The organism is Burkholderia dolosa, from assembly GCF_902499135.1.
Taxonomy (GTDB): Bacteria; Pseudomonadota; Gammaproteobacteria; order Burkholderiales; family Burkholderiaceae; genus Burkholderia; species Burkholderia dolosa.
The window spans coordinates 1-109,074 of record NZ_CABVPR010000010.1 but is presented as its reverse complement, the minus strand read 5'-3'; the positions used below and the strand labels follow the sequence as shown (position 1 = coordinate 109,074).

Annotated in this window: 102 protein-coding genes, 5 tRNA genes, 1 other RNA gene and 1 riboswitch; of the genes, 58 read left to right on the top strand and 50 right to left on the bottom strand. The window is 67.0% G+C overall.

Annotated features, from left to right (window positions below; translation table 11 throughout):
- Both BUB20358_RS07300 and BUB20358_RS07295 read right to left on the bottom strand, forming a co-directional pair.
- A tRNA-Arg gene (locus BUB20358_RS07300) sits at nt 1–73 on the bottom strand.
- 64 nt (nt 74–137) lie between these two features.
- A tRNA-Arg gene (locus BUB20358_RS07295) sits at nt 138–214 on the bottom strand.
- Nucleotides 215–345: 131 nt separating this feature from the next.
- Between BUB20358_RS07295 and greB the strand changes: the two genes are divergently transcribed.
- A complete protein-coding gene (gene greB, locus BUB20358_RS07290) occupies nt 346–909 on the top strand; it encodes a transcription elongation factor GreB (RefSeq protein ID WP_006764907.1) in 564 nt (187 codons plus the stop codon).
- Between the two features lie 97 nt (nt 910–1,006).
- On the opposite strand, the gene BUB20358_RS07285 is transcribed toward greB, so the two are convergent.
- A complete protein-coding gene (locus tag BUB20358_RS07285) occupies nt 1,007–2,149 on the bottom strand; it encodes a porin (protein ID WP_035972865.1) in 1,143 nt (380 codons plus the stop codon).
- 502 nt (nt 2,150–2,651) lie between these two features.
- Nucleotides 2,652–2,906: a hypothetical protein gene (locus BUB20358_RS07280; protein ID WP_035972864.1), complete on the bottom strand. Its 255-nt coding sequence runs from the start codon at nt 2,904–2,906 to the stop codon at nt 2,652–2,654.
- Nucleotides 2,907–3,298: 392 nt separating this feature from the next.
- Here BUB20358_RS07280 and BUB20358_RS07275 point away from each other — a divergent pair, with 392 nt between their 5' ends.
- Both BUB20358_RS07275 and BUB20358_RS07270 read left to right on the top strand, forming a co-directional pair.
- Nucleotides 3,299–3,502, top strand: coding sequence for a cold-shock protein (locus BUB20358_RS07275; protein WP_006764903.1), 204 nt, complete (start codon nt 3,299–3,301; stop codon nt 3,500–3,502).
- A gap of 161 nt (nt 3,503–3,663) precedes the next feature.
- On the top strand, nt 3,664–4,791 hold the full coding sequence (locus BUB20358_RS07270; protein WP_006764902.1) for an exonuclease domain-containing protein: 1,128 nt from the start codon (nt 3,664–3,666) through the stop codon (nt 4,789–4,791).
- 19 nt (nt 4,792–4,810) lie between these two features.
- Here the strand turns inward: BUB20358_RS07270 and BUB20358_RS07265 are convergent, their stop codons facing one another.
- On the bottom strand, nt 4,811–5,404 hold the full coding sequence (locus BUB20358_RS07265) for a chorismate mutase (RefSeq protein WP_006764901.1): 594 nt from the start codon (nt 5,402–5,404) through the stop codon (nt 4,811–4,813).
- Nucleotides 5,405–5,627: 223 nt separating this feature from the next.
- Nucleotides 5,628–5,774: a hypothetical protein gene (locus tag BUB20358_RS07260; protein ID WP_035972861.1), complete on the bottom strand. Its 147-nt coding sequence runs from the start codon at nt 5,772–5,774 to the stop codon at nt 5,628–5,630.
- Nucleotides 5,775–5,971: 197 nt separating this feature from the next.
- Between BUB20358_RS07260 and BUB20358_RS07255 the strand changes: the two genes are divergently transcribed.
- The 4 genes from BUB20358_RS07255 (at nt 5,972) to BUB20358_RS07240 (ending at nt 10,577) form a co-directional block, all read left to right on the top strand.
- Nucleotides 5,972–6,361 carry a DUF2946 domain-containing protein gene (locus BUB20358_RS07255; protein ID WP_006764900.1) on the top strand — a complete coding sequence of 130 codons (390 nt, stop codon included), beginning with the start codon at nt 5,972–5,974 and terminating at the stop codon, nt 6,359–6,361.
- 129 nt (nt 6,362–6,490) lie between these two features.
- Complete coding sequence (locus tag BUB20358_RS07250) at nt 6,491–8,848, top strand: TonB-dependent receptor (RefSeq protein WP_006764899.1); 2,358 nt, start codon at nt 6,491–6,493, stop codon at nt 8,846–8,848.
- Nucleotides 8,836–10,095, top strand: coding sequence for a sialidase family protein (locus BUB20358_RS07245; RefSeq protein WP_035972859.1), 1,260 nt, complete (start codon nt 8,836–8,838; stop codon nt 10,093–10,095). The genes BUB20358_RS07250 and BUB20358_RS07245 overlap by 13 nt, the downstream gene beginning before the upstream one ends.
- Complete coding sequence (locus BUB20358_RS07240; protein WP_035972857.1) at nt 10,092–10,577, top strand: TlpA family protein disulfide reductase; 486 nt, start codon at nt 10,092–10,094, stop codon at nt 10,575–10,577. The genes BUB20358_RS07245 and BUB20358_RS07240 overlap by 4 nt, the downstream gene beginning before the upstream one ends.
- 77 nt (nt 10,578–10,654) lie before the next feature.
- On the opposite strand, the gene BUB20358_RS07235 is transcribed toward BUB20358_RS07240, so the two are convergent.
- The 4 genes from BUB20358_RS07235 to pepN form a co-directional block, all read right to left on the bottom strand.
- Nucleotides 10,655–10,909, bottom strand: a complete 255-nt coding sequence (locus BUB20358_RS07235) for a GlsB/YeaQ/YmgE family stress response membrane protein (RefSeq protein WP_006764897.1) — start codon at nt 10,907–10,909, stop codon at nt 10,655–10,657.
- A 335-nt stretch (nt 10,910–11,244) separates the two neighbouring features.
- Nucleotides 11,245–11,320 (bottom strand) — tRNA-Thr (locus tag BUB20358_RS07230).
- 212 nt (nt 11,321–11,532) lie between these two features.
- Nucleotides 11,533–12,546 (bottom strand): class 1 fructose-bisphosphatase, encoded by a 1,014-nt coding sequence (locus BUB20358_RS07225; protein ID WP_035972854.1) that lies wholly within the window; start codon nt 12,544–12,546, stop codon nt 11,533–11,535.
- Nucleotides 12,547–12,839: 293 nt separating this feature from the next.
- Entirely contained in the window at nt 12,840–15,533 is a 2,694-nt protein-coding gene (gene pepN, locus BUB20358_RS07220) for an aminopeptidase N (RefSeq protein WP_035972852.1), read from the bottom strand.
- A gap of 188 nt (nt 15,534–15,721) precedes the next feature.
- Here pepN and BUB20358_RS07215 point away from each other — a divergent pair, with 188 nt between their 5' ends.
- The gene (locus BUB20358_RS07215) at nt 15,722–16,423 is read left to right on the top strand and encodes a DUF4136 domain-containing protein (protein ID WP_035972850.1); all 702 of its coding nucleotides are present in this window, start codon (nt 15,722–15,724) and stop codon (nt 16,421–16,423) included.
- 45 nt (nt 16,424–16,468) lie between these two features.
- On the opposite strand, the gene BUB20358_RS07210 is transcribed toward BUB20358_RS07215, so the two are convergent.
- The 7 genes from BUB20358_RS07210 to BUB20358_RS07180 form a co-directional block, all read right to left on the bottom strand.
- Nucleotides 16,469–17,041: a TMEM165/GDT1 family protein gene (locus BUB20358_RS07210; RefSeq protein ID WP_035972849.1), complete on the bottom strand. Its 573-nt coding sequence runs from the start codon at nt 17,039–17,041 to the stop codon at nt 16,469–16,471.
- 95 nt (nt 17,042–17,136) lie between these two features.
- Nucleotides 17,137–17,264, bottom strand: a riboswitch (yybP-ykoY riboswitch).
- 108 nt (nt 17,265–17,372) lie between these two features.
- Entirely contained in the window at nt 17,373–18,695 is a 1,323-nt protein-coding gene (gene guaD / locus BUB20358_RS07205; protein ID WP_035972847.1) for a guanine deaminase, read from the bottom strand.
- Nucleotides 18,696–19,045: 350 nt separating this feature from the next.
- Complete coding sequence (locus tag BUB20358_RS07200; RefSeq protein WP_035972842.1) at nt 19,046–20,071, bottom strand: adenosine deaminase; 1,026 nt, start codon at nt 20,069–20,071, stop codon at nt 19,046–19,048.
- 19 nt (nt 20,072–20,090) lie between these two features.
- Nucleotides 20,091–21,095, bottom strand: coding sequence for a xanthine dehydrogenase accessory protein XdhC (gene xdhC, locus BUB20358_RS07195; protein ID WP_035973404.1), 1,005 nt, complete (start codon nt 21,093–21,095; stop codon nt 20,091–20,093).
- 610 nt (nt 21,096–21,705) lie between these two features.
- Entirely contained in the window at nt 21,706–22,218 is a 513-nt protein-coding gene (locus tag BUB20358_RS07190) for a disulfide bond formation protein B (protein ID WP_035972841.1), read from the bottom strand.
- A gap of 117 nt (nt 22,219–22,335) precedes the next feature.
- A complete protein-coding gene (locus tag BUB20358_RS07185; RefSeq protein ID WP_035972840.1) occupies nt 22,336–23,712 on the bottom strand; it encodes an amidase in 1,377 nt (458 codons plus the stop codon).
- A gap of 7 nt (nt 23,713–23,719) precedes the next feature.
- Nucleotides 23,720–24,400 (bottom strand): GntR family transcriptional regulator, encoded by a 681-nt coding sequence (locus BUB20358_RS07180; RefSeq protein ID WP_035972839.1) that lies wholly within the window; start codon nt 24,398–24,400, stop codon nt 23,720–23,722.
- A gap of 272 nt (nt 24,401–24,672) precedes the next feature.
- Here BUB20358_RS07180 and BUB20358_RS07175 point away from each other — a divergent pair, with 272 nt between their 5' ends.
- The 4 genes from BUB20358_RS07175 to BUB20358_RS07160 all read left to right on the top strand — a co-directional run bounded on the left by BUB20358_RS07175 (nt 24,673) and on the right by BUB20358_RS07160 (nt 29,325).
- Complete coding sequence (locus BUB20358_RS07175) at nt 24,673–25,860, top strand: gamma-glutamyl-gamma-aminobutyrate hydrolase (protein WP_006764887.1); 1,188 nt, start codon at nt 24,673–24,675, stop codon at nt 25,858–25,860.
- Nucleotides 25,861–25,975: 115 nt separating this feature from the next.
- Nucleotides 25,976–26,683, top strand: a complete 708-nt coding sequence (locus BUB20358_RS07170; RefSeq protein WP_035972837.1) for a DUF2968 domain-containing protein — start codon at nt 25,976–25,978, stop codon at nt 26,681–26,683.
- Nucleotides 26,684–26,711: 28 nt separating this feature from the next.
- Nucleotides 26,712–27,767, top strand: a complete 1,056-nt coding sequence (locus BUB20358_RS07165; RefSeq protein ID WP_158380483.1) for a hypothetical protein — start codon at nt 26,712–26,714, stop codon at nt 27,765–27,767.
- A gap of 262 nt (nt 27,768–28,029) precedes the next feature.
- Nucleotides 28,030–29,325, top strand: a complete 1,296-nt coding sequence (locus BUB20358_RS07160; RefSeq protein WP_035972833.1) for an MFS transporter — start codon at nt 28,030–28,032, stop codon at nt 29,323–29,325.
- Nucleotides 29,326–29,418: 93 nt separating this feature from the next.
- On the opposite strand, the gene BUB20358_RS07155 is transcribed toward BUB20358_RS07160, so the two are convergent.
- A complete protein-coding gene (locus tag BUB20358_RS07155) occupies nt 29,419–31,254 on the bottom strand; it encodes a tetratricopeptide repeat protein (RefSeq protein ID WP_396022386.1) in 1,836 nt (611 codons plus the stop codon).
- Between the two features lie 130 nt (nt 31,255–31,384).
- Between BUB20358_RS07155 and BUB20358_RS07150 the strand changes: the two genes are divergently transcribed.
- Complete coding sequence (locus tag BUB20358_RS07150; protein ID WP_035972829.1) at nt 31,385–33,028, top strand: FAD-dependent monooxygenase; 1,644 nt, start codon at nt 31,385–31,387, stop codon at nt 33,026–33,028.
- An 8-nt stretch (nt 33,029–33,036) separates the two neighbouring features.
- On the opposite strand, the gene BUB20358_RS07145 is transcribed toward BUB20358_RS07150, so the two are convergent.
- Genes BUB20358_RS07145 through BUB20358_RS07130 form a run of 4 tightly spaced genes read right to left on the bottom strand, consistent with a single transcriptional unit; the run spans nt 33,037 to nt 38,345 of the window.
- Entirely contained in the window at nt 33,037–33,294 is a 258-nt protein-coding gene (locus BUB20358_RS07145) for a formate dehydrogenase subunit delta (RefSeq protein ID WP_006764881.1), read from the bottom strand.
- 7 nt (nt 33,295–33,301) lie between these two features.
- Entirely contained in the window at nt 33,302–36,256 is a 2,955-nt protein-coding gene (gene fdhF, locus BUB20358_RS07140; protein ID WP_006764880.1) for a formate dehydrogenase subunit alpha, read from the bottom strand.
- A 17-nt stretch (nt 36,257–36,273) separates the two neighbouring features.
- Nucleotides 36,274–37,848 (bottom strand): formate dehydrogenase beta subunit, encoded by a 1,575-nt coding sequence (locus BUB20358_RS07135; protein WP_006764879.1) that lies wholly within the window; start codon nt 37,846–37,848, stop codon nt 36,274–36,276.
- Nucleotides 37,845–38,345, bottom strand: coding sequence for an NAD(P)H-dependent oxidoreductase subunit E (locus BUB20358_RS07130; protein ID WP_006764878.1), 501 nt, complete (start codon nt 38,343–38,345; stop codon nt 37,845–37,847). The genes BUB20358_RS07135 and BUB20358_RS07130 overlap by 4 nt, the downstream gene beginning before the upstream one ends.
- 131 nt (nt 38,346–38,476) lie before the next feature.
- Here BUB20358_RS07130 and BUB20358_RS07125 point away from each other — a divergent pair, with 131 nt between their 5' ends.
- The 3 genes from BUB20358_RS07125 to BUB20358_RS07115 all read left to right on the top strand — a co-directional run bounded on the left by BUB20358_RS07125 (nt 38,477) and on the right by BUB20358_RS07115 (nt 40,597).
- Nucleotides 38,477–39,583, top strand: a complete 1,107-nt coding sequence (locus tag BUB20358_RS07125; RefSeq protein ID WP_006764877.1) for a substrate-binding domain-containing protein — start codon at nt 38,477–38,479, stop codon at nt 39,581–39,583.
- 101 nt (nt 39,584–39,684) lie between these two features.
- On the top strand, nt 39,685–39,954 hold the full coding sequence (locus BUB20358_RS07120) for a hypothetical protein (protein WP_006764876.1): 270 nt from the start codon (nt 39,685–39,687) through the stop codon (nt 39,952–39,954).
- A 292-nt stretch (nt 39,955–40,246) separates the two neighbouring features.
- Complete coding sequence (locus BUB20358_RS07115; protein ID WP_006764875.1) at nt 40,247–40,597, top strand: DUF4148 domain-containing protein; 351 nt, start codon at nt 40,247–40,249, stop codon at nt 40,595–40,597.
- 269 nt (nt 40,598–40,866) lie between these two features.
- Here the strand turns inward: BUB20358_RS07115 and ssrA are convergent.
- The 4 genes from ssrA to ompA form a co-directional block, all read right to left on the bottom strand.
- Nucleotides 40,867–41,236: a transfer-messenger RNA gene (gene ssrA / locus BUB20358_RS07110) on the bottom strand.
- A 17-nt stretch (nt 41,237–41,253) separates the two neighbouring features.
- Nucleotides 41,254–41,970, bottom strand: a complete 717-nt coding sequence (gph, locus tag BUB20358_RS07105) for a phosphoglycolate phosphatase (protein ID WP_006764874.1) — start codon at nt 41,968–41,970, stop codon at nt 41,254–41,256.
- A gap of 10 nt (nt 41,971–41,980) precedes the next feature.
- The gene (ubiG, locus tag BUB20358_RS07100) at nt 41,981–42,679 is read right to left on the bottom strand and encodes a bifunctional 2-polyprenyl-6-hydroxyphenol methylase/3-demethylubiquinol 3-O-methyltransferase UbiG (protein ID WP_006764873.1); all 699 of its coding nucleotides are present in this window, start codon (nt 42,677–42,679) and stop codon (nt 41,981–41,983) included.
- Nucleotides 42,680–42,830: 151 nt separating this feature from the next.
- The gene (gene ompA, locus BUB20358_RS07095) at nt 42,831–43,499 is read right to left on the bottom strand and encodes an outer membrane protein OmpA (RefSeq protein ID WP_006400736.1); all 669 of its coding nucleotides are present in this window, start codon (nt 43,497–43,499) and stop codon (nt 42,831–42,833) included.
- A gap of 568 nt (nt 43,500–44,067) precedes the next feature.
- On the opposite strand from ompA, the gene gyrA reads away from it, so the two are divergent.
- The 16 genes from gyrA (at nt 44,068) to cysM (ending at nt 61,850) form a co-directional block, all read left to right on the top strand.
- On the top strand, nt 44,068–46,671 hold the full coding sequence (gyrA, locus tag BUB20358_RS07090; protein ID WP_105773988.1) for a DNA gyrase subunit A: 2,604 nt from the start codon (nt 44,068–44,070) through the stop codon (nt 46,669–46,671).
- 106 nt (nt 46,672–46,777) lie between these two features.
- Nucleotides 46,778–47,377 carry a DUF2059 domain-containing protein gene (locus tag BUB20358_RS07085; protein WP_035973403.1) on the top strand — a complete coding sequence of 200 codons (600 nt, stop codon included), beginning with the start codon at nt 46,778–46,780 and terminating at the stop codon, nt 47,375–47,377.
- A 172-nt stretch (nt 47,378–47,549) separates the two neighbouring features.
- Complete coding sequence (gene serC, locus BUB20358_RS07080; protein WP_035972827.1) at nt 47,550–48,632, top strand: 3-phosphoserine/phosphohydroxythreonine transaminase; 1,083 nt, start codon at nt 47,550–47,552, stop codon at nt 48,630–48,632.
- A gap of 33 nt (nt 48,633–48,665) precedes the next feature.
- Nucleotides 48,666–49,748 carry a prephenate dehydratase gene (pheA, locus tag BUB20358_RS07075; RefSeq protein WP_006764869.1) on the top strand — a complete coding sequence of 361 codons (1,083 nt, stop codon included), beginning with the start codon at nt 48,666–48,668 and terminating at the stop codon, nt 49,746–49,748.
- A gap of 184 nt (nt 49,749–49,932) precedes the next feature.
- A complete protein-coding gene (locus BUB20358_RS07070; protein ID WP_035973402.1) occupies nt 49,933–50,859 on the top strand; it encodes a prephenate dehydrogenase in 927 nt (308 codons plus the stop codon).
- A gap of 13 nt (nt 50,860–50,872) precedes the next feature.
- Nucleotides 50,873–52,177 (top strand): 3-phosphoshikimate 1-carboxyvinyltransferase, encoded by a 1,305-nt coding sequence (gene aroA, locus BUB20358_RS07065; RefSeq protein ID WP_006764867.1) that lies wholly within the window; start codon nt 50,873–50,875, stop codon nt 52,175–52,177.
- An 11-nt stretch (nt 52,178–52,188) separates the two neighbouring features.
- On the top strand, nt 52,189–52,875 hold the full coding sequence (gene cmk / locus BUB20358_RS07060; protein ID WP_006764866.1) for a (d)CMP kinase: 687 nt from the start codon (nt 52,189–52,191) through the stop codon (nt 52,873–52,875).
- A 141-nt stretch (nt 52,876–53,016) separates the two neighbouring features.
- The gene (gene rpsA, locus BUB20358_RS07055) at nt 53,017–54,729 is read left to right on the top strand and encodes a 30S ribosomal protein S1 (protein ID WP_035972826.1); all 1,713 of its coding nucleotides are present in this window, start codon (nt 53,017–53,019) and stop codon (nt 54,727–54,729) included.
- 22 nt (nt 54,730–54,751) lie between these two features.
- Nucleotides 54,752–55,075, top strand: coding sequence for an integration host factor subunit beta (locus BUB20358_RS07050; RefSeq protein ID WP_006764864.1), 324 nt, complete (start codon nt 54,752–54,754; stop codon nt 55,073–55,075).
- Nucleotides 55,076–55,284: 209 nt separating this feature from the next.
- Nucleotides 55,285–55,578 carry a lipopolysaccharide assembly protein LapA domain-containing protein gene (locus tag BUB20358_RS07045; protein ID WP_006764863.1) on the top strand — a complete coding sequence of 98 codons (294 nt, stop codon included), beginning with the start codon at nt 55,285–55,287 and terminating at the stop codon, nt 55,576–55,578.
- 53 nt (nt 55,579–55,631) lie between these two features.
- The gene (gene lapB, locus BUB20358_RS07040; protein WP_006764862.1) at nt 55,632–56,804 is read left to right on the top strand and encodes a lipopolysaccharide assembly protein LapB; all 1,173 of its coding nucleotides are present in this window, start codon (nt 55,632–55,634) and stop codon (nt 56,802–56,804) included.
- A gap of 90 nt (nt 56,805–56,894) precedes the next feature.
- Nucleotides 56,895–58,295 (top strand): UDP-glucose dehydrogenase family protein, encoded by a 1,401-nt coding sequence (locus tag BUB20358_RS07035; protein WP_006764861.1) that lies wholly within the window; start codon nt 56,895–56,897, stop codon nt 58,293–58,295.
- A gap of 7 nt (nt 58,296–58,302) precedes the next feature.
- Entirely contained in the window at nt 58,303–59,253 is a 951-nt protein-coding gene (gene rfaE1 / locus BUB20358_RS07030; protein WP_052688707.1) for a D-glycero-beta-D-manno-heptose-7-phosphate kinase, read from the top strand.
- 63 nt (nt 59,254–59,316) lie between these two features.
- Nucleotides 59,317–60,309: an ADP-glyceromanno-heptose 6-epimerase gene (rfaD, locus tag BUB20358_RS07025; RefSeq protein ID WP_006764859.1), complete on the top strand. Its 993-nt coding sequence runs from the start codon at nt 59,317–59,319 to the stop codon at nt 60,307–60,309.
- A 72-nt stretch (nt 60,310–60,381) separates the two neighbouring features.
- Nucleotides 60,382–60,729 carry a ComEA family DNA-binding protein gene (locus BUB20358_RS07020; RefSeq protein ID WP_006764858.1) on the top strand — a complete coding sequence of 116 codons (348 nt, stop codon included), beginning with the start codon at nt 60,382–60,384 and terminating at the stop codon, nt 60,727–60,729.
- A gap of 218 nt (nt 60,730–60,947) precedes the next feature.
- Complete coding sequence (gene cysM, locus BUB20358_RS07015; RefSeq protein ID WP_006764857.1) at nt 60,948–61,850, top strand: cysteine synthase CysM; 903 nt, start codon at nt 60,948–60,950, stop codon at nt 61,848–61,850.
- An 85-nt stretch (nt 61,851–61,935) separates the two neighbouring features.
- On the opposite strand, the gene mltB is transcribed toward cysM, so the two are convergent.
- The gene (mltB, locus tag BUB20358_RS07010; protein WP_006764856.1) at nt 61,936–63,273 is read right to left on the bottom strand and encodes a lytic murein transglycosylase B; all 1,338 of its coding nucleotides are present in this window, start codon (nt 63,271–63,273) and stop codon (nt 61,936–61,938) included.
- 43 nt (nt 63,274–63,316) lie between these two features.
- Here mltB and BUB20358_RS07005 point away from each other — a divergent pair, with 43 nt between their 5' ends.
- On the top strand, nt 63,317–64,240 hold the full coding sequence (locus BUB20358_RS07005; protein WP_006764855.1) for a histone deacetylase family protein: 924 nt from the start codon (nt 63,317–63,319) through the stop codon (nt 64,238–64,240).
- A 20-nt stretch (nt 64,241–64,260) separates the two neighbouring features.
- Here BUB20358_RS07005 and BUB20358_RS07000 read toward each other — a convergent pair whose 3' ends face one another.
- Nucleotides 64,261–65,178: an alpha/beta hydrolase gene (locus tag BUB20358_RS07000; RefSeq protein WP_035972823.1), complete on the bottom strand. Its 918-nt coding sequence runs from the start codon at nt 65,176–65,178 to the stop codon at nt 64,261–64,263.
- Nucleotides 65,179–65,394: 216 nt separating this feature from the next.
- On the opposite strand from BUB20358_RS07000, the gene BUB20358_RS06995 reads away from it, so the two are divergent.
- The 5 genes from BUB20358_RS06995 to BUB20358_RS06975 all read left to right on the top strand — a co-directional run bounded on the left by BUB20358_RS06995 (nt 65,395) and on the right by BUB20358_RS06975 (nt 69,828).
- On the top strand, nt 65,395–66,429 hold the full coding sequence (locus BUB20358_RS06995; protein ID WP_035973400.1) for a methionine ABC transporter ATP-binding protein: 1,035 nt from the start codon (nt 65,395–65,397) through the stop codon (nt 66,427–66,429).
- Nucleotides 66,419–67,072: a methionine ABC transporter permease gene (locus BUB20358_RS06990; protein ID WP_006764852.1), complete on the top strand. Its 654-nt coding sequence runs from the start codon at nt 66,419–66,421 to the stop codon at nt 67,070–67,072. Before BUB20358_RS06995 ends, BUB20358_RS06990 begins: the two co-directional genes overlap by 11 nt.
- Before the next feature lie 30 nt (nt 67,073–67,102).
- Nucleotides 67,103–67,897, top strand: coding sequence for a MetQ/NlpA family ABC transporter substrate-binding protein (locus BUB20358_RS06985; RefSeq protein ID WP_006764851.1), 795 nt, complete (start codon nt 67,103–67,105; stop codon nt 67,895–67,897).
- Nucleotides 67,898–68,126: 229 nt separating this feature from the next.
- Nucleotides 68,127–68,876: an electron transfer flavoprotein subunit beta/FixA family protein gene (locus BUB20358_RS06980; protein WP_035972821.1), complete on the top strand. Its 750-nt coding sequence runs from the start codon at nt 68,127–68,129 to the stop codon at nt 68,874–68,876.
- Nucleotides 68,877–68,892: 16 nt separating this feature from the next.
- On the top strand, nt 68,893–69,828 hold the full coding sequence (locus BUB20358_RS06975; protein ID WP_006764849.1) for an electron transfer flavoprotein subunit alpha/FixB family protein: 936 nt from the start codon (nt 68,893–68,895) through the stop codon (nt 69,826–69,828).
- A gap of 469 nt (nt 69,829–70,297) precedes the next feature.
- Here the strand turns inward: BUB20358_RS06975 and BUB20358_RS06970 are convergent, their stop codons facing one another.
- Entirely contained in the window at nt 70,298–71,584 is a 1,287-nt protein-coding gene (locus BUB20358_RS06970; RefSeq protein ID WP_035972819.1) for a D-amino acid dehydrogenase, read from the bottom strand.
- A 145-nt stretch (nt 71,585–71,729) separates the two neighbouring features.
- Between BUB20358_RS06970 and BUB20358_RS06965 the strand changes: the two genes are divergently transcribed.
- Together BUB20358_RS06965 and BUB20358_RS06960 are read left to right on the top strand one after the other, a co-directional pair.
- The gene (locus BUB20358_RS06965) at nt 71,730–72,218 is read left to right on the top strand and encodes an Lrp/AsnC ligand binding domain-containing protein (RefSeq protein WP_035972818.1); all 489 of its coding nucleotides are present in this window, start codon (nt 71,730–71,732) and stop codon (nt 72,216–72,218) included.
- A 99-nt stretch (nt 72,219–72,317) separates the two neighbouring features.
- Entirely contained in the window at nt 72,318–73,484 is a 1,167-nt protein-coding gene (locus tag BUB20358_RS06960; RefSeq protein WP_006764846.1) for a PA0069 family radical SAM protein, read from the top strand.
- A gap of 12 nt (nt 73,485–73,496) precedes the next feature.
- On the opposite strand, the gene BUB20358_RS06955 is transcribed toward BUB20358_RS06960, so the two are convergent.
- Nucleotides 73,497–73,964 carry an NINE protein gene (locus BUB20358_RS06955; RefSeq protein ID WP_035972817.1) on the bottom strand — a complete coding sequence of 156 codons (468 nt, stop codon included), beginning with the start codon at nt 73,962–73,964 and terminating at the stop codon, nt 73,497–73,499.
- Between the two features lie 109 nt (nt 73,965–74,073).
- Nucleotides 74,074–75,213 (bottom strand): PQQ-dependent sugar dehydrogenase, encoded by a 1,140-nt coding sequence (locus BUB20358_RS06950; protein WP_006764844.1) that lies wholly within the window; start codon nt 75,211–75,213, stop codon nt 74,074–74,076.
- 152 nt (nt 75,214–75,365) lie between these two features.
- Here BUB20358_RS06950 and rpsP point away from each other — a divergent pair, with 152 nt between their 5' ends.
- The 6 genes from rpsP (at nt 75,366) to BUB20358_RS06920 (ending at nt 79,495) form a co-directional block, all read left to right on the top strand.
- Nucleotides 75,366–75,620 (top strand): 30S ribosomal protein S16, encoded by a 255-nt coding sequence (gene rpsP / locus BUB20358_RS06945; RefSeq protein ID WP_006476550.1) that lies wholly within the window; start codon nt 75,366–75,368, stop codon nt 75,618–75,620.
- Nucleotides 75,621–75,662: 42 nt separating this feature from the next.
- Complete coding sequence (gene rimM / locus BUB20358_RS06940; RefSeq protein ID WP_035972813.1) at nt 75,663–76,340, top strand: ribosome maturation factor RimM; 678 nt, start codon at nt 75,663–75,665, stop codon at nt 76,338–76,340.
- Between the two features lies 1 nt (nt 76,341).
- Entirely contained in the window at nt 76,342–77,136 is a 795-nt protein-coding gene (trmD, locus tag BUB20358_RS06935) for a tRNA (guanosine(37)-N1)-methyltransferase TrmD (protein WP_006764842.1), read from the top strand.
- Nucleotides 77,137–77,269: 133 nt separating this feature from the next.
- Entirely contained in the window at nt 77,270–77,662 is a 393-nt protein-coding gene (gene rplS / locus BUB20358_RS06930; protein ID WP_035972812.1) for a 50S ribosomal protein L19, read from the top strand.
- Nucleotides 77,663–77,749: 87 nt separating this feature from the next.
- Nucleotides 77,750–78,436, top strand: a complete 687-nt coding sequence (locus BUB20358_RS06925) for a CoA pyrophosphatase (protein ID WP_035972811.1) — start codon at nt 77,750–77,752, stop codon at nt 78,434–78,436.
- Nucleotides 78,437–78,556: 120 nt separating this feature from the next.
- A complete protein-coding gene (locus tag BUB20358_RS06920; protein WP_006764839.1) occupies nt 78,557–79,495 on the top strand; it encodes a CobD/CbiB family protein in 939 nt (312 codons plus the stop codon).
- Between the two features lie 84 nt (nt 79,496–79,579).
- On the opposite strand, the gene BUB20358_RS06915 is transcribed toward BUB20358_RS06920, so the two are convergent.
- The 3 genes from BUB20358_RS06915 to BUB20358_RS06905 all read right to left on the bottom strand — a co-directional run bounded on the left by BUB20358_RS06915 (nt 79,580) and on the right by BUB20358_RS06905 (nt 82,160).
- Nucleotides 79,580–79,897, bottom strand: coding sequence for a putative signal transducing protein (locus tag BUB20358_RS06915; protein WP_035972810.1), 318 nt, complete (start codon nt 79,895–79,897; stop codon nt 79,580–79,582).
- Nucleotides 79,898–79,962: 65 nt separating this feature from the next.
- Complete coding sequence (gene rsgA / locus BUB20358_RS06910; protein WP_006764837.1) at nt 79,963–80,904, bottom strand: ribosome small subunit-dependent GTPase A; 942 nt, start codon at nt 80,902–80,904, stop codon at nt 79,963–79,965.
- Entirely contained in the window at nt 80,901–82,160 is a 1,260-nt protein-coding gene (locus BUB20358_RS06905) for a M48 family metallopeptidase (protein WP_006764836.1), read from the bottom strand. The genes rsgA and BUB20358_RS06905 overlap by 4 nt, the downstream gene beginning before the upstream one ends.
- A gap of 117 nt (nt 82,161–82,277) precedes the next feature.
- On the opposite strand from BUB20358_RS06905, the gene orn reads away from it, so the two are divergent.
- Complete coding sequence (orn, locus tag BUB20358_RS06900) at nt 82,278–82,901, top strand: oligoribonuclease (RefSeq protein WP_006764835.1); 624 nt, start codon at nt 82,278–82,280, stop codon at nt 82,899–82,901.
- Nucleotides 82,902–82,918: 17 nt separating this feature from the next.
- On the opposite strand, the gene mog is transcribed toward orn, so the two are convergent.
- A complete protein-coding gene (gene mog / locus BUB20358_RS06895) occupies nt 82,919–83,539 on the bottom strand; it encodes a molybdopterin adenylyltransferase (protein ID WP_006764834.1) in 621 nt (206 codons plus the stop codon).
- Nucleotides 83,523–84,122, bottom strand: a complete 600-nt coding sequence (gene yjgA, locus BUB20358_RS06890) for a ribosome biogenesis factor YjgA (RefSeq protein WP_272148206.1) — start codon at nt 84,120–84,122, stop codon at nt 83,523–83,525. The genes mog and yjgA overlap by 17 nt, the downstream gene beginning before the upstream one ends.
- A gap of 127 nt (nt 84,123–84,249) precedes the next feature.
- Between yjgA and pmbA the strand changes: the two genes are divergently transcribed.
- Nucleotides 84,250–85,620 carry a metalloprotease PmbA gene (gene pmbA / locus BUB20358_RS06885; RefSeq protein ID WP_006764832.1) on the top strand — a complete coding sequence of 457 codons (1,371 nt, stop codon included), beginning with the start codon at nt 84,250–84,252 and terminating at the stop codon, nt 85,618–85,620.
- A gap of 93 nt (nt 85,621–85,713) precedes the next feature.
- On the opposite strand, the gene BUB20358_RS06880 is transcribed toward pmbA, so the two are convergent.
- On the bottom strand, nt 85,714–86,214 hold the full coding sequence (locus BUB20358_RS06880; protein ID WP_045552483.1) for a dihydrofolate reductase: 501 nt from the start codon (nt 86,212–86,214) through the stop codon (nt 85,714–85,716).
- A 1,047-nt stretch (nt 86,215–87,261) separates the two neighbouring features.
- Between BUB20358_RS06880 and BUB20358_RS06875 the strand changes: the two genes are divergently transcribed.
- Nucleotides 87,262–88,659, top strand: a complete 1,398-nt coding sequence (locus BUB20358_RS06875) for a sigma-54 dependent transcriptional regulator (protein ID WP_006764830.1) — start codon at nt 87,262–87,264, stop codon at nt 88,657–88,659.
- Nucleotides 88,660–88,700: 41 nt separating this feature from the next.
- Nucleotides 88,701–89,672, top strand: a complete 972-nt coding sequence (locus BUB20358_RS06870) for a thymidylate synthase (protein WP_006764829.1) — start codon at nt 88,701–88,703, stop codon at nt 89,670–89,672.
- A gap of 115 nt (nt 89,673–89,787) precedes the next feature.
- Here BUB20358_RS06870 and BUB20358_RS06865 read toward each other — a convergent pair whose 3' ends face one another.
- Both BUB20358_RS06865 and BUB20358_RS06860 read right to left on the bottom strand, forming a co-directional pair.
- On the bottom strand, nt 89,788–92,307 hold the full coding sequence (locus BUB20358_RS06865; RefSeq protein ID WP_035973398.1) for a DUF6600 domain-containing protein: 2,520 nt from the start codon (nt 92,305–92,307) through the stop codon (nt 89,788–89,790).
- A 165-nt stretch (nt 92,308–92,472) separates the two neighbouring features.
- A complete protein-coding gene (locus BUB20358_RS06860) occupies nt 92,473–93,180 on the bottom strand; it encodes an ArsR/SmtB family transcription factor (protein ID WP_035972802.1) in 708 nt (235 codons plus the stop codon).
- A gap of 160 nt (nt 93,181–93,340) precedes the next feature.
- Between BUB20358_RS06860 and BUB20358_RS06855 the strand changes: the two genes are divergently transcribed.
- Both BUB20358_RS06855 and BUB20358_RS06850 read left to right on the top strand, forming a co-directional pair.
- Nucleotides 93,341–93,481 carry a hypothetical protein gene (locus tag BUB20358_RS06855; RefSeq protein WP_006753078.1) on the top strand — a complete coding sequence of 47 codons (141 nt, stop codon included), beginning with the start codon at nt 93,341–93,343 and terminating at the stop codon, nt 93,479–93,481.
- A 126-nt stretch (nt 93,482–93,607) separates the two neighbouring features.
- On the top strand, nt 93,608–94,120 hold the full coding sequence (locus tag BUB20358_RS06850; RefSeq protein ID WP_014897688.1) for an acyl-CoA thioesterase: 513 nt from the start codon (nt 93,608–93,610) through the stop codon (nt 94,118–94,120).
- A gap of 67 nt (nt 94,121–94,187) precedes the next feature.
- Here BUB20358_RS06850 and fumC read toward each other — a convergent pair whose 3' ends face one another.
- From fumC to BUB20358_RS06835, 3 genes are all read right to left on the bottom strand, one after another.
- Complete coding sequence (gene fumC, locus BUB20358_RS06845) at nt 94,188–95,582, bottom strand: class II fumarate hydratase (RefSeq protein WP_006764825.1); 1,395 nt, start codon at nt 95,580–95,582, stop codon at nt 94,188–94,190.
- Nucleotides 95,583–95,736: 154 nt separating this feature from the next.
- On the bottom strand, nt 95,737–97,125 hold the full coding sequence (gene norM, locus BUB20358_RS06840; protein ID WP_035972799.1) for a multidrug efflux MATE transporter NorM: 1,389 nt from the start codon (nt 97,123–97,125) through the stop codon (nt 95,737–95,739).
- 127 nt (nt 97,126–97,252) lie between these two features.
- The gene (locus BUB20358_RS06835; protein WP_035972798.1) at nt 97,253–97,471 is read right to left on the bottom strand and encodes an RNA-binding S4 domain-containing protein; all 219 of its coding nucleotides are present in this window, start codon (nt 97,469–97,471) and stop codon (nt 97,253–97,255) included.
- A 264-nt stretch (nt 97,472–97,735) separates the two neighbouring features.
- Between BUB20358_RS06835 and BUB20358_RS06830 the strand changes: the two genes are divergently transcribed.
- Nucleotides 97,736–98,158: a hypothetical protein gene (locus tag BUB20358_RS06830; protein ID WP_035972795.1), complete on the top strand. Its 423-nt coding sequence runs from the start codon at nt 97,736–97,738 to the stop codon at nt 98,156–98,158.
- Between the two features lie 145 nt (nt 98,159–98,303).
- Here the strand turns inward: BUB20358_RS06830 and BUB20358_RS06825 are convergent, their stop codons facing one another.
- From BUB20358_RS06825 to fdxA, 8 genes are all read right to left on the bottom strand, one after another.
- The gene (locus BUB20358_RS06825) at nt 98,304–99,077 is read right to left on the bottom strand and encodes a DUF4088 family protein (protein WP_006764822.1); all 774 of its coding nucleotides are present in this window, start codon (nt 99,075–99,077) and stop codon (nt 98,304–98,306) included.
- Between the two features lie 162 nt (nt 99,078–99,239).
- Entirely contained in the window at nt 99,240–99,578 is a 339-nt protein-coding gene (locus BUB20358_RS06820) for an AzlD domain-containing protein (RefSeq protein ID WP_035972793.1), read from the bottom strand.
- A complete protein-coding gene (locus BUB20358_RS06815; RefSeq protein WP_035972792.1) occupies nt 99,575–100,348 on the bottom strand; it encodes an AzlC family ABC transporter permease in 774 nt (257 codons plus the stop codon). Before BUB20358_RS06815 ends, BUB20358_RS06820 begins: the two co-directional genes overlap by 4 nt.
- A 145-nt stretch (nt 100,349–100,493) precedes the next feature.
- Entirely contained in the window at nt 100,494–101,396 is a 903-nt protein-coding gene (locus BUB20358_RS06810) for an AraC family transcriptional regulator (protein ID WP_035972791.1), read from the bottom strand.
- A gap of 56 nt (nt 101,397–101,452) precedes the next feature.
- On the bottom strand, nt 101,453–101,938 hold the full coding sequence (locus BUB20358_RS06805; RefSeq protein WP_006764820.1) for a CreA family protein: 486 nt from the start codon (nt 101,936–101,938) through the stop codon (nt 101,453–101,455).
- A gap of 105 nt (nt 101,939–102,043) precedes the next feature.
- Nucleotides 102,044–102,119 (bottom strand) — tRNA-Asn (locus BUB20358_RS06800).
- Between the two features lie 70 nt (nt 102,120–102,189).
- Nucleotides 102,190–102,265: transfer RNA gene (locus BUB20358_RS06795), tRNA-Asn, on the bottom strand.
- A 96-nt stretch (nt 102,266–102,361) separates the two neighbouring features.
- The gene (gene fdxA, locus BUB20358_RS06790; protein ID WP_012213808.1) at nt 102,362–102,685 is read right to left on the bottom strand and encodes a ferredoxin FdxA; all 324 of its coding nucleotides are present in this window, start codon (nt 102,683–102,685) and stop codon (nt 102,362–102,364) included.
- Between the two features lie 266 nt (nt 102,686–102,951).
- Here fdxA and pncB point away from each other — a divergent pair, with 266 nt between their 5' ends.
- The 5 genes from pncB to BUB20358_RS06765 all read left to right on the top strand — a co-directional run bounded on the left by pncB (nt 102,952) and on the right by BUB20358_RS06765 (nt 108,947).
- Complete coding sequence (gene pncB, locus BUB20358_RS06785) at nt 102,952–104,151, top strand: nicotinate phosphoribosyltransferase (protein ID WP_035973397.1); 1,200 nt, start codon at nt 102,952–102,954, stop codon at nt 104,149–104,151.
- A 109-nt stretch (nt 104,152–104,260) separates the two neighbouring features.
- Nucleotides 104,261–104,923: a LutC/YkgG family protein gene (locus BUB20358_RS06780; protein ID WP_035972790.1), complete on the top strand. Its 663-nt coding sequence runs from the start codon at nt 104,261–104,263 to the stop codon at nt 104,921–104,923.
- Between the two features lie 38 nt (nt 104,924–104,961).
- Nucleotides 104,962–106,392, top strand: a complete 1,431-nt coding sequence (locus BUB20358_RS06775; RefSeq protein WP_006764816.1) for a sodium:proton antiporter — start codon at nt 104,962–104,964, stop codon at nt 106,390–106,392.
- A 93-nt stretch (nt 106,393–106,485) separates the two neighbouring features.
- Nucleotides 106,486–107,475, top strand: a complete 990-nt coding sequence (locus tag BUB20358_RS06770; RefSeq protein ID WP_035973396.1) for a 2-hydroxyacid dehydrogenase — start codon at nt 106,486–106,488, stop codon at nt 107,473–107,475.
- The gene (locus BUB20358_RS06765) at nt 107,472–108,947 is read left to right on the top strand and encodes a DNA recombination protein RmuC (RefSeq protein ID WP_006764814.1); all 1,476 of its coding nucleotides are present in this window, start codon (nt 107,472–107,474) and stop codon (nt 108,945–108,947) included. The genes BUB20358_RS06770 and BUB20358_RS06765 overlap by 4 nt, the downstream gene beginning before the upstream one ends.
- Nucleotides 108,948–109,074 lie beyond the last annotated feature (127 nt).

Below are 109,074 nucleotides of genomic sequence, written 5' to 3'. Positions count from 1 at the left end.
GCGGCTGGCAGGATTCGAACCCACGACCCCTTGGTTCGTAGCCAAGTACTCTATCCAACTGAGCTACAGCCGCACGCGATACAACTTCTACAACTTCGAACTGAAAGGGCCTTCGGTTTGGAAGGCCCTCGAAAAGGTGGCGCGGCTGGCAGGATTCGAACCCACGACCCCTTGGTTCGTAGCCAAGTACTCTATCCAACTGAGCTACAGCCGCACGCAGAAGCGAAATTATAGCAGGGTTGTATAAAAAGGGAAGCCTTATTCTCAAATTGCGCCGCGCGGCCTTGCCGGACGCGCGTTCGTGTACCCTTGAAACATCGACCATCCCTGCATCGAACCTGCATCATGAACAAGGCGTTTGTCAAAGAATCGGACGGCGACGATGACGATTTCGACTCGACCCAGCCTGCGATTCCAGCCGGCGCGAAAAACTACATCACGCCCGCCGGGCACAAGCGGCTGAAGGACGAGCTGCTGAATCTGATCGACGTCGAGCGTCCCGAAGTCGTTCGACTCGTGTCGTGGGCCGCGTCGAACGGCGACCGATCCGAGAACGGCGACTACATCTACGGCAAGCGGCGGCTACGTGAGATCGATCGGCGCATCCGCTTTCTGACGAAACGACTCGATCTCGCCGAAGTCGTCGACGCGAGCCGGCAGGAAAACACCGATCAGGTTTTCTTCGGCGCGACCGTCGACTACGCGACGCCGGACGGCGACGAGCACACGATCACAATCGTCGGGATCGACGAAGTCGATCTCGATCGCGGTCACGTCAGCTGGATCTCCCCGATTGCGCGTGCGCTGATCAAGGCGAAGGTCGGCGATACCGTCACGCTGATGACGCCGGCCGGCCCGCAGCCGATCGACGTGCTCGACGTCCGCTATCCGGCAGCGGGCGAAGACTGACCGCCACCGGTCTCGACGCGTCGCGGAAACGAAAAAGCGCCCCGGAAGGGCGCTTTTTCATACATGCGCGCGCAGGGCACGCCCGCCGCGACGATGCTCAGAAGCGGTGGCGCATGCCGGCCGTCACCGCGATCTGCTTGTTCGTCGACGACGCGGCGCCCAGCCCGTTGATATTCGCGCCGATCGCAAGGCCATCCGAATTCACGCGCTGGTATTCGCCCTGCAGGTACAGGTCGGTGCGCTTCGACAGAGCGTAGTCGGCCTGCAGATTGAACTGGTGCCAGCTCGGCTTCTGGCCGTCGAGGCGGCCGTCGGTGTACGTGTACGAGCCCGCCAGCGAGAATGCCGGGGTCAGCGCGTAGCGGCCGTTCACTTCGTAGTTGTTGAAGCGCGTGCTGCCCGTCAGCGGAATGCCGGCCGACACGCCGGACTGGCCGGCGCTGATTCCGGCGGAATCGGTGAGGCGCGTCTGCGTGAACACGAAGCCGGCCGTCGCGGGTCCAAATGCGTAGTTGAGGCCGGCGCCCCACGTGCGCTGTCGGCTTGCCGCGAACGTCCAGTCGCCGGCCACGGCGCCCGGATCGCTGGCCGCGAGCGCCAGCGAGTTGATGTTGTTGTTCAACTGCATGTACGCGGCGGCGAGGTTGAAGCCCATGAAGCTGTACGACGCGCCGACGCTGTATGCGCGATTGTTCGAGAAGTCGGTCGAATTCGAGAAGCCGTACAACGCGCCGAACTTGAGCCCGCCGTAATTCGCGCTCTGATACTTGACCGAATTGTTGATCCGGAACGAGTTATTCAGGTTGTCGTTGTCGAACGGATGCGCGAACTGCGTGCCGCCGTATTGCGTGCCGGTCAGCGACAGCGGGCCGAGGAAATCGACGACGCTGTCGTACTGACGACCGAGCGTCAGAGACCCGTAGCCGTTGTGCGCGAGACCGACGAACGCCTGCCGGCCGAATTCGCGGCCATTCTGCTTCAACGTGCCGTTGTTGATTCCGAAGCCGTTTTCCAGCGTGAAGATCGCTTTCATTCCGCCGCCGAGATCTTCGGTGCCGCGCAGGCCCCACCGGCTGCCGTTGATCGAGCCGGTCGTTTGCTGCCACGCGCTGTGGCCGTGCTGGTTATTCGTATAGGTAATACCGGCGTCGATCAGTCCATACAGCGTGACACTGCTTTGCGCGTGGGCGGAGGCGGCGAACATGCCGGACAACGCTGCGACGATCAGGGTCTTTTTCATGGATTTGTCTCCGAACAGGATGATGTCGATCGAACCTGCTGCTGACGTCGGCGGGCAACGCGGAGAGCGCGCCGAAAAAGGACGAGAGGCCCGTGTCAGAATCCGTTTGCAGTGTATGGAGCCATCGTTGCGCCGGCCAAAACCGCTTTAAGCAATAGTGAATTTTGGATCACGCAAAAATGCGGGTGTACGCCGGAAGCCTTGTGCGACAACGGTTCGCTGCGGCGCAGCGAGAATCGCAGTGATCGCGATCGCGTGCTCGTCGTTGCGCGATCGCGACAGGCGCTCAGGCGCGCGTGCACGCGGCCGTAGCGCGATTATTGACGCTTCGGCAATAGAGGTTTGTGTACAGCATGGATAATGAAAGGATGTTCTCTCGCTATACTGCGATCTCTGCTTTCCGAAGCAGACTTTTTCGTTGACGGAAAAGATCTCCAAACCTTTGTCGGCGCGACTTCCCAGTCGCGCTTTTTTTTGCCCCGCGTTTCCGCCCGCGTGCGGGCTAGCGCCGCTTCCGCTTGCCCGTCGGCGCCGTTTCGTCAACGTCGGTGCGAGTCGGCGTGTAGGTCCAGTCTTCCATCACGTAATGACGCGCGTCCAGCGGCGACGCCAGCAGGTTCTGCCAGTGATCGCCGTGCCACGTCGTGTCGAACTCGGTGTCGCATGGCGCTTCGCGCGCAGTTTCGGCCAAAGCACGGGACTTGCGACGGACGCGCCCGAGCCGGCTCGCGAGGTGCCTGATTCCGTCCAGCCACATGGCGTTCTCCCTCTGTCGGCATAGTGTCAGCATCGCAACGTCCCAGGATTTCCGCAACCCGGAAAAAACCCGAGGATTTTACCGACTCCGTGTGAAGCCGGTAGGTTTTTCAGCATCGGTATTATCGGTGATCCGATCCCGGTAATATTGACAGGTTTTAAGCGCGAATCGATTAATAAAAGGGACTCGGGTACCGATCCCAACCGTATTAGCATTTTTCCGATAAAGCGCACGCCAAAAATTTCTTGACGTGCCCGGATTGTCCAATTTATAAAGTGAGCACTCGTCCTCGGGCAGCGGGCTGGCAAGGTTGCTGGAGCGATGCTTCCGGGATTTCGGGAAACGGCTATAAAAAGTAGCTTTTTTGATCTAATCGAGTGGGGAACGAAGGTATGGATACCGGTATCGTGAAATGGTTTAACGATGCTAAAGGTTTTGGCTTTATTACGTCGGACAATGGTGGCGAGGACTTGTTTGCGCACTTTTCCGAAATCCGGATGGACGGCTTCAAAACGCTGAAGGAAAACCAGCGTGTTTCGTTCGATGTGAAAGTCGGGCCGAAAGGCAAGCAGGCAGCGAATATCCAGGCGATCTGACGCGCCGCACACTGCCGATCACGTCCGGCCCCCGCATTGCGGGGGCTTTTTGCTTTTGAAGCCGACGGAAACCGGAAGCCCGGTGAAGCGGCCGATTCGGGCTGGCCGCGAACGCGTATGCCGGTGCATACTCACGGAAGCTTCGTTTATGTGCCTTTTCAATGCCCGATTCCAGTCTGTCCGATCCCGCCAGCGAACAGCCGCTCGTCTTCGTCGACCTTGAAACCACCGGCGGTTCGTCCGCCGAGCATCGCATCACCGAAATCGGGGTGGTCGAAGTCGGCCCGCTCGGTGTGTCGACGTGGACCACACTCGTCAATCCAGGGCAGTCGATTCCGCCGTTCATTCAGCAACTGACCGGTATTTCCGACGCGATGGTCCGCGACGCGCCGTCGTTCGCGTCGCTTGCGCCCGCGCTGTTCGAGCGGCTCGACGGCAAGCTGTTCGTTGCGCACAACGCGAGCTTCGATCGCGGGTTTTTGCGGGCGGAATTCGAGCGCGCCGGCTATGCGTTCAATCCCGACGTGCTATGTACCGTGCGGCTGTCGCGTGCGCTATTCCCTCGGGAAGCGCGGCATGGTCTCGACGCGCTGATCGAGCGGCATGGCCTCGTTCCCTCAGCGCGGCACCGCGCGTTGGCGGACGCGGACCTGCTGTGGCAGTTCTGGCGGCAACTGCACGAGATCGTTCCGCTCGAGCGGCTGCGTGACCAAATCGCGCGCACGACGCGGCGCTTCCGTCTGGCGGGCGATCTGACCGAAGCGTGGCTCGATACGGCGCCGGCCGGCTGCGGCGCGTATGCGCTGTTCGGCGAGAACGACGAGCCGCTTTACGTCGGCCGTAGCGTGCGCGTGCGGCAGCGGCTGCGTGCGTTGCTGACCGGCGAGCGGCGATCGTCGAAAGAAATGCGGCTTGCGCAGCAGGTGCGGCGCGTCGAATGGCGGGAGACCGGCAATGAACTCGGCGCGATGCTGGCCGAAGCACAATGGATCGCCCGCCTGCGTCCGTCGTACAACCGCCGTCCGGCGGTTGACACCGTGCGGGCAGGCGGCGCGCCGTGGCCGTTCGACGGCGCGGTCGCATTCGAAGCCAGCGGCGAGCGTCGCGTGTTTCATGTGATCGACGGGTGGCGCTATCTGGGCGCCGCAGATTCGCTCGATGCAGCCGCGCAACTCGCCGCCGATCGCACGGACGGCGCGTTCGAACCCTTTACCCACCGCTTGCTGCAGACTCATCTCGCGCGCGGCCTGCAACTGCTTCCGCTGGTCGCGCGTCCATCGGCGGCCTGACTACGACCGTTTATCGGCGTCAGCCGATCGCGCTGGCGCCGCCTGCGGAGCACACGTGCGACAGCGCGGTGTCGAGCGCGCGTGCCTGGGCCGAATCGTAGCGGGTGAGCGTTTTCCAGTTCGCGATACTGCGCGCGAGGCGCGCCTGGCAATCGGGTGCATTTCGCAACGGCGCGACTTGCGCGAGGCCTGCGAGCATCTTCTCCGTGAGGCGATCGAGCGCAGGGCGCGTGCTCGTCGCGAGGTCCGGCGGTGTGCCCTCGGGCGGCCGCGTCGCACGCCACGCCGCGAAGAGCGCGTTCTGCACGTCCTTGCTTGCCGCGATCTGATCCTCGAAGAAGGTTCGCGCGAACGCGGGATCGACGCCGGTCTGCACCGCGCGCTTTTCGACCGCATCGAGCAGTGCGGCTTCGCGCGGCTTGTCCTCGATTTCCTTGTGGTTCGCCCATTTCCAGCGGGCAACCGGTTCGGCGAGTGCGAGCCGTTGCGATGCGAGCGCGACGAGGTTGGTCAGTGCGGTATCGTCGCCGTCGGCGCTCGCGATGCGCGGCGACACGAGGAAGGCGACGCCGAGTGCGGCGACAGCGATGCTGGCACGAAGGGTTGGCTTCATCGGAATGATCGGGAGAGCCGGGCGGGCCGGACGCGAAAAATCAGAAGGATAGACGAAGACGGCCGCGCGGCGTAACGGCGCGACAAGGGAATCAGCGGACGTGCTGAACCGGCACCGTCAGGCCGTTGCAGCCTGGGCGCGACGCGATCTGCGCCGAAAACGCAGCAGAGTACCGCACGATGGCGACGATCGACACGTGGCGGTTACAGAACGGAACGGACGGTCACTTCGGCGAATACAGCTTGCGCTGCTCGTCGAAGAACGCCCGGACGTGCTCGGGCAGTTCGGCGAGGAATTCCACGCCGACGGGTTCCGGATCCGGGCTCATCACTTGCTCGGGCGGCGGCATGCGGGTTGGTCTTTCGTCCATGATCGTTTCTCCAGCGGGTTCAATGATTATCAACCTCGCGCTCAGATTTATGCCAGCAGCGAATCGTTAGATTTTGTCTCTGTTGTATTAACGGTACATGCGTGGTAGTGCACGATGCGACGCACGCTATTGCTGCCCGAGCAATCGGCAACGATCGGACCGCTTGCTATACTTGCGCGCACTTTTTGTGGACGGCGATGAGACGAACGACGCGATGGATCGGCCTCGTATGGCTGGCGCTGGTACTTAACGTACTGTCGCCTGTCGTCGGCTATGCGCGTCTTGCGTCGAGCGACACCGGTGAATTCTCGCTGGCATTGTGCAGCGCAGCGGGCGCGCATCGTGTCGTGCTCGCGCAGGCCGGCGGTGCGCACGATACGTCGTCGTTCGATCACGCCGGCGTACCGCATTGCGTGTACTGTCCCGGCTTCGCGGCGAACGTTGCGCTCGGCTCGAGCGCGCCCGCGATTCCCGGCTTCGTACGCGCGTTCGCATACGGTGCCGCCTCTCCCGCAGTTCCCGAATGCTCGCGCAAGGGCATCCGCCTCGCGCAGCCGCGCGCCCCGCCTGAAAGTTCGCCGATCTGATTGATACCGTCCCGCGCGCGTCATGCAGCGCGCGGACCACGCGCGGCCGAGTCCGCGTGCCGCGCCGTCGACGCGCGGCGCGTCCACTCGCGTTGCGCGGCGTCCGATCACGTTTTCAGGAATTCATCCATGTCGCTCCGATTCTCCGCGCGGCCATCGCGCGGCCGGCTTGCGCTCGCGTGCGCGGCCGCTTTTGCGTGGCCCGCCGCCCATGCGGCGGCGTCCGACGATGCGCAGCTCGACCCGGCCCGCGAGCGCGCCGGACGTTCCGCCGATGCCGTCGCGCCGGCTTCCGCCGTTCCGTCCGCATCGTCGCCTGCCGATACGCTGACGGCCGTTTCCGTGACCGCGCAACGCCAGCCGGTCGATCCCGATACGCCGGCCGTCGTCGAGTCGATCACGCGCGAGCGGATCGACGCGCACACCAACGTCACGACCGAGGACGCGCTGAGGTACGCGCCGAACCTGATGGTGCGCAAGCGCTACATCGGCGATCGAAACAGCGTGTTCGCGGGCCGCGACTTCAACGAACTGCAAAGCGCGCGCGGCCTCGTCTATGCGGACGGCGTGCTGCTGTCGAACCTGCTCGGCTCGAGTTATGCATATCCGCCGCGCTGGTCGCTGATTGCGCCCGACGATATTGCCCGCGTCGACGTGCTGTACGGCCCTTTTTCCGCGCTGTATCCCGGCAACTCGATCGGCTCGACCGTGCTGCTGACCACGCGCCGGCCGGAGAAACTCGAGGCGTCGCTGTCGACGCAGTTCTTTACGCAGCGCTACCGCGACGGATACGGGCTGGCGGACAGTTTCGGCGGCAATCATCAGACCGCGCGGATCGCGAACCGCGTCGGCCGATTCTGGTTCGCCCTGTCGCTCGACCGGCTCGAGAACGACGGCCAGCCGATGCAGTATGCAAGCCCCAATGCCGGCTACAACGCGGCGCTCGGCCCGGCGGTTCCGGCGACCGGCGCGGCGACCGACATCGGGCCGAACGGCAAGCCGCGCACGATCGTCGGCGCACAGTCGATCGAGCGGACCGAGCAGCTCAACGAGACGATCCGGATGGGCTATGCGTTCACCGATCACGTGGATGCGACGCTCACGCTCGGGCATTGGGAGAACCACTACCGGCAGCACGGCGAAACGTTTTTGCGCGACGCGGCCGGGAATCCCGTCTACGGCGGCAACGTGTCGATCGGCGGCCGGAACGTCACCGTCGCACCGAGTGCGTTCGCGCCGCAACGCGGCGACCAGGAGAACTGGCTGTATGCGCTCGGCCTGAACGGGCGGCTCGATTCGGGCTGGCGGCTGTCCGGCGTCGTGTCCGCATACGACGTGTCGCGCGACGTGCTGCGCGCGGCGTCCACGGTGCAGGGCGGCGCGGGCACGCTGTTCCAGGGCGACGGCACCGGCTGGCGCACGCTCGACCTGAAGGCGGATGCACCGGAAGCCGGCGGGCACAAATTCACGTTCGGCTATCACTACGACAACTATTTTCTGCGCAACGTCACGTACAACACGGCCGACTGGCTGGCCGGCCCCACGACGTCGCTGGCAAGCGTCTATCGCGGCGACACGCGCACGCAGGCGCTGTTCGCACAGGACGCGTGGCGTTTCGCGCCCGGCTGGCTCGCGACGCTCGGGCTGCGCTACGAGCGCTGGGACGCGTACGGCGGCGCGCTCGGCAATGCGGCCGGCACGCTCGGCTACGCGGACCGCAGCGCGAACGCGCTGTCGCCGAAACTCGCGCTGCAGTGGGACGCGACGGACGTGTGGCGCTTCCGGCTGTCGTTCGCGACCGGCACGCGTTTTCCGACAGTCGGCGAGCTGTTCCAGGGCACGATCTCGAACAACGCGATCGTCAACAACAATCCGAACCTGCGGCCGGAGAAGGCGATCGACTGGGATTTCACGGCAGAGCGCGACGTGGGCGTCGGCGTCGTGCGCGCGAGCGTGTTCCAGAGCGATCTGCGCGATTCGATCTACAGCCAGACGACCGTGTCCGGCGCATCGACGGTGACCAACGTGTCGAACGTCGATCGTGTGCGGGTGCGCGGTGTCGAGCTCGCATTCAGCGGAGAGAACGTCGGACTCAGCGGCCTCGACATCGACGCGAACGTATCGGCCAGCAACGCGCGGATTCTTGCCGATGCCGCGAATCCCGCCTACGTCGGTTCGCGCTTTCCGCGCATCCCGCGCCTGCGCGCGAACCTGCTCGCGTCGTACCGCTTCGACGAACACTGGCTCGCAAGCGTCGGCGTCCGCTATTCGGGCCGCCAGTTCAACACGCTCGACAACAGCGACGTGAATCCGGACGTCTATGGCGGCACGAGCTCGTTTACCGTCGTCGACGTGAAGGTGCGCTACCGGTTCGATCGCCACTGGAGCGCGTCGGTCGGCATCGACAACCTGACCGACCGTCGCTACTACGTATTCCATCCGTATCCCGGCCGCACCTTCTATGGAGAATTGAAATGGTCGCTGTGAAATCGTTCGCGGCAGGCTGCGCGCTGTGGCTCGCGGCGCTGTCGCCCGCCGGCGCGCACGATGCGCCGAAGGCCGCCGACCCGCATGCCGCGCACATGAGCATGCAGCCGGCGTCGGCTCAGCAGAAGCAGCCGCTCGCGACGGGCGCCGCTTTCGACGTTCACCATCGGCTGTGGGTCGCGTGGGTCGAAGGCATGCACGTCGTCGTCGCGCATTCCGACGACGCGGGCCGTACGCTGTCCGCGCCGGTCACCGTCAACGCGATGCCCGAGCCGATCTACACGAGCGCGGAGAACCGCCCGAAGATCGCGACGAGTCCCGACGGGCGCGCGGTGTATGTGTCGTGGTCGATGCCGCTCGATGCGCCGTACACGGGGATGGTGCGCTTCTCGCGTTCGCTCGACGGCGGCGCGACGTGGAGCGTGCCCGTCACCGTGCATCGCGACCGGCAGGCGATCACGCACCGCTTCGACATGATGGCCGTCGATCCGGCCGGCAACATCGTGATCGCGTGGATCGACAAGCGCGATCTCATTGCCGCGCAGGCGGCCGGGCGCGCGTACGAAGGGGCGGCTGTCTATTACGCGGTGTCGCGCGACGGCGGTGCGTCGTTCGAACCCGAGCGCAAGGTGACGGACCATACGTGCGAATGCTGCCGGATCGCGATGGCGATCGATCCCGCGGCGCGCATCCAGGCCGCATGGCGCAACGTGTTTCCGGGGCAGATCCGCGATCATGCACTCGCGGTGCTGCCCGTGTCGGCGTCGGAGCCCGTCGTGCCGGTGCGGGCGACGTTCTCGAACTGGCATGTCGAAGCGTGTCCCGAGCACGGGCCGGCGCTGGCCATCACGCCGGACGGTACGCGCCATCTCGCATGGTTCGGCGTCGTGGACGGGCATGCCGACGTGTTCTATTCGCGCATCGGCGCCGACGGTCGGCCGCGCGGCACGCCGTGGGCGTTCGGCGCGAATCCCGCCGCGCCGGCCGAGCAGGCGTCGCATGCGGCGCTCGTCGCGCGCGGCGACGTCGTATGGCTCGCGTGGAAAGCGTTCGACGGCGACACGATGCGGATCGAACTGCGCCGGTCGGACGATCGCGGCGAACACTGGTCGGCGCCGCGCATGATCGCGTCGACGTCCGGCGCGAGCGACAACCCGCAGCTGCTCGACGATGCGGGGCGCATCTACCTGTCGTGGCGCACGCGTAACGACGGCTATCGACTGATCGCGGTGGAGGATACGCGATGAAAAGGCTGATCGTATCGATCGCCGTCGCGCTCGCGGCGCTGCCCGCGTGCGCCGGCGGCGAACTGCAGCCGCTGCGCGCGGCCGATGTCGCGCCGCTGTATGCGTCGGCACGCGAGCGGCCGCTCGCGGTCGAGATCTGGTCGCTCGATTGCGGCTATTGCCGCGAGAACGCCGCGCATCTCGTCGCATGGCAGCGCCGTCATCCGGACGTCCGCGTCGCGATGGTCGCGATGGACGCATACGACGACAACGGTGCAGCAATCTCGCAGGCGCTCGCGCAGATGAACCTGCCGCCGCAGATCGCGCAGTACGCGAACGCGGAGCCGATGCCCGAGCGGCTGCGAGCGGCGCTCGATGCGGGATGGAGAGGGGAGTTGCCGCGGACCGTATGGATCGATCGCGACGGTACGCGGGAAGCGCGCAGCGGATTGCTGACGAACGACGTGCTCGACGGATGGTTGACGCGCGCGAAGCGCCGCTGAAACGAACGCCGGCGCGCGGGACGGGCCGCGCGCCGGCGGGATGCGAAAACGCGCGCGAACGCGCGTGCGAAAGATCGTCAGGCCGCTCGTCTGAATAGCCGGATCACGAATAGCAGGATCACCGCGCCGATGACCGCGACGATCACCGAGCTGATGAAGCCGCTGCCGATGTGGATGCCGAGCCGCGCGGCGAGCCAGCCGCCGATCACCGCGCCGACGATCCCGACGATGATGTCGACGATCAGCCCGAATCCGCCGCCCTTGACGAGCAGGCCGGCCAGCCAGCCGGCGATCGCGCCGATGATGAGCCACATAATCAAGCCATGAGTCATGGTGGTCCTCTCCTTGTGTTGAGTCGATTGACCGGACGTCGGCTGTCTTGCCGCGAACAGGACGAATACGGCATGGCGACCTGCCGCAGTCCCCACGCAATGTAACGCGATAGGCGGGTCAGGATCGTTAAGTAATGTTATGCAGCCGCGCCCCGATTTTCCAGCGGATTCGTCTGCGTAGAGCGGCGGCGCGGCTTGCACTGCGGCAGCAGCGGGCAGCCGGATCGGTTTGAACGAAACGATGCGGGAGCAGGAGAGGGCAGACGCGAGGCCGTGCTTTCGGCGTCGGAAATGAAAAAGGGCTGACAAGCATCGCTTGTCAGCCCTTTATGTCTTGGTGCCGGAGATAGGAGTCGAACCTACGACCTTCGCATTACGAATGCGCTGCTCTACCAACTGAGCTACACCGGCAGCAGAGAAATGAAATTATAGGGTGAAATCCGAAGCCTTGGCAATAGGTTTTGCGAAAATTTTTTCAGCTCGTTGCTGCTGCTTCGCGAACCCGTCGATCCGGCGGATTTCCCGCTTTCCCTTCACTTCATTGCGATGCGGTCCGTTAGGGCCACATCGCGAGGCGCGATTGTACTTGCGTCGCGTACGTGCGTCCAGTGTTGCGGCGCAAATTATTGGCCGTCGCGGTGATAGCTCGTCACGCGCTCGACTTCGTTCTTCGAACCGAGGAACACGGGCACGCGCTGGTGAAGGCCGCTCGGCTGCACTTCCATGATCCGCTGCGTGCCTGTCGTTGCCGCGCCGCCCGCCTGTTCGACGATGAACGCCATCGGGTTCGCTTCGTACATCAGCCGCAGCTTGCCCGGACGATCGGGCGTGCGCTTGTCGGCCGGGTACATAAAGATGCCGCCGCGATTGAGGATCCGGTGCACGTCGGCGACCATCGACGCGATCCAGCGCATGTTGAAGTTGTCGCCGCGCGGGCCGTCCTTGCCGGCATTCAGCTCGTCGACGTAGCGCTTGACCGGGTCGTACCAGTGGCGAGCGTTCGATGCGTTGATCGCGTATTCGCGCGTGTCGGCCGGAATCTGCATGTTGCTCTGCGTGAGCACCCACGAGCCGACTTCGCGGTCGAGCGTGAAGCAGTTCACGCCGTTGCCGGTGGTCAGCACGAACACCGTCTGCGGGCCGTACACGGCATAGCCGGCCGCGACCTGCTGCGTGCCGGGCTGCAGGAACGATTCCTCGGTTGCCTGCTTGCCGTCCGGGCAGCGCAGCACCGAGAAGATCGTGCCGATCGATACGTTGACGTCGATGTTCGACGAGCCGTCGAGCGGGTCGAACACCAGCAGGTATTCGCCGCGCGGATAGTTCGACGGAATCGGGAAGAACGTCTCCATTTCTTCCGACGCCATCGCCGCGAGGTTGCCGCCCCATTCGTTCGCGTCGAGCAGGATTTCGTTCGACAGGATGTCGAGCTTCTTCTGCACTTCGCCCTGGACGTTCTCGCTGCCGGCAGTGCCGAGCGCATCGCCGAGCGCGCCTTTCGACACGTTGTAGCTGATCGCCTTGCATGCGCGGGCGACGACTTCGATCAGCAGGCGCAGATCGGCGGGAAGATTGTTGGTCGCGCGCTGCTGTTCGATCAGGAACTTGGACAGCGTGGTGCGGCGGGCAATGGACATGACAGACTCCGAAAGGCCAAAGAATCCTTGAATTGCCGCAATTTTACCCGCCGCGCCTGTCGGGCCGCGGGCTTTTTTCGTCCGGTTACAACGCCGGGCGGCGTGGGGCGGGGACGGTCTTCGCCAGCCCGCGCAGCGGACGCGCGCTGCCGCGCGTACGGTGCAGCTCGCGTCGCGCTTCGGCGCGCGCCGGACGTTCGCTCTCGTTTCGACAATAAAAAAGCCGGCGCCGCAGCGAGCGGCGCCGGCCGAGACACGCGAGCGCGCGATGCGGCCCGCGCGCGCGGCGCGCGTTACGCGAGCGCTTTCTCGACGATCTCGCGCACGTCGCGCGATTTCGCCCCCGCGGCGACCTGTTCGAGCGCGCTGCGCATCTTGTCGCGCAGCGCGGGCGTGAAGCGCCGCCACAGCTCCAGCGAACGCGCGAGCCGCGCGGCGACCTGCGGATTGATCGCGTCGAGCGCGAGCACCTGTTCGGCCCAGAACGCGTAGCCGGAACCGTCGGCCGCGTGGAATTGCGCGGGGTTCGCCGCGCAGAAGCTGAAGATCAGCGAGCGCGCGCGATTCGGATTCTTCAGGTTGAACGCCGGGTGCGCCATCAGCTTGCGCACCTTCGCGAGCGTCGGTTGCGCGGCCGTGCCGCGTTGCGTCGCCTGCATCGCGAACCACTTGTCGATCACGAGCGCCTCCTTCTCGAAGCGACGGTAGAAATCGTCGAGTGCGCGCTCCGCCGACCCGGTTGCACCGGACGCCGCAGCCGACAGCAGCGCGCCGAGCGCGGCTGCGCGATCGGTCATGTTGTTCGCCGCGTCGTATTGCGCGGTGGCAAGCCGCACGGCATCGGCCGGATCCTCGAGCTCCGCGAGATATGCGAGCGCGAGGTTCTTCAGCGCGCGGCGGCCGGACGCTTCGGGCGTCGGCTCGTATGCGCCCGGCGTCTGGTGCTGCTCGTACGCGGCGACCCAGTCGGCGCGCAGCGCGGTCGCGAGCTGACGGCGCACGAACTGGCGCGCGCGATGGACGGCGGCCGGATCGGCTTCGGCCATCTGGTCGGCGAGATAGGTTTCGGACGGCAGCGTCAGCGCGAGTTCGCGGAACGCGGGCGACAGGTTCGCGTCGGTCAGCACGCGGCGGAACGCGGCGACGAAGTTCTCGCCGAGCGTCAGCGGCTCGTTCGCGGCGGCGCGTGCGGCCAGCGTCAGCAGCGCGCGCGTCGCGAGGCGCTGGCCGGCTTCCCAGCGGTTGAACGCGTCGCTGTCGTGCGCGAGCAGGAACGCGAGATCGTCGTCGCTGTAGTCGTACTCGACGATCACCGGCGCCGAGAAATTGCGCAGCAGCGACGGCAGCGGTGCTTCGGGCACGTCGACGAACGTGAAGGTCTGCTCGGGGTCGGTGAACTCGAGCACGCGCGTCGTGCCCGCCGCGGCGGCTTCGCCGTCGAGACGCAGCGGCAGATCGCGGCCGTCGCGGCCGATCAGGCCGATCGCGAACGGAATCAGCAGCGGCCCTTGCTGCGTCTCGCGCGCGGCCGGCGACGCATCGCCGTAGCCCTGCGCGAGCGTGACCGTATAGCGGCGCGCGGCTGCGTCGTAGGCGGTGCGCACCGTCACGCGCGGCGTGCCGGCCTGGCTGTACCAGCGCTCGAACTGCGCGAGATCGCGCCCGTTCGCGTCGGCCATCGCGTGACGGAAATCGTCGCAGGTCACCGCATGGCCGTCGTGACGCTGGAAGTACAGATCCATTCCCTTGCGGAAGCCGTCGCGGCCGAACAGCGTCTGATACATCCGCACGACTTCCGCGCCTTTCTCGTAGACGGTCATCGTGTAGAAGTTGTTGATCTCGACGTAGCTTTCCGGACGCACCGGATGCGCCATCGGGCCCGCATCCTCGGCGAACTGCAGCTGGCGCAGCACGCGCACGTCCTCGATGCGCTTGACCGCGCGCGCGGCCGATTCGAGATCGTCGCCCGCGGCCATGTCGGCCGAGAACTCCTGATCGCGGAACACCGTCAGCCCTTCCTTCAGGCTCAGCTGGAACCAGTCGCGGCAGGTCACGCGGTTGCCGGTCCAGTTGTGGAAATACTCGTGGCCGACCACCGATTCGATGTTCGCGAAATCGACGTCGGTCGCGGTCTCGGGGTTCGCGAGCACGTACTTCGTGTTGAAGATGTTGAGCCCCTTGTTCTCCATCGCGCCCATGTTGAAGTCGCCGACCGCGACGATCATGAAGCGGTCGAGATCGAGCTCGAGGCCGAAGCGTTTTTCGTCCCAGCGGATCGAATGGATCAGCGAATCCATCGCGTGACGCGTCTTGTCGAGGTCGGCCGGCTCGACCCACACCTGCAGCAGCTTCTCCTTGCCGGAGCCGGTCGTGATCCGCTCCTCGATCGCGACGAGCTTGCCCGCGACGAGTGCGAACAGATAGCTCGGCTTGCGGAACGGATCTTCCCATTTCGCGAAGTGGCGGCCGTCGGGCAGGTCGCCCGAGTCGACGAGGTTGCCGTTCGACAGCAGCACCGGATACGCGGCCTTGTCGGCGCGCAGCGTGACGATGTACGACGCCATCACGTCCGGACGATCGAGGAAATACGTGATGCGGCGAAAGCCTTCGGCTTCGCACTGCGTGAAGAAGTTGCCGCTCGACACGTAGAGACCCGACAGCGTCGTGTTCTGGTCCGGCGCGCACGCGCTTTCGAGCGTCAGTTCGAACGCGTCGGGCACGTTCTCGACGGTCAGCCCGTGCTCGTGCGCGCGCACGGCATCGTGCGCCGCGCCGTTCAGCTGCGCGCCGAGGAATTCGAGCGCCTCGCCCATCAGCTCCAGATGCGGCGCGGGCGCGGCATCAGGATTGCGGCGCACGCGCATCGTGTTCCTGACGATCGTGCGGGCCGGTGCGAGATCGAATTCGAGTGCGACGGAATCGATGAGGAAGGCCGGCGGCGTATAGTCGGCGCGGCGGATCACGGTGGAGGAGGCGTTGTCGGACATGGTCGTCGAGGTCGGTGGAGTGGGGATCGGGCCCGAAGCACGGGCCGGGCGAACCGGGCCATTGTACAAAGGCTTGCGGCCGCGCGCCGGTCCGAACTTTTTACCGGTGCGGACGGTCCGCGTATTATCGACATCCCGACCGCGTCGCGCGTTGCGACGAACGGGGTGACGGATCGACGAGGATCAACATGAAACGCGAATGGATTCGACGCGGTGCCGGCTGGACGGCGGTGCTCTGCATTGCGCTGCTGACGGGCTGCACCAGTTACGTGACGACGCAGGTGACGGCCTTTTCGGACTGGAGCGGCAGCGACGCGACGCGCACGTACGCATTTACGCGCACCGATGCGCAGAAGAACAGCATCGAGCAGTCGACCTACGAGCCGATCGTCGCGAACGAGCTCGCCGCCTATGCGTTCCGGCAGGTGCCGGCCGCGCAGGCCCGCTATCTCGTCGGGCTCACGTACGGCGTCGGCAGCGATCTCGTGACGGTGCCGCAGCCCGTTTATTACGATCCGTGGCTGTTCGGCCCGGGCCCGTATTGGCGACGCGGGCCGTGGGGCCCGTGGGGACCCTGGGGCCCGATGCCGGCCGGCTATGTTCCGCAGACGTATCAGGTATTCGATTACACGCTCGGCATTCGGATCACCGAGCGCGCGACCGGCAAGGAGGTCTACAACGTGACCGCCCGCACGACCGGCGACAACGGCACGCTGCTGTACGCGATGCCGTTCCTCGCGCGCAGCGCGCTTGCCGATTTCCCGCTCGCGAACGGCGCGGTCCGCACGGTGCGGCTGCCGGTCGACAAGCGCGGCGGCCCGGCCGTTCCTGCCGCGAACGAACGCGCGGTGCCGGCTGCGCCGGCGTCCGGCGCGGCCGTCGCGAAGTAATGCGGAGTCGGCGCGGCACGCGCGCCGCGCCGACTCCACAGTCCGTCAGATGCCGATTCCCAGCAGCGCCAGCGCGCCGAGCGCGACGAACAGCGCGGCCGCGATCCCGTGCACGAGTTTCGTCGGCAGCCGGTGCGCGAAGCGATCGCCGAGCACGATCGCCGGCACGTTCGCGAGCATCATCCCGAGCGTCGTGCCGGCCACCACGCCGATGTAATCCTGGAAGCGCGCGGCGAGCGCCACGGTCGCGAGCTGCGTCTTGTCGCCCATCTCGGCGAGGAAGAACGCGACCAGCGTCGCGCCGAACACACCGAGCCGCGAGCGGTTCGTATTGGCCTCGTCGGCATCGAGCTTGTCCGGCACGAGGATCCACAGCCCCATCCCGATGAACGACACGGCGAGCGCCCAGCGCATGATCGACGGCGTGACGAGCGCGCCGAGCCATTCGCCGAGTGCGCCGGCAAAGCCGTGGTTGACGAGCGTCGCGACGAGCACGCCGGCGATGATCGGCAGCGGCTTGCGATAGCGCGCGGCCAGTACGAGGGAAAGCAGTTGGGTCTTGTCGCCGATTTCAGCGAGAGCGACGGCGCCGGTCGAGATCAGGAAAGCTTGGGACACGTACGGGATTCCACGGGCCTGTCGTTATGCGTGCGAGCGACGATTCACCGCGCGCCGGGCCCTGATGCGGCGCGCTGTGAATCATCGGTCTCGCCAGGCCTCGGTGGCTGCGCCCGCCATGGCCGAACGGCCAAGTCTGTTGACGGACGCCTCCGTCACGATGCGCGCCGCGGCGCGGGGCATCGAGCGGAGCGGCTACTCCCCAATGAGGCGCGCATTCTAGCACGGCGCGTGCCGCGCGGGGAACGGCGCGGCGTGCCGCATGCATTCGGCGTTGCGGCAGCGTGCGGAAGCGAATGTCCGCGTGCCGCGGCCGCGCGGGAAAGCGAGATCAGGCCGCAGCGCTCGCGCGTCGCGCCGCGCCGCGCTCGTGCACGAGCCGGCCCGCCGCATACGTTCGGTACACGGCGCGGTCGTCGCCGAGCAGCGCCAATGCGAACAGCAGTTCCTCGAGCGACTCGGCGCGTGTCGTGCGGCGCGCGAGCAGCGGTGTCGCGTGCGGATCGAGCACGACGAAGTCCGCTTCGGTGTGCGGCGCGAGCGTGCCGACCGTATCGCCGAGGTCGAGCGCATGCGCGGCGCCGGCGGTCGCGAGCCAGAACATCCGCGTCGCGCTCAGATGGTGGCCCGACAGTCGCGCGACCTTGTGCGCTTCGTTCATCGTCTGCAGCATCGAGAACGACGTGCCGCCGCCGACGTCCGTCGCGAGCGTGACCGGCACGCCGTATTCGCCGGCCTTGTCGAAGTCGAACAGCCCGCTGCCGAGGAAGAAGTTCGACGTCGGGCAGTGCGCGACGACCGTGCGCGTTTCGGCCATCCGGCGGCGGTCCTCGTCGTCGAGGTGAATGCAGTGGCCGTACACCGCGCGCGGGCGCAGCAGCCCGTAGCGGTCGTAGATGTCGAGATAGCTGCGATGGCCGGGGAACAGCTCGGCTACCCATTTCACTTCGTCGACGTTTTCCGCGACGTGGCTCTGCACGAACACGTCCGGATGGCGGCGCGCGAGTTCGCCGCAGGCCTCGAGCTGCGCTTCGGTCGACGTCGGCGCGAAACGCGGCGTGAGCGCGTACATCTGCCGGCCGCGGCCGTGCCAGCGGCCGATCAGCTCCGCGCTGTCGTCGTAGCCCGATTGCGCGGTGTCGCGCAGGAACTCCGGGCAGTTGCGATCCATCAGCACCTTGCCGGCGATCATCCGCACGCCGCGCGCATCGCTCGCGGCGAACAGCGCATCGGCCGACTGCTTGTGCACCGTGCAGTAGACGAGCGCGGTCGTCGTGCCGCACGCGAGCAGTTCGTCGACGAAGAAATCGGCGACTTCGCGTGCGTGCTCCGGATCGCCGAACCGGCGTTCGGTCGGAAACGTGTACGTGTCGAGCCACGGCAGCAGGCCGGGCGCCGGCGACGCGATCATGTCCGTCTGCGGATAGTGGATGTGCGTATCGATGAAGCCGGGCACGATCAGCTTGTCGCGCAGATCGTGCACGCACGCGTCGGGTGCGAGCGTCGCGGCGAGGCGCGCGTACGGGCCGGCCGCGACGACCTTGCCGTCGTCGACGATCAGAAGCGCGTCGGACTCGTAGTTCGCGGCCTGGCTCGACTGCGCCGGGTCGCCGTTGAAGGTCAGCAACTGGGAACGGAAAGCGGTTTGCGTCATCACGAATGGTCCTGCATCAAGGTAAGGCGAACAGAAGAAAACGGTTGGCGTCGCGCGCGCGACGGCATGAGCGCCGCGGTTGGCACATGCGCGTGTCGCGATTCGCGAGCGGCGGCCATGCGGTGCGTTCGGTGCGGCTGCATACGGCGAACGGGCGGCGCGCGCGGTGCGAGCACGTCGACGCGGCCGGTTGTTCGATCTGCAACGGCGCTCGCCGCCGCCACGCGGCGAGCGCGCGGTACGCATTCGCAGCGCGAGACCTCGGCCGATCGGCACAGTCCGATGCCGCATGCATCGTCGCGAAGCGCAGGTCGCCGCCGTGTGTCATCTGTGTCGCGTCCCTCGTGCCGTCACGCCGCGTGCCAGTACGCGTCGAGGCGCGCGATCAGCGCGTCGCGCTGCGCCGCATCGACGAACGACGCTTCGAAGCCGTTGCGGATCACCGCATGCACGTCGGCGTCGTCGAGCTGCAGCCCGGCGACGGTGGCGAAATAGTTGTCGTTCACGTAGCCGCCGAAATAGGCGGGATCGTCCGAGTTGATCGTCACCGCGACGCCGCGATCGAGCAGCGCCTTCAGCGTGTGCTTTGCCATGTCGTCGAACACGCACAGCTTCAGGTTCGACAGCGGGCATACGGTGAGCGCCGTGCGCGTGCGCGCGAGCCGTTCGACGAGCGCCGGATCCTCGATGCTGCGCACGCCGTGATCGATCCGGTCGACCTTCAGCACGTCGAGCGCCTCGTAGATGTACGCGGGCGGGCCTTCCTCGCCCGCGTGCGCGACGAGCTTCAGCCCGAGCGCGCGCGCTTTGTCGAACACGCGCGCGAACTTCGACGGCGGATGCCCGAGTTCCGACGAGTCGAGGCCGACGCCGATCAGTCGATGACGATAGCGCTCGAACAGCGGCAGCGCCGATTCGAACGTTGCGAGCGCATCTTCTTCCGGCAGATGGCGCAGGAAGCACAGGATCAGCTTGCTCGACAGCCCGCGCTTTTCCGCATCCGCGAGCGCGCGCTCGATGCCGGCGACCACGGTGTCGATCGGCACGCCGCGCTCGGTGTGCGTCTGCGGATCGAAGAACAGTTCGGTATGCACGACGCTGTCGGCGAGCGCGCGTTGGCAGTACGCGGCCGTCATGTCGTAGAAATCCTGCTCGGTGAGCAGCACGCTCGCGCCTGCGTAGTAGATGTCGAGGAATGACTGCAGGTCGGTGAACGCATACGCGGCGCGCAGCGCGTCGATCGAGTCGTACGCGAGCTTCACGCCGTTGCGCTGCGCGAGCGCGAAAATCAGTTCGGGCTCGAGCGAGCCCTCGATGTGGATATGCAGCTCCGCTTTCGGCGCGCGGGCGATCTTGTTCTTGAATGTCGGGGTCATGGCGTCGTCGTTTGGTCGGTCAGAAATGAGGGGAAGCCTGCGCGGGCGCATTCGCGTCGACGGCCTGCAGCAGCTGCGCGGCCACCGAGATCGCGATCACTTCGGGCGCCTTGTCGACGATTCCTTCGACGCCGATCGGGCAGCGCATCCGCGCGAGCTGCGCGGGGTCGATGCCGATCGCGGCGAGGCGATGGTCGAACTGCACGCGTTTCGTATGCGAGCCGATCATCCCGAAGTACGCATAGTCGCCGCGTCGCAGGATGCGCTCGGCGAGCATGAAGTCGAGCGCATGATCGTGCGTCATCACGACGAAGTACGCGTGCGGCGGCGCCGTGTCGATTGCGTCTGCCGGCGTGTCGGTCGCTTCGATCGCGAGATTGCCGATGCCGGCCAGCGCGTCGGCGGGCGGGAACGCGGCGTCGGAGCGGTCGATCCAGCGCACGTCGCACGGCAGCGTCGCGAGCACCTTCACGAGTGCGGTCGCCACGTGCCCGGCGCCGAACAGCACGACGGGGAATGCGTGCGGCACGATCGTCTCGGTCATCAGCGACACGCCGCCGGTTTCCCACAGCAGACAGTCGGCACGCGCGGCAGGCGATTCGGGTTCGCTGAGCAGCGGTGCGCCCGGCGAGGGGCCGAATGATACGCTACGCACGGTCGCGGTGCCGGCTGCGACGCGCTTCGCGAGCGACATGATCCACCCGAGGTCGCCGACGTCGAGGCGCTCGAACGCGAGCACGACCGCGCCGCCGCAGCACTGGCCGAGGCTCGGACCGAGCGCGAGCCGCTCGAGCCGGCGCGCGTGCGGCACGTGTGCGCCGTCCTTCAGCAGATGCCGCGCGATTTCGATCGCTTTCCATTCCAGATGACCGCCGCCGATCGTGTGGCGCGCCGTGTCGCGCGTGACGAGCATCTTGGTGCCGGCCTCGCGCGGTGCGGAGCCGTCGGTATGCGCGACGGTCACGAGCACGGCCGCTTCGCCGTGCGCGAGCAGTTGCTGCAGATCGCCGAGCCACGCTTCCATCAGCATGCTCCGTTCGGGGCGGCGCAGCACGACGCGCGGCGCGGGCTGGCTGGCGCCGCGGCAACGACGACGGACGGGAGCGACGCATGGCGCGCGGGCGGCCGACGACGGACGACGGCGGCACGGCGGTGCGTGCGGACGGCGCCGCCGGATGGGCGGACGCGATGACGGTGACGGAGGCGGATGGTTTGCGTTGTCATGACGAATCCAGTCGACATTGCGGATCGGGCGCGCGTTACGCAGGAGGTGAGACCGCCTGGTCTCGCGCACGTAGATCGCCATCCAGTCGCGAAGATAGCACCGCCGCGCGGCGGCAACATCGTCGGACGGTGATCTGCGCTATCAGGCGGCGATCATGTCGATCATAGGCCGTCGTGCGCGATTCGGGCGCCGACGTGCGGGCGTGGGGCCGAAACGCGCGCGCGGCGGGCGGATGCGGGCGCCGCGCGGCGGACGTTCGTCCGGACCTCCGCGCGGCAGCGCTGTAGGTGGTGATACGCGGCGGCCGCACATCGGCGGCCGCGTGCCCGGCGACGAACGGACGGCGGCCGGCGGGCCGACTGCGCTGCCGCGGGCGGCCGGCGCAGGTCGCCCCTCGCCGGTCGCGGGGTCAGCCGGCGAGCTTGCGGCGATGGCGCCACAGGCTCGCGACGACGGGAAGCAGGATCGCGGCGAAGCCGATCAGCGCCCAGCCGGGCAGCAGGATGCCGAGGATCGGCGGGTAGACCGTCTCGCACAGCCCGGCGACCTTGAACATGCCGGGGAACCACTGTGCCGGCGGCAGGCTGTCGACGATCGGCTGCAGCGTGTCGAAGCCGCAGCTGAAGCCCGGATTCAACTGGATCGACAAGTGCCGCGCGGCCGTACCGACGCCGCCCGCCGCGGCGATCGCGATCAGCAGTTCGAGCACCCAGATGCCGCGCCAGTTGCGCATCCCGGCTGCGACGAACGCGAAGATGCCGATCGCCGCGAAGAAGTAGCGCTGGATGATGCACAGCGGGCACGGATCCTCGTTCTTCACGTACTGCAGGTACAGCGCGCCGGCGAGCAGCGCGATGCACACCCATCCGAGCAGCATCAGCAGGCGGCGTTCGCGGCGGAGGGCAAGCGTGTAGTCGTTCATGTCGGCGGGGTTCCTCGTCGGTCGGTCCGGAAAACAATCGCGCGATTTTAGCGCGAACGGTCTGGCACGAAACTGACGGGGCAGGTGCGGCACCCCGCCGCATCCCGGCCTGCGCGCCTAGCGGATCGTATTGAGCACGGCCTCGACCGACTGGCCGATCGCGAGCAGCGCGTCGTCGCGATGCGGCGCGGCCGCGAGCATCAGCCCGACCGGCGCGGCATCGCGGGGATGGCACGGCAGCGACAGCGCGCATGCGTCGAGGAAGTTGAACACGCCGGGGTTGCGCAGCATCAACGCGTTGGTGCGCGTGAACGCCGCGTCGTCCGCTTCGAGTTCCGCGATGCGCGGCGGCACGACGGGCACCGTCGGTGCGACGAGCGCGTCGAAGCGCGCCCACACGGTGTGCGCGGCCTCGTCGAGCATCGCGGCACGTGCGGCGAGCAGATCGAGATAGTCGGCCGCGGTCGCGGGTTCGCCCTTCAGGATCCGCGACAGCACACGCGGATCGTATTGGTCGCGGTGCTGCGCGAGCAGCGGGCGATGCCATGCGTACGCCTCGATCGGCGAGAAGCCGAAACGGTTGATGTCCGGCAGCCGGTCGAGCGCGGGGAACCGCACTTCCGTGACGATCGCGCCCGCCGCTTCCAGATGCTTGAGCGCGGCATCGAGCGCGGCGGCGACTTCCGCGTCGACGCCGTCGGTCACGTAGTTCGTCAGCACGCCGAGACGCACGCCTTCGAGCGGCCGAGCCGCCGGCACGTCGGGTTCGAGCCCGGCGAGTATCCGGTCGACCAGCGCGCAGCATGCGACCGTCACGCCGATCGGGCCGAACGAGTCGAGCGTCGTCGACAGCGGCACGCCGCCGTGCGTCGGGATCCGGCTCGCGGTCGGCTTGAAGCCCGTCAGCCCGCACAGCGCGGCCGGAATGCGCAGCGATCCGCCCGTGTCGGTGCCGAGCGCGACGGCCGCCATTCCGTCGGCGACGGACGCGGCCGCGCCGGACGACGAGCCGCCCGCGATCCGCGCATCGCCCGGCACGTCGCGGCGATACGGCGAACGCGGCGTGCCGAAGTGCGGATTCAGCCCGAGCCCGGAGAACGCGAATTCGCTCATGTTCGTGCGGCCGACGATCACCGCGCCCGCGCGCCGCAGCCGTGCGACGGCGACCGCGTCGGTCGTCGCGGGCGGCGCGCCGTCGAGTACGCGCGAACCGGCGCGCGTGACTTGGCCGGCGACGTCGAACAGATCCTTCACCGACACCGGAATGCCGGCGAGCGGCGACAGCACGGTGCCGGCCGCGCGCAGGCGGTCGTGCGCGTCGGCGGCCGCACGCGCGTTGTCCGCGTCGACTTTGGTGAACGCGATCGCGCCCTGGCCGGACGGATCGGCGATCCGGTCGAGCGCAGTATCGACGAGCGCACGGCTGGTGGTGCGGCCGGTGGCGAGATCGGCGGCGAGCCGCGCGAGCGGCGGAAAGGGCGTGAAAGCGGTCATGGGCGGCTCAGGGGCGAAGATGTTGGAGAAGGGTGGTGCGAAACGAATCGATATGGCGTTCGACGGCATCGCGTGCGCCTGCGGCATCGCGCGCGGACAGCCGCTCGAACAGCTCGCGATGCTCGCGCTGGACGTCGGCGAGATGATGCGGCTCGGACAGCGTGACGAACCAGAAGCGCAGCGAGCGTTCGTGCAATCCGCGCAGGATGTCGGCGAGCACCGCGTTGCGCGCGGCCGCGGCGATCGTCTGATGGAATGCGCGATCGAGATCCATCATTGCCTCGACGTCGTGCGCGTCGACGCATGCCTGTCCGTCGTCGAGCAGCTCGGCCATGCGCGCAAGTTCGTCCGGTGCCGCATGGCGCGCGGCGAGCGCCGCGCAGTGCGCTTCGTTGATGCGCCGCACGTCGATCACCGCGACGATGTCGTCGAGCGACAGCGGCTGCACCATGAGACCCTTGCGCGGTATCACGGACAGCAGCCCTTCGAGCACGAGCCGGTGCACGGCCTGGTGCACCGGGGTGCGGCCGATGCCGGTGCGCGCGACGAGCTCGGCTTCGTTGAGCGCGGCGCCCGGCTTCAGGCGCATCGTGACGATGTCGCGCTGGATCAACGCGTACGCGCGTTCGGCGAGGCTCGTCGCCGCTGCGCAAGGGCTTTCGGGCGCGACGTCGGGGCGAGCATTCATGCGGGTTGCGGTACGGCGGGCGGGGAAGACGCGATCATCGCGGGCACCGTCGGAGCGTGAACGATGCATGGATATTATTGTGATATATCACTGCTGTCCAGCCGCAACCTTGCCTTTTCCGCCGGTTGGCCCGGACGACCCGCACGGGCAGGCAATTCGCTGCGCAGTTGCAACATGATCGACAGGATGTTGCAGGTTTACCGTGCGATCGGGCACTGAAGCATAATGAATCCTCGTCTATCTACACGCGCGAGACGTATCACCCCATCGTCATGAGCGAAAACACACCGCCTTCGGCCGGGTTGCCCGGCACTTCTTCCGCTTCCTCCGATTCCCTTCGCCCCAATTCTGCTAAAACGCCCGACGTGCCGGCAGAGCAGGCCGCCGCGACGCACGACGTTGCCGACGACGGCGCATCGCCGGTCACCGCGGCGTCCGAGCCCGGCGCACCCGGCGCGGCCGGCGCGCCAGCCGACGGCGCCGTCGAGCCGCAGAAACCCGGCGCACCGCCGCCCGGCTTCGGCGCGCCGCCCGATTTCGACACGCCGCGGCCGCCACCCGCCAGTGCGCAGAACGCACCGCCCGCGTATCTGAAGCAGAACGACACGCCGTGGTCGGTGTTCGGCCGCATCGTCGCGGCGCGCGCGCGGCGGCTGTTCGACCGCGCCGGCCAGCGCATCACGCAGCGCACGCTGCGCATCGGCGTGTCTGCGCGGATCTTCCACCCGGAACCGGGCGCGAAGGGATTGCGCGGCAAGACGCTGCAGTATCTCGAGGAATCGATCGCGCACTGGGTGATGTCGCGCGACGTGCTCGTGTTCATGATCCCGACCGTCGGCCATCAGGGGATGCTGCACCCGAGCAACATCCGGCTGCGCGACTACGCGAAGCATCTCGACGGCCTGCTGCTGCAGGGCGGCGCGGACGTTTCGCCGCAGACGTACGCGGCGTCGGACGCGCGCCCCGAATGGCCGGGCGATCGCGTGCGGGACATGTACGAGCTCGAACTGCTGCACGAGTTCGTCGAATCCGGCAAGCCCGTGCTCGGCGTGTGCCGCGGCTGCCAGTTGATCAACGTCGCGTTCGGCGGCTCGCTGTATCAGGACATCGCGACCGACGTGCCGACCGCGAATCCGCACGTGAGCGAGCATTACGACCAGCATCGACATGCGATCCGCTTCCCCGAATCGTCGACGCTCGCGAGCATGTTCCCGGGGCGCAGCGAAGCGATCGTCAATTCGATTCATCACCAAGCGATCCGCGATCTCGGCCGCGATCTGAACATCGAGGCCGTGTCGGTCGGCGATGGAATCATCGAAGGCATCCGCTATCGTCGCGCACCGTTCGTCGTCGGCGTTCAGTGGCACCCGGAGTTCCACCGCGCGGGCGGCGCCGAGCTGCTCGACTGCACGCCGCTGCTCGATGCATTCCTGCGCGCGGCGCGCGAAACGCGCCTGTAGCGAGCGGCGTTCCACGACGGTCATCGATGCGGCCGCATCCCGCACAATTTCGAGATGCGGCCGCACGCGCGTGAACGATAATCGCGTGTTTCGATTCGTTCGCCGGAGTGTGACGTTGGCCTTCCGAAATTTTTCCCCAGCACGATGTGCAACGTGGATCGTTGCGATGATGGCGTCCGCGTATGCCTGCGCCGTGTGGTCTGCGGACACGACGGCGCCCGTCGCGGGCACGCGTCCCGCGATGACGAGCCTCGGCGGCGCGGCCGCATCCGCGGTATCGGCGGCTTCGGGTGCGTCCGGGGTCGACGCGACCGCGCAGGGCAACGTCGCCGAGCTCACGCGCATGCTGCACGACGGCCGGATCGTCGAGATGCGTACGACGTACAACGGCAGCTACGGTGCGAGCCTGATGTTCGATCCGCGCGAGATGACGTATTACGTCGCGCTGTTCCAGGACAAGCAGCTGTGGCGTGTGATCCGGTCGCAGGACAAGCAGCGTGCGGAGAGCGTATACGCGAACTTCGTGCAGCAAACCGTGCAGCTGGCGGACGTCGAGATCCGCCGTACCGAGCTGCAGGCGCAGAAGGCGTTTCTCGAGCGCGTGATCGCGCTGCAGGCGAATCGCGCGCAGCAGTTGCAGGCCGACCTGAGCGTCGCGCGCAGCCAGCAGAGCGAGGTCGCGCAGCGGCAGAAGGCGGCGCAGGAGCAGGCGCAGGCGCTACAGGTCGAAAAGCGGGCGGCGCAGATCCGGTTGCGTGATCTGCAGGACCAGGTGCGGCAACTCGAGCGGCAGGCGGAGAGCGGATTATCCGCGCATCAGTGACGACGCGTCGAACGAACGGATTCGATGCGTGAACGAAACCCGGCGAAGCGGTCTTCGCCGGGTTTTTTATTGGCTGAGCGGTCAGTGCGTGAGCACGGGCGATTGGTCGGTCAAGCGGCGGTGGGACAGCTGCGACGTCCAGTCGAAGTCGGCGGCGGGCGTCGACGCCGTGCGAGCGGGCGAGTCGGCGCGCAGCGCGTTCGCGATGGCGATCGGCGTGAGCGGGTCGTCGAATGCGTGTTCGTGCGGCGGCGCGACGCGGGCGCGTGTCGATGCGTGTGATGCGTTCGACGTGCGACCCGCACGGCCCGGACGGGCGGCGACGCGCGGCGCGGATGGCGGCGTCGCTTGTGCCGTTTCCGATCCCGGGCGCGACGATCGATGCGATTCGCGCGCCGACGGCTGCTGTGCGTGGGATGCTCTTGCGAGCGCCCGGCTGTCGGACGCCGCGCCGGGGCGCGGTGCTGCCCGACCATGTGTTGCGCCGTTCGCCGGTTGCAGTGATCGGACGATTGTCGCGACGCTCGCCGCAGCGGTCGGTTGTGCCGCCGCGGCAGCGGAATCAGATCGTGTCGGCGCAGGGCGGTGCGCGATTGCCGACGGCGCGGCACGATCGGAGACGACCTCCGTCGTGCCGACCGCGCGAGCAGGTGCGAAGCCGGCGGACGGGCCACGCAGCGCGATCAACGAGCCGATGATCGCGAGCGCGCCGATCGTCCAGCAGGTCGCATATAGCGAACGCCGTTCGCGCGGCGTATCACGAGTACGGCCGGCTTGCTCGGCGCGGCCGCTGGCGGCGGCCGGAACGACCGGCGCATCGGCTGCAGCCGATGCGGACGCCGCGATCGGCCCCCAGCGGCATGCGCGGTGCGGCGCGCGGATGTCGATGCACGACGTCGACAGCGTGGCGACACAGAGCTTGCCCGGCGGCGCGCCCGCCCTGCCGCGAAAAGTCCACTCGCGGCCGAACGGCGGGACGTCGTCAAGCGGCGCGGCGCGCGGGCGAGCCAGCGCGCCTTCGACAGGAACCAGCGGCGATTGCGTCATGAGAGCGGTACACCGCGCGACACGGGCGAACAGGTAGGTGGTCGCGGCGCGGATATCGTCGGAAACCCGACATTGTGGTCAGGCCGCGACGACCGGTCGATCGGACCGATCCGATTTTCGTGCGGAATCCGGGGCAACTCGTACGAGCGGTAGATCAAGCCGGACGCCGTGCCGCCGCTACAAGGCAATTGTCGGCTTCGCGTGGCATCATTCGCCGGTCATGTCGGCCGGCGTGTCGTTGCAGCGCGTCGCCGGCACGCGGCGCGCATTCAGCGCCATTCGAGCTCGAGCGAGAAAACATGTCCACAGCATCGCAAGCGATTACGCAGGAATCGAAAGTCCGCACCGTATTTCGGGTCGTCAGCGGCAACTTCCTCGAAATGTACGATTTCATGGTCTACGGCTATTACGCGTCGGCCATCGCGAAAACCTACTTCCCGAGCGGCAACGCGTTCGCATCGCTGATGCTGTCGCTGTCGGTGTTCGGCGCGGGCTTTCTGATGCGGCCGGTCGGCGCGATCGTGCTCGGCGCGTACATCGACCATCACGGCCGCCGCAAGGGGCTGATCCTCACGCTCGGCCTGATGGCGCTCGGTACGCTGACGGTGGCCGCGGTGCCCGGCTACGCGACGATCGGCGTGCTCGCGCCGACGCTCGTGCTGTTCGGCCGGCTGCTGCAGGGCTTTTCGGCGGGCGTCGAACTGGGCGGCGTGTCGGTCTACCTGTCCGAGATCGCGACGAAAGGGCACAAAGGGTTCTACACGTCGTGGCAATCGGGCAGCCAGCAGGTCGCCGTCGTGTTCGCCGCGTTCGTCGGCGTGCTGCTGAACCGCGCGCTGCCGGCCGAAGACATGACCGCATGGGGCTGGCGCATTCCGTTCCTGATCGGCTGCCTGATCGTGCCGTTCCTGTTCCTGATTCGCCGCTCGCTGAAGGAGACCGACGAGTTTCTCGCGAAGTCGCATCGTCCGTCGATGGGCGAAATCATGCGCTCGATGCTCGACAACTGGGGCGTCGTGATCGCCGGCATGGGGATGGTGATCATGACGACGGTGTCGTTCTACATGATCACCGCCTATACGCCGACGTTCGGCAAGGAAGTGCTGCATCTGACGTCGCTCGACGCGCTCGTCGTGACGGTGTGCGTCGGCATTTCGAATCTCGTGTGGCTGCCGCTGTCCGGCGCGCTGTCCGATCGTATCGGCCGCCGCCCGGTGCTGATCGCGTTCACCGTGCTCACGCTGCTGACGGCTTACCCGGCCGTGCTGTGGCTCGTCGCGCAGCCGTCGTTCCTGCGGCTGCTCGCCGTCGAGCTGTGGCTGTCGTTCCTGTACGGTTCGTACAACGGCGCGATGGTCGTCGCGCTGACCGAAGTGATGCCGGCCGACGTACGCACGGCCGGCTTTTCGCTCGCATACAGCCTCGCGACGACGATCGGCGGGTTTACGCCGGCGATCTCGACGCTGCTGATTCACGAGACCGGCAACAAGGCCGCGCCGGGGCTGTGGCTCAGCGTCGCCGCGATCTGCGGCCTGTTCGCGACGCTCGTGCTGTACCGTACGAACGAATCGCGCAGCCAGTACAAGGCCACTTGACGTCCGGCGTGTGACGCCGGGCTGCCGCGCGGCGCGCGCTGCGTGCGCCGTGCATCGGAAGGGAGCGCACTGCGCTCCCTTTTTCGTGCGCGTTCACGCGTCGCGCAGCGCGGCAGCGACGCTCGCCGCCACGTCGCGCCACTCGCCCGGTGCCGGCTGGCGCGCGAGCCGGGCGCGCGGATACCACGGACAATCGTCGCCGGTGAACCAGCGCCAGTCGGCCGCGAACGGCAGCATGATCCACACCGGCTTGCCGAGTGCGCCCGCGAGGTGCGCGACGGCCGTGTCGATCGTGACGACGCCGTCGAGCCGTTCGATCAGCGCAGCCGTATCGGCGAAGTCGTTCAGCCGGCCGTCGAGACGATGCACGCGCGGATGCGCGTCGACGCGCGCGCGATCGCCGTCGTCGAGCGTGGGCTGCAGCACGATCCAGTCGATGTCCGGCAGCGCGAGCAGCGGTGCGAGCGCGTCGAACGGCATCGAGCGGTTTTCCTGCGCTTGCCGGCGCCCCGACCATGCAAGGCCGTACTTGCGCTTCGACTGACCGCCGAGCGACCCGCGAAAGCGTCGGCGTGCGGTGTCGGGCGCGTCGAGATAACGCTGGCCGACGGCGATGTCGGCCGGCTGCAGCCCGAGCAGCAACGGCAGGCTCATCAGTGTGCATCCGACGTCGGCGGCCGGCAGCTTCGTCCCCTGTGCGACGAGCGTCACGCGCCAGCGTGCCGCAGCCGGTGCGAGCAGCGCGAGCAGTTCCGGCTGCACTTCGAGCACGAGCCGTGCGCACTTTGCGCGCGCGAGCGGCACGAAGCGGACGAACTGCAGCGTGTCGCCGAACCCCTGTTCCGCGCGGATCAGCAGCGTGCGCGATGCAATCGGCTCGCCGTGCCAGCGAGGCAACGCGCCGAGCGGCGTCGCGCCCGGCGTATCGTGGCGCGCTTCGTAAGCGGGCAGGCCGCGCGTGAAGTCGCCGAGCGTGAGCAGCGTGACCGCCCGGTGCAATTCGGCGAGCTTCAGATCCGGCGCGACGCGCAGCGCCTGATCGAACGCGCGCAGCGCCATCTCGTACGCGCGGAGCGCGTGATGCGCATTGCCGAGATTCAGCCACGCCAGACCGAACGACGGATCGAGGCCGACCGCACGCTCGTAGTACGGCAGCGCGTCGCGGTGACGCCCCTGCGCGCACAGCGCGTTCGCGAGCCCGAACAGGGCGAGCGGAAACGGCGGATGCAGCGCGAGCGCGGCCTCGAATGCGGCGGCCGCATCGGCATGACGGCCCAGCGCCTCGAACGTATTGCCGAGATTGAAATGCGCGGCGACGAAACGCGGCTGCGCGGCGATCGCGGCCTGGAAGTGCGCGATCGCATCGTCGGCGCGGCCCATCGCGTTCAGCGCCATCGCGAGATTGTTGTGCGCGCCGGCATGTCCGGGCCGCAGCTCCAGCGCGCGGCGGAACGCGGCGAGCGCATCGTCGTGACGGCCGAGCGCGTTCAGCGCGTTGCCGAGATTGTTGTGGATCGATGCGTCGTCCGGCGTCAGCAGCAGCGCGCGGCGGAATGCATCGACGGCGTCCTCGTGGCGCTGCAGCGCCGCATACGCATTGCCGAGGTTGTAGTGCGCGAGCGGAAATTCGGGTGCGAGCGTCAGCGCATTCCGAAAGCGGTCGATCGCTTCGTCGAGCCGGCCCAGCGCCTTCAGCGCATTGCCGAGATTGAGCTGCAGCGCCGCATCGTTCGGGCGCAACGCGACCGCACGGCCGACGAGATCAGCCGCTTCGGCATGCTGGCCCTGCTGATGCCGAAGCACGCCGAACAGATGGAGCGCGTCGGCGTCGGCGGGATTGGTCGCGAGCGCGGCGCGATAGCCGTGCTCGGCCTCGGCGAGGCGGCCCTCGCGATGCGCGGCGTACGCTCGGTCGAATGCGGAATCCATGACGCGAAAACTGGCGGAAAGCGCGTATTTTCCCATACTGCCTGCGCGCGCCGCCCATCGGCCGTTCGGCATATGGCCCCGTCACGCGGAGCGGCGTAGACTTGCAGGGTCGCGTGTCATCGAGGTTCTCATGGCTGACACACTGCTCGATATTCCGCCCGTGCTGATCGTCGGCGCGGGGCCGACCGGCCTTGCCGCGGCGATGAGCCTCGCGCGGGCCCGCGTGCCGGTGCGCATCGTCGACCGGCTCGTCACGCCCGCGCCGTATTCGCGCGCGATCGGCATTCAGGCGCGCACGCTCGAGTTGCTGGAGCAGCATCGGGCAGTCGAACCGTTTCTCGAACTCGGGCATCGCGTGCACGCGGCCGCGCTGCACGCCGACGGCCGCGTCATCGCGCAGCTCGATTTCGATCCGCTGCAAACCCGTTATCCGTATCTGCTGCTTCTCGACCAGAGCGTCACCGAGCGGCTGCTGACCGAGCACCTGGCTGGATTCGGCGTGCGCGTCGAGCGCGGCGTGAAGCTTTGCGCGTGCGACGCAGGCGGTACGTCGCTCGACGTGACGCTGCGCGGCGCCGACGGTCGCACCGAGCGATTCGCGCCGTCGTATCTGATCGCGGCGGACGGCGCGCACAGCACGGTACGGCACCTGCTCGGCGTCGGCTTCGCCGGCCACGCATTCGAACAGACGTTCCTGCTCGCCGACTTCGCGGCGATACCCGACTGGCCGGACGACGAGATCCACCTGTTCACGACGTCGGACGGCATCGCGGGTCTGTTCCCGCTCGGCGAAGGGCGCTATCGGCTCGTCGCGGACCGGCCGCCCGGCGAGCCGCTGCCGGACGCATCGGCACCGTCGCTCGACGTGTGCGAGGCGATCGTCCGTACGCGCATCGGCACGTCGATCGCGCCGAGCGATCTCGCGTGGTCGTCGTATTTCCACCTGCATAGCCGGATGGTCGAGCGGCTGCGCCACGGGCGCGTGTTCTTTGCGGGCGACGCGGCGCACGTGCACAGTCCGGCCGGCGCGCAGGGGATGAACACCGGCATCCAGGAAGCGTTCAATCTGGGCTGGAAGCTCGCGCGCGTGCTCTCCGGCGGCGCGCCCGAGCGGTTGCTGGACACGTATCACGCGGAGCGCCATCCGATTGAGCGCGACGTATTGCGGCAGACGGGCTTCGTCACGCAGATCGTCGAAGCCGACCACGGCGCGATGAAGCTGCTGCGCGATCGCATCGTGCCGCTGCTGTCGTCGTTCGGGCCGGTGCGCGACGCGTTGCGGCGCACGGTCAGCGAGCTGGGCGTCCAGTATCGGAAGAGCCCGCTCACGCTCGAACGCGTGCTCGACGGCGGGCCGCGCGCGGGCGAGCGCGCGCCGGACGCGCTGCTGCACGTGATCGACGGCCCGCTCGGTCAGGCGCCCGGCACCGCGCGGCTATACGATCTGCACGATCCGGCGAGCTTCACATTGCTGCTGCTCGAAGAGCATCCGAGTGCCGAGCCGGGCGACGTGCCGCCGATGCCGGACGATGCGCAGGCGCTCGTGCGCGGGCTCGAACGGATCATGCCGGGTGCCGTGCGCGCGTGGCGGATCGCCGATGCGGAAGGCAACGGCGCCGAAGGGCTCGCGCAAGCGTACGGCCGCTCGCGGCCGTCGTTCTACTTGCTGCGGCCGGACGGCTACGTTGCCGCTCGCGGCCGCACGGCGACGGACGCGAACGCGCTGCTGCGTCACTGCGAAGGCTGGTTCGCGGGCGTATCGCTATCCGCGTGACCGCGCCGTCACGCGGAGGCCGGCGCCGCAGCTGGCACGAGCGACGCGCGGTGCGCGGCGATCGCGTCGAGCACGATCGGCGCGGCACGGCGTGCGGCGTCGCTCGACGGGTCGTCGAGCGCGGCGAGGAAGGCGCGACGCATCCGCGGCTCCCAGAAGCGCCGGATATGGTCGGCGATGCCGGTCAGCGCTTCGTCGCGATCGGGCATCGATTCGAAGAATGCGCCGATCTGGTTCGCCATGTCGATCAGGTGTCCGGTGTCCATCGCGTCCTCACTTGCCGGTCGTCACGGCGGCCGGCGCCGCCGCTGCACGGCGCTCGAGCAAGTCGAGCTGCTCCGCGCTGAAGCGCGCATATTGCCGCTGCCATTCCGACGGTTGCGCGACCGGCATCACCTGCACGGCCGTCACCTTGTATTCGGGGCAGTTCGTCGCCCAGTCGGAGCTGTCCGTCGTGATCACGTTCGCGCCCGATTCCGGGAAGTGGAACGTCGTGTAGACGACGCCCGGCTGCATGCGTTCGGTGACGAGCGCGCGCAGCACCGTCTGCCCGGCGCGCGACTCGATGCCGACCCAGTCGCCGGTCTTGATTCCGCGGTCCTGCGCATCGTGCGGATGGATCTCGAGGCGGTCCTCTTCGTGCCACCGCACGTTCTCGGTCCGACGCGTCTGCGCGCCGACGTTGTATTGCGACAGGATGCGGCCCGTCGTCAGGATCAGCGGATAGCGCTGCGTGACCTTCTCGGGCGTCGGGATGAACTTCGTGATCACGAACCGGCCCTTGCCGCGGACGAACGTGTCCGTATGCATCGTCGGCGTGCCTTCCGGCGCCTGCTCGTTGCACGGCCACTGGATGCTGCCGAGCGCGTCGAGCTTCTCGTACGACACGCCGGAGAAGGTCGGCGTGAGACGCGCAATCTCGTCCATGATCTCCGACGGGTGCGTGTAGTGCATGTCGTAGCCGAGCGCACGCGACAGCATCAGCGTCACTTCCCAGTCCGCATAGCCGGCGAGCGGCGGCATCACCTTGCGCACGCGCGAGATGCGGCGCTCCGCGTTCGTGAACGTGCCGTCCTTTTCGAGGAACGACGAACCCGGCAGCAGCACGTGTGCGTACTTCGCGGTTTCGTTCAGGAAGATGTCCTGCACGACGATGCATTCCATCGCCGACAGCGCGGCCGCGACATGCTGCGTGTTCGGGTCCGACTGGACGATGTCCTCGCCCTGGCAGTAGAGCCCCTTGAAGCTGCCGTCGAGCGCCGCGTCGAACATGTTCGGGATCCGCAGCCCCGGTTCCGGCTGCAGCGTGGCCGACCATGCGTGCTCGAACTGCGCGCGCACGCTTGCGTCGCCGATGTGCCGGTAGCCGGGCAGTTCGTGCGGGAACGAACCCATGTCGCACGAGCCCTGTACGTTGTTCTGGCCGCGCAGCGGATTGACGCCGACGCCTTCGCGGCCGATGTTGCCGGTTGCCATCGCGAGGTTCGCGATGCCCATCACCGTCGTCGAGCCCTGCGCATGCTCGGTCACGCCGAGGCCGTAATAGATTGCCGCGTTGCCGCCGGTCGCATAGAGGCGCGCGGCCGCGCGTACTTGTTCGGCCGGCACGCCGGTCACGTCGGCGGTCGCTTCGGGCGAATTCTCGGCGCGCGACACGAACTCGCGCCACTGCTCGAACGCGCGCGTCTCGCAGCGCTCGGCGACGAACGCTTCATCGACGAGCCCTTCGGTGACGATCACGTGCGCGAGCGCGTTGACGATCGCGACGTTGGTGCCCGGCCGCAGCTGCAGATGATGCGTCGCCTTCACGTGCGGGCCGTCGACCACGTCGATGCGGCGTGGATCGATCACGATCAGCTTCGCGCCTTCGCGAATGCGCCGCTTCAGCCGCGAGCCGAACACCGGGTGGCCGTCGGTCGGGTTCGCGCCCATCACGACGATCACGTCGGCCTTGCCGACCGATGCGAAGGTCTGCGTGCCGGCCGATTCGCCGAGCGTCGTCTTCAGTCCGTAACCGGTCGGCGAATGGCACACGCGCGCGCAGGTGTCGACGTTGTTGTTACCGAACGCGGCGCGCACGAGCTTCTGCACGAGATAGGTTTCCTCGTTCGTGCAGCGCGACGACGTGATGCCGCCGATCGAATCGCGGCCGTATTTCTGCTGCAGCTTGCGGAACTGCGTCGCCGCGTAGGTCAGCGCTTCGTCCCAGCTGACTTCGCGCCACGGATCGGTGATCTTTTCGCGGATCATCGGTTTCGTGATGCGATCCTTGTGCGTCGCGTAGCCCCACGCGAAGCGTCCCTTCACGCACGCATGGCCTTCGTTCGCGAGTCCATTCTTGTGCGGCGTCATGCGCACGACCTGCGTGCCCTTCATCTCCGCCTTGAACGAGCAGCCGACGCCGCAATACGCGCAGGTCGTGATGACCGAGTGTTCGGCCTGGCCGAGCTGCGCGACCGACTTCTCCTGCAGCGTCGCGGTCGGGCATGCGGCGACGCAGGCGCCGCACGACACGCACTCCGATTCCATGAACGGTTCGCTTTCGCCGGCCGCGACGCGCGACTCGAAGCCGCGCGCGGCAATCGTCAGCGCGAACGTGCCCTGCGTTTCCTCGCAGGCGCGCACGCAGCGATTGCACACGATGCACTTCGACGGGTCGTACGTGAAGTACGGATTCGACTCGTCTTTACGGTCCTGCAGGTGGTTCGCGCCGTCGAAACCGTAGCGCACCTCGCGCAGGCCGACGACGCCCGCCATGTCCTGCAATTCGCAGTCGCCATTGGCGGGGCAGGTCAGGCAATCGAGCGGATGGTCGGAGATATACAGCTCCATCACGTTGCGACGCAGCGCCTGCAGCCGGTCCGACTGCGTGCGGACCTTCATCCCCGCTTCGGCGGGCGTCGTGCACGACGCCGGATAGCCACGCCGGCCTTCGATCTCGACGAGGCACAGCCGGCACGAGCCGAACGGCTCGAGCGAGTCGGTCGCACACAGCTTCGGAACGTTCACGCCGGCTTCGATCGCGGCGCGCATCACCGACGTGCCGGCCGGCACCGTGACGGGCCGGCCGTCGATTTCGAGCGTCACGTCGGTGTCGGCGTACCGCTGCGGCGTGCCGTAATCGGTTTCGTCGAACGGGTCGCGCACGCGCGCCTGCGCGGCGCTCTTGCATGCGCATTGGCCTGAGCCGCAACCGCCTTGGCGGACATTGTTCGTGTCGACAGACATGCAGAGCTCCTTCTGGGTCAGGCCGCGGCCTTGACCGGACCCGGCGCGGCGTGGCTGCCGGCGAGCCCGAAATCTTCGGGGAAGTGATCGAGCGCGGACAGCACCGGATACGGCGTCATCCCGCCCATTGCGCACAGCGAGCCGGCGAGCATCGTGTCGCACAGATCGCGCAGCAGCGTGATCTGGCGCTCGGACGTATCGCCCTGGCGGATGCGGGCGATCGTCTCGACGCCGCGCGTCGAACCGATCCGGCACGGCGTGCACTTGCCGCACGATTCGATCGCGCAGAACTTCATCGCGTATTCGGCGAGCTCCGCGAGATTCGACGTGTCGTCGTGCAGCACGATGCCGCCGTGGCCGACCACTGCGTCGATCGCCGCATACGCTTCATAGTCGAGCGGCACGTCCCACTGATGCTCAGGCAGATAGGTGCCGAGCGGGCCGCCGACCTGCGCGGCGCGCGCGGGGCGGCCGGTCGCGGTGCCGCCGCCGAAGTCGAACAGCAGCTCGCGCAGCGTGACGCCGAACGCGAGCTCGACGAGGCCGCCGTGCCGGATGTTGCCCGCGAGCTGGAACGGCAGCGTGCCGCGCGAGCGGCCCATCCCGTAGTCGCGGTAGAACGCGGCGCCGCGCGCGAAGATCACCGGCGCGGTCGCGAGCGTGATCACGTTGTTGATGACGGTCGGCTGACCGAACAGCCCGGCGAGCGCGGGCAGCGGCGGCTTCGCGCGCACGACGCCGCGCTTGCCTTCGAGCGATTCGAGCAGCGCCGTTTCCTCGCCGCATACGTACGAGCCCGCGCCTTTCGCGACGTGCAGCTCGAATGCGTGCGCGGAGCCGAGCACGCGTTCGCCGAGCCAGCCGGCTTCGCGCGCGCGCTCGATCGCGGCTTCGAGCGTCGCGATCGCATGCGGATATTCGCTGCGCACGTAGATGTAGCCGACGGTCGCGCCGGTCGCGATGCCGGCGATGATCATTCCTTCGATCAGGCAGTACGGATCGCTTTCCATGATCAGCCGATCGGAGAACGTGCCCGAGTCGCCTTCGTCCGCGTTGCAGACGATGTACTTCTGCTTTGCGGTCGCGTGCCGGACCGTGCGCCACTTGATGCCGGCCGGGAACGCGGCGCCGCCGCGGCCGCGCAGCCCGGATTCGATCAGCGCTTCGCACGCGGCGTCGCCGTCGAGTGCGAGCGCGTTTTTCAGTCCGGCGAGGCCGTCGTATTTCAGGTAGTCGTCGATCGACAGCGGGTCCGTCAGCCCGATGCGCGCGAACGTGAGGCGTTGCTGGCGCGCGAGATACGGCAGCGCGTCGACGACGCCGACGCTGCTCGGATGCGCGCCGCCGTCGAGCCAGTTCGCGTCGAACAGCGCGGGCACGTCGGCCGCGGACAGGTTCGCGTAGCCGACGCGGCCGGCTGCCGTGCCGACTTCGACGAGCGGCTCGAGCCACAGCAGCCCGCGCGAGCCGTTGCGGATCAGTTCGATCGGAACGCCGCGCCGTTCGGCTTCCGCGACGATCGCGGCAGCGAGCGCGTCGGCGCCGAGCGCCAGCGCGGACGAATCGCGCGGTACGTAGATGCGCGTCGTCATGCGGCCTCCCGCGTGTGGGCGACGGCGTCGGCGAGCAGCGCGTCGAATTTCTCCGGCGTGACCTTTGCATGCAGCGCGCCGTTGACCGTCATCGACGGCGATTGCGCGCACAGTCCGAGGCAGTAGACCGATTCGAGCGCGACGTCGGCCCGCGCATGCGCGCTTGCGGCATCGCCGTGTCCGGCGTCGAACCGGCAGCCGGTGCGCGCCTCCGCGTGCGCGGCCAGCGCTTCGCAGCCCATGCTGCGGCACGCTTCCGCGCGGCACATCTGGATCGTCACGCGGGCGGGCGGCGCGGTGCGGAAGTGGTGGTAGTAGGTGAGCACGCCGTGTACTTCCGCGCGCGACAGATTCAGCGCTTTCGCGAGCGGTGCGACGCAGCCCTGCGGCACGTAGCCGGCTTCATCCTGGATCGCATGCAGGATCGCGACGAGCGATCGGCCGGCGCGCGCGTGGCGCTCGACGAGCGCGTCGGGCGCAGGGGAATTCGGGGACATCGGTTATGCTCCTCCAAAGCCTCATATGCGCTTGAAATTCATATAGTGCGCATCGCGACTTCGTTCTGATTGATTTCGCCCAACGATAAGCGGAAGATTTCGCAGTCGCAATAGGAAATCGGAGTACATAATTGATTCGAATCGAATGCGACGCGTATCTGACCGTACGCGACACGGAAGGCCGCACGGCGAGCCTGTCGGACGTCGCGCCATTGCTCGAGCTCGTTGCCGATACGGGCAGCATTGCGCAGGCCGCGCACGCGAAGGGGCTGTCGTACCGGCACGCGTGGGGGCTGCTGCGCGCGCTCGAAGCGTGCATCGGCGCAGAGCTGATCGAAACCGCGCGCGGCAAGGGTTCGACGCTGTCGGAGCTCGGGCGGGCGGTGGTCGACGCGCAGCGCCTCGCGCGCAGCCGGCTCGACGGCAGCTTGCGCGCGCTCGCGGACGAAGTGGCGAGCGATCTGAACCGGCGGCTCGCTCAGCGCGACGGCGCCGTGCGAATTCATGCGTCGCACGGGTATGCGGTGGCGGCGCTCGTGTCCGCGCTCGTCGACGCGCAGGCCGCGGTCGACATCAAATACCGCGAGAGCGTCGAAGCCGTGCGCGCGCTCGCGCGCGGCGAATGCGAACTCGCCGGATTCCATTTGCCTCGCGGCGCATTTCGGGCGGAGTGCGCGCAGATCTATCGGCCGTGGCTCGACGATACGCGCCATGTGCTGATTCATCTGACGCGCCGCCAGCAGGGGCTCTTCGTGCCGCCCGGCAACCCGAAGCAGGTGCGCGGGCTTGCGGATCTCGCGCGCAGCGACATCCGCTTCGTCAATCGGCAGCCGGGCTCGGGCACGCGCATGCTGCTCGATCTCGCGCTGCGCGCGATCGGCATCGATCCGGAGAGCATCAACGGCTATGCGTCGGCCGAACTCACGCATTCGGCGATTGCCGCGTTCATCGCGAGCGGGATGGCCGATCTCGGCTTCGGCGTGGAGCCGGCCGCGCGGCATTTCGGACTCGATTTCATCCCGGTGGTCGACGAGGACTATTACTTCGCATGCGAGCGCGCACGGCTCGATTCGCAGCCGCTCGCCGGCGTGCTGGACCTGCTGCGCGACGCGCGTTTCGTCGAGCGCGTCGCGCGTCTGGACGGCTACGATCCCGCCGCGTGCGGCACGCTGACGAGCATCCCGGACGGGCTTGCCGGCGACGACGGCGTAGCCGCGCCGGACGGCAATGGACGGTAACCGGCATGCGTGAGAGTCGCGCTGCAACGGCAAGGGATTTACGCTACGCTTGCCGCTTGATCAACGTTCCAACAAGCACGCCGTTCAGGCGTCATCCTGACATGAAACTTTCCGTGCCTTTCTCCGCGGCCGCGTTGACCGCGGGGCTTCTGATCGCCGTTTCGCCGTTTGCGTTCGGGCAAAATTCACCGGGCGTGCCGGGCGGCATCCTGAGCGACCAGTTCCGGCTGAACGAACATCCGCAGATGCCGTTCGCGGCGTCGGCGCCGTCGCAGAAGTACCAGAACGGCAAGAAGTCGGCGTTGCGCCGCAAGGGCGACCTCGGCGATCCGAACGGCTGCAATCTGAAGTGCCCGATGGACACCCAGTAAGCGATCGCGCCCGCGCCGTTGCCGGCGTATCCGCCGATCCCCGATAACGGGACGGGCGATACAGATTCCCCGAGCCCCGCGAAGCTGGCTTCGCGGGGCTCTTCTTTTGCGTACATCGGCGGCTGCGGGATGGCCGACCGGGTGCGTGCGAATAAGGGTTAACCCTCGATTCGGGAAGAATGTCTTCCAGAAACCCGCCTTATTCTTAAGCAGTCGCCTACATAAACTTCGGGTTGTCAGCGATGAACGAGGTGTTCACCGCGAAAACGGACAAATCTGGAGGTAGGTCATCATGAAGTCGCTCGTTCAAGCCGTCGTCGTTGCAGCCGCTGTCGCCATTCCGGCCGTGTCGTTCGCCCAGCCGGGCTCGGCTCTGACCCGCGCGCAGGTCCGCGCGGAACTGGTTCAACTGCAGCAAGCCGGCTACAACTCCGCCCGCGGTGAAGATCCGCATTATCCGGAAGCGATCCAGGCTGCGACCGCGCGCATCGCGGAACAGCAACGCGCGCTGGCTCAAGCGCAACGCGACGACGCCAGCGGGTATGGCGCGCAAGCGCAGGGTGCATCGGCATCCGGCTCGCGTGCGCTTGGCGTGCGTCCGGCCACTGCCGAAGAAATGAAGTCGCTGTATCGCGGCAGCTAAGCGGTATGTCGCGCGGTACGGCCGAGTGCCGGGATGCGACGATGAGTCGCGCTCGACTTCGCGCCGGCGGATTCGGCGCGGTCCGACGGCGCGGTATGCGCCGCGTGTTCGAACATCCGTTACCTCCGGCCGCTGGAATGTCGGCGGCGTTCCGCCCGACCCGTCGGGTCGGGCGCTTTTTCGGAGCAGGGACGCAAGCCGCAGCGCGTCGAGACAACAAAAACCCCGCAGACTCGCGTCATGCGGGGTTCGTGCGTCAAGCGCGAATTTGGTGGAGGCGGCGGGAATCGAACCCGCGTCCAGAAGCGCTCTACGACCAGTTCTACATGTTTAGTTCTGTCATTTGATTTAACCGTAGCGACGCGGACGAACACGCTGCACTACGGCGATTCGCTGGATTTTCGACCCTGGCGTCGCGACGCCGACAGGGCTTAACTGACGTATATGACCTCTGGCGGTATTGCTACCGGTCTTGCGACACTAGCCCGTCAGTGAACTAGGCAGAGGACGGCGGCCCTTAGGCTGCCAGTGCGAACGTATCGTCGTTTGCAGTTACGTTTTTCCCATTGATTAACGAGGTGACGGGTCCTCGACATGCCCTAGCCGCTTCACAACCCCTGTCGAAACCAGGTCGCCCCCGCGGATAAGATCGACCATTATAGCCGAACATCGCGCAACAGGTCGCGCAACTCCCGCGTGGTCGCGACGAGATGCTGCGCCTGCCAGTCGGCCGGCGCAGCGCCGTCGCCGCAGTAGCCGTAGGCAGCCGCCACCGTCGCCATGCCCGCGGCGGTGCCGGCCTGGATGTCGCGCAGATCGTCGCCGACATAGACGACGCGCTCCGGCGCGAGCGTCAGCTGCGCAGCCGCGTGCAGCAGCGGTGCCGGATGCGGTTTCGGGTGCGGCGTCGTGTCGCCCCCGACGACGCACGCTGCACGCGACGCAAGACCGAGCAGTTCGACGAGCGGTGCCGTCAGTCGCATCACCTTGTTTGTCACGATGCCCCAGCGCACGCCGCGTGCATCGAGTTCGTCGAGTACGTCGCCGATGCCGGGAAACAGCGTGGTATGCACGCACAGATCCGTTGCGTAATTCGCGAGAAACTCATCGCGCATCGCGTCGTAATCGGGCGATTGCGGACCGATGCCGAATGCGCCGCCGAGCAGCCCGCGCGCGCCGGCCGACGCGAGCGGTCGCAGCACGTCGATCGGCGTTTGGGGCAGGCCGCGCACGCGCTGCATCTTGTGGACGGCGGCAGCCAGATCGGGCGCCGTGTCGGCGAGCGTGCCGTCGAGGTCGAACAGTACGGCGTCGCAGTGCTGCAGGCGCGGCGCGTCGAATGCGGCTCGCGCAGGCGAAAGGGGAGTCGTCATGCCGGGGAAGTCACGCGCCGCGGCGGCACGCGACGAGGTAATTGATGTCGGTGTCGTTCGACAGCGCGAAGCGCTTGCCGAGCGGGTGATAGGTGATGCCCTTGATCTCGACGATGTGCAGACCGGTGGCGCGCACGAAGCCGGCCAGCTCGGACGGTCGAATGAAGCGCGCGTAGTCGTGCGTGCCCTTCGGCAGCATCTGCGCGATGTATTCGGCGCCGATCACTGCGAACAGGTAGGACTTCAGGTTGCGGTTCAGCGTCGAGAAGAACACCCAGCCGCCCGGCTTCACGAGCGTCGCGCAAGCCGCGACGATGCCGGCCGGCGACGGCACGTGCTCGAGCATCTCCATGCAGGTGACGACGTCGTACGTGCCCGGTTCGCGCTCTGCGAGCGCTTCGGCGGCGATCGCCTCGTACTCGACCGATACGCCGCTCTCGAGACTGTGCAGGTCGGCGACGCCGAGCGCTTCGGTCGACAGGTCGATACCTTTGACCTGCGCGCCGAGCCCGGCCATCGACTCGGACAGGATGCCGCCGCCGCAGCCGACGTCGAGTGCGCGTTTGCCGGCCAGATGCGCATGCGCGTCGATCCAGCCGAGTCGGACCGGATTCAGGTCGTGCAGCGGTTTGAATTCGGCATTCGGATCCCACCACCGGTGGGCGAGGTCGCTGAATTTCTGGAGTTCGTGCGGATCGGCGTTGGTCATGTCGGCAAAGGGCTACGGAAGGAGGGCGGCGCTTCGGCACATCAGTCCCGAGTATATAAGCGGGTGGACGACGAGGCCAGCGAACGCCCGGACGGGCATCAATGAAAAAGCCCCGCCGGAGCGGGGCTTTGAAGCAGTCGAAAACCGTGGCTTACTGCGCCGGAACGGTCGTCTTCTGCACTTCTTGCGTACCGACCACTTCGACTTCCACGCGGCGGTCCGGTGCGAGGCAGGCGATCAGCTGCTTGCGGTTCTTCTGGTTGCAGCCCGTCGTGACCGGGTTGCGCTTGCCCTTGCCTTCCGTGTAGATCTTGTTGGCCGGGACACCCTTGCTGACCAGGTACGACTTCACGGCTTGCGCACGGCGCAGCGACAGGCGGTCGTTGTACTTGTCCGAACCGATACGGTCGGTGTAGCCCGTTGCGACGACCACTTCCGTGTTCATGCCCTGGATCTTCGATGCCAGCTCGTCGAGCTTCTGCTTGCCGAGCGGCTTGAGCGTTGCCTTGTCGAAGTCGAACAGTGCGTCGGCTTGATACGTGATCTTCTGGCTCGTGATGGCCGGAGCGACCGGAGCGACCGGCGGCTGCGGTGCCTGGGCGACCAGTGCGCCATCGCACTTCGCGTTGGCGGTGGCCGGCGTCCAGAACGCGTCACGCCAGCAGAGCTCGTTCGTGCCGTTCATCCACACCCATTCGCCCGTACCGTTCACCCAGTTGTCGTTGACGGCTTGACGCGACGCCGGCACCGACTGTGCCGAAGCGGATGCAGCCATAACTGCGGTAGCTGCAATGAACGCGAGCTTTGAAAGTTTATTCATATTTCTCCTCTCGAAATTGAGATTACCGCAGGTTTACTGCGAGCCTGTTGACGGTGACAAGTCATACATTGCTCGAAGTATAACATTGGTGCGGCACAAAAAACGCGGCACCGCTCTGTGTAGACTTCGAGCAGCGTCTAACTTTCAGTGCGTTGGCATTTTGCCATATCGTTCCCTTCCTACGAAAAAAAATCCTCCCCACCCCAAGATCGCCTTGACGTTTGTGGTGCATGCGCAACACCGGCCTGCCGCAACTTTCAATGATTGTCAAGAGTGGGTTCGCGAATGCGAGAGAAAAACGGCAAACCCCAACCGGGTGCGTGAAGCGGCCCGATGTCACGGACGGGCGGCCGGAGGAACGACGGGAGCTGGCGAGCGCGACCGCGATACGTGTCGCGATATGTGCCGATATGTGCGATACCGAAGCCGTCGCGGATTTTGCTGTTTACATATAGTGGGCCGGCGAATTGGCGGCTGATGGGCGCATGTTAGAATCTCGCGTTGCGTTGCGCATGCAGCGCCCACGCGAAAGGCGTTCGCCGTCTTCGCTCCGAAACGATACGGATACATGGATCAATTCGCCAAAGAGACCCTGCCCACCTCCCTCGAGGAGGAAATGCGCCGTTCGTATCTCGATTACGCGATGAGCGTGATCGTCGGACGTGCCCTTCCGGATGTCCGCGATGGCCTGAAGCCCGTGCACCGGCGCGTACTGTTCGCGATGCACGAACTGAACAACGACTGGAACCGCGCGTACAAGAAATCGGCGCGTATCGTCGGCGACGTGATCGGTAAGTACCACCCGCACGGCGACACGGCGGTCTACCACACGATCGTGCGGATGGCGCAGGACTTCTCGCTGCGCTACATGCTGATCGACGGGCAGGGCAACTTCGGCTCGATCGACGGCGACAATGCGGCGGCGATGCGGTACACCGAAATTCGCATGGCGAAGATCGGGCACGAGCTGCTCGCCGACATCGACAAGGAAACGGTCGATTTCGAGCCGAACTACGACGGCAACGAAACGCAGCCGTCGGTCCTGCCGTCGCGGATCCCGAACCTGCTGATCAACGGCTCGTCGGGCATCGCCGTCGGCATGGCGACCAACATTCCGCCGCACAACCTGAACGAAGTCGTCGACGCGTGCCAGCACCTGCTGAGCAACCCCGACGCGACGGTCGACGAACTGATCGAGATCATCCCGGCGCCGGATTTCCCGACGGCCGGCATCATCTACGGCGTCGCCGGCGTGCGCGACGGCTACCGCACCGGCCGCGGCCGCGTCGTGATGCGCGCGGCCACGCACTTCGAGGAGATCGACCGCGGCCAGCGGATGGCGATCATCGTCGACGAGCTGCCGTACCAGGTCAACAAGCGCTCGCTGCTCGAGCGGATCGCCGAGCTCGTCAACGAGAAGAAGCTCGAAGGCATTTCCGATATCCGCGACGAATCCGACAAGAGCGGCATGCGGGTCGTGATCGAGCTCAAGCGCGGCGAAGTGCCGGAAGTGGTGCTGAACAACCTGTACAAGGCGACGCAGCTGCAGGACACGTTCGGCATGAACATGGTCGCGCTCGTCGACGGCCAGCCGAAGCTGCTGAACCTGAAGGAAATCCTGCAGTGCTTCCTGTCGCACCGGCGCGAAGTGCTGACGCGCCGCACGATCTACGAACTGCGCAAGGCGCGCGAGCGCGGCCACGTGCTCGAAGGTCTCGCGGTCGCGCTCGCGAACATCGACGAGTTCATCGCGATCATCAAGGCCGCGCCGACGCCGCCGATCGCGAAGCAGGAGCTGATGACGAAGTCGTGGGATTCGTCGCTCGTACGCGAGATGCTGACGCGCGCCGAATCCGAGAACGCGGCGGCGGGCGGCCGTGCCGCGTACCGTCCGGAAGGGCTGAATCCGGCGTACGGGATGCAGGCCGACGGGCTGTACAGGTTGTCCGACACGCAGGCGCAGGAAATCCTGCAGATGCGTCTGCAGCGCCTGACCGGCCTCGAGCAGGACAAGATCATCGGCGAGTATCGCGAAGTGATGGCGCAGATCGCCGATCTGCTCGACATCCTCGCGCGCCCGGAGCGCATCACGACGATGATCGGCGACGAGCTGACGACGGTGAAGGCCGAATTCGGCGATGCGCGCCGCTCGCGGATCGAGCTGAACGCGACCGAACTGAATACCGAAGACCTGATCACGCCGCAGGACATGGTCGTCACGATGTCGCATGCCGGCTACGTGAAGTCGCAGCCGCTGTCGGAGTACCGCGCGCAGAAGCGCGGCGGCCGCGGCAAGCAGGCGACGCAGATGAAGGAAGACGACTGGATCGAGACGCTCTTCATCGCGAATACGCACGACTACATGCTGTGCTTCTCGAACCGCGGTCGCGTGTACTGGATCAAGGTCTACGAGGTGCCGCAAGGTTCGCGCAACTCGCGCGGCCGTCCGATCGTCAACATGTTCCCGCTGCAGGAAGGCGAGAAGATCAACGTCGTGCTGCCGGTGAAGGAATTCTCGGCCGACAAGTTCGTGTTCATGGCGACGTCGCTCGGCACGGTCAAGAAGACGCCGCTCGAAGCGTTCAGCCGTCCGATGAAGAAGGGCATCATCGCGGTCGGCCTCGACGAGGGCGACTATCTGATCGGCGCGTCGATCACCGACGGCGCGCACGACGTGATGCTGTTCTCCGATTCGGGCAAGGCCGTGCGCTTCGACGAGAACGACGTGCGTCCGATGGGCCGCGAAGCGCGCGGCGTGCGCGGCATGCAGCTCGAGGACGGGCAGCAGGTCATCGCGCTGCTGGTCGCGGGCAGCGAGGAGCAGTCCGTGCTCACCGCAACCGAGAACGGCTTCGGCAAGCGTACGCCGATCACCGAGTACACGCGTCACGGCCGCGGCACGAAGGGTATGATCGCGATCCAGACCTCCGAGCGTAACGGCAAGGTCGTCGCTGCGACGCTCGTCGATCCGGAAGATCAGATCATGCTGATCACGACGGCCGGCGTGTTGATTCGCACGCGCGTTTCCGAGATCCGCGAGATGGGACGGGCGACGCAAGGTGTTACACTCATCAGTCTCGATGAGGGTACGAAGCTTTCGGGTCTGCAGCAGATTGCCGAGGCCGAAGAGGGCGATGGCGAAGCCGACGAGGCGTCGGACGGCGAAGCCTGAAGAACGGATGAGACTCTCGAGCCGCCGCACGCGTGCCGCGCAACGTAGTGAGCGCCGCGCGATGCGATCGGCGAGAACCCATTCATATTTCCACAAGGGAGTGATGATGCAAAAGCAATTCAAGCAACTGGTTCTGCTGGCTGCACTGGTGCCGACGTTCGCGATGGCGCAGGCGCTGTCGAATTCCGCACCGGCTGCGCCCGCGGCAGCTGCGCCGATCGACGCCGACAAGAAGGCAGCGATCAAGGATCTGCTCGACGCGATCGACGCGCCGAAGCTCGTGTCGGCTATCGGCAACAGCGCCGAGATGCAGGCAAAGCAGCTCGTTCCGGCGATCCTGTCGGACGCGCTGTCGGAGAACAAGACGCTGAACGACAAGCAGAAGCAGGCTGCCGTGCCGACGCTGCAGAAGAACGCGGTGCCGAAGCTGGTCGACGGCGCGGGCAAGGTGTTCGGCACGCAGCAGTTCCAGAACGACGCGATGTCGGCTCAGTACGACGCGTACGCGAAGTACTACACGACGTCGGAGATCAAGGATCTGACGACGTTCTACAAGAGCCCGACGGGCCGCAAGTTCATCCAGGTTCAGGACCAGGTCGGTCGTGACGTCGTCAACGGCCTGATGCAGAAGTACATGCCGCAGGCGATCCAGGCGACGCGTGCGCAGGCGGACAAGGAAGTCGCGGCAGTCAAGCCGGGCAAGTAAGCCGTCTCCGGGCACGCGCCCGGCCGTCCGGCCGGGTTTGGCGGGAGCCTGGTGACAGTGCGATAATGGCCGTTTGCGCGCGAGCGCAAGCGGCCATTTCCTTTTTGGCGCGACTGATTGCAATCGACATGTGGCGGCAAGCCGCCGGTCGCGTCCCTCCGAGGTTTTCACGATGCGCGTCTTTAATTTCTCCGCCGGCCCCGCGGCGCTGCCCGAAGAAGTGCTGCGGCAGGCTGCCGACGAAATGCTCGACTGGCACGGCAGCGGCATGAGCGTGATGGAGATGAGCCATCGCGGCAAGGAGTTCATGTCGATCCACGAGGCCGCGCTGGCCGACCTGCGTGAGCTGCTCGACGTGCCGGCGAGCCATCGGATCCTGTTCCTGCAGGGCGGCGGCATTGCGGAGAATGCAATCGTGCCGATGAACCTGCTCGGCGCACGCAAGACCGCCGACTTCGTCGTGACCGGCTCGTGGTCGCAGAAGTCGTTCAACGAAGCGAAGAAGTACGGCGCGCCGCATCTGGCCGCGACCGGCAAGACGGCCGACGGCTTCACGCGTGCGCCTGCGTACGCCGAGTGGCAGCTGTCGGACGATCCCGCCTACGTGCATCTGTGCACGAACGAGACGATCGACGGCGTCGAGACGTTCGAGATTCCCGATCTCGGCGACGTGCCGCTCGTCGCCGACGTGTCGTCGCACATCCTGTCGCGCCCGATGGACGTCGCGAAATACGGCGTGCTGTTCGGCGGCGCGCAGAAGAACATCGGGATGGCCGGCGTGACGGTCGTGATCGTCCGCGAGGATCTTCTCGATCGCGCATTGTCGATCTGCCCGTCCGCATTCGAATGGAAGACTGTCGCCGCGAACAACTCGCTGTACAACACGCCGCCCACCTACGCGATCTACATCGCGGGCCTCGTGTTCCAGTGGCTGAAGCGGCAGGGCGGGCTCGAGGCGATCGAGGCCCGCAACATCGAGAAGGCGAAGCTGCTCTACGACACGATCGATGCGAGCAGCTTCTATCTGAACAAGGTCGAGCCGGCGGCGCGTTCGCGGATGAACGTGCCGTTTTTCCTGGCCGACGAAACGCGCAACGAAGACTTCCTTGCCGGCGCAAAGGCGCGCGGGCTGCTGCAGCTGAAGGGCCACAAGTCCGTCGGCGGCATGCGGGCGTCGATCTACAACGCGGTGCCGCTCGCGGGCGTGAAGGCGCTCGTCGAGTACATGAAGGACTTCGAGCAGCGCAGCGCCTGACGGCGACGCTGCTCAACAGCACGGCAACTACGCATGGACGACGAACTGAATTCCCGCCTGAAACCGCTGCGCGATCGCATCGATGCGATCGACGCGCAACTGATCGCGCTGCTGAACCAGCGTGCCGCGGTGGCGCTGGAGGTGGGCGAGGTCAAGAAGCACTTCAACGCGCCGGTGTTCCGGCCGGAGCGCGAGCTGCAGGTGATCGCGCGATTGCAGGACATGAGCGAGGGTCCGCTCGCGAGCGAGCATATCAGCGCGATCTGGCGCGAGATCATGGCCGCGAGCCGTGCGCTCGAGCAGACGATCCACGTCGCGTTCCTCGGGCCGGTCGGCACGTACAGCGAACAGGCGATGTTCGAGTATTTCGGCCAGTCGATCGAAGGACTGCCGTGTCCGTCGATCGACGAGGTGTTCCGCTCGGTCGAAGCGGGCGCGGCCGCATTCGGCATCGCGCCGGTCGAAAATTCGACCGAAGGCGCGGTGTCACGCACGCTCGACCTGCTGCTGCAGACGCAACTGCTGATCAGCGGCGAGCTCGCGCTGCCGATCCATCACAACCTGCTCACGCAGAGCGGCACGCTCGACGGGGTCACGCGCGTATGCGCGCATGCGCAGGCGCTCGCGCAATGCCAGCAGTGGCTGGCCGCGAATGCGCCGCAACTCGAGCGGCAGGCCGTGGCGAGCAACGCGGAGGCCGCGCGCCTCGCAGCGGCCGACCCGGGCGTCGCGGCGATCGCCGGCGATCGCGCGGCGGCGCACTACGGGTTGCAGATCGCGTTCTCGCTGATTCAGGACGATCCGCACAACCGCACGCGGTTCGTGATCGTCGGCAAGCAGCCGGCCGGACCGAGCGGGCACGATCAGACGTCGCTGATCGTGTCGGTGAAGAACGAGCCCGGCGCGGTGTTCAAGCTGCTCGAGCCGCTCGCGCGGCACGGCGTGTCGATGACGCGCTTCGAGTCGCGCCCGGCGCGCGTCGGCACGTGGGAGTACTACTTCTACATCGACATCGAAGGGCATCGGGACGATGCGGCGGTCGCGGCCGCGCTCGCCGAGCTCGGCCAGAAGGCCGCGTTTCTGAAGATACTCGGTTCGTATCCGCGCGCACGCTGAACGCAGCGGCCCGGCGCTGCGACACGCAGACGTCGCGGCAACGCGGGCAGGGCAGGCCGATCGGCGCTGCCGAAGGCGGGTTCGGGCCGCACCCGGCGCACACTGCGCCGGATGCGGGCCCGTGACCCGGGATCTGGAATTCCGCGCGCGGGGAGTGCTCTGTGCGCGTCACTTGGCTCATGTCGTGTCAGGCTTTGCATTCAACAAACTGGTCATCTTCGGCGTCGGCCTGATCGGCGGATCGCTGGCGCGCGCACTGCGCGAGCGCGCGTCGGGCGGTGCGGGCGAGATCGTCGGCGTCGGGCGTTCACGGGCGTCGGTCGAGCGCGCGCTGTCGCTCGGCGTGATCGACCGCGCGGCTGCGCTCGACGACGATGCGCAGCTGCGCGATGCGCTGGCGGGCGCCGATCTCGTGCTGCTCGCGGCGCCCGTCGCGCAGACGGGGCCGCTGCTCGCGCGCATTGCGCCGTGGCTCGACGGCGCGACGATCGTCACCGACGCGGGCAGCACCAAATCGGACGTCGTCGCGGCCGCGCGTGATGCGCTCGGCGCGCGGATCGCGCAGTTCGTGCCGGGCCACCCGATCGCCGGGCGCGAGTCGAGCGGCGTCGAGGCGGCGCTGCCGGACCTGTACGTCGGCCGCAACGTCGTGCTGTGTCCGCTGTCCGAGAACGCACGCGAATCGGTCGCGCGGATCGACGCAATGTGGCGGGCGACCGGCGCCGACGTGCGCACGATGAGCACCGAGCAGCACGATCGCGTGTTCGCGTCGATCAGTCACCTGCCGCACGTGCTGTCCTTCGCACTCGTCGAGCAGATTCTCGGCGAGGCGGACGCGGAGCTGAAATTCTCGTATGCGGCGGGCGGGTTTCGCGACTTCACGCGCATTGCCGCGTCGAGCCCCGAGATGTGGCGCGACGTGTGCGTGGCGAACCGCGCGGCGCTGCTCGACGAGCTCGACGGCTACATGCGCGTGCTCGAGCGACTGCGCGCGGCGATCGACGCGGGCGACGGCGCAGCGCTGGAAGCGGTGTTCGCACGCTCGCGCGCGGCCCGCAGCGCGTGGCAGGAACGCGGCGGCAAGACCGCTGCCGAAGCGGTGAAGAAATAACAGGACGATTCCCATGGACTATCTCGATCTCGGCCCGTACTCCAGCGCATCGGGCACCGTGCGCCTGCCCGGCTCGAAGAGCATTTCGAACCGCGTGCTGCTGCTCGCGGCGCTCGCCGAAGGCGACACGACGATCACCAACCTGCTCGACTCCGACGACACGCGCGTGATGCTCGATGCGCTCGCCAAGCTCGGCGTAAAGCTCGCGCGCGATCGCGACACGTGCGTGGTCACCGGCACGCGCGGCGCATTCACCGCGAAGACGGCCGATCTGTTCCTCGGCAACGCGGGCACGGCCGTGCGGCCGCTGACGGCGGCGCTCGCGGTGAACGGCGGCGACTATCGCGTGCACGGCGTACCCCGGATGCACGAGCGGCCGATCGGCGATCTCGTCGACGGGCTGCGTCAGATCGGCGCTCGAATCGACTATGAACAGAATGCCGGCTATCCGCCGCTGCGTATCCGGCCCGCGACGATCGCGGTCGACGCGTCGATCCGGGTGCGCGGCGACGTGTCGAGCCAGTTCCTCACCGCGCTGCTGATGACGCTGCCGCTCGTGAAGGCGAAGGACGGAAAGATCGTCGTCGAAGTCGACGGCGAGCTGATCTCGAAGCCGTACATCGACATCACGATCCGTCTGATGGAGCGTTTCGGCGTGGTCGTCGAACGCGACGGCTGGCAGCGCTTTACCGTGCCCGCGGGCGTCCGCTACCGGTCGCCGGGGCGGATCATGGTCGAAGGCGATGCATCGTCGGCGTCGTACTTCCTCGCGGCCGGTGCGCTGGGCGGCGGTCCGCTCAGGGTCGAAGGCGTCGGGCGCGCGAGCATCCAGGGCGACGTGGGTTTCGCGAACGCGCTGATGCAGATGGGTGCAAACGTGACGATGGGCGACGACTGGATCGAAGTGCGTGGTATCGGCCACGACCACGGCAAGCTCGAGCCGATCGACATGGACTTCAACCTGATTCCCGATGCGGCGATGACGATCGCGGTCGCCGCGCTGTTCGCGAGCGGCACGAGCACGCTGCGCAACATCGCAAGCTGGCGCGTGAAGGAGACCGACCGCATCGCGGCGATGGCGACGGAACTGCGCAAGGTCGGCGCGACGGTCGAAGAGGGCGCCGACTATCTCGTCGTCACGCCGCCCGCCGCGCTCACGCCGAACGCGGCGATCGATACGTACGACGATCATCGGATGGCGATGTGCTTCTCGCTCGTCAGCCTGGGCGGCGTGCCGGTGCGGATCAACGATCCGAAGTGCGTCGGCAAGACGTTCCCCGACTATTTCGACCGCTTCGCCGCGCTCGCGAAGGCCTGACCGACTGCCCGATGAAATCGACCCGACCCTTTCACCCGACTCCCGTCATCACGATCGACGGCCCGACCGCTTCCGGCAAGGGCACCGTTGCGGCGCTGGTCGCCGCGCACCTCGGCTTCCATCTGCTCGACAGCGGTGCGCTGTACCGGCTCGCGGCGCTCGCGAGCGTGCGCTACGGCATTGCGCCGGAAGACATCGATGCCCTTGTGAAGCTGATCGACGATCTCCATATCACGTTCCGCGAAGGCTGCGCGCAGCTCGACGGCGTCGACGTGTCGAACGAAATCCGCGCGGAGGAGATCGGCAACCGCGCATCGGCGATCGCGGTGCACGGCCCGGTGCGCATCGCGCTGATCGCGCGCCAGCGCGCATTCCGCAAGACGCCGGGCCTCGTTGCCGACGGTCGCGACATGGGCACCGTGATCTTCCCGGACGCCGTGCTCAAGGTGTTCCTGACGGCCAGCGCCGAGGCCCGCGCGGCCAGACGGCATAAGCAATTGATGCAAAAAGGTTTTTCTGCTAATATAGATGACTTGCTCCGGGATCTGCGTGAACGCGACGCGCGCGACAGCAATCGCGCGGCCGCGCCGCTGAAGCCCGCGGCAGACGCCCAGTTGCTCGATACTTCGGCGCTCTCGGTCGACGAGGCGGTCGATCAGGTGCTGCAGTGGTATCGGGCGCTCGGCCAGCCCGCCTGAGAAGGCGGGCGGCAGTAGGTGCTCCGTGCGAAAGCGCGGAGTGTGTGTTGAACCCTTAACCCCGTGTGGTCTTCGCTCTGGCCCTTTCAGCCTGCCATTCCGGCCGGCGCGGCTCTGCGATCCACGCACAAACCGATTTTTATGTCCGACCTGCAAACCTCCAACCCGAATACCGAATCCTTTGCGGCTCTGTTCGAAGAGTCGCTGACCCGCCAAGACATGCGCGCCGGCGAAGTGATCTCCGCCGAAGTCGTGCGCGTCGACCACAACTTCGTGGTCGTCAATGCAGGCCTGAAGTCCGAGGCTTACATTCCGATCGAGGAATTCCTGAACGATCAGGGCGAGGTTGAGGTGCAGGCGGGCGATTTCGTGTCCGTCGCGATCGACGCACTCGAAAACGGCTACGGCGACACGATCCTGTCGCGCGACAAGGCGAAGCGCCTTGCATCGTGGCTGTCGCTGGAAAAGGCCCTCGACAACAACGAACTCGTCACCGGCACGATCACCGGCAAGGTGAAGGGCGGCATGACCGTGATGGTCAATGGCATCCGCGCGTTCCTGCCGGGTTCGCTGGTCGACACGCGTCCGGTGAAGGACACGACCCCGTACGAAGGCAAGACGCTCGAATTCCGCGTGATCAAGCTCGACCGCAAGCGCAACAACGTCGTGCTGTCGCGTCGTGCCGTGATCGAAGCGACGCAGGGCGAAGAGCGCGCGAAGCTGCTCGAGACGCTGAAGGAAGGCGCGATCGTCAACGGCGTGGTCAAGAACATCACCGACTACGGTGCGTTCGTTGACCTCGGCGGCATCGACGGCCTGCTGCACATCACCGACATCGCATGGCGCCGCGTGCGTCACCCGAGCGAAGTCCTGTCGGTCGGCCAGGAAGTCACCGCGAAGATCCTCAAGTTCGACCAGGAAAAGAACCGCGTGTCGCTGGGCATCAAGCAACTGGGCGACGATCCGTGGGAAGGCATCTCGCGCCGCTACCCGTCGGGCACGCGCCTGTTCGGCAAGGTCACGAACATCACCGACTACGGCGCATTCGTCGAAGTGGAATCGGGCATCGAAGGCCTCGTCCACGTGTCGGAAATGGACTGGACGAACAAGAACGTCGCACCGTCGAAGGTTGTCCAGCTCGGCGACGAAGTCGAAGTCATGGTGCTCGAGATCGACGAAGACCGTCGTCGTATCAGCCTCGGCATGAAGCAGTGCAAGCCGAATCCGTGGGATGACTTCAGCCGCAACTTCAAGAAGGGCGACAAGATCACGGGCGCGATCAAGTCGATCACCGACTTCGGCGTGTTCATCGGTCTGCCGGGCGGCATCGACGGCCTGGTCCACCTGTCGGACCTGTCGTGGAGCGAAGCCGGCGAAGAAGCCGTTCGCAAGTACAAGAAGGGCGACGAAGTCGAGGCGGTCGTGCTCGGCATCGACGTCGAGAAGGAGCGCATTTCGCTCGGCATCAAGCAGCTCGAAGGCGACCCGTTCAGCAACTACGTTGCAATGAACGACAAGGGCTCGCTGGTCGACGGCGTCGTGAAGTCGGTCGACGCGAAGGGTGCGGTCATCACGTTGACGGGCGACGTCGAAGGCTACCTGCGTGCGTCGGAAATTTCGCAGGATCGCGTCGAAGACGCACGCAACGTGCTGAAGGAAGGCGACAAGGTCAACGCGATGGTGATCAACATCGATCGCAAGTCGCGCGGCATCAACCTGTCGATCAAGGCGAAGGATTCGGCCGAGCAGCAGGAAGCGATCCGCGGCCTGCAAGCCGACACCAGCGCTGCCGCGACGGGTACGACCAACCTCGGCGCGCTGCTGAAGGCCAAGCTCGACGGCCAGAACCAGTAAGCCTCGCGAGGTCTGCTGAAGTATGACCAAATCCGAGTTGGTCGCGCAGTTGGCACTGCGATTTCCGCAACTTGTTCTCAAGGACGCGGATTTCGCAGTGAAGACGATGCTCGATGCGATGTCCGATGCTCTGGCAAAGGGGCATCGCATCGAAATTCGCGGTTTCGGCAGCTTCGGCCTCAACCGTCGTCCGGCGCGCGTCGGACGCAACCCGAAGTCGGGGGAGAAAGTGCAGGTGCCCGAGAAGTTCGTGCCGCACTTCAAGCCCGGCAAAGAGTTGCGCGAACGCGTCGACGGCCGTGCGGGTGAGCCGCTGAAGGCAGATGAGCCGGACGACGAGCGTTGAGCGTCGTTCGGTTTGCCCGGAATCTTGCCGGCAAAGGCTGAAGAAAAAGCGCCCCTTGCGGGCGCTTTTTTTGTTTTCGGCGTTTGCGGCGTAACCGGCGCCGGCATGACGTGCGCTGACGCGGAAACGCATCCTTTACAATACGGGTCGATTCGGCGCGGCGAAGGGGAGTCGCGCGCCGCGGCAAACCTCAACAAAGAGAGGGCTTCATGAAGTTTATCGTCTGGCTGATCCGGGTATTGGTATTCGTGCTGCTGCTGGTGCTCGCACTGGCCAATACGCAAACCGCGACGCTGAATTTCCTTGCCGGCTATGCGTGGCAAGCGCCGCTGATCCTGATCGGTCTCGCGTTCTTCATCGTGGGCCTGCTCGCCGGCCTGCTGTCCGCGTTGCCGGCGATCTTTCGCCTGCGCGTCGAGAACGGGCGCCTGAAGCGCGACTTGCGCGCGGCGCGCGAAACACCGACCGTCGTCGACCAGCCGCCGATGCCGCCCGTCATTTAACACGGACGCCGCGCGAATCTCGCGCGGTTTTCGTCTCTGCTTCGATATTTCGCATGGATCTGGATTTCTGGTGGTTGCTCGTGATACCCGTGGCGTTCGCGCTCGGCTGGGCGGCGTCGCGCTATGACCTGAAGAGTCTCCTGTCGGAGAGCGCCAACCTGCCGCGATCGTATTTTCGCGGCCTGAACTTCCTGTTGAACGAACAACCGGACAAGGCGATCGACGCGTTCATCGAGGTCGCGAAACTCGATCCCGAGACCGTCGAGCTGCACTTCGCACTCGGCAACCTGTTTCGTCGCCGCGGCGAAACGGATCGCGCGATCCGCGTGCACCAGAATCTGCTGAGCCGCACGGACCTGCCGGTCAACGAGCGCGACCACGCGCTGTACGAACTCGGCCAGGATTTCCTGAAAGCCGGCTTGCTCGATCGCGCGGAAGAAACGTTCCACCTGCTGGCCGACGGCGACTACGCGCTCGGCGCGCAGCGTGCGCTGCTGACGATCTACGAGATCGAGAAGGACTGGAACAAGTCGATCGATACCGCGAAGCGTATCGAGTCGATGAGCGAGAAGCCGCTCGGCGTCGAAATCGCGCAATTCCACTGCGAACTCGCGCAGGACGCGCTGCAGCGCAAGGACGGCGCCGCAGCTGCCGAACAGCTGAAGCTCGCGCTGGCCGCGAACCCGCAGAACGTGCGCGCGACGATCCTGTCCGGCGATGCAGCGCAGGCCGCCGGCGACCACGCAGCGGCGATTGGATACTGGAAGCGCGTCGAAGCGCAGAATCCGGCCTATCTGCCGCTCGTCGCCGACAAGCTGATGAAGGCGTATGTCGCGCTCGGCCAGACCGCCGACGGTGCGGAACTGCTGATGGGCTACGTCGACCGCTATCCGTCGAACGACCTGCTCGACATCGCGTATCAGCACATCGCGGGGTTGCGCGGCCACGAGGCCGCACACGCGCTCGCGCGTACGCAGATGGAGAAGTCGCCGAACCTGTCGGGGATGCTGCACCTGCTCGATGCGCAGATTGCCGCCGCCGACGAGCCGCGCCGTAAGGAGCTTGAAATGATGCGTGCGCTGATCAAGCAGCGCACCAAGAATCTGCCACGGTATACGTGCCAGAATTGCGGTTTCCGGGCACGGCTCTTCTATTGGCAGTGCCCCGGATGCAGCGGTTGGGAAACCTATGCGCCGCGCCGCGTCGAACCGGCGATGCCGGGCTGATCCCGGCGGCCCGGGCGCGCGCGCCGCGATCGCTGCCGGGCACGGCCCGACGGTCAAGTTAGTCAATTACCGGGAAACACCGGAACATCTATGAAAATCACCATCATCGGCACCGGCTACGTCGGTCTCGTCACGGGCTCCTGTCTCGCCGAGATCGGCCACGATGTCTTCTGTCTCGACGTCGATCCGCGCAAGATCGAGATCCTGAACAACGGCGGCATGCCGATTCATGAGCCGGGGCTGCTGGACATCATCGCGCGCAATCGCGTGGCGGGCCGCCTGCGCTTCTCGACCGACATCGAGGCAAGCGTCGCGCACGGCGAGATCCAGTTCATCGCGGTCGGCACGCCGCCCGACGAAGACGGTTCGGCGGACCTGCAGTACGTGCTCGAGGCCGCGCGCAACATCGGCCGCCACATGACGGGCTACAAGGTGATCGTCGACAAGTCGACGGTGCCGGTCGGCACCGCGCAGCGCGTGCGGAGCGTGATCGACGAAGCGCTGGCCGCGCGCGGACTCGCGGGCAGCGTCGCGCATCGTTTCTCCGTCGTGTCGAACCCCGAGTTTCTGAAGGAAGGTGCGGCGGTCGAGGACTTCATGCGTCCGGACCGGATCATCATCGGCGTCGACGACGACGAGAGCGGCACGATCGCACGCGAGAAGATGAAGAAGCTTTACGCGCCGTTCAACCGCAACCACGAGCGCACGATCTACATGGACGTTCGCTCGGCCGAGTTCTCGAAGTATGCGGCGAATGCGATGCTCGCGACGCGCATCTCGTTCATGAACGAAATGTCGAATCTGGCGGACAAGGTCGGTGCCGACATCGAGGCCGTGCGCCGCGGGATCGGCTCCGATCCGCGCATCGGCTACCACTTCCTGTACGCGGGCGTCGGCTACGGCGGCTCCTGCTTCCCGAAAGACGTGCAGGCGCTGATCCGCACCGCGGGCGAAAACGGCCAGCCGCTGCGTATCCTGGAAGCCGTCGAAGCGGCCAATCACGCGCAGAAGGATGTGCTGATCGGCAAGATCGGCCAGCGCTTCGGCAACGATCTGTCCGGCCGCGAGTTCGCGGTCTGGGGCCTCGCGTTCAAGCCGAACACCGACGACATGCGCGAGGCGCCGAGCCGCCGGCTGATCGGCGCGCTGCTCGAGCGCGGTGCGACCGTGCGCGCGTACGATCCGGTCGCGATCGACGAAGCGCGGCGCGTATTCGCGCTGGATCTCGGCGAAGGTTCGGACGCGCTTGCGCGCCTACACTTCGTCGATACGCAGGACGCCGCGGTCACGGGTGCCGACGCGCTCGTGATCGTGACGGAATGGAAGGAGTTCAGAAGCCCGGATTTCACGCGCCTGAAGGCGGAACTGAAGTCGCCGGTGATTTTCGACGGGCGCAATCTGTACGAGCCGGACGCGATGGCCGAGCTCGGCATCGATTACTACGCGATCGGACGTCCGCATGTCGATCCCCAATCTTTCTCCCGTGGATGACCACACGATGAATACGCTCCGCGAAGTCGTTCCGGTGCCGCGCGCGCAGCTCGCGCGCTCGCGCGTGCTCGTCGTCGGCGACGTGATGCTCGACCGTTACTGGTTCGGCAACGTCGAACGCATTTCTCCGGAGGCGCCGGTGCCTGTCGTGCACGTGCAGCGTCATGAAGAGCGGCTCGGCGGCGCGGCGAACGTCGCGCGCAATGCGGTGACGCTCGGCGCGCAGGCCGGCTTGCTGTGCGTCGTCGGCTGCGACGAGCCTGGCGAGCGGATCGTCGAGCTGCTCGGCAGCAGCGGCGTGACGGCTCATCTGGAGCGCGATCCGGCGTTGCCGACGACGATCAAGCTGCGCGTGCTCGCGCGCCAGCAACAGCTGCTGCGCGTCGATTTCGAGTCGACGCCGACGCACGAGGTGCTGCTCGCCGGCCTCGCGCGTTTCGACGCGCTGCTGCCGCAGCATGACGTCGTGCTGATGTCGGATTACGCAAAGGGCGGCCTCACGCACGTGACGACGATGATCGAGAAGGCGCGCGCGGCCGGCAAGCCGGTGCTCGTCGACCCGAAAGGCGACGACTGGGCGCGCTATCGCGGCGCGTCGCTGATCACGCCGAACCGCGCGGAGCTGCGCGAAGTCGTCGGACAGTGGAAATCGGAAGACGACTTGCGTGCTCGCGTTGCGAAGCTGCGCGCGGAGCTCGACATCGACGCGTTGCTGCTCACGCGTTCGGAAGAGGGAATGACGCTCTTTTCGTCGACCGGCGAACTGCACGCGCCCGCGCTCGCTCGCGAGGTGTTCGACGTGTCGGGCGCGGGCGACACGGTGATCGCGACGGTCGCGACGATGCTCGGCGCAGGCGTGCCGCTCGTCGATGCGGTCGTGCTCGCGAACCGCGCGGCGGGCATCGTGGTTGGCAAGCTCGGCACGGCCACCGTGGACTACGACGAACTGTTTCACTGAGCGCATTCGGCGGCGCGACGTACGCGCCGTATCGATGCCTCGCATTTTTCAGGCAGGACGACCATGACCATCATCGTCACCGGCGCAGCCGGTTTTATCGGCGCGAACATCGTCAAGGCGCTCAACGAGCGCGGCGAGACGCGCATCATCGCGGTCGACAACCTGACGCGCGCGGATAAATTCAAGAATCTCGTCGATTGCGAGATCGACGACTATCTCGACAAGACCGAATTCGTCGAACGCTTCGCGCGCGGCGACTTCGGCAACGTGCGCGCGGTGTTCCACGAAGGCGCCTGTTCGGACACGATGGAAACCGACGGCCGCTACATGATGGACAACAACTTCCGCTACAGCCGCGCGGTGCTCGACGCCTGTCTCGCGCAGCGTGCACAGTTCCTGTACGCGTCGTCGGCTGCGATCTACGGCGGCTCGACGCGCTTCGTCGAGGAGCGCGACGTCGAGGCGCCGCTGAACGTGTACGGCTATTCGAAGTTCCTGTTCGACCAGGTGATCCGTCGCGTGCTGCCGAGCGCGCAGAGCCAGATCGCGGGCTTTCGCTATTTCAACGTGTACGGCCCGCGCGAGACGCACAAGGGGCGCATGGCGTCGGTCGCGTTCCACAACTTCAACCAGTTCCGCGCCGAAGGCAAGGTGAAGCTGTTCGGCGAGTACAACGGCTACGCGCCGGGCGAGCAGACGCGCGACTTCGTGTCGGTCGAGGACGTCGCGAAGGTGAACCTGTTCTTCTTCGATCATCCGGAGAAGTCGGGCATCTTCAATCTCGGCACCGGCCGCGCGCAGCCGTTCAACGACATTGCGTCGACCGTCGTCAATACGCTGCGCGCGCTCGACAACCTGCCGCCGCTCACGCTCGCGCAGCAGGTCGAGCAGGGGCTGATCGAATACGTGCCGTTCCCCGACGCGCTGCGCGGCAAGTACCAGTGCTTCACGCAGGCCGATCAGACGAAGCTGCGCGCGGCCGGCTACGATGCGCCGTTCCTGACCGTGCAGCAAGGTGTCGACCGTTACGTACGTTGGCTGTCCGGCCAGGTTTAAGCGCACGCGCCGGATCGATAGACTGGGTCTCACGGTCGGCAGCCGCCGGCCGCTTTCATCGGAGATCCAGCAATGATCAGGAAATGGTTTGCCGCAGCGGTCATGCTCGGCGCGGTCGCGTCGGCCTGGGCGGCCGTCGACGTCAATACGGCCAACGAGGATGCGCTCGTCGGCATCAAGGGCATCGGCCCGGCGCGCGCGAAGGCGATTCTCGACGAGCGCGGCGCGCGCGGTCCGTTCAAGAATGCCGACGATCTCGCATCGCGCGTGAAGGGAATGGGCGGTCATACGGTTGCGCGCCTCCAGCAGGAAGGGCTGACGATCGGCGCTGCCGGTTCGGGCGCCGCCGCAGGCAAACCGGCGGCCGCGCCGGCCGCAGCGAAATCCGCCGCCGCACCCGCACGCACTGCGCAGAAATAACGCTCGACAGGACCTAGCTCTCCTTCAGGTGCCGTCGTCATGACGGCTTCCCGCGGCATGCCGCGGGTTTTTTGCGTGACGTGCGCGTCGGCGCGTGCGTGCATCGGAGGCGAGCGGTGAAGTGCGGCTATTCCGTCGCTTCAATGGGGTTGCCGGCGCGCCACTTCGTGCTGGTTTACAATCGATCGATTGATCGGCCTCGCACTCACGGTATCTCCATGGCTTACAAAACTATCGAAGACACGATCGGCAACACGCCGCTCGTGCAACTGGTCCGCCTGCCGGACGACGAGATTCGCGCACGCAACAACGTGGTGCTGGCGAAGCTGGAAGGCAACAATCCGGCCGGTTCGGTGAAGGATCGTCCGGCGCTGTCGATGATCAGCAAGGCCGAGGCGCGTGGCCGCATCAAGCCGGGCGATACGCTGATCGAGGCGACGAGCGGCAATACGGGCATCGCGCTTGCGATGGCTGCGGCGATCCGCGGCTACAAGATGGTGCTGATCATGCCGGAAGACCTGTCGGTCGAGCGGCGCCAGAGCATGGCCGCATATGGCGCCGAAATCATACTGACGCCCGTGAAGGGCGGCATGGAGCTGGCGCGCGACCTCGCGGACCAGATGCAGCGCGAAGGCAAGGGCGTGATCCTCGACCAGTTCGCGAATCCGGACAATCCCATCGCGCATTACGAAGGAACCGGCCCGGAGATCTGGCGCGACACCGAAGGGCGCGTCACGCACTTCGTGTCGGCGATGGGCACGACGGGCACGATCATGGGCACGTCGCGCTATCTGAAGGAGCAGAACGCGGCAATCGAAATCATCGGCGCGCAACCCGAGGACGGCTCGCGCATTCCCGGCATCCGCAAGTGGCCGGAAGCATACATGCCGACGATTTTCGATCGCAGCCGTGTCGATCGTGTCGAGAACGTGAGCCAGGCTGCGTCGGAAACGATGGCGCGCCGGCTTGCATCGGTCGAAGGGATCTTCGCGGGTATTTCTTCCGGCGGTGCATGCGAAGTCGCGCTGCGCATCGCGCGCCAGGTCGAGAACGCGACGATCGTGTTCATCGTCTGCGATCGCGGTGACCGCTATCTGTCGACCGGCGTGTTTCCGGCCTGATCACGCGTCCGCAGAAATGAAAAAGCGCCGCATTTGCGGCGCTTTTCGTTGATGCGAACCGTGCTCGTGCCGGCTGCGCGGGCGTTTATTGATCGTCCGCTGCCGCAGGCGTCAGCGCGCCGTTCGCTTCCATCTGCGCTTTCACGGCCTCGCCGAGCTGATACACGGCGAGCGCGTAGAAGAAGCTGCGGTTGTAGCGCGTCAGCACGTAGAAATTCTTCAGCCCGAGCATGTATTCGGTCGCACGCCCCGGCGATGGCAGATCGACGACGGTGACCGGCGTACCCGCTTCGGTCGTGATGTTGACCGTCGGTTCGTCGAGCGTCATGCCCGCACGCAGCAGCTGCGACAGCGCCCAGTGCGGCTCCGGCTGACCGTCGGCCGCCGCCTGCGCGATGCCGAGGCTGCCGGTGTCCGGCGTGATTCGCCAGACCACCGGGCGGTCGGTTTCCCAGCCGTGCTGCTTCAGGTAGTTCGCGACGCTGCCGATCGCATCGGCGGCGCTGCTGCGCAGATCGACATGGCCGGTGCCGTCATAGTCGACCGCGTACTCGCGGATGCTGCTCGGCAGGAATTGCGGGATGCCGATCGCGCCCGTGTACGAACCGAGCACCGTCGTCGGATCGAGCTGGTTGTCGCGCGTCCACACGAGGAAATCCTCGAGGTTCTTGCGGAACGTCGCCTGGCGGCTGTCGCGATTCGGCGTATCCGGATAGTCGAACGTCAGCGTCGTCAGCGCGTCGAGCACGCGGAAGTTGCCCATGTAGCGGCCGTAGATCGTCTCGACGCCGATGATGCCGACGATCACCTCCGGCGGCACGCCGAATTCCGCAGACGCGCGCTGCAGCGTCGCCTGGTTCGCCTTCCAGAATTTCACGCCCGCGTTGATGCGGATCGGCTCGATGAAGCGCGAGCGATAGACGCGCCAGTTCTTGACCGACGGCGTCGGCGCCGGTTTCACGAGCTTGACTGCGGTCGCCGAATAGCTGACGCGCGAGAACAGCGCGTGCAGGCTCGCGGAATCGAAGCCGTTGCGGCTCACCATCTCGTCGATGAAGGCATCGACGTTCGCGTTGTTCGCATAGCGCTGCGGAACGATTTCCTCTTCGAACACCTGGCCCTGCGGTGCCGGCTGCTGCGGCTGGGCCTGCGCAACCAGCGTACCGGCGGCCTTGGCGCGCTGCGTTTGAGCGCCGGCCGGTGCTGCGCACAGCATGGCGGCGACGGCGGCGACGACGAGCGGAACACGAACGCGGAACAGCGCGAAGGGAACGGCGGCGGGCTTGCGGGAATTCATGTCGAGGCGGGCGGGCAGGGCGATTGTGTTCGGCGCAGTATACCCGACGCATCCGGCGCGCCGAGCCGAACCGCCGCTGCGTTGTGGTAAGTTAGCGGCGAATTCGCGGCAGACGATGGACATCATTGATGGAGACCTGCGGCGCCCGTTGCGTCGCGGATGACACCTTATGGCAACCGCCTTCTATACGCACCCCGACTGCATGCTGCACGAGATGGGGGAGTGGCATCCGGAATGCCCGGCCCGGCTGTCGGCGATCCAGGATCAGCTGATCGCGAGCCGCATCGACGACCTGATCGTGCACGAGACCGCGCCGTTCGCGAGTGAAGTCGCGCTTGGCCGCGTGCACACGCAGGCGCACATCGACTACATCCGTTCCATGACGCCCGTCGACGGCCACGTCGAGATCGATCCCGACACGATGATGAACCGCGACACGTGGCGCGCCGCGCTGCGTGCGGCCGGCGCCGCCGTCGCGGCAACCGACGCGGTGATCGAAGGCCGCTACGCGAACGCGTTCTGCAGCGTCCGTCCGCCCGGCCACCACGCGGAGCCCGCCCGCGCGATGGGTTTCTGTTTTTTCAACAACGTCGCGATTGCCGCGCGGCACGCGCTCGACGTGCACGGTCTCGAGCGCGTCGCGATCGTCGATTTCGACGTCCATCACGGCAATGGCACCGAGGCCGCGTTCGCGAACGACGAGCGGGTGCTGATGTGCAGCTTCTTTCAGCACCCGCTGTACCCGTTCTCGGGCGTCGACCACCAGGCGCCGAACATGGTGAACCTGCCAATGCCGGCGCGCAGCAACGGGATGGCGATCCGCGAAGCGGTCGACATGTTCTGGCTGCCGCGTCTCGATGCGTTCAAGCCGCAGATGCTGTTCGTATCGGCCGGCTTCGACGCGCATCGCGAGGATGATATCGGCAACCTCGGCCTCGTCGAAGCGGACTTCGAGTGGCTGACCGCACAGATCGTCGACGTCGCGCGCCGTCATGCGCACGGCCGCATCGTGAGCTGCCTCGAGGGCGGCTACAACCTGTCCGCGCTCGGGCGCAGCGTCGTCGCGCATCTGCGCGTGCTGGCCGGCATCTGACGCGATTCGCGACCCGTGCGTCAGCGTGCCGGCGCGCGTGCGTGAATCCAGTCGATCAGCGCGCCGATCACGCGATCGCGCTCGATATCGTTCATCGTCTCGTGGAAGCCGCCGTCGTACAGCGTCAGCGTCCGGTCCGGCGAGCCGACATGCGCGCCGAACGCGCGACTGCCGTCCGGTTCGGTGAGCTTGTCGGCGGTGCCGTGATAGACGAGCACCGGTACGCGCAGCGCGCCGCGACCGCGTTCGATGCGCGCCATCGCATCGAGGATCTCGGCACCGGTGCGCGCGGGAACCGCGCGATGATGCACGAGCGGATCGGCGCGATTGTCCGCGACGACGGCCGGATCGCGCGACAGCAGCGCCGCGTCGATTCTGATCGCCGGAAAGGTCGGCCATGCGCGGCTGATGAAGCGGCTCAGCGCGAGCATCCAGCGCGGCACGTCTCGCCCCGGCGCGAGCGCCGGGCTCGACAGCACGAGGCCCGTCAGCGCACGGCCGAGCGTCGGCGCGCGTTCGATCGCGTACAGCGCGGCGACGGCGCCGCCCATGCTGTGACCCATCAGAAACAGCGGCGTATCGGCGCGCGCGGCTTCGGCGACGAGCGTGTCGGCATCGTACAGATAATCGTCGAAGCGCTCGATCCACGCGCGCTTGCCGGGCGAGCGGCCGTGCCCGCGCAGATCGATCGCGAGCAATTCGATGTCCGCCGCATTCAGCCGCGCCGCGAGCGCCGCATAGCGGCCCGCGTGCTCCGCGAGTCCGTGCAAGAGCGCGACCGTCGCGCGCGGCGGCGTCGTGCGATCGCCGGCCGGCCAGCGATACGACGCCAGCTCGAGGCCGTCCGCGGTGCGCAGCAGGCCCGTCAGCGGCGCTGCCGGCGACGATGCCGACGCGGCGTCGGCCGCCGCCGCTGCCGTCGTGGTGGGGGCGCTCATCTCACGTGTCTCCATTCGCTCATCCCGGTGTTCCGCGATCATAGTCGCGGGCCGGAAACGCGTCGCGGCGGCACTCCTCTAATTTCGCGCAGTTATGAAAAGATCGAAATCGATTATTAAGGGGAATGAGGGGTTTGCGGTAAAATCGCCGGCTATTCCAGATGCATCGGCGGCCGATTGGCGGGCCTGCTCGCCAGCGGCCGCCGTTTTGTTTACATGATCGAATTACGCAATCTGTCGCAACGTTTCCCCGGCCCGAGCGGCTGGGTCGACGCATTGCACAACGTCAATCTGACGATTCCGCAGGGCGAGGTGTTCGGCATCATCGGCCGAAGCGGCGCCGGCAAGAGCACGCTCGTGCGCACCATCAACCTGCTCACGCGGCCGACCGAAGGGAACGTCGTCGTCGGCGGGCGCGATCTCACGCTGCTGCCGGCCAATGCGCTGCGCGAGGCGCGCCGCGAAATCGGCATGATCTTCCAGCACTTCAACCTGCTGTCGTCGCGCACGGTGTTCGACAACGTCGCGCTGCCGCTCGAACTGGCCGGCGCAAGCCGCGCGGACATCGAGGCGGCCGTGCTGCCGCTGCTCGATCTCGTCGGGTTGTCCGCGCAGAAGGACCGCTATCCGGCGCAGATCAGCGGCGGCCAGAAGCAGCGCGTCGGCATCGCGCGTGCGCTCGCGAGCAAGCCGAAGGTGCTGTTGTCGGATGAGGCGACGTCGGCGCTCGATCCCGAAACGACCCGCTCGATCCTCGATCTGCTCAAGCGCATCAACCGCGAACTGGGCCTCACGATCGTGCTGATCACGCATCAGATGGAAGTGATCAAGCAGGTGTGCGACCGGGTTGCCGTGCTCGACGCCGGCCGCGTGGTCGAGGAAGGCCGCGTGATCGACGTATTCCTGCAGCCGCATCACGAAGTGACGCGCGCGCTGATCGGCGACGTGATCGCGCAGGAACTGCCGCCCGCGCTGAAGGCGCGCGTCGCCGAGCGGTTGAAGACGGGCAGCGGCCATCTGCTGCGGCTCGCGTTCACCGGCTCCGGCGTCGACCAGCCGATCCTGTCCGAGACGATCCGCCGGTACGAGCTCGACTTCAACATCCTGCACGGGCAGATCGACGAGATCCAGGGACAGGCGTTCGGTTCGCTCGCGGTACTCGCGGGCGGCGAACCGGGCAAGGTCGGGCAGGCGCTCGCGTTCCTGCGCGAGCAAGGCGTGGTGGTGGAGGAGCTGTCGTATGTTGAGTGAGATGTTCGATATGTTCGTGCAGTCGTTCTGGGAGACGCTGATCATGGTCGGCATCTCCGGGGCGGTCGGCGCGCTCGTCGGCCTGCCGCTCGGCGTGCTGTTGTATCTGACCGACCGCCAGGGCGTATTGCAGAACCTGGCGGTGAACCGCGCGCTCGGCGGGATCGTGAACGCGGTGCGCTCGACGCCGTTCATCATCCTGCTCGTCGCGGTGATTCCGTTTACGCGGCTCGTCACCGGTTCGTCGATCGGCACGGCCGCCGCAGTCGTGCCGCTGACGCTCGCCGCCGCGCCGTTCATCGCGCGACTCGTCGAGACGGCATTGCGCGAAGTCGACCGCGGGCTGATCGAGGCTGCGCAGTCGATGGGCGCGACGACGTCGCAGATCGTCTTCAAGGTGCTGCTGCCCGAATCGCTGCCGGGCATCGTCGCGGGGCTCACGATCACGTTCGTGTCGCTCGTCGGCTATTCGGCGATGGCGGGCGCGATCGGCGGCGGCGGGCTCGGCGACCTCGGCATCCGCTACGGCTACCAGCGCTATCTGCCGGAAGTGATGTGGACCGTCGTCGCGATCCTGATCGTGTTCGTGCAGGTCGTGCAATCGTTCGGCGACTGGCTCGTGCGCCGGCTGAGCCACAAGTAAAACGACATTCATTCATTAGGGGAGAAGACGATGCAACGACGCTCGATGCTGAAATTCGCGGCCGCGCTCGGCGCAGCGGCGCTGTTCGCCGGTGCGCACGCGCAGGCCGAGACGATCAAGGTCGGCGTGACGGGCGGCCCGCACGCGCAGATCATGGAAGTGGTGAAGAAAGTCGCGGCGAAGAGCGGCGTCGACATCCGCATCGTCGAGTTCTCCGACTACGTGCAGCCGAATGCCGCGCTCGCAGCCGGCGATCTCGATGCGAACAGCTACCAGCACGATCCGTATCTGCAGGCGCAGGTGAAGGATCGCGGCTACAAGCTGATCAAGGTCGCCGACACCGTCACGTTTCCGATGGGCATCTATTCGAAGCGCGTGAAGTCGCTGGCCGAGCTGAAGCCCGGCGCACGTGTCGCGATTCCGAACGATCCGACCAACGGCGGCCGCGCGCTGCTGTTGCTGCAGAAGCAGCGCGTGCTGAAGCTGCGCGCGGATGCGGGGCTGAAGGCGACGCCGCTCGACATCGTCGACAATCCGCGGAAGCTGAAGATCGTCGAGCTCGATGCGGCGCAGATTCCGCGCTCGCTCGGCGACGTCGATGCGGCCGCGATCAACACGAACTACGCGATGGAAGCAGGGTTGAAACCGAAACAGGACGCGATCGCGATCGAAAGCGCGGACGGCCCGTATGCGAACGTCATCGCGATTCGCGAATCGGACCGCAACAAGCCGTGGGTCGCGAAGCTCGTCGCTGCGTACCATTCGCCGGAGGTAAAGCAGTTCATCGACGGCAAGTTCGGCGGCGCAGTCATTGCCGCGTGGTAATTCACGCGACGCGATGTGCCCGACGGTGATTAGAGGCGATGATCGAAACCCCGGGCTTTGCGTCGGGGTTTTTTCTCTTTTAAAATAGAACGACCGTTCGCTATTGCCGGCGCGCCGCGGAGGAGCGCTATCCTCGATAGCCGCGATGGATTGGCCCGCTTGGCCGCGCAGTCATGAGGCCTGGCTATAAAATGGCCTGTGGTCGTATTCGTAACTTTGGAGCGTGTGCATGAAAATCCTGGTGCCAGTGAAAAGAGTGGTCGATTACAACGTGAAGGTCCGCGTGAAATCGGACAACACGGGCGTCGACATCGCGAACGTGAAGATGTCGATGAACCCGTTCGACGAAATCGCCGTGGAAGAAGCGGTGCGCCTGAAGGAAGCCGGCGTCGCGACCGAAGTGGTGGCCGTGTCGATCGGCGTCGCGCAGGCGCAGGAAACGCTGCGTACGGCGCTCGCGATCGGCGCCGATCGCGCGATCCTCGTCGAATCGAACGACAGCGTCGAGCCGCTCGCCGTCGCGAAGATTCTGAAGGCGCTGGTCGACAAGGAGCAGCCGCAGCTCGTGATCCTCGGCAAGCAGGCAATCGACGACGACTCGAACCAGACGGGCCAGATGCTCGCTGCGCTCGCCGGCCTCCCGCAGGCGACGTTTGCGTCGAAGGTGACGATCGCCGACGGCAAGGCGACGGTCGCACGCGAAGTCGACGGCGGCGCGGAAACGCTGTCGCTGAAGCTGCCGGCGGTGGTCACGACCGACCTGCGCCTGAACGAGCCGCGCTACGTGACGCTGCCGAACATCATGAAGGCGAAGAAGAAGCCGCTCGAAACGTTGAAGCCGGAAGACCTCGGCGTGGACGTCGCGCCGCGCATGAAGACGCTGAAGGTCGTCGAGCCGCCGAAGCGTGCGGCCGGCGTGAAGGTGCCGGACGTGAAGACGCTGGTCGAGAAGCTGAAGACCGAAGCCAAGGTGCTGTAACAGGGAGCGGAAAGAAATGACGATTCTGGTAATTGCAGAACACGACAACGCGTCGATCAAGGCCGCGACGCTGAACACGGTGGCGGCGGCGCAGAAGATCGGCGGTGACGTTCACGTGCTGGTTGCCGGTCACAACGCGCAGGCGGCGGCCGATGCGGCGGCAAAGATCGCAGGCGTCTCGAAGGTGCTGCTCGCCGACGCGCCGCAACTGGCCGAAGGCCTCGCGGAAAACGTCGAAGCGACCGTGCTGAACGTCGCGAAGGATTACTCGCACATCCTCGCGCCGGCTACCGCTTACGGCAAGAACATCGCGCCGCGCATCGCGGCGAAGCTCGACGTCGCGCAGATCTCCGACATCACGGCGGTCGATTCGGCCGACACGTTCGAGCGTCCGATCTATGCGGGCAACGCGATCGCGACCGTGCAGTCGAGCGATCCGATCAAGGTGATCACGGTGCGCGCGACCGGCTTCGACGCGGTCGCGGCGGAAGGCGGCAGTGCGGCGATCGACAAGATCGAAGCGGCGGCAGATGCGGGCGTGTCGCAATTCGTGAGCCGCGAAGTGACGAAGCTCGACCGTCCGGAACTGACGTCGGCGAACATCATCGTGTCGGGCGGCCGCGGTCTGGGCAGCGGCGAAAACTACACGAAGGTGCTGGAGCCGCTGGCCGACAAGCTGTCGGCGGCGCTCGGCGCATCGCGTGCGGCAGTCGACGCCGGCTATGTGCCGAACGACTATCAGGTCGGCCAGACCGGCAAGATCGTCGCGCCGCAGTTGTACATCGCGGTCGGCATCTCCGGCGCGATCCAGCATCTGGCCGGGATGAAGGACTCGAAGGTGATCGTCGCGATCAACAAGGATCCGGAAGCGCCGATCTTCAGCGTGGCCGATTACGGCCTCGTCGGCGATCTGTTCACGCTCGTGCCGGAGCTCGTCGCCGAACTCGGTTGACGCAGCGTGATGCATCGGCGGCAAGTACGCTGAACGAGGGGCGCGACGAGCGCCCCTTTTTTATGTCGTCAGCCGAAGGCGACGGCCGTCAGTTACATCGACATCGCGTAGATTAACGATGTGCCGTTCGTGCCGAAGGAACGCTCGGACATCGACGCCGTAGCATAGTTGCTTCGCTTCGACGAAGCCCGGTTACGAGACTGGGCAGCAGCGCACGACGAGTCCGCGAAATTTCGCGACGAAGCGCTTGCGCCGCTGACGTCGAAGGTGACTGCAGCGTGAGCAGTTCGAAGTGCGGCATCGTGAGCGTAACGCGGCGTTTGGCAGGCGCGTTCCGCCGCTTTGGCGAAGGCGGCTGACAACGGCCGCCATCTCCGTGTAACGGCCGCACGATCCGATAAAACGAAAAAGCGCCCGCGAAGGGCGCTTTTTCTTTCGTACGGTCGGGCCGCCACGCGGCCGTCGCGATTTACGCGTACGCGGGGCGCGTCTGGCCCGCGACATCCTTCAGATAGCGGTGCACCGACAGATCGTCGGCCTGGATCGCCGGCTTCTTGCCCGAGATCAGATCGGCGAGCAACTGGCCCGAACCGCACGACATCGTCCAGCCGAGCGTGCCGTGACCGGTATTCAGGAACAGGTTCGACACCGGCGTGCGCCCGACGATCGGCGTGCCGTCCGGCGTCATCGGGCGCAGGCCCGTCCAGAACGTTGCCTTCGACGTATCGCCGCCGCCGGGGAACAGATCGTTTACGCACATTTCGAGCGTTTCGCGGCGCGCCGCGCGCAGACGCTTGTCGAAACCGACGATTTCCGCCATCCCGCCGACGCGGATACGCTGATCGAAACGCGTGATCGCGATCTTGTACGTTTCGTCGAGCACCGTCGACACCGGCGCGGCCGCTTCGTTGACGATCGGCGCGGTGATCGAATAGCCCTTCAGCGGATAGACCGGGATCTTCATCAGGTTCGCGACGAGACGCGTCGAGTACGAGCCGAGCGCGACGACGTACGCGTCCGCACGCACGGTCTCGCTGCCGCACTGCACGCCGGCGATCTTGCCGCCGGCGATCGCGAGCGCATCGATCGGCGTGTTGTAGCGGAACTTGACGCCGAGCGCTTCGGCGAGCGCCGCGAGGCGCGTCGTGAACAGCTGGCAGTCGCCGGTTTCGTCGCCCGGCAGGCGCAGCCCGCCGGTCAGCTTGTGCGACACGGCGGCGAGCGCCGGCTCGGCGTTCTTCAGCTCTGCCGGCGACAGCAGTTCGAACGGCACGTTCGCGTCGCGCAGCACGGCGATGTCCTTTGCCGCGCCGTCGAGCTGCTGCTGCGTGCGGAACAGCTGCAGCGTGCCGCCGGTGCGGCCTTCGTACTGGATGCCGGTGTCGGCACGCAGCGCCTGCAGGCAATCGCGGCTGTATTCCGCCAGACGCACCATCCGGCCTTTGTTCACCGCATAGCGATCGGCCGTGCAGTTGCGCAGCATCTGCCACATCCATTCGAGCTGGAAGCGCGTGCCGTCGAGCCGGATCGCGAGCGGCGCATGCTTCTCGAACATCCATTTGACGGCCTTCAGCGGAACGCCGGGCGCTGCCCACGGTGCTGCATAGCCGGGCGAGATCTGGCCGGCGTTTGCGAAGCTCGTCTCGAGCGCCGGACCGGCTTCCCGGTCGATCACCGTGACTTCATGACCGGCGCGCGCGAGGTAATACGCGCTTGCCACGCCCACCACACCGCTGCCCAGAACGACGACTCGCATAGCTGCTCCAGATCGAAGGAATCAGATCGAGGCCGGGCGCACCCGCGGCTCCGTGTAACCTCTAGCTGATCTAGTTTTTTGCGCTATGGTATTGTCGAATGTGCAGGTTTTGTTATCGTATTTTTTAGCTTTTCAGCATAAACCAATGAGAACGCAACGCCAGCCCGTGCGCACGCTCGACAAGCTCGATCGGCGCATTCTCAAGCTGCTTCAGGACGACGGCCGGATGGCGATGAAGGACCTCGCCGAACAGGTCGGGCTGACCGTGACGCCGTGCATCGAGCGCGTGCGGCGCATGGAGCGCGACGGCGTGATCACCGGCTATCATGCGCGCGTCGATCCGAGCCAGCTCGGCGCGGCGCTGCTCGTGTTCGTCGAGATCACGCTCGGGCACAAGGGCGGCAACATGTTCGAGCAGTTCCGCCGCGAAGTGATGAAGATCGACGAGGTGCTCGAATGCCATCTCGTGTCCGGAGACTTCGACTACCTGATCAAGGCGCGGATCGGCGAGATGGCCGACTACCGGAAACTGCTCGGCGACATCCTGCTGCAGCTGCCGGGCGCCGTGCAGTCGAAAAGCTATGTCGTGATGGAAGAAATCAAGGAGACGCTGACGATCTCGGTCGGCGAATGATCGCACCGGCGCGCTATCGCGCCCCTAATCCCGCGCTTGGCATGCTCGCTCCAATACTGTATAAATGTACAGTATTGGAGCGAGCGAACGGGTGCGCAAATGAACGGTCGGGCCGACGACGAATTTCCGATAGCACCGCCCGCGCCCCGCAAGGGGCGCGGCGCGGTCGACAATCTGCAAGGGCGATACGAGACGGCGCTGCGCGAAGCGGTCGACGACGGCTGGACGCACGAGTCCGACGATGGCGATCTGCCTGCGCCGCTGCGCACGCAGGTGTTCGAGGAGCGCGCGAAGAGCATCCTCACGCGCAATCAATCGCCGGACATCCCGTTCAGCGTATCGCTCAATCCTTATCGCGGCTGCGAGCACGGCTGCATCTACTGCTTCGCGCGGCCGACGCACAGCTATCTCGGCCTGTCGCCCGGGCTCGATTTCGAGAGTCGCATCTACGCGAAGGTCAATGCGGCCGAACTGCTCGAGCGCGAGATTTCACGCAAGCGCTACGTGCCGGAGCCGATCGCGCTCGGCGTCAATACCGATGCGTATCAGCCGGTCGAGCGCGATCTGCGTATCACGCGCAGCGTGATCCAGGTCATGCACGATCATGGTCTGCCGTTCGCCGCGATCACGAAATCGTCGCTGATCGAGCGCGATCTCGACCTGCTTGCACCGATGGCCGAGCGCGGGCAGGTGATGGCGGCCGTCACGATCACGACGCTGGATGCCGAGCTCGCCCGCACGCTCGAGCCGCGTGCGGCGACGCCGGCGCGTCGGCTGCGCACGATTCGTGCGCTGCGCGACGCGGGCGTGCCGGTCGGTGTCAGCATTGCGCCGATGATCCCGTTCGTCACCGAGCCCGACATGGAGCGCGTGCTCGAAGCCTGCGCGGAAGCCGGTGCGACCCATGCGAGCTACATCATCCTGCGGCTGCCGTGGGAGGTCGCGCCGCTGTTCAAGAATTGGCTTGCCGCGCATTTTCCGGATCGGGCCGAGCGCGTGATGAACCGCGTGCGCGACATGCGCGGCGGGAAAGACTACGACTCGGATTTCTCGAAGCGGATGAAAGGAGAGGGAATCTGGGCCGACTTGTTGCGGCAGCGGTTCCGTCAGGCGGTCAAGCGTCTGGGGCTGAACGAGCGTACGAACGGCATCCTGGACCTGTCGAGGTTTCGCGGTGCGCTGGCCGTGAGCAGCGCCGCGCCGCAGGTTGCCGCCGGCGCCGCTCGTGCGAAGTCGCGCGACGACCTGCAGCTCAGCCTGTTCTGACCGTTGCGTCGATTACTGAGAAATCTGCTTCGCCGCTTCAACCTGCGATTCGAAATACGTCTGGAACGACAGCGCGAGCGCGGTCATCAGCAGGAACGCGCCGATCAGCAACGAGAAGATCACGACGAAGATCACCGTCCAACCGGAGCGGCTGCGCTTGCCGGTATCGGCATTGAATTGCGCATCCCATTTGTCGTCGGGGCGCAATCCGTAGACGAGCGCGGCAAGGAACGCCGCGAGCAGCGAGATCGCGCCGGGCACCGCGAGCCACCAGCCCAGGGCGGCGCTGCGTTGCGTCGCGGCGAGCAGAAGGAAGCCCGGGATGCCGACGATCGTCGCGAGCAGATGCGCCCAGCCGTACACGTCACGAAAACCGTACAGATAGAAGCGGTGTGCACCGAGCGACCCGAGCAGGAACGCAAGGGCGGCGGTGAGCGTCTTGGAGCGGAAGCGGCGGGACGGTGCGGTGCTGCTGGACATGGATGGCGGCGTATTGTCGTTGACATGAGCGGCCGGCAAGCCGGCGCGGGCGCGCGGCCCGGCACGCATTCTACGATGCGTAATCCGGGCCGGTCATCCACGACCTGCGTCAAGGTGCCGCATAGGTCACGCGGTAGATCGCGCCCGCGTAGTCGTCGCTGATCAACAGCGAGCCGTCCGGCAACGGCAGCACGTCGGCGGGGCGGCCCCAGACCGTGCCGTCGGCGCGCAGCCAGCCGGTGACGAACGGGGTCTGGCGTGCGTGGGTGCCGTCCGTCGATACGACCACGCGCATCACGCGATAGCCGACCTTCGTGCTGCGATTCCACGACCCATGCTCGGCAATGAACACGTTGTTGCGGTACGAAGCGGGGAACATCGAGCCCGTATAGAAACGCATCCCGAGCGCTGCGACGTGCGCGCCGAGTTTCAGCACGGGCGGCTGGTAGCGGGCGCACACGCCGGCGCTGCCGAATTCCGGGTCCGGCGTATCGCCGCCATGGCAATAAGGAAAGCCGAAGTCGAGGCCCGCGCGCGGCGCGCGATTCAGTTTGTCGTCCGGCACGTCGTCGCCCATCATGTCGCGCCCGTTGTCGGTGAACCACAGCTCATGCGACTCGGGGTGCCACGCGAAGCCGACGGTATTGCGGACGCCTCGCGCGAACACTTCCCGGCCGCTGCCGTCGGCGTTCATGCGGGCGATGATTGCATAGCGGTCGCGATCGGGCATGCATACGTTGCACGGCGCGCCGATCGGGACGTACAGTTTGCCGTCGGGCCCGAACGCGATGAATTTCCAGCCGTGGTTACGTTGAGTCGGCAGCGCGTCGGTCACGATCGCCGGCGTCGGCGGCTTCGCGAGCCGTTCGTCGACGCGGTCGATGCGCAGAATGCGCGACACCGCAGAGATATAGAGTGCGCCGTCACGGTAGGCGACGCCGACAGGCATGTCGAGCCCCGACGCGACCACATACCGGGCAGTGATCCGGCCCTCGCGCATCACAAGCGCATGGACGCGCCCTTCGCGTGTGCCGACGTACAGGATGCCGCGCGGCGACCATGCCATTTCGCGCGCGGTGGGCACCGCGTCGGTCAGTACCTCGACGCGGAAGCCGGCCGGTGCGACGAGTTCATTGACCGGCAGCGGCTCAGCGTCGGTCGGCGCCGATGCGAGACAGGCGAGGCCGGCAAGCAGGCCTGCGATACGGGGTCGGACGCGGCGCACGAGGGTGGCGCGAAATATCGGCATGGCGGCGGCGAGCGTCGTGAACAGTCCGATTGTATGCCTGCACCGATGTCACCCGCCGAATTTTTGCGCGTAAGTGTTTGTTGTACCTTCGGTTTCCGGCTATAATCGCACGTTTCTGTAGTTTCGAACCCGGTTTTCCCGAAGGATTTCATATGGTTATCATCCGTCTGGCTCGCGGCGGCTCGAAGAAGCGCCCGTTCTACAACATCGTCGCTACCGATTCGCGCAACCGTCGTGACGGCCGCTTCATCGAGCGCGTCGGCTTCTACAACCCGGTCGCCACGAAGGGCGAATCGCTGCGTATCGCTCAGGATCGCCTGACGTACTGGCAAGGTGTCGGCGCGCAGCTGTCGCCGACCGTCCAGCGTCTCGTGAAAGAAGCGCAGAAGGCGCAACCGGCTGCCTGACATGGCGCGGTGTGCCGGTCGTGCCGGCTGTGAGGTGCATTGATGGCGGGTCACGATTCCGGTAACGCAAGGCGCGGGCGAGCGTCGTTCGGCGCATTCGTCCGCAAGCCGGTCGAACGCGACACTGGCGCGAACGCCGGTGCAACCGCCGAACAAGGTGGTCTCGAAGCGGTGCAGGCCTGGCCCGACGACGCGGTCGAGGTCGGAGCGGTGGTCGATGCGTACGGCCTGAAAGGCTGGATCAAGGTGGCTGCGCATGCCGACGCCGGTCGCGGCGGCGATGCACTGCTCAACGCGCGCCGCTGGTGGCTGGAACGAGGTGCGGAGCGGCTTTCTGCCCGCCTCGTGCAGTCGAAAACGCACGGCGACACGGTCGTCGCGCAACCCGCGGGTGTCAGCGACCGCGATGCCGCACTGGCTTTACGCGGCTTTCGCGTGTTCGTGCGCCGGGAAGACTTCCCGGCATTGGCCGCGGACGAATTCTACTGGGTCGACCTGATCGGCCTCGATGTCGTCAACCAACAATCGGTGGCGCTCGGGCAGGTGATCGGGATGATCGACAACGGCGCGCATTCGATCATGCGTGTCGAGTATCCGGCGATCGGCAAGGATGGTCGGCCGGGCACCGCCGAACGGCTGATTCCGTTCGTCGGCGTGTACGTCAAAACGGTGGATCGGGCGGCGCGTCGCATCGTCGTCGACTGGGAAGCCGATTACTGAAATGAACCAGGTCACGGAGAGCGCGGTGCAGTTCGATGTCGTCACGCTCTTTCCCGAAATGTTCCGCGCACTGACCGACTGGGGCATCACCAGCCGGGCTGTCAAGCAAGGGCGTTTCGGTCTGCGCACCTGGAATCCGCGTGATTTCACGACGGACAACTATCGCACGGTCGACGATCGTCCGTACGGTGGCGGTCCGGGCATGGTGATGCTGGCCAAGCCGCTCGAAGCCGCGATCGGTGCCGCGAAGGCGGCGCAGGCGGAGCAGGGCATCGCGAACACGCGCGTCGTGATGATGTCGCCGCAAGGCGCGCCGCTTACGCATGAGCGCGTGAAGCAAATGGCGCAGGAACCGGGCGTCGTCGTACTGTGCGGTCGTTACGAAGCGATCGATCAGCGTTTGCTCGATCGTTGCGTCGACGAGGAAATCAGCCTCGGCGACTTCGTGCTGTCGGGCGGCGAGTTGCCCGCGATGGCGCTGATGGATGCGGTCGTGCGCCTGCTGCCGGGCGTGCTGAACGATGCGCAGTCGGCGGTGCAGGACAGTTTCGTCGACGGGCTGCTCGATTGTCCGCACTACACGCGCCCCGAGGAATACGAGGGCATGCGCGTGCCGGACGTTCTGCTCGGCGGGCATCATGCCGAGATCGAGCGGTGGCGGCGGCAGGAAGCGCTGCGCAATACGTTGCGGAAGCGGCCGGACCTGATCGTCCGAGCGCGCCGCGAAAAGTTGCTGAGCCGTGCCGACGAGGCATGGCTTGCGAACCTCGCACGCGAAGCGAAGGACGCCTCCTGAGGCGGCGTCGCGGGCGGGAAATGGCGGTGTCGTGCATGCGTGCACGGCGCCTGATGTGAATCCATCCTCTATCGGGGCCGAGCCTGGAAGCAGGCGGGCACAAACGCCGACACGATGGCTTTAGGAGTCAGTGATGAATCTGATCGCAAAACTTGAGCAGGAAGAGATCGAGCGCGCGCTCGCAGGCAAGACGATCCCCGAATTCGCCCCGGGCGACACGGTGATCGTGAACGTGAACGTGGTTGAAGGTAACCGCAAGCGCGTTCAGGCTTACGAAGGCGTCGTGATCGCGAAGCGCAACCGTGGTCTGAACTCGAACTTCATCGTCCGCAAGATTTCGTCGGGCGAAGGCGTCGAGCGTACGTTCCAGACCTACTCGCCGCTGCTGGCGAGCATCGTCGTGAAGCGCCGCGGCGACGTGCGTCGCGCGAAGCTGTACTACCTGCGCGAGCGTTCGGGCAAGTCGGCTCGAATCAAGGAAAAGCTGGTGTCGAAGGATCGCACCGCCGCAGCTTCCCAAGAGTAAGAGCTGTAAGGAAAAAGCACCCATCCGGGTGCTTTTTTCATTCTGGCGCGACAATATGCTCGACACGATACGAATCCGAGAGCCCCATTGAATCGCCGCCCCATCATCGATCCCGAAGTGCTGCCGGTCGAAGGCACCGGCGCCGGCCTGCCGACCATCGAGCGCCATCTGCTCACGCCGCACGGTTTGCGCGAACGCTTCGCGCGCACGCTCGAATGGAGCGTCGAGCCGAGCGAGACCCGGTTGCAGGACGGCGTCGATCCGCGTAGCGCGGCGGTGCTCGTGCCGCTGATCGTACGCGACACGGGCCTGACCGTGCTGCTGACGCAGCGTGCCGATCACTTGAACGACCATGCCGGCCAGGTCAGTTTCCCCGGCGGCCGGCGCGAACCGTTCGACCGCGATGCGACCGCGACCGCGCTGCGCGAAGCGAACGAAGAAATCGGACTGGCCGCCGAGCGCGTCGAGATCCTCGGCGCGCTGCCCGACTATCTGACGGGCACCGGTTTTTGCGTGACGCCGGTGGTCGGCCTCGTGCATCCGCCATTTACCGTGCAGGCCGATACGTTCGAAGTCGCGGAGATTTTCGAGGTGCCGCTCGCGTTCCTGATGGATCCCGCGAATCATCAGGTCCGCGTGTTCCGCTGGGACGGCGGCGAGCGTCGTTTTTTTGCGATGCCTTATCCGAACGGCGAAGCGGGCGGCCATTACTTCATCTGGGGCGCAACTGCCGGCATGTTGCGCAATCTGTATCGCTTTTTGGCGGCCGGGTAGGCGCACGTTCCGGCCGACACGCGTGGCCGCCCGTGCGCAGGCCGCACCGGCGGCCATGCGTGGCTTACGCTGTGCTATCGTTACGCGAAAAATGACATAACTCCGAAGACGGCGCCACGCATGACTTTCTTTTCGGTTCTTCTCGCCCTCATCATCGAACAGGTCCGCGCGTTGTCGCCGAGCAATCCGGTATTTGCGCTGTTCCAGTTTCACGCGGAAACCGTCGCGCATGGTCTCGACGCCGGCAAGCAGAAGCACGGCATCCTCGCGTGGCTCGCAGTCGTGTTGCCGTGGGTGCTGATCGTCGCGCTGATCTATTTCCTGCTGTACAAGGTGAGCTTCGTGCTCGCGTTCCTGTGGAACGTCGCCGTCGTCTACTTCACGCTCGGCTTTCGCCAGTTCAGCCATTACTTCACCGACATCCATCTCGCGCTCAACAACGACGACGTGCCGCGCGCGCGTGAAATCCTGCATGAATGGACCGGGCTCGACACCGTCGACATGCCGGTCGGCGAGATCGTTCGGCATACGCTGATTCATGCAGTCGTCGCGTCGCATCGTCACGTGTTCGGCGTGTTCTTCTGGTACGTGCTGCCGATCGGTCCGGCCGGCGCCGTGCTGTACCGGATCTCCGAATATCTGGCGCGCAGCTGGTCGACGCCGGCCGACGACCGCACGGCCGCATTCTCGACGTTCGCGCAGCGCGCGTTCTTCGTGATCGACTGGATTCCGACGCGGCTCACCGCGCTCGGCTTCGCGATCGTCGGTAACTTCGAGGATGCGATCTACGCGTGGCGCAATCACACGCGCCAATGGCCGGACCCGAACGACGGCGTGCTGCTCGCGGCGGGTAGCGGCGCGCTCGGTGCGCGGCTGGCCGGGCCGCTCGCGGAGCCGTCGAGCCTCGACGCGCTGGCGGTCGGCGACAGCGGGCCGCTGACGGTCGGGGACGACTGCACGCCGCGCACGCTTCAGTCGGCAGTCGGCCTCGTATGGCGAGCGGTGATCCTGTGGATGATCCTGCTGCTGATGCTGACATTGGCCGTGTGGGTGTCGTGACGGCGCTTCGCGGAGCGCGACGAAATGCAAAGGCCGGCGCCAAGCCGGCCTTTCTGCTGTGCGCGGTCGCACGATTGCCGTTGCTCAGTCGTCGAGCGGATCGCGCACGGCGCCGCACTGCCAGCATGCGGTGAACTGCGCTTCGAGCACCTCGCCGCATTGCCGGCAGCGCCAGCGCGCGGCATCGGCCGACGGACCGCGCATCGCGGCATCGAGCAGCCGGCGCGCGAGTGCATCGTCGCGTTCGTCGTCGAGCCACAGTTCGGGCGTACATACGTCGGCCGGCAGGCCGCCGAGCGCGCCGGTTGCGTAGCAGTTGTGCAGCTCGCAGCCGATGCCCGCTGCGCGAAGCAGGTTGGCCCAATGCTGTGCGGTCGCGAGATCGGGTGCCTTGAAACGCATCGCGGCTCCTGTCGGTGAACGTCCGCCGCGCACTGTCGCGGCGGACTGCGGCGTGGGTGCCGCTGTCAGCGGACGACCTGGCTCGCCTCGTGCACGAGTTGCGCATACAACGCATGGCGCGACGGCGCGATGCGGCCGTCGGCGACGGCCTCGAGGATCGCGCAGCCCGGCTCGTGCAGATGATGGCAGTTATAGAAACGGCAGTGCGCGAGCAGCGGACGGAACTCCGGGAACGCACGCTCGAGGCGGCCTTCGGTCAGGTGATAGAGCCCGAACTCCTGGAAGCCCGGGGAATCGATCAGCGCGCCGCCGCCGTGCAGCGGATACAGGCGCGTGAACGTCGTCGTGTGGCGTCCGCTGTTGAGCGCGGCCGAGATCTCGCGCGTCGCGGCTTCGGCATCGGGCACGAGCAGGTTCACGAGCGTCGATTTGCCCATCCCCGACTGACCGAGCAGGATGGTCGAATGTCCGGCGAGGTGCGGCATCAGCTGCGCACGCGCATCGTCGGGCGCCCCCTTCACCGACAGCTCGAGCACGTCGTAGCCGAGCGCGCGGTACGGCGCGAGGCGCTCGCGTGCGACCGGCAGCGCGGCTTCGACGTCGGTCTTGTTCAGCACGACGAGCGGCTTCAGTTCGTTCGCCTCGGCGGCGATCAGCGCGCGCCCGAGCAGATCCTCGCTGAAATACGGCTCGGTCGCGAGAACGATCAGCAACTGATCGAGGTTCGCGGCGAACAGCTTCGACTTGAACTGGTCGGAGCGGTACAGCAGATTGCGCCGCTCGCCGATTTCGACGATCACGCCCTGGTCGGCCGACGTGCGCTCGTACGCGACGCGGTCGCCGACCGCGACGTCGCTCTTCTTGCCGCGCGGAAAACATTGCAGCATCGGGCCGCCGTCGTCCGGCGCGACGATGTAGTGGCGTCCGTGCGCGGCGATCACGCGCCCTTCGGCGCGCTCGGCGGCGGATGCGCGCGCGGCCGGCTTGCGGGAGGTCGGGCGGCTCATGCGTGCTGCAGCAGGCGATCGATCCGCTGCGACGCCGGCGGATGCGAGTAATAGAACGCGGTGTAGACCGGGTCGGGCGTCAGCGTCGACGCGTTGTCCTCGTACAGCTTCACGAGCGCGCTGACGAGGTCCTGCGCGTCGGTCTGGCTGGCGGCGAACGCGTCGGCCTCGAACTCGTGCTTGCGCGACGTGAGGCTGCTGAACGGCGTCGCGAAGAACAGGAATACCGGAATCGCGAGGAAGAACAGCACGAGCGCGACGCCCGCGTTGCTCGCATCGAGCGACGGCGTGACGCCGAGCCCCGTATAGAACCACGTGCGCTGCGCGAGCCAGCCGAGCAGCGCGAGCAGCGCGAGGCTCAGCACGAAGGACACGAGCATCCGCTTGAGCACGTGACGACGCTTGAAGTGACCGAGTTCGTGCGCGAGCACGGCCTCGATTTCCTGGCCGGACAGCCGGGCGAGCAGCGTATCGAAGAACACGATCCGCTTCGATGCGCCGAAGCCCGTGAAGTACGCATTGCCGTGCGCGGAGCGGCGGCTGCCGTCCATCACGAACAGCCCTTTCGCGGCGAAGCCGCAGCGTTTCATCAGCGACTCGATGCGCGAGCGCAGTGCGTCGTCGGTCAGCGGTTCGAACTTGTTGAAGATCGGCGCGATGAAGGTCGGGTAGATCAGCAGCACGAGCATCTGGAACGCGACCCAGACGATCCACGCCCACAGCCACCACAGGCTGCCCGCCTGGTTCATCAGCCACAGCACGACGAACAGCAGCGGCAGGCCGAGCGCGGCGCCGAGCAACGTGTTTTTCAGCATGTCGGTGAAGAACAGCCGCTGGGTCATCCGGTTGAAGCCGAAGCGCTGTTCGATCCCGAACTGCCGGTAATACTCGAACGGCAGATCGATCGCGCCGGTGATCGCGAGCACCGCGGCGACCAGCGCGACCTGCTGGCCGTAGCCGCGGCCGAACCAGCCGGCCAGCAGCGTGTCGAGTGCGCCGACGCCGCCGAGCAGCGTGAGGCCGATCAGCACGGCCGCGCTGACGACGATCTCGAGCATCGTCAGCCGCGTGCGCTCGACCGTGTAGTCGGCCGCACGTTGATGCGCGGTCAACGGGATGGTGGCGCTGAACTGCGCGGGCACGCTGTCGCGATGTGCGGCGACGAAGCGGATCTGCCGCGACGCGAGCCACAGCTTGGTGACGACCATCGCCAGCACGGCCAGCGCGAACAGCAGGGTGAACGAAAAGGGTGACATCGAAGGCGCCAAAGGGTTCTATGCGAGAATTATATGTTCTTGCGGACCGGCTCCGCTGATGCGATGCCGGCCGCCCGGGCCGCGTCGCGCGCGGTCCGCCCATTTCCAGGATCACCCATGACCGATATCTCCGCTTCCTCCATCCAGCCCGCGCTCGTGCGCAACGAGCTGAACCTCGTCTGGCTCGACATGGAGATGACGGGCCTCGACCCGGATAACGATCGCATCATCGAGATCGCGGTCGTCGTGACGAATTCGACGCTCGACATCGCCGTCGAAGGCCCCGTGTTCGCGATCCACCAGAGCGACGAAACGCTCGCGAAAATGGACGACTGGAACAAGTCGACGCACGGCCGCTCGGGCCTGATCGAGCGCGTGCGCGCATCCACGGTGACGGAGGCGGACGCGGCCGCGCAGTTGCAGGCGTTTCTGGCGCAATACGTGCCGCCCGGCAAGTCGCCGATGTGCGGCAACTCGATCTGCCAGGACCGCCGCTTCATGGCGCGCTGGATGCCCGAGCTCGAGCGGTTCTTCCACTATCGCAACCTCGACGTCAGCACGCTGAAGGAGCTGTGCCGCCGCTGGCAGCCGGCGATCTACAAGGGCTTCCAGAAGCGCGCGATGCACACCGCGCTCGCCGACATCCACGAGTCGATCGATGAGCTGAAGTACTACCGCGAGCATTTCCTGATTCCGGCCGCGTCCGCGGCGCCGGCCGGCGAATCGACGCCGGCCGCCTGAGCGCCCGGTACCGCGCGTCAGCGCGGCGGCGTGCGCTGCGCGCTCTTCGGCCGGAACGCCGCGACCACCGCGGCGTCGGTCTCGATGTACGGGCCGCCGATCAGGTCGATGCAATACGGCACGGCGGCGAAGATGCCGGGCACCGTCGACTTGCCGTCGGCGTCGCGCAGCCCTTCGAGCGTTTCGCGGATCGATTTCGGCTGGCCCGGCAGATTGATGATCAGCGCCGCGTGGTCGGCGGTCTCGCGAATCACCGCGACCTGCCGCGACAGGATCGCGGTCGGCACGAAGTTCAGGCTGATCTGCCGCATCTGTTCGCCGAATCCCGGCATTTCCTTCGTTGCTACCGCGAGCGTGGCCTCCGGCGTCACGTCGCGGCGCGCGGGGCCGGTGCCGCCGGTCGTCAGCACCAGGTCGCAGCCGTCGACGTCGACGAGTTCGGCGAGCGTCGCGGAGATCGTCGGCGCGTCGTCCTGGATCAGCCGCGTGTGTGCGCGCCACGGCGAGCGCAGCGCGCCGGCGAGCCACGCCTGCAACGCCGGAATGCCCTTGTCTTCGTAGACGCCGGTGCTCGCACGGTCGCTGATCGACACGAGGCCGACGATCAGTTCGTCCGGATGGTTACGCTTCGTCGTCATCGTCGTCTCCGGCGTCGTCGCTCGGTTCGTCGGCGTCCGGCGTGCCGCTCGCGGTCTTGATCCACTGGAACAGCTCGCGGAAGTAGCGCGGCGGGCGACCCTGCTGCGCTTCCTTGCGCGCGTTGCGGATCAGCGTGCGGCCTTCCTGGATGTCCGCATCCGGATGCTGTCGGATGAATTCGGTCAGCGCGTCGTCGTTCGCGAGCAGCTGTTCGCGCGTGCGCTCGATCCAGTGCAGGCGCGCGGTCGCGGCCTTGTTCACGCCGCGTTGCGCGTCGAGCGCGGTGCGCAGCGCGGCCGTCTCGTCGTCGGTCAGCGAGCGCATCACGCGGCCGACGTACTGCAGCTGCCGGCGCTTGCCTTCGTGGTCGGTGATCCGGCGCGCTTCGCGAACGGCGTCCGCGAGGTCTTCGGGCATCGGCATGCGCTTGAGCGCGTCCTTCGGCAGCTCGACCAGCGCCTGGCCGAGTTCCTGCAGCGCGTGCATTTCGCGCTTCAGTTGAGATTTGCTGGGGCGATCGTAGCCGTTGCCGTCGTCATCGTCGGCGTGCTCGATCGGCTGGATTCGGGTTTTGCGTGTCATGGGCGGCATTGTATCGCGGCGCGGATACCCGAAGCTTGTCGGTGTCCGGCCCCGGACCTTGCTATGATCGCGGGATACGCAACATTTTGAACATGCGGGCGCTCGCCCGCCACCGGATATCACGACGATGGCAGCCAATCTCGACGTACAAGCGCGCTATTTCCCGCACACGCAGGACCAGCTCAAAGAAATTGCCTCCGACATCCTCCGCCATGCGAAGGCGCTCGGCGCGACGGATGCGGCGACCGAGATCTCCGAAGGCGACGGCCTGTCGGTGTCGGTGCGCCGCGGCGAGGTCGAGACGATCGAGCACAATCGCGACAAGATGGTCGGCGTCACGGTGTTCATCGGCAAGAAGCGCGGCAATGCGAGCACGTCGGACTTCTCGCCGGCGGCGATCAAGGATACCGTCGCGGCCGCGTACAACATCGCGCGCTTTACCGCCGAGGACGACGCGGCCGGCCTTGCGGAAGCCGAACTGCTCGAGACCGACCCGCGCGACCTCGATCTCTATCATCCGTGGGCGCTGACGGCCGACGAGGCCGTCGAGATCGCGCGCCGCGCGGAAGACGCCGCGTTCGCGGTCAGCCCGCAGATCCGCAATTCGGAAGGCGCGAGCGTGTCGGCGCAGCATTCGCAGTTCGTGCTCGCGACGTCGCGCGGCTTCCTCGCCGGGTATCCGTACTCGCGCCACTACGTTGCGTGCGCACCCATCGCGGGCAGCGGCCGTCACATGCAGCGCGACGACTGGTATTCGTCGAAGCGCAGCGCGGTCGATCTCGCGGCGCCGGAAGCCGTCGGCCGCTACGCGGCGGAACGCGCGCTCGCGCGGATGGGCGCGCGCCGGCTCGACACGCGCAAGGTGCCGGTGCTGTTCGAGGCGCCGCTCGCGGCCGGGCTGCTCGGTGCGTTCGTGCAGGCGGTGAGCGGCGGCGCGCTGTACCGGAAGACGTCGTTCCTCGTCGACAGCCTCGGCAAGCCGGTGTTCGCGCCGCACGTGCAGATCGTCGAGGATCCGCACGTGCCGCGCGCGATGGGCAGTGCGCCGTTCGACGAAGAGGGCGTGCGCACGCGCGCGCGCAACGTCGTCAAGGACGGCATCGTCGAGGGCTATTTCCTGTCGACCTATTCGGCGCGCAAGCTCGGCACGCAGACCACCGGCAACGCGGGCGGCTCGCACAATCTCGCGCTGCGCAGCTCGAACACGCAGCCGGGCGACGACTTCGACGCGATGCTGAAGAAGCTCGGCACGGGGCTGCTGCTGACCGAGCTGATGGGTCAGGGCGTGAACTACGTGACCGGCGACTATTCGCGCGGCGCGGCCGGCTTCTGGGTCGAGAACGGCGTGATTCAGTATCCGGTCGAGGAAATCACCGTGGCGAGCACGCTGCAGGAGATGTTCCGGCATATCGTCGCGGTCGGTGCCGACACGATCGTGCGCGGTACGAAGGAAACCGGCTCCGTGCTGATCGAGCAGATGACGATCGCCGGCCAGTAAGCAGTATGCGAGACGCGGCGTCGGCCGCGATCGACGAAAAAAGCCCGACCGGCGCTTGCGAGCCGGTCGGGCTTTTTCATGGCGCGTGCGGCATTAATCGTGTTTGCGCGCGTAGACGACGAACGCGTAGTCGAACGTGTTCGGTGCGGCCGCTCGATGCGATTCGCGCGACACTTCGTGCCAGTGCGCCGGGTCGGGCGCCGGGAACGACGCGTCGCCGTCGAAGTCCGCATCGATTTCGGTGACGATCAGCTTGTCGGCGAGTGCGAGGCCTTCTGTGTAGAGCTGCGCGCCGCCGAGCAGGAATGCCTCGGCGGCCTGGTCACGTGCGGCGAGCGCAAGCGCGTCGGCGAGCGACGTGACCGTGTCGCACCCGTCGAAGCGACGCGACGCGTCGCGCGTGACGACGATGTTGCGGCGGCCGGGCAGCGGTCGGCCGATCGATTCGTGCGTCTTGCGGCCCATCACGATCGGCGCGCCCATCGTCGCGCGTTTGAAGAACGCGAGATCCTCCGGAAGTTTCCAGGGCAACTGGTTGTCGCGGCCGATGATGCCGTTGCGGGCGCGCGCGACGATCAGGGTCAACGTCGTCATGAGAGGGTAGAAAAAGGAAAACCGGGATGGCGGCGATTCTACCGGAACGACGCGCGGCACTCGTCTTGCCGCGATGGCGCGCCGCTCGCGCCGCGCCGCGCGGTACGATGCGATTCAGCGGCAGCGTGAGCGAGCGACCTGGCCGTCGGTTCGCGCGCGCAGCAGCACGCGTTTCGCTTTCACCGACTCGGCGAAACGGATCGCCGTCGTTGCGGTTCGATTCGATCGCCGTTCGTTCGGTGATCCCGATCGGCATGCCGAATCGCGTATCGATCACCGACGCGTGCCGGTTTGCGCGCTTCGCTGCATCGCATGACGTATCTCGCCGGACGGCGGCACCGGAAGCGGCGGCGCAGTCGGCGCGGCGATCTCGTCCCACAGCGTGACGGACGTGCGCGCGGCCGAAACCGGCTGCGGTGCCGATACGGCGACGATACCCGCGTCGTTCCCGCGCCCGGCGTTTTCGTCCGCGCGCGACGATGCACATGCGCACGCAGCCGCCGTCGCAATGGCGATCGTAACGAAGGCATGCAAAAGATGTGTTCGCATGGTCACACTCCCGATCCGTTTCACGATTCAGCGAAATGCATGCCATCGCGCGACGAGCGTTGCCGCAATTGCGGTTCGCGCGCGAGCGTTGTGAACCGGCATCGAAAACGCGCGGAAATGTTTCAGGCTTGAAACGACGGGGCTCGGGAATACTGCGGATTCAATCCGCGCGTTTCAAGGACGAAAATCGGCTCGTGTGTCGATACGAGAGCGCTGCGCGATGCGGCGTTATATGCAGATGATTGATCTGCATCGACCTCCTGAGCGATTCCGTTGCTTGCCATGCAGCCCGCAACCGGATTGTCGCAATCAGCGCCTATAACAAGCTGTGTCGACGAAAATAACGGGACGCGAGATAAGCGCCATCAAGCGAGGCTGTCATTGCCGCGCATCGATAAGGCGAATCGAGCTGCCTCAGGCCGGACCCGATTCGATCCTTTTCGCACGCAGGCTAGCGTGCGCGGCAATCACGAGTTGGCTGATGAACGGGGTGGGGATATGGGAGCCGAGCTGCGGCATGTGATCTATTACTCGCGCGAACCGAACGACGCGTTGCGCGGGCATTTCGACAAATGCGGGTGGAGCGTCGATCTTGCGCAGACCGTCCGCGACGTACGTCGCATCGTGCAGCACGGCGTCGCATCCGCCGGCCTGCTCGATTTCTCGCCGGGCTTCAAGCCGGCCGAGCTTCACGAACTCGAATCGTGCCTGTCGATCCAGCGCATCGGCTGGATCGCCGCGACGCGCCGCGGACAGCTGGACGACTCCACGCTGCGGCATCTGATTCGCGACTACTGCTTCGACTACGTGACGATGCCGTACGAGACCGCGCGCATCGTCGAGACCGTCGGTCATGCGTACGGCATGGTCGCGCTGACCGAGCCGGTCGCGCCGACGGCCGGCGCCGGGCGCGGCGAGGGCGAGATGGTCGGCACCTGCGATGCGATGCTCGGGCTCTTCAGGACGATCCGCCGTGTCGCGACGACCGACGCGCCGGTGTTCATCTCCGGCGAGTCGGGCACCGGCAAGGAACTGACGGCGGTCGCGATTCACGAGCGCTCGTCGCGCGCGCATGCGCCGTTCGTCGCGATCAATTGCGGCGCGATTCCGTCGACGCTGCTGCAGGCCGAGCTGTTCGGTTACGAGCGCGGTGCGTTCACCGGCGCGAACCAGCGCAAGATCGGCCGCGTCGAAGCCGCGAACGGCGGCACGCTGTTTCTCGACGAGATCGGCGACCTGCCGCTCGAAAGCCAGGCGAGCCTGCTGCGCTTTCTGCAGGAAGGCAAGATCGAGCGGCTCGGCGCGCACGCGTCGGTGCCGGTCGACGTGCGCATCATCTGCGCGACGCATGTCGACATGGCCGCGGCGCTGCGCGAAGGGCGTTTTCGCGAGGATCTGTTCCATCGGCTGTGCGTGCTGAAGATCGAGGAGCCGCCGCTGCGCGCGCGCGGCAAGGATATCGAAGTGCTCGCGCGTCACATGCTCGAGCGCTTCAAGGGCGACGCGCATCGGCGGCTGCGCGGCTTCTCGCCGGATGCGGTCGCGGCGCTGTACGGCTATTCGTGGCCCGGCAACGTACGCGAGCTGATCAATCGCGTGCGGCGCGCGATCGTGATGTCGGAAGGCCGGATGATCACCGCGGCCGATCTCGAGCTGCACGATTACGCGACGCTCGCGCCCGTGTCGCTGACCGAGGCGCGCGAAGCCGCCGAGCGGCACGCGATCGAGCAGGCGTTGCTGCGTCATCGCGGCCGTTTTGCCGATGCCGCGCGCGAACTCGGTGTATCGCGCGTGACGCTGTACCGGCTGATGTGCGCACACGGGATGCGCGGCCGCGACGATACGCTCGCAGGGTTTTCGCCGCCGCTCGCGGAGGTTCGGCAGCACGCTTGCTAAAATTGGCGGGTGCGGCCGCCCTCGCGGCCGAAGGAACCCGCATGAAACAGTATCTCGACCTCGTTCGCACCATTCTCGACACCGGCACCTGGCAGGAGAACCGCACGGGGATCCGCACCATCAGCATGCCGGGCGCGATGCTGCGTTTCGACCTGCAGGAAGGCTTTCCGGCCGTGACGACGAAGAAGCTCGCGTTCAAGTCCGCGATCGGCGAGCTGATCGGCTTCCTGCGCGCATCGCGCAGCGCGGCCGACTTCCGCGCACTCGGCTGCAAGGTCTGGGATGCGAACGCGAACGAGAACGCGCAGTGGCTCGCGAATCCGTACCGGCAAGGCGTCGACGATCTCGGCGACGTGTACGGCGTGCAATGGCGCCAATGGCCGGGCTACAAGGTGCTCGACGCCGGCGCCGACGCGCAGATCGCGGACGCGACGCGCCGCGGCTTCCGGATCGTCACGCGCTTCGACGAGGACGGCGCGCCGAAGGTGCTGCTGTACAAGGCGATCGATCAGCTGCGCCAGTGTCTCGACACGATCATGGAGAACCCGGCCGATCGCCGCATCCTGTTCCATGCGTGGAATCCGGCCGTGCTCGACCAGATCGCGCTGCCCGCGTGCCATCTGCTGTATCAGTTCCTGCCGAATGTCGCGAAGCGCGAGATTTCGCTGTGCCTGTACATCCGCAGCAACGACGTCGGGCTCGGCACGCCGTTCAACCTGACCGAAGGGGCGGCGCTGCTGTCGCTCGTCGGCCGGCTGACCGGCTATACGCCGCGCTGGTTCACGTACTTCATCGGCGACGCGCACATCTACGAAAACCAGCTCGACATGCTGCAGCAGCAGCTCACGCGCGAGCCTTACGAAAGCCCGCGGCTCGTCATCGCGGACCGCGTGCCCGACTACGCGAAAACGGGCGTCTACGGGCCGGAATGGCTCGAGAAGGTCGAACCGTCCGATTTTTCGCTCGTCGGCTATCGGCATCATGAGCCGCTGACCGCGCCGATGGCGGTCTGAGTCCGCCGCGCACCCGCGGCGCGATTCATCGCGGCGCGGCGGCGTCATTGAACGAAGCAGCAAGGCCCGAACGGTACACGTGCCGTTCGGGCCTTGTCGCTTGTTGGCGGTCAGACTACTGACGATGCCGCTCGTCGTGGCCGCCGTGCGGCGGGTTGCCCGAATGCGGCGCGTCGGCTCGCGGTGTCGGCTGAGCGCGCGGCTCCACGTGCGGCGCAGGCATCGGCGCACGCGGTTCCATGCGCGGCGCTTGCGGCTGCGGGCGCGGCGCGTCGTGCGGTACCGGTGCCGGCGGCCGGTAGTCGGTCCCGCGCGGCGGCGGGACTTCGCGATGCGGTGCCGGCGGCACGAATTCCGGGCGCGGTTGCGGAGCCGGCGCCGCGCGCTCGGTTCGTCGTTGCGACGGCTCGGCCGGCGTCGGGAAATCGCGACGCGGACGCGGTTGCGCCAGCTGCGCGGTCGTGTCGACTTGCGGTTGCGGCACTGCGCGCGGGCTCTCGCGACGTGTATCGGGCGCGCCGTTCGGTGCGGCCGCCGCAGGTTCCCGATGCGGCGCCGGCGTGCCGTCACGCACGGCAGGCAGCGCGTTCGGGCCTGCAGCGTGGGGTGCGGCAGGCGCAGCCGAGCGCTGACGCTCCATCGGCGTGTGCGGCTGCATCCACGTGGGCGCGGGCGCCGTGCCCGCGTGCGCGTTGCCGGGACCGGCCGGGCTGTTGATCGCCACCGGCGGATGCGGAACGCCGTTTCCTGGGCCGAATGCCGAATGCGGTGTGCGGTTGTCCGGCCCCTGCGGCGTCGCGTTGGCGCCGATAACGCGCGATGGCGGTGCTGCGCCGTTCGCCGCGCGTGCAGCGTTCGGCATTGTCGGCGCCGGCGCGTTCGGTGCCGGACCGCCCACCTGCGCCGGACGTTGCGCCGCCGGGCCGGCGTGCGCATCGCGCGGCGCGCGCGCCGGCTGCACGACCGGACCATGCGGATCGACGAGCTGCACGTTGCGCATCGTCCACGCGCCGCCGCCGTTTCGGTTGCCCGTCGCGCGCACCGGGTGCGCGACGTAATCGGCCGGCACATTCGTCTTCACGATGGGCGCGCCTGCGCCGGGCACGCGCGCGCCTCGTTGCGCGAGCTGCGCGGCGGCCTGGTCGCGATACGCGGCCGGTACGACGGGGTTGCGGGTGGCGACGAACGGATGCTGCGCGATCGCGGCCGGCGGACGGTAGTTCGCGGTACGCAGCCCGCCGGTGAAGCTCTGCCGCACCGGTGCGATGCCCGGTGTTCCGGGCATCACGTGCGCGTTGCGCCACTGCTGCGGGTCGACGCGCTGCGAGAAGCGCGCGACGGGTTGCCCGTGCACGAACGCGGACGCCGGCACCGCCGTGATCGCATGCGGCGCGCGGAAGTTCACGTACGTGTTGTTGATGTTGGTGACGTTCACGGTCTTGTTCACCGTCACGTTGTTCACGACGATGTTCCGGTTCACGCGCTCGTAGTAGTGCGGGCTCCAGCCGCCCCAGCCGGGGTGCCACGGTTCGCCGGGGCCGAGCGCGAACCATGCGCAGCCGGCCGCGGCCGCGCCGCCGACCGTCAACGCGACGCTCCAGTCCGGGCCGCCGCCTCCGCCGACGAATGCCACGAGCGCCGGCGCGTATGCAGGCGGCCGGCTGACGACCATCGGGCCGGGCACCCATGCCCAGCGGTCGTCCACGTATGCCCAGCGACCGTAGTGATACGGCGCGAAGCCCCACGGCGCGTCGTCGATCCACGTCCAGCCCCACGGCGCCTGCCAGATCCAGTGGCCGTCGTGATACGGCGCCCAGTCGGCCGGCGTGTCGTTCGGCACCCATACCGCACCGTAGTTCGGCGTGTCGCGCCACGTGCCGTTGGCGTCGAGATCCTGATAGCCGGGGATGTCGCGCGACACGTAGCGCGCCGACACCGAGCGGTCCTCGGCCGCGTCGCGCGCGGCCGCCCATCGGTCGAGCGCGTCGGGGCCCGGCGCGGCCGACTGCTGTGCGACCTGCAGGTCGGTGCCGGTGAACACGACCTGCTGGCCGGGCGACAGCGGGTACTGGCCGTTGCTGCCGTACACGGTCGCGCTGCCGCTGCGCACGGTGACGGTCGTGCTCGCGCTGTTCGGCGCGACGTCGACGCGATAGTCGCCGGGGCCCGTGATGCCGAGCGCGAGATTCGGCGTGTCGATTTCGTACGACGTACCCGCAGGCAGCGCGCGCACGTGCGTCGACACGGTGCCGAGGCCGACCTTCAGCTGCGTCGTCGTGTCGTCGAGGTTCAGCACCGACAGGCTCGTCGATTCGCCGAGCCGCACCGCGGTCGAGCCGATATGCAGCTCCGAGCGTGCGCCGGCATCGTTCCACAGCTGATCGCCGGTCGTCAGCGGGCGGTTCACGGCCGCGTACGACCACGTATCGGTGCCGGCCGGCTCGGTCGTCACGGCGCCCGACAGGTAATTGAGCCGTGCGACGCGGCCCGGCGGATCGCCGCTCGATTGCTGCGCGGCGGCCGCATACGGCGCGGCGGCGGTCGATTGCGCGAACGCGTCCGGCAATGCCGCCATCGCGGCGAACGCAAGCAGCGTGTAGCGGGCGGTACGCTTGAGCGTGAACAGCGGGGCCATGATGAGCATCTTCTTCGTGATTGTCGCGACGCGTCGATTCGCGCCGCTGAATTCACGATATCCGGTCGGCCTGTTTCAGTGCTCGGTGTTTTGTAAGTCGAAACGTCCGCGATGTAACAAAACTTGTCGATCGCGCGCCGTTGTCGTGCGGTTGCAATGCAGCCGTCAAGCGCCCGTAAGCCACGCGTCGAAAGCCTGCTGACCCGGCACGGTGACGCGCAGCACGCGCGGCCGCGCGGTGCGCTCGATCCAGCCGCGCGCGCAGAAGCTGTCGAGCAGCGCCGCACCGAGCGCGCCGCCGAGGTGCGGGCGGCGCTCGCTCCAGTCGAGGCATCCGCACGCGAAGCGGCGGCGCCGCGCGCGCTGCTGAGCGACGTCGATGCCCCAGCGCGCGAGCGCCTGCGTGCCGAGTTCGGTCGTGTCGATCGTATCGCCGTGCGCATGCAGCCAGCCGCGCGCGGTGAGGCCGTCGAAGATGCGCACCGCGAGTTCGCCGGCCATGTGGTCGTAGCAGGTGCGCGCATAGCGCAGTTCGGCCGGGACCGTACGCGACGGCGGCGGCACCGGCCGATGCGGCGCCGCCGCGCGCGCGACGTTCGCGAGTGCTTCGAGTGCCGCCGCGACGTCGGCCGACGCGATCCGGTAATAGCGGTGCCGGCCGCGCACGTCGAGTGCGAGCAGGCCGCCTTCGGTCAGCCGCGCGAGATGCGCGCTCGCCGCCGACGGCGACAGGCCGGCAATCATCGTCAGTTCGCCGGCGGGCCGCGCGCTGCCGTCCATCAGCACCCACAGCATCGCCGCGCGCCCCGGGTCGGCGATCAGCGCGCCGATGCGGCTCAGGCCCGGAAAGTGAGAGTCGTCTCGATCGGTCATCGTCGTCTGTCATTGCGAAGTCGACCTGCAGTGTAGGCGCTGCGGTCATTCGATGTTTCAGGCTCCGGTGAAATGTCGCGGCCGCGAGGCGCGCGGGCGGCGCGCGTAGAATGGCGGCACGCGGCGGCGCCGGGCCGCCCGCATGCGACACGATGCGACGATGAAGACGATTTTCTGCCTGTTGGCGGCCGCGCTCGTTTGCGCGGCCTGTGCGCAGGGCGGCGCGGGCGCCGCCGGCGAGCGGGGCGGCAGCCTCGAGATGTACGGCACGATCGACCAGGGCATCACGGTGCGCCGCTGACGCACGTCGGGGTCGGTCGGCCGCGGCCGCGGCCGCGTCGCGCGGCCCGCCGCGCTGCGACGCATCGCCGCAGCGCACCGTATAATGCCCCCAAATTACAGCGCCCCCGCCGCCTGGAGCCACGCGATGTCCCAACCGTCCCCCGTACCGGCCGCTCTCGACCGGACCGAAACCGTATTCCGCTTCCTCGCCGAGCCGTCTTCCGTGAACTTCGGCGGCAAGGTGCACGGCGGCGCGCTGATGAAGTGGATCGACGAGGTCGCGTACGCATGCGCGGCGGTCTGGTCGAGCCGCTATTGCGTGACGGTCAGCGTCGGCAACATCCGGTTCCAGCGGCCGATTCTCGTCGGCAATCTGGTCGAACTGAAGGCGCGCGTCGTTGCGACCGGCCGCACCAGCATGCACATCCACGTCTCCGTGCATGCCGGCGATCCGAAGGGCGGCGTGCTGCGCCAGACGACCGACTGCCTCGTCGTGTTCGTCGCGGTCGACGAGAACGGCAACCCGGTGCCGGTGCCGCCGTTCGTGCCGGAGACCGACGAGCAGAAGGTGCTCGCGAAATATGCGGCCGACGTGCGCGCCGCGCTCGACAAGATCGTCGAGATGAAGCCGGAAGAGGTCGCGAAGGGAACGGTCTGAGCGCAACGGGCGCAGTGGGCGCCGCGTACGTCGCCGCGCCGCGCCCGGCGGCCCGTTCGCCGCGCGGTTACCGCGACCCGATCATCTGTTCCGGCCGTACCCACGCATCGAATTCCGCCTCGGTCAGGTAGCCGAGCGCGAGCGCGGCGGCTTTCAGCGTCGTGCCTTCCTTGTGCGCCTTCTTCGCGATCTGCGCGGCCTTGTCGTAGCCGATATGCGGGTTGAGCGCCGTCACGAGCATCAGCGATTCGTTCAGCAGCGAATCGATGCGCGCGCGGTTCGGCTCGATGCCGACCGCGCAGTGATCGTTGAAGCTCTGCGCGCCGTCCGCAAGCAGCCGCACCGACTGCAGCACGTTGTGCGCGATCATCGGCCGGAACACGTTCAGCTCGAAATTGCCGCTCGCGCCGCCGACGTTGACCGCGACGTCGTTGCCGAACACCTGGCAGCACAGCATCGTCACGGCTTCCGACTGCGTCGGATTCACTTTGCCCGGCATGATCGAGCTGCCCGGTTCGTTCTCCGGGATCGACAGCTCGCCGAGCCCGCAACGCGGGCCGCTCGCGAGCCAGCGCACGTCGTTCGCGATCTTCATCAGGCTCGCGGCGACGGTCTTCAGCGCGCCGTGCGCGAACACCAGCGCGTCGGCGGCCGCCATCACCTCGAACTTGCTCGGTGCGGTCACGAACGGCAGCTTCGTCAGGCGGCCGATCTCATCGGCGACGCGCACCGCGAACTCGGGATGCGCATTCAGCCCGGTGCCGACCGCGGTGCCGCCGAGCGCGAGCTCGTACAGGTGCGGCAGCGCCGATTCGACGTGCCGGATGCCCTGATCGAGCTGCGCGACATAGCCGGAAAACTCCTGGCCGAGCGTGAGCGGCGTCGCGTCCTGCAGGTGCGTGCGGCCGATCTTCACGATATCGGCGAACGCTTTCGATTTTGCGTCGAGCGTCGCGCGCAGCGTGCGCAGCGCCGGCAGCAGATGATTGACGATCGCGTACGCGGCCGCGACGTGCATCGCGGTCGGGAACACGTCGTTCGACGACTGGCCGCGGTTCACGTCGTCGTTCGGATGAACCTTGCGCGCTTCGCCGCGCTCGCCGCCCATCAGCTCGCTGGCGCGATTCGCGATCACCTCGTTCAGGTTCATGTTCGTCTGCGTGCCGGAGCCCGTCTGCCAGACGGCGAGCGGGAATTCGCGCGCATGCTTGCCGGCGATGATTTCGTCGGCCGCGGCGATGATCGCCTGCGCCTTGTCGTCGGCGAGCACGCCGAGCGACTGGTTCACGGCCGCCGCCGCGCGCTTGACGATCGCGAGCGCGTGGATCAGCTCGGGCGACTGCTTCTCGGTCGAGATCCGGAAATTCTGCAGCGAGCGCTCGGTCTGCGCGCCCCACAGCCGATCGGCCGGCACGGCGATCTCGCCGAACGTGTCGCGTTCCATCCGAACTGCTTCGTTCATGATGCACTCCTCGAGGAAAGGGAAGGGCCGCGCGTCGCGCGGCGGCGGGCGTATCGTGAGGCAGCGGCGCCGCTCGCGCGGCGCCTTCGGGTGTTCAGCCGACAAGCATAGCGCCCGCCGCGATTTTGCGTCGCGTCGCGGCCGGTTCGATGCGTCAGTGCAGCCGCGACACGAGCGACGCGCTCTTCAGATGAAAGCGCCATGCCATCAGCGCGGCCACGCTCGCGAGGCCGGCCGCGAGCCCCCACCACAGGCCGCGCGCGCCGAGCCCCGCATGGAACGCGAGCCAGTAGCCGGTCGGAAAGCCGATGCCCCAGTAGCCGAACGTCGCGGCGAGCATCGGCACGCGCGTGTCCTTCAGCCCGCGCAGCGCGCCGGACGCGACGGTCTGCATGCCGTCGACGATCTGGAACACCGCGGCGATGCCGAGCAGCGACGCGGCGAGCGTGACCGTCGGCACGTTCGCCGGATCGTCGAGGTGCAGGTACAGGCCGACGATCGTATGCGGCGCGACGATCATCACGAGCCCGGACAGCGACATGAATGCGACGCCGAGTCCGAGCGCGACGAAGCCGGCATGACGCGCGGCCACGGGCTGGCCGGCGCCGGCCCAGTAGCCGACGCGCACGTTGGCCGCCTGGCCGATCGCGAGCGGCACCATGAACGTCACCGACGCGACGTTCAGCGCGATCTGATGCGCGGCGAGCGACGTCGCGCCGAGCACGCCGACCGTAAGCCCGGTCGCGAGAAAGAGCGTCGATTCGACCCCGTACGTGATCGCCACCGGCCAGCCGATGCCGATCAGCTCGCCCATCACCGGCAGTTTCGGACGCGCGGCGGTGACGAAATGGCGGAACCGTTGCCGGCCGTGCAGCAGCCAGATCAACGCGAGCGCGGTGAGCCAGATCGTGATCGTCGTCGCGACTGCCGAGCCGAGAAAGCCGAGCCGCGGCAGTCCGAACGCGCCGTGAATCAGTCCGTAGTTCAGCACGCCGTTCACGCCGACGCCGCCGATCGACACCCACAGCAGCCGCCGCGCGGCGCCGATCGCCGGCAGAAACGCGCGCATCAGCCCGACGCCGATCAGGCTGCCGAGCGCCGCGAAGCGCAGGATGCCCGTGTATTCGCCGACGTGGCGCGCGAGCACCGGCGGTTCGTGGAACATCAGCAGGATCGGCTCGGCAAGCGACAGCGCGACGATCGCGGGAATCGCGAGCAGCACGGACAGCGCGAAGCCGGTCCAGTAGATGTGCGGCACGCGATCGTCGGCCTGGGCGCCGCGCGCGTGCGCGACGCTGACGCTGACCGACGACAGCACGCCCTGCAGCACGGTCACGATCACGAAGAAGAAGTTCGCGCCGAGACCGCCCGCGGCGAGCGAATCGGGGCCGAGCGAGCCGAGCAGCACCGTGTCGGTGACGCTCATCGCCATCTGCGACAGTTGTGCGATTGCGAGGGGCGCGGCGAGGCGCGCGGTATCGGCGGCGTGGCTGGACAGCGACGGCGGCACGGCGGCCGTCCTCGAGAGACCGGAATGCGACATGGGATGAGCGCTCGCGCGGGAGCGGGCCCGCGCGCGATGTATTTATTTTGAGAGACGGTCAGCTTACGGCTTTATTCGTGCCGTGTCGAACGCGCGCGCCGATGGCCATGCCGCGCAAAGGGGAACGCTATGCGCCGTGTACCGCGATGCGCGTATCGCCGAGCAGCACGACCTGGCCCGCACGGATCTTGCACGTCTTGCGCAGCTCGACCGCGCCGTCGACTTTCACCGCGCCGGACGCGACGATCATCTTCGCGGTGCCGCCGCTGTCCGCGAGGCCGGTGATCTTGAGGAGGTTGTGCAGCTCGACGTAGTCGCCGGTCAGCGTGAAATCCAGATTGGGCATGACGAGAAGGTGCGCTGCGCGCGGGAGGAGTCGCTCCGCATCATACGGCACCGCGGGCCGGTGCGCGAGCGCGGGCGGCCGCGCAGTTGTTAGCGACTGTGAGCGAGTCGTCAGCAAATGAAACGGTGGGTAACAGTCTGAGAGATCGGCGAACCGGTGCGGCGAGCGGCGGGTCTTTCCGGATACCTGCTGCATGTCGCGGCAGGCGACGCGACGGATCGCATCGACGCGATCCGCGCCCGCAACTTCTCGAGGAGGATAGTCATGTCCAAGATTCGTACGATGCTGATCGGTGCCGCGCTGACGGCGTTCGCCACTTCGGCTGCGTTTGCGCAAACGGGCACGGCCGCGCAGGGCACCGCAGGCGCGGGCGCCGGCATGCAGACGCAGACGCCGGGGGCCGGGGTCGGCGCGGGCGCGCAGGGCGGCGCCGGGACGAACGCGACCGGCAACGCGACGGGCGGTGCGGCCGGCGGTGCGGCCGACTCGGCCGGCGCGACGGCCAACGGGGCGAACGATACGGCGGCGTCCGGCGTGCATTCGACGAAGAAGCATACGAAGCACACCGCGAAGTCGACGAAGCATCACGCGCGCTCGACGCAGTCGAAGGTCGGCGACGAAGCGGTCGACGGCAGTGCGTCGACCGGTGCGCAGGGCGGCGGCTCGGCGTCCGGCGGCACGCAGTAGGCGATATCCGTTCCCGGTCGACGTACGGCGGACGGTGCGTGCAGCAGGCCGTGCGTCGTGACGGCGGCAATCCGGCGGCCCGGTTCGTGTCATGCGAGCCGGGCCGCTCTTCGTTCTTCGCTTGTCTGCTTGTTCGCGTGCGCGGCTACGGCCGCTGCTGCTCGTGCCCCGCGCCCGTCGACGAGCGCGCCGGCGGCGAGAACACGCTGCGCAGCCACGCGGCGAGCCGTGCGAACACGTCGTACGGCTCGTCGACGAAAATCTCCGGTTTCAGCAGCCGCAGGTATTCCATGATCTGCTGCGCTTCCTGCTTCTGGAACGAGCCGTGCGCGAGCCCGAGCCGCAGCAGCCCGCGCAGTTCGCCGAGCTTGTCGCGCGCCGCGCTGCCGACGCTCATCTCGCACGCGAGCTTCGCTTCGTACACGCGCTGTCGCAGCGATTCGGCGAGCCGCCACGCGGGCGTCTGCATCATTTCCTCGAGCGTCTGGATGTCGTGTACCGCCCCCTTGATCTGCGCGGCGAGCGGATCGACGAGCGACGCGTCGCCCTGCGCTTCGGCGACGATCGCCTTCGCCCAGTCGCGGCATGCCTTCGCGAGCTCGTCGGGCGTCCATTCGGAACGCGACGCGAAGCCGAAGCCGAATTCGCTCGCCTGCCGCATCAGGATCGCGACGACGTCCGGGAACTCCTTGTCGAGCGTGCGCTTCGCCCACGCGTACTGGCCGCCCTCGAGCATTCGCTGCACCGCGTGCTCGGTCAGCGGCACCATGTTGTCGAGCAGCTTGGCGCGCAGGAAGTCCTCGAACGACGGCGTCGCGAACTGCGGGTCGAGTTTCAGCGACACGCGCACGAACGCATCGTAGTCCTTGCGCAGGGACGCGAGGGTGTCGTCTTTGACGGAAAGGGTGATCTGGCCCATGAATCGTCTCGATGGCGGCCTGCGCGTGCCGACGGCCGGCGCCGCGCACGGCTACGGGCGCAGCGTCGACTGACCGGTTCGCGCCGAGGCCGATGGCGGGTCTTCACCCGCTATATCGGCGCGTCCGGCCGAAACTTGAGCCGCGCGCTGCGCCGCGCGCGGTCAGGCCGGCAGCCACCGGTGCAGCACGATGCCCTGCCAGAAGAAGAACACCGCGAGGCCGACCGCGATCGTCACGAGCGGGCGGCGCGTCGTGGCCGACACGAGCACCGCGGCGAGCGCGCCGACGAGCTGCGGATTGCGCCACGTGAGTTCGGCCGTGCCGCCGTGCGGCGATACGACCATCGGCACGATGATCGCGGTCAGCACGGTGACCGGCACGAAGCCGAGCGCGGTGCGCACGAGCGGCGCGAACGTGAGCCGCTCGCCGAACAGGAACAGCGTCGTGCGGATCGCGTACGTGATGACGGCCATCCCGAGAATCAGCAGCGCATAGCTCATGATGCGGTCTCCGTTCGCGAGCCGGGGCGCGAGCGTTCGTGCCGCAGCGCGAGCACGACGCCGACCGCGACGCCGGCCGCCACCGCGCCGAGCAGCCCGAGCTTGTACGGCCAGTCCTGCCAGAAGTACGCGAGCGTGCCGGCGGTGGCCGCCGCCGCGAGATAGCGCAGCTTGCCGAGCTGCGGGACGACGATCGCGATGAACGTCGCCGCCATCGCGAAATCGAGGCCGAGCGACTGGAGGCCCGGAAACGCGGCGCCGAAGCCGATTCCGGCGAGCGTCCACACCTGCCAGTTCAGATACATCGCGAGGCCGGAGCCGAAGAAGTAGTGGGGGCCGATCGCGCCGGGCGGGAAGTGCCGGTAGTGCGCGTACGCGACCGCGAACACTTCGTCGGTCATCAGCGCGCCGAGCGTCGCGCGCCAGCGCAGCGGCAGATGCGCGACGTACGGCGCGAGCGTCGCGCTGTACAGCAGGTGGCGCAGGTTGACGATCAGCGTGGTCGCGAGCACGACCGCGAAGCTCGCGCTGCCCGCGATCAGCCCGAGCGCGATGAACTGCGCGGAGCCCGCGAACACCGCGAGCGACATCAGCGCGCCGTGCCATGCGGCGAGCGGGCCGCCGGCGACCAGCGTGCCGAAGATCACGCCGAACGGCGCCGCGCCGATCATCATCGGGATCGTGTCGCGGGCACCGTCGAGCCATTCGTTGAGCGGGCGCCGCGCGGTCGGCGCGGGCGGAGGTGTCGGGTTAGAAGGGCGCGTGTCCATGCGATCGAGGATAGCGGACCGGCGGTTCGCCGACTTGTACGTTCTTGCTGTCGCGGGCGGCGGCACCGCGACGCAGAGGCCGCAACGCAACGCGCGCGCGGCGATCCTCGGGTGCGCGGGATGCCGGGGCGCGAAACGCCGCGCGTCAGCGCGCCTGCCAGCGTCCGGGCGGCACGCCGAACATTCTCTTGAAATGCCGCGTGAAGTGGCTCTGATCGACGAAACCGCTCGCCGCCGCGACGTCGGCGACCGGCGCGCCGGCACGCAGCGGCGCGAGCGCGCGCTGCAGCCGCAGCTGATTGCGCCACGCGTGCGGCGGCATGCCGACGGTGCGCGTAAAGAGCCGCGCCGCGTGAAACGGCGACAGGCCCGCTGCCTGCGCAACCTCGTCGAGCGTGACCGTGCTCGCCAGATCGGCGGCGAGCCGCTCGCGCATCGCGTCGACGCGCGGTTCGTCGGCCGCGAGCGTCGCCGGCCGCGGCCGTGTATCGGCGTGCCGCACGATCAGCGTCGACAAAGCATCGAGCATCGCCGTTTCGGCAGCGAGCGGATCGTAGACGCCGCCGGGCGCGTCGGACGCCGGCCCGTCGGCCGGCTGCCCGTGCGCATGCGACGGCGGCGTACGCTCGCTGCCGGCTTCCATCATCCGGTGCGCGAGCGCGAGCCGCGCGGCGAGATCGGCGTCGCGGATCACGCCGGGCGGGAACCACGGCGCGTCCTGCGGGCGGCCGGCGATCGCGCTCGCGAGATTGCGGACGAAATCGACCGGCACATAGCCGACGCGATAGCACCAGCCGTCGTCGGTGGCGCGCGAGCCCGTATGTACTTCGCCGGGATTGATCACGGGCACGGTGCCCGTCTCGGCGACGTAGCCGCTGCCGCGATACGTGAAGCGCTCCGCGCCCTCGAGGATCACGGGGATCGTGTACGCGTCGTGCCAGTGCGGCGCGAACGCGTGATCGCGATAGGTGGCCGTGACGAGATCCGCATCCGGCAGCAGCGGCGTGCGCCAGTAGCGGACGGAATCGCGAAGACGAAGGGCTGGCATCGGCGGGCGCGGGGAGCGGGCGAGGCGACAGTGTATCGGCCGGGGAGCAGGCGCGCTTACTTGACCGGAATCGTCGTGCCGGCCGGCACGGGGACGGCGGTGACCGCGTTCTTCGGGCTGCCGCTGACGATGCGGTCGCTGTAGGTCAGATAGACGAGCGTGTTGCGCTTCTTGTCGACCACGCGCACCACATGCAGCGTCTTGAAGATGAACGACATGCGCTCGCTGAACACGTCGGTCTGCTGCTTCAGCGGCTCCTTGAACGCGAGCGGGCCGACCTGCCGGCATGCGATCGACGCTTCGCTCGGATCCTCCGCGATGCCGAGCGAACCCTTGATCCCGCCCGTGCGCGCACGCGACACGTAGCACGTGACGCCGGAGACGACCGGATCGTCGTAGGCTTCGACGACCACGCGATCGGAGCCCGTCACGCGGAAATGGGTGTTGACGCTGCCGACTTCTTCCGCGTGCGCGAGCGGGGCGGCGGCGAAGGCGCAGACGAGGGCGGCGAGCCGCACGGGGGAAAGGAGACGATGCTTCATCGATGGAACCGGAGCGTATGCGTATGCGGGACGCAAACTCTAGCATGCGCAGCGACGGCGGCCGGAAAAACGAAAGGCCCGTCGAATGACGGGCCTTTCGCTGTCTGGCTCCCCGACCTGGGCTCGAACCAGGGACCTACGGATTAACAGTCCGGCGCTCTACCGACTGAGCTATCGGGGAATAAATCGGTACGTCTGCGTTTGGTTACCAGTAAAAAGCCCGTCTACCTTCAACGGGCCTTTGCATTTTTTGGCTCCCCGACCTGGGCTCGAACCAGGGACCTACGGATTAACAGTCCGGCGCTCTACCGACTGAGCTATCGGGGAACAAACAGCAGAGAAACGAGATTGTATGGAGTGTCGGCTAAGCTGTCAACACCTTTGGGCCGCCGACGGAGAAAAATTTCTGCGGCTGCCGCGCGATCAGCGCTCGAGCAGGTGCAGCTTGTCCTGCACGTCCTTCCACTCGTCCGCATCGGCAGGCGCCGGCTTCGTCTTCGTGATCGACGGCCAGACTTTCGCCAGCTCCGCGTTCAGCGCGGTGAACTGCTGCTGGTCGCCAGGAACGTCTTCTTCGGCATAGATCGCGTTGGTCGGGCATTCGGCCACGCATACCGCGCAGTCGATGCACTCGTCCGGATCGATGGCGAGAAAGTTGGGACCTTCACGGAAGCAATCCACCGGGCACACATCCACGCAATCCGTGTATTTGCACTTGATGCAGCCTTCGGTCACAACGTGAGTCATTAAAACGCTCCTGCTTGGCGGTATATATGGGGTGGCGTTTGCGCCAAAAGCGGCATTGTAACTGATGCACAAAACCCGCATCGCGCGGTCGGCTTTCCGGCTTATATCGTTTCGTGATTAGTTTATGGGGCGCGGACCGCCGCCCGCGCGCGCCGCCGCGCCGCCGTTCGGCGATGGTCCGGCACGCATTCGGGTAACATGACCGGCAGACCGGACGGCGCGCGGTGCGCCGGGGCCCTGTCTCGATATTGGCGGTGCCGCACATCATGATCATCACTTCGCTGCTCGACACGGATCTCTACAAGTTCACGATGATGCAGGTCGTCCTGCATCACTTCCCGGCCGCAAACGTCGAATACCGTTTCAAGTGCCGCACGCCCGGCGTCGATCTCGTCCCGTACATCGACGAGATCCGCGACGAGGTGCGCGGGCTGTGCTCGCTGCGCTTTACGGACTTCGAACTCGATTACCTGCGGCGGATGCGCTTCATCAAGAGCGATTTCGTCGACTTCCTCGCGCTGTTCCATCTGAACGAGAAGTACATCTCGATCACGCCTTCGCCGAAGGGCAACGGCGAGATCGACATCGAGATCAAGGGGCCGTGGCTGCATACGATCCTGTTCGAGATTCCGGTGCTCGCGATCGTCAATGAAGTGTATTTCCGCAACACGCAGCGCGATCCCGACTATCGCGAAGGGCGCGAGCGGCTGCGCGAGAAGATCAAGCTGCTCGGCGCGAAGCCCGAATTCGCGGACTGCAAGATCGCCGACTACGGCACGCGCCGGCGTTTCTCGAAGGTCTGGCACGAGGAGGTCGCGCTCACGCTGCGCGACGGGCTCGGTGCGCAGTTCGCGGGCACCAGCAACGTGTTCTACGCGATGAAGCACGGGCTGACGCCGCTCGGCACGATGGCGCACGAATACCTGCAGGCGTGCCAGGCGCTCGGGCCGCGGCTGCGCGATTCGCAGACGTACGGCTTCGAAATGTGGGCGAAGGAATACCGCGGCGACCTCGGAATCGCGCTGTCGGACGTCTACGGCATGGACGCGTTCCTGAACGATTTCGACATGTACTTCTGCAAGCTGTTCGACGGCGCGCGCCACGACTCCGGCGATCCGTTCGAATGGGGCGAGCGGATGATCCGCCATTACGAGGCGAACCGCTGCGACCCGCGCACGAAGGTGCTCGTGTTCTCCGATGCGCTCGACATCCCGAAGGTCATGCAACTGTACGAACGGTTCCGCGGCCGCTGCAAGCTCGCGTTCGGCGTCGGCACGAACCTGACGAACGATCTCGGCTACGTGCCGCTGCAGATCGTGATCAAGATGGTCCGCGCGAACGGGCAGCCGGTCGCGAAGCTGTCGGATTCGCCGGGCAAGAGCATGTGCGACGACAAGGCGTATCTCGCCTACCTGCGCCAGGTGTTCGGCATCGCGCAGCCGGTCGACGACGACGCGTCGAAGTAGGCGTCGGCCGCGTCGTCCGTTCGATGTCGCGCGAACGGACGGCGTGCGTCGCGCCGAGGCCGGTCGGTATAATCCGGCGATATCGCACGCCACCGTCACGAGGCCGTTCATGGACACTTCCGCTGCCCGTCGCCAGATCCTCGCACGCATCCGCGCGGCGCAGGGTCGTGCGGCCGAGCCCGATGCAGCGGAGCGCGAGAGCGTCGCCGACTATCTCGCCCGCCATCCGCAGGGCCCGCGTCCGCCGGCGCCGGCCGATCTCGTCGCCGCGTTCGTCGACGAAGCCGCGCGGCTCGCGACGACGGTCGACGAGGTCGACACGCTTGCCGACGCGCCCGCCGCCGCCGCTCGCTATCTTTCCGCTCACGGCCTGCCGACGCAGGCGATCGCATGGCGCACGCTGTCTACGCTCGACTGGGCGGGCGCCGGTCTGTCGGTCGAATACCGGAAGCCGCGCGACGGCGATCTGGTCGGCCTGACCGGCTGCTTCTGCGCGACCGCCGAAACCGGCTCGCTGGTGCTGCTGTCGGGGCCCGACACCTATGCGTCGGCCGGGCTGCTGCCGGAGACGCACATTGCGATCGTGCCGGCATCGCGGATCGTCGCCGGCCATGAAGACGCGTTTGCGCTGATCCGCGCGGAGCGCGGCGAGCTGCCGCGCGCGGTCAACTTCGTGTCGGGGCCGTCCCGCACCGGCGACATCGAGCAGACCATCGTCCTCGGCGCACACGGCCCGTATCGCGTGCACGCGATCGTCGTTCGCGGCGCGTGACGCGCGGCGTTCATCACCATCATTCGAGGAAGTCCTGCATGAAACGACATGCCGCCTGGGCGCGCATGGCGTCGGGAGCGGCGCTCGGCGCCGTTCCCGCGCTCGCATCGGCCGCCACGCTCGACGGCGCCACGCTGTCCGCGCTGTGGGGCATCCCGTTCGCCGGGATTCTGCTGTCGATCGCGCTGTTCCCGCTCGTCGCGCCGGTGTTCTGGCATCGCCATTTCGGCAAGATCGCCGCCGCGTGGGCGATCGCGTTCCTGGTTCCGTTCGCGGTCGCGTTCGGCGCGGGCACCGCGTTCGGCACGCTCGTGCATGCGCTGCTCGAAGAGTACATCCCGTTCATCGTGCTGCTGACCGCGCTGTACACGGTCGCCGGCGGCATCTGCGTGAACGGCAACCTGCACGGCACGCCGAAGCTCAATACCGCGATCCTCGCGCTCGGCACGCTGCTCGCGAGCGTGATGGGCACGACGGGCGCCGCGATGCTGCTGATCCGGCCGCTCTTGCGCGCGAACGACAACCGCACGCACGTCGTGCACGTCGTGATCTTCTTCATCTTCCTCGTCGCGAACGCGGGCGGGTCGCTGTCGCCGCTCGGCGATCCGCCGCTGTTCCTCGGCTTTCTGAACGGCGTGAGCTTCTTCTGGACGACCGTGCATCTCGCGCTGCCGATGCTGTTCGTCTGCGCGCTGCTGCTGGCGATGTTCTTCGCGCTCGACACGTACTTCTACCGGAAGGGCGGCGAAGAGCGGCCGGCCGCGCTCGATCCGACGCCCGACGGCGCCGCGCTGTCGATCGACGGCAAGCTGAACTTCGTGCTGCTCGCCGCCGTGATCGGCCTCGTGCTGATGAGCGGCGTGTGGAAGCCGGGCATCGCGTTCGACGTATGGGGCACGCACGTCGCGCTGCAGAACGTCGTGCGCGACGTCGCGCTCGTCGTCGTGACGCTCGCGTCGCTCGCGCTGACGCCGCGATCCGCGCGCGAAGGCAACGCGTTCAACTGGGCGCCGATCGAGGAAGTCGCGAAGCTGTTCGCCGGCATCTTCGTGACGATCGCGCCGGTGATCGTGATCCTGCGCGCGGGCGCGGACGGCGCATTCGCGTCGGTCGTCCATCTGGTCACCGGGGCGGACGGCAAGCCGATCGACGCGATGTACTTCTGGGCGACCGGACTGCTGTCGTCGTTCCTCGACAACGCGCCGACGTATCTCGTGTTCTTCAACCTCGCGGGCGGCGACGCGCAGACGCTGATGACGACGGGCGCGACGACGCTCGCCGCGATTTCCGCGGGCGCGGTGTTCATGGGCGCGAACAGCTACATCGGCAACGCGCCGAACTTCATGGTGAAGGCGATCGCCGAATCGCGCGGTGTACGGATGCCGAGCTTCTTCGCGTATCTCGGCTGGGCGTTCGTCGTGCTGATACCGGTGTTCCTGCTCACGTCGTGGATCTTCTTCACGGCGTAAGCTCACGATTTTCAACCTGGCTTTTCAACCAAGCGCGGGCGGTCGCGCGGCGCACGTCGCGCCGCGTTCCGGCCGCGGCATGCGGAGATGGCGATGCAGAAGATTCTGGTCGCGCGTCCGATCTTTCCGGACGTGATCGAGCGGCTCAAGCAGTATTTCGAAGTCGATTGGAACGACGGCGACGTGCTCGCGCCCGACGCGCTCGCCGCGCGCCTCGTGGACAAGGACGGCGCGCTGACGGCGGGCGATCCGATCGGCGCATCGACGCTCGCGGCCGCGCCGCGGCTGCGCGTCGTGTCGAACATGGCGGTCGGCTACAACAACTTCGACATGGCCGCGTTCAACGCGGCGAACGTGCTCGGCACCAACACGCCGGACGTGCTGAACGAATCGACGGCGGATTTCGGCTGGGCGCTGATGATGGCGGCCGCGCGCAGGATCGCCGAATCCGAGCACTGGCTGCGCGCAGGGCGCTGGCAGAAGTGGGCGTACGACGGTTTTCTCGGCAACGACGTCTACGGCTCGACGCTCGGGATCATCGGGATGGGGCGCATCGGCCAGGCGCTCGCGCGTCGCGCGCGCGGCTTCGACATGCAGGTGATCTATCACAACCGGTCGCGCGTCGCGCCGGAGATCGAAGCCGAACTGAACGCCGAATACGTGTCGAAGGACGCGCTGCTCGCGCGCGCGGACCACGTCGTGCTCGTGCTGCCGTACACGAAGGAGAACCATCACACGATCGGCGCTGCCGAACTCGCGAAGATGAAGCGCACCGCGACGCTGACCAACATCGCGCGCGGCGGGATCGTCGACGACGCGGCGCTCGCCGCCGCGCTGCGTGACGGCACGATCGCCGCGGCCGGCCTCGACGTGTTCGAAGGCGAGCCGCGCGTGCATCCGGCGCTGCTCGAGGTGCCGAACGTCGTGCTGACGCCGCACATTGCGAGTGCGACCGAGAAGACGCGCCGCGCGATGGCGAACCTCGCGGCCGACAACCTGATCGCCGCACTCGGCGAAGGACCGCGCGCGGGACGGCCGCCGAACCCGATCAACCCCGACGTGATCGGGAAGCCGCGGGCATGACGACGACGTTGCTGCTTGCCGCCGTCGTCGTGCTGGCGCTCGCGCTGGCGGTTGCGATCGTCGCGCTCGTGCGCGGTAGCCGCCACGACGACGTCGCGGTGCTGGGCGACCAGATCGAGGACGCCGCGCATGCGCACGCGCGGGCGGTGGAGCGGCTCGAGCGCGAGCTGCGCGGCGAGATCGCTGAGAACGCGCGCGGCTCGCGCACCGAGCTCGCCGGCAGCTTCGCGCAGCTTCAGCAGACGCTCGCCGCGCAGCTGACGAGCGTCGCGACCGTGCAGAACAATCAGATCGAAGGCTTTGCGCAGCAGCTCGCGAAGCTGGTTGCCGGCAACGCGCAGCAGTTCGACGCGATGCGCGACGGCATGCAGCGCCACGCGCAGCAGGCGCGCGACGAGCAGACGACCGCGCTCCGGCTGTTCGGCGACACGCTGAACCGGCAGCTCACGCAGCTGACCGAGGCGAACGACCGCCGGATCGGCGAGGTGCGCGCGACGCTCGAGCAGCGGCTGAAGGAAATCGAGACCAACAACGCGGCGAAGCTCGAGGAAATGCGCCGCACCGTCGACGACAAGCTGCACGCGACGCTCGAGCAGCGGCTCGGCGAGTCGTTCAAGCTCGTGTCGGAGCGGCTCGAGCAGGTGCATCGCGGGCTCGGCGAGATGCAGACGCTCGCGGCCGGCGTCGGCGACCTGAAGAAGGTGCTGACCAACGTGAAGACGCGCGGCACGTGGGGCGAAGTGCAGCTCGAGGCGCTGCTCGAGCAGATGCTGACGCCCGATCAGTACGCGAAGAACGTCGCGACGGTGCCGAAGAGCGGCGAGCGCGTCGAGTTCGCGATCCGGCTGCCGGGCCGCGACGCCGGCACGCGCGATGCGTCGCCGGTATGGCTGCCGATCGACGCGAAATTTCCGCGCGAAGACTACGAGCGGCTGATCGATGCGCAGGAGCGTGCCGATGCGGTCGCGGTCGAGGATGCAGCGCGCGCGCTCGAAGCGCGCGTGCGGCTGGAGGCGCGCACGATCGCCGAGAAGTACGTCGCGCCGCCGCATACGACCGATTTCGCGCTGCTGTTCCTGCCGACCGAAGGACTCTACGCGGAAATCCTGCGCCGTCCGGGGCTGACCGATCTGCTGCAGCGCGACTATCGCGTGACGGTCGCCGGGCCGACGACGCTCACCGCGCTGCTGAACAGCCTGCAGATGGGGTTCCGCACGCTCGCGATCGAGCAGCGTTCGAGCGAGGTGTGGCAGGTGCTCGGTGCGGTGAAGACGGAGTTCGGCAAATTCGGCGACGTGCTTGCGCGCACGAAGTCGCAGCTCGAATCGGTCACGCGTTCGATCGAAGCGGCCGAGCAGCGCACGCGCGTGATGAACCGCAAGCTGAAGCAGGTCGAGGCACTGCCGGGCGATGCGGCGGCCGGCTTGCTCGGCGCGCAAGGCTCGGACGGCGCCGATGCGGACGACGCGTGAAGCGCGACGCGTCGCGCCGCAAACAGCTGGAACGAGAAACGGGCGCCGCGTGAACTGAACCCCAGAAGTTGGACGGTTCAGGAATGCTAGGCCAGCCGGGGCTGGGTTCTGTATTGAACAGGACTCA

What these genes read in the sequence shown, in the direction of transcription:
- greB (WP_006764907.1), top strand. Translation starts at nt 346, where the DNA reads ATGAACAAGGCGTTTGTCAAAGAATCGGACGGCGACGATGACGATTTC.
- BUB20358_RS07285 (WP_035972865.1), bottom strand. Translation starts at nt 2,149, where the DNA reads ATGAAAAAGACCCTGATCGTCGCAGCGTTGTCCGGCATGTTCGCCGCC.
- BUB20358_RS07280 (WP_035972864.1), bottom strand. Translation starts at nt 2,906, where the DNA reads ATGTGGCTGGACGGAATCAGGCACCTCGCGAGCCGGCTCGGGCGCGTC.
- BUB20358_RS07275 (WP_006764903.1), top strand. Translation starts at nt 3,299, where the DNA reads ATGGATACCGGTATCGTGAAATGGTTTAACGATGCTAAAGGTTTTGGC.
- BUB20358_RS07270 (WP_006764902.1), top strand. Translation starts at nt 3,664, where the DNA reads ATGCCCGATTCCAGTCTGTCCGATCCCGCCAGCGAACAGCCGCTCGTC.
- BUB20358_RS07265 (WP_006764901.1), bottom strand. Translation starts at nt 5,404, where the DNA reads ATGAAGCCAACCCTTCGTGCCAGCATCGCTGTCGCCGCACTCGGCGTC.
- BUB20358_RS07260 (WP_035972861.1), bottom strand. Translation starts at nt 5,774, where the DNA reads ATGGACGAAAGACCAACCCGCATGCCGCCGCCCGAGCAAGTGATGAGC.
- BUB20358_RS07255 (WP_006764900.1), top strand. Translation starts at nt 5,972, where the DNA reads ATGAGACGAACGACGCGATGGATCGGCCTCGTATGGCTGGCGCTGGTA.
- BUB20358_RS07250 (WP_006764899.1), top strand. Translation starts at nt 6,491, where the DNA reads ATGTCGCTCCGATTCTCCGCGCGGCCATCGCGCGGCCGGCTTGCGCTC.
- BUB20358_RS07245 (WP_035972859.1), top strand. Translation starts at nt 8,836, where the DNA reads ATGGTCGCTGTGAAATCGTTCGCGGCAGGCTGCGCGCTGTGGCTCGCG.
- BUB20358_RS07240 (WP_035972857.1), top strand. Translation starts at nt 10,092, where the DNA reads ATGAAAAGGCTGATCGTATCGATCGCCGTCGCGCTCGCGGCGCTGCCC.
- BUB20358_RS07235 (WP_006764897.1), bottom strand. Translation starts at nt 10,909, where the DNA reads ATGACTCATGGCTTGATTATGTGGCTCATCATCGGCGCGATCGCCGGC.
- BUB20358_RS07225 (WP_035972854.1), bottom strand. Translation starts at nt 12,546, where the DNA reads ATGTCCATTGCCCGCCGCACCACGCTGTCCAAGTTCCTGATCGAACAG.
- pepN (WP_035972852.1), bottom strand. Translation starts at nt 15,533, where the DNA reads ATGTCCGACAACGCCTCCTCCACCGTGATCCGCCGCGCCGACTATACG.
- BUB20358_RS07215 (WP_035972850.1), top strand. Translation starts at nt 15,722, where the DNA reads ATGAAACGCGAATGGATTCGACGCGGTGCCGGCTGGACGGCGGTGCTC.
- guaD (WP_035972847.1), bottom strand. Translation starts at nt 18,695, where the DNA reads ATGACGCAAACCGCTTTCCGTTCCCAGTTGCTGACCTTCAACGGCGAC.
- BUB20358_RS07200 (WP_035972842.1), bottom strand. Translation starts at nt 20,071, where the DNA reads ATGACCCCGACATTCAAGAACAAGATCGCCCGCGCGCCGAAAGCGGAG.
- xdhC (WP_035973404.1), bottom strand. Translation starts at nt 21,095, where the DNA reads ATGGAAGCGTGGCTCGGCGATCTGCAGCAACTGCTCGCGCACGGCGAA.
- BUB20358_RS07190 (WP_035972841.1), bottom strand. Translation starts at nt 22,218, where the DNA reads ATGAACGACTACACGCTTGCCCTCCGCCGCGAACGCCGCCTGCTGATG.
- BUB20358_RS07185 (WP_035972840.1), bottom strand. Translation starts at nt 23,712, where the DNA reads ATGACCGCTTTCACGCCCTTTCCGCCGCTCGCGCGGCTCGCCGCCGAT.
- BUB20358_RS07180 (WP_035972839.1), bottom strand. Translation starts at nt 24,400, where the DNA reads ATGAATGCTCGCCCCGACGTCGCGCCCGAAAGCCCTTGCGCAGCGGCG.
- BUB20358_RS07175 (WP_006764887.1), top strand. Translation starts at nt 24,673, where the DNA reads ATGAGCGAAAACACACCGCCTTCGGCCGGGTTGCCCGGCACTTCTTCC.
- BUB20358_RS07160 (WP_035972833.1), top strand. Translation starts at nt 28,030, where the DNA reads ATGTCCACAGCATCGCAAGCGATTACGCAGGAATCGAAAGTCCGCACC.
- BUB20358_RS07155 (WP_396022386.1), bottom strand. Translation starts at nt 31,254, where the DNA reads ATGGATTCCGCATTCGACCGAGCGTACGCCGCGCATCGCGAGGGCCGC.
- BUB20358_RS07150 (WP_035972829.1), top strand. Translation starts at nt 31,385, where the DNA reads ATGGCTGACACACTGCTCGATATTCCGCCCGTGCTGATCGTCGGCGCG.
- BUB20358_RS07145 (WP_006764881.1), bottom strand. Translation starts at nt 33,294, where the DNA reads ATGGACACCGGACACCTGATCGACATGGCGAACCAGATCGGCGCATTC.
- fdhF (WP_006764880.1), bottom strand. Translation starts at nt 36,256, where the DNA reads ATGTCTGTCGACACGAACAATGTCCGCCAAGGCGGTTGCGGCTCAGGC.
- BUB20358_RS07135 (WP_006764879.1), bottom strand. Translation starts at nt 37,848, where the DNA reads ATGACGACGCGCATCTACGTACCGCGCGATTCGTCCGCGCTGGCGCTC.
- BUB20358_RS07130 (WP_006764878.1), bottom strand. Translation starts at nt 38,345, where the DNA reads ATGTCCCCGAATTCCCCTGCGCCCGACGCGCTCGTCGAGCGCCACGCG.
- BUB20358_RS07120 (WP_006764876.1), top strand. Translation starts at nt 39,685, where the DNA reads ATGAAACTTTCCGTGCCTTTCTCCGCGGCCGCGTTGACCGCGGGGCTT.
- BUB20358_RS07115 (WP_006764875.1), top strand. Translation starts at nt 40,247, where the DNA reads ATGAAGTCGCTCGTTCAAGCCGTCGTCGTTGCAGCCGCTGTCGCCATT.
- gph (WP_006764874.1), bottom strand. Translation starts at nt 41,970, where the DNA reads ATGACGACTCCCCTTTCGCCTGCGCGAGCCGCATTCGACGCGCCGCGC.
- ubiG (WP_006764873.1), bottom strand. Translation starts at nt 42,679, where the DNA reads ATGACCAACGCCGATCCGCACGAACTCCAGAAATTCAGCGACCTCGCC.
- ompA (WP_006400736.1), bottom strand. Translation starts at nt 43,499, where the DNA reads ATGAATAAACTTTCAAAGCTCGCGTTCATTGCAGCTACCGCAGTTATG.
- gyrA (WP_105773988.1), top strand. Translation starts at nt 44,068, where the DNA reads ATGGATCAATTCGCCAAAGAGACCCTGCCCACCTCCCTCGAGGAGGAA.
- BUB20358_RS07085 (WP_035973403.1), top strand. Translation starts at nt 46,778, where the DNA reads ATGCAAAAGCAATTCAAGCAACTGGTTCTGCTGGCTGCACTGGTGCCG.
- serC (WP_035972827.1), top strand. Translation starts at nt 47,550, where the DNA reads ATGCGCGTCTTTAATTTCTCCGCCGGCCCCGCGGCGCTGCCCGAAGAA.
- pheA (WP_006764869.1), top strand. Translation starts at nt 48,666, where the DNA reads ATGGACGACGAACTGAATTCCCGCCTGAAACCGCTGCGCGATCGCATC.
- aroA (WP_006764867.1), top strand. Translation starts at nt 50,873, where the DNA reads ATGGACTATCTCGATCTCGGCCCGTACTCCAGCGCATCGGGCACCGTG.
- cmk (WP_006764866.1), top strand. Translation starts at nt 52,189, where the DNA reads ATGAAATCGACCCGACCCTTTCACCCGACTCCCGTCATCACGATCGAC.
- rpsA (WP_035972826.1), top strand. Translation starts at nt 53,017, where the DNA reads ATGTCCGACCTGCAAACCTCCAACCCGAATACCGAATCCTTTGCGGCT.
- BUB20358_RS07050 (WP_006764864.1), top strand. Translation starts at nt 54,752, where the DNA reads ATGACCAAATCCGAGTTGGTCGCGCAGTTGGCACTGCGATTTCCGCAA.
- BUB20358_RS07045 (WP_006764863.1), top strand. Translation starts at nt 55,285, where the DNA reads ATGAAGTTTATCGTCTGGCTGATCCGGGTATTGGTATTCGTGCTGCTG.
- lapB (WP_006764862.1), top strand. Translation starts at nt 55,632, where the DNA reads ATGGATCTGGATTTCTGGTGGTTGCTCGTGATACCCGTGGCGTTCGCG.
- BUB20358_RS07035 (WP_006764861.1), top strand. Translation starts at nt 56,895, where the DNA reads ATGAAAATCACCATCATCGGCACCGGCTACGTCGGTCTCGTCACGGGC.
- rfaE1 (WP_052688707.1), top strand. Translation starts at nt 58,303, where the DNA reads ATGAATACGCTCCGCGAAGTCGTTCCGGTGCCGCGCGCGCAGCTCGCG.
- rfaD (WP_006764859.1), top strand. Translation starts at nt 59,317, where the DNA reads ATGACCATCATCGTCACCGGCGCAGCCGGTTTTATCGGCGCGAACATC.
- BUB20358_RS07020 (WP_006764858.1), top strand. Translation starts at nt 60,382, where the DNA reads ATGATCAGGAAATGGTTTGCCGCAGCGGTCATGCTCGGCGCGGTCGCG.
- cysM (WP_006764857.1), top strand. Translation starts at nt 60,948, where the DNA reads ATGGCTTACAAAACTATCGAAGACACGATCGGCAACACGCCGCTCGTG.
- mltB (WP_006764856.1), bottom strand. Translation starts at nt 63,273, where the DNA reads ATGATGTCCATCGTCTGCCGCGAATTCGCCGCTAACTTACCACAACGC.
- BUB20358_RS07005 (WP_006764855.1), top strand. Translation starts at nt 63,317, where the DNA reads ATGGCAACCGCCTTCTATACGCACCCCGACTGCATGCTGCACGAGATG.
- BUB20358_RS07000 (WP_035972823.1), bottom strand. Translation starts at nt 65,178, where the DNA reads ATGAGCGCCCCCACCACGACGGCAGCGGCGGCGGCCGACGCCGCGTCG.
- BUB20358_RS06995 (WP_035973400.1), top strand. Translation starts at nt 65,395, where the DNA reads ATGATCGAATTACGCAATCTGTCGCAACGTTTCCCCGGCCCGAGCGGC.
- BUB20358_RS06990 (WP_006764852.1), top strand. Translation starts at nt 66,419, where the DNA reads ATGTTGAGTGAGATGTTCGATATGTTCGTGCAGTCGTTCTGGGAGACG.
- BUB20358_RS06985 (WP_006764851.1), top strand. Translation starts at nt 67,103, where the DNA reads ATGCAACGACGCTCGATGCTGAAATTCGCGGCCGCGCTCGGCGCAGCG.
- BUB20358_RS06980 (WP_035972821.1), top strand. Translation starts at nt 68,127, where the DNA reads ATGAAAATCCTGGTGCCAGTGAAAAGAGTGGTCGATTACAACGTGAAG.
- BUB20358_RS06975 (WP_006764849.1), top strand. Translation starts at nt 68,893, where the DNA reads ATGACGATTCTGGTAATTGCAGAACACGACAACGCGTCGATCAAGGCC.
- BUB20358_RS06970 (WP_035972819.1), bottom strand. Translation starts at nt 71,584, where the DNA reads ATGCGAGTCGTCGTTCTGGGCAGCGGTGTGGTGGGCGTGGCAAGCGCG.
- BUB20358_RS06965 (WP_035972818.1), top strand. Translation starts at nt 71,730, where the DNA reads ATGAGAACGCAACGCCAGCCCGTGCGCACGCTCGACAAGCTCGATCGG.
- BUB20358_RS06960 (WP_006764846.1), top strand. Translation starts at nt 72,318, where the DNA reads ATGAACGGTCGGGCCGACGACGAATTTCCGATAGCACCGCCCGCGCCC.
- BUB20358_RS06955 (WP_035972817.1), bottom strand. Translation starts at nt 73,964, where the DNA reads ATGTCCAGCAGCACCGCACCGTCCCGCCGCTTCCGCTCCAAGACGCTC.
- BUB20358_RS06950 (WP_006764844.1), bottom strand. Translation starts at nt 75,213, where the DNA reads ATGCCGATATTTCGCGCCACCCTCGTGCGCCGCGTCCGACCCCGTATC.
- rpsP (WP_006476550.1), top strand. Translation starts at nt 75,366, where the DNA reads ATGGTTATCATCCGTCTGGCTCGCGGCGGCTCGAAGAAGCGCCCGTTC.
- rimM (WP_035972813.1), top strand. Translation starts at nt 75,663, where the DNA reads ATGGCGGGTCACGATTCCGGTAACGCAAGGCGCGGGCGAGCGTCGTTC.
- trmD (WP_006764842.1), top strand. Translation starts at nt 76,342, where the DNA reads ATGAACCAGGTCACGGAGAGCGCGGTGCAGTTCGATGTCGTCACGCTC.
- rplS (WP_035972812.1), top strand. Translation starts at nt 77,270, where the DNA reads ATGAATCTGATCGCAAAACTTGAGCAGGAAGAGATCGAGCGCGCGCTC.
- BUB20358_RS06920 (WP_006764839.1), top strand. Translation starts at nt 78,557, where the DNA reads ATGACTTTCTTTTCGGTTCTTCTCGCCCTCATCATCGAACAGGTCCGC.
- BUB20358_RS06915 (WP_035972810.1), bottom strand. Translation starts at nt 79,897, where the DNA reads ATGCGTTTCAAGGCACCCGATCTCGCGACCGCACAGCATTGGGCCAAC.
- rsgA (WP_006764837.1), bottom strand. Translation starts at nt 80,904, where the DNA reads ATGAGCCGCCCGACCTCCCGCAAGCCGGCCGCGCGCGCATCCGCCGCC.
- BUB20358_RS06905 (WP_006764836.1), bottom strand. Translation starts at nt 82,160, where the DNA reads ATGTCACCCTTTTCGTTCACCCTGCTGTTCGCGCTGGCCGTGCTGGCG.
- orn (WP_006764835.1), top strand. Translation starts at nt 82,278, where the DNA reads ATGACCGATATCTCCGCTTCCTCCATCCAGCCCGCGCTCGTGCGCAAC.
- mog (WP_006764834.1), bottom strand. Translation starts at nt 83,539, where the DNA reads ATGACGACGAAGCGTAACCATCCGGACGAACTGATCGTCGGCCTCGTG.
- yjgA (WP_272148206.1), bottom strand. Translation starts at nt 84,122, where the DNA reads ATGACACGCAAAACCCGAATCCAGCCGATCGAGCACGCCGACGATGAC.
- pmbA (WP_006764832.1), top strand. Translation starts at nt 84,250, where the DNA reads ATGGCAGCCAATCTCGACGTACAAGCGCGCTATTTCCCGCACACGCAG.
- BUB20358_RS06880 (WP_045552483.1), bottom strand. Translation starts at nt 86,214, where the DNA reads ATGACGACGTTGACCCTGATCGTCGCGCGCGCCCGCAACGGCATCATC.
- BUB20358_RS06875 (WP_006764830.1), top strand. Translation starts at nt 87,262, where the DNA reads ATGGGAGCCGAGCTGCGGCATGTGATCTATTACTCGCGCGAACCGAAC.
- BUB20358_RS06870 (WP_006764829.1), top strand. Translation starts at nt 88,701, where the DNA reads ATGAAACAGTATCTCGACCTCGTTCGCACCATTCTCGACACCGGCACC.
- BUB20358_RS06865 (WP_035973398.1), bottom strand. Translation starts at nt 92,307, where the DNA reads ATGGCCCCGCTGTTCACGCTCAAGCGTACCGCCCGCTACACGCTGCTT.
- BUB20358_RS06860 (WP_035972802.1), bottom strand. Translation starts at nt 93,180, where the DNA reads ATGACCGATCGAGACGACTCTCACTTTCCGGGCCTGAGCCGCATCGGC.
- BUB20358_RS06855 (WP_006753078.1), top strand. Translation starts at nt 93,341, where the DNA reads ATGAAGACGATTTTCTGCCTGTTGGCGGCCGCGCTCGTTTGCGCGGCC.
- BUB20358_RS06850 (WP_014897688.1), top strand. Translation starts at nt 93,608, where the DNA reads ATGTCCCAACCGTCCCCCGTACCGGCCGCTCTCGACCGGACCGAAACC.
- fumC (WP_006764825.1), bottom strand. Translation starts at nt 95,582, where the DNA reads ATGAACGAAGCAGTTCGGATGGAACGCGACACGTTCGGCGAGATCGCC.
- norM (WP_035972799.1), bottom strand. Translation starts at nt 97,125, where the DNA reads ATGTCGCATTCCGGTCTCTCGAGGACGGCCGCCGTGCCGCCGTCGCTG.
- BUB20358_RS06835 (WP_035972798.1), bottom strand. Translation starts at nt 97,471, where the DNA reads ATGCCCAATCTGGATTTCACGCTGACCGGCGACTACGTCGAGCTGCAC.
- BUB20358_RS06830 (WP_035972795.1), top strand. Translation starts at nt 97,736, where the DNA reads ATGTCCAAGATTCGTACGATGCTGATCGGTGCCGCGCTGACGGCGTTC.
- BUB20358_RS06825 (WP_006764822.1), bottom strand. Translation starts at nt 99,077, where the DNA reads ATGGGCCAGATCACCCTTTCCGTCAAAGACGACACCCTCGCGTCCCTG.
- BUB20358_RS06820 (WP_035972793.1), bottom strand. Translation starts at nt 99,578, where the DNA reads ATGAGCTATGCGCTGCTGATTCTCGGGATGGCCGTCATCACGTACGCG.
- BUB20358_RS06815 (WP_035972792.1), bottom strand. Translation starts at nt 100,348, where the DNA reads ATGGACACGCGCCCTTCTAACCCGACACCTCCGCCCGCGCCGACCGCG.
- BUB20358_RS06810 (WP_035972791.1), bottom strand. Translation starts at nt 101,396, where the DNA reads ATGCCAGCCCTTCGTCTTCGCGATTCCGTCCGCTACTGGCGCACGCCG.
- BUB20358_RS06805 (WP_006764820.1), bottom strand. Translation starts at nt 101,938, where the DNA reads ATGAAGCATCGTCTCCTTTCCCCCGTGCGGCTCGCCGCCCTCGTCTGC.
- fdxA (WP_012213808.1), bottom strand. Translation starts at nt 102,685, where the DNA reads ATGACTCACGTTGTGACCGAAGGCTGCATCAAGTGCAAATACACGGAT.
- pncB (WP_035973397.1), top strand. Translation starts at nt 102,952, where the DNA reads ATGATCATCACTTCGCTGCTCGACACGGATCTCTACAAGTTCACGATG.
- BUB20358_RS06780 (WP_035972790.1), top strand. Translation starts at nt 104,261, where the DNA reads ATGGACACTTCCGCTGCCCGTCGCCAGATCCTCGCACGCATCCGCGCG.
- BUB20358_RS06775 (WP_006764816.1), top strand. Translation starts at nt 104,962, where the DNA reads ATGAAACGACATGCCGCCTGGGCGCGCATGGCGTCGGGAGCGGCGCTC.
- BUB20358_RS06770 (WP_035973396.1), top strand. Translation starts at nt 106,486, where the DNA reads ATGCAGAAGATTCTGGTCGCGCGTCCGATCTTTCCGGACGTGATCGAG.
- BUB20358_RS06765 (WP_006764814.1), top strand. Translation starts at nt 107,472, where the DNA reads ATGACGACGACGTTGCTGCTTGCCGCCGTCGTCGTGCTGGCGCTCGCG.